Annotated in this window: 63 protein-coding genes; 30 read left to right on the top strand and 33 right to left on the bottom strand. The window is 35.1% G+C overall.

What is annotated here, in order from left to right:
• The first annotated feature begins 162 nt into the window (after positions 1–162).
• From vapB to cas6, 14 genes are all read left to right on the top strand, one after another.
• Positions 163–396: a type II toxin-antitoxin system VapB family antitoxin gene (gene vapB, locus ACFE0M_RS06535; RefSeq protein ID WP_434544944.1), complete on the top strand. Its 234-nt coding sequence runs from the start codon at positions 163–165 to the stop codon at positions 394–396.
• A 427-nt stretch (positions 397–823) separates the two neighbouring features.
• Positions 824–2,608 carry a translation elongation factor 4 gene (gene lepA / locus ACFE0M_RS06530; RefSeq protein ID WP_434544943.1) on the top strand — a complete coding sequence of 595 codons (1,785 nt, stop codon included), beginning with the start codon at positions 824–826 and terminating at the stop codon, positions 2,606–2,608.
• A 35-nt stretch (positions 2,609–2,643) separates the two neighbouring features.
• A complete protein-coding gene (locus ACFE0M_RS06525) occupies positions 2,644–3,540 on the top strand; it encodes a bifunctional 5,10-methylenetetrahydrofolate dehydrogenase/5,10-methenyltetrahydrofolate cyclohydrolase (RefSeq protein WP_434544942.1) in 897 nt (298 codons plus the stop codon).
• Positions 3,521–4,144 carry a 7-carboxy-7-deazaguanine synthase QueE gene (locus tag ACFE0M_RS06520; RefSeq protein WP_434544941.1) on the top strand — a complete coding sequence of 208 codons (624 nt, stop codon included), beginning with the start codon at positions 3,521–3,523 and terminating at the stop codon, positions 4,142–4,144. Before ACFE0M_RS06525 ends, ACFE0M_RS06520 begins: the two co-directional genes overlap by 20 nt.
• Positions 4,145–4,562: 418 nt before the next feature.
• On the top strand, positions 4,563–6,419 hold the full coding sequence (locus tag ACFE0M_RS06515) for an OmpA family protein (protein WP_434544940.1): 1,857 nt from the start codon (positions 4,563–4,565) through the stop codon (positions 6,417–6,419).
• 230 nt (positions 6,420–6,649) lie between these two features.
• Complete coding sequence (locus ACFE0M_RS06510) at positions 6,650–9,703, top strand: SusC/RagA family TonB-linked outer membrane protein (RefSeq protein ID WP_434544939.1); 3,054 nt, start codon at positions 6,650–6,652, stop codon at positions 9,701–9,703.
• A 20-nt stretch (positions 9,704–9,723) separates the two neighbouring features.
• Positions 9,724–11,127, top strand: coding sequence for a RagB/SusD family nutrient uptake outer membrane protein (locus ACFE0M_RS06505; RefSeq protein ID WP_434544938.1), 1,404 nt, complete (start codon positions 9,724–9,726; stop codon positions 11,125–11,127).
• A gap of 16 nt (positions 11,128–11,143) precedes the next feature.
• Entirely contained in the window at positions 11,144–12,052 is a 909-nt protein-coding gene (locus tag ACFE0M_RS06500; protein WP_434544937.1) for a hypothetical protein, read from the top strand.
• Between the two features lie 122 nt (positions 12,053–12,174).
• Positions 12,175–15,549 (top strand): S8 family serine peptidase, encoded by a 3,375-nt coding sequence (locus ACFE0M_RS06495; protein WP_434544936.1) that lies wholly within the window; start codon positions 12,175–12,177, stop codon positions 15,547–15,549.
• 2 nt (positions 15,550–15,551) lie between these two features.
• On the top strand, positions 15,552–16,262 hold the full coding sequence (locus tag ACFE0M_RS06490; RefSeq protein ID WP_434544935.1) for a hypothetical protein: 711 nt from the start codon (positions 15,552–15,554) through the stop codon (positions 16,260–16,262).
• Between the two features lie 51 nt (positions 16,263–16,313).
• Positions 16,314–18,755: a TonB-dependent receptor plug domain-containing protein gene (locus ACFE0M_RS06485; RefSeq protein ID WP_434544934.1), complete on the top strand. Its 2,442-nt coding sequence runs from the start codon at positions 16,314–16,316 to the stop codon at positions 18,753–18,755.
• A 76-nt stretch (positions 18,756–18,831) separates the two neighbouring features.
• Positions 18,832–19,923 (top strand): AI-2E family transporter, encoded by a 1,092-nt coding sequence (locus ACFE0M_RS06480; protein WP_434544933.1) that lies wholly within the window; start codon positions 18,832–18,834, stop codon positions 19,921–19,923.
• 13 nt (positions 19,924–19,936) lie between these two features.
• A complete protein-coding gene (gene ychF, locus ACFE0M_RS06475) occupies positions 19,937–21,034 on the top strand; it encodes a redox-regulated ATPase YchF (RefSeq protein WP_434544932.1) in 1,098 nt (365 codons plus the stop codon).
• A gap of 63 nt (positions 21,035–21,097) precedes the next feature.
• Complete coding sequence (gene cas6 / locus ACFE0M_RS06470; RefSeq protein WP_434544931.1) at positions 21,098–21,877, top strand: CRISPR-associated endoribonuclease Cas6; 780 nt, start codon at positions 21,098–21,100, stop codon at positions 21,875–21,877.
• Here cas6 and ACFE0M_RS06465 read toward each other — a convergent pair.
• Positions 21,855–23,171: a type IX secretion system plug protein domain-containing protein gene (locus ACFE0M_RS06465; RefSeq protein WP_434544930.1), complete on the bottom strand. Its 1,317-nt coding sequence runs from the start codon at positions 23,169–23,171 to the stop codon at positions 21,855–21,857. The two genes, cas6 and ACFE0M_RS06465, sit on opposite strands and share 23 nt — an antisense overlap.
• Before the next feature lie 58 nt (positions 23,172–23,229).
• Between ACFE0M_RS06465 and ACFE0M_RS06460 the strand changes: the two genes are divergently transcribed.
• Complete coding sequence (locus ACFE0M_RS06460; RefSeq protein WP_434544929.1) at positions 23,230–23,778, top strand: RNA polymerase sigma factor; 549 nt, start codon at positions 23,230–23,232, stop codon at positions 23,776–23,778.
• On the top strand, positions 23,762–25,159 hold the full coding sequence (locus ACFE0M_RS06455; protein WP_434544928.1) for an outer membrane beta-barrel protein: 1,398 nt from the start codon (positions 23,762–23,764) through the stop codon (positions 25,157–25,159). Before ACFE0M_RS06460 ends, ACFE0M_RS06455 begins: the two co-directional genes overlap by 17 nt.
• Before the next feature lie 367 nt (positions 25,160–25,526).
• On the opposite strand, the gene ACFE0M_RS06450 is transcribed toward ACFE0M_RS06455, so the two are convergent.
• From ACFE0M_RS06450 to ACFE0M_RS06420, 7 genes are all read right to left on the bottom strand, one after another.
• Entirely contained in the window at positions 25,527–25,952 is a 426-nt protein-coding gene (locus ACFE0M_RS06450; protein WP_434544927.1) for an arsenate reductase family protein, read from the bottom strand.
• Positions 25,953–26,065: 113 nt separating this feature from the next.
• Complete coding sequence (locus ACFE0M_RS06445; protein ID WP_434544926.1) at positions 26,066–27,538, bottom strand: SusD/RagB family nutrient-binding outer membrane lipoprotein; 1,473 nt, start codon at positions 27,536–27,538, stop codon at positions 26,066–26,068.
• Positions 27,539–27,576: 38 nt separating this feature from the next.
• Positions 27,577–30,894, bottom strand: a complete 3,318-nt coding sequence (locus ACFE0M_RS06440; protein ID WP_434544925.1) for a SusC/RagA family TonB-linked outer membrane protein — start codon at positions 30,892–30,894, stop codon at positions 27,577–27,579.
• Between the two features lie 265 nt (positions 30,895–31,159).
• Complete coding sequence (locus ACFE0M_RS06435; RefSeq protein WP_434544945.1) at positions 31,160–31,864, bottom strand: DUF6048 family protein; 705 nt, start codon at positions 31,862–31,864, stop codon at positions 31,160–31,162.
• Positions 31,851–32,486 carry a hypothetical protein gene (locus tag ACFE0M_RS06430; protein WP_434544924.1) on the bottom strand — a complete coding sequence of 212 codons (636 nt, stop codon included), beginning with the start codon at positions 32,484–32,486 and terminating at the stop codon, positions 31,851–31,853. Before ACFE0M_RS06430 ends, ACFE0M_RS06435 begins: the two co-directional genes overlap by 14 nt.
• 46 nt (positions 32,487–32,532) lie before the next feature.
• Positions 32,533–33,189: a DUF4159 domain-containing protein gene (locus ACFE0M_RS06425; protein ID WP_434544923.1), complete on the bottom strand. Its 657-nt coding sequence runs from the start codon at positions 33,187–33,189 to the stop codon at positions 32,533–32,535.
• Between the two features lie 2 nt (positions 33,190–33,191).
• On the bottom strand, positions 33,192–33,842 hold the full coding sequence (locus ACFE0M_RS06420; RefSeq protein WP_434544922.1) for an HAD family hydrolase: 651 nt from the start codon (positions 33,840–33,842) through the stop codon (positions 33,192–33,194).
• A gap of 197 nt (positions 33,843–34,039) precedes the next feature.
• Between ACFE0M_RS06420 and ACFE0M_RS06415 the strand changes: the two genes are divergently transcribed.
• Genes ACFE0M_RS06415 through ACFE0M_RS06405 form a run of 3 tightly spaced genes read left to right on the top strand, consistent with a single transcriptional unit; the run spans position 34,040 to position 37,785 of the window.
• Positions 34,040–35,302: a hypothetical protein gene (locus ACFE0M_RS06415; RefSeq protein WP_434544921.1), complete on the top strand. Its 1,263-nt coding sequence runs from the start codon at positions 34,040–34,042 to the stop codon at positions 35,300–35,302.
• Between the two features lie 15 nt (positions 35,303–35,317).
• The gene (locus ACFE0M_RS06410) at positions 35,318–36,931 is read left to right on the top strand and encodes a BCCT family transporter (RefSeq protein ID WP_434544920.1); all 1,614 of its coding nucleotides are present in this window, start codon (positions 35,318–35,320) and stop codon (positions 36,929–36,931) included.
• The gene (locus tag ACFE0M_RS06405; protein WP_434544919.1) at positions 36,928–37,785 is read left to right on the top strand and encodes a universal stress protein; all 858 of its coding nucleotides are present in this window, start codon (positions 36,928–36,930) and stop codon (positions 37,783–37,785) included. The genes ACFE0M_RS06410 and ACFE0M_RS06405 overlap by 4 nt, the downstream gene beginning before the upstream one ends.
• A gap of 2 nt (positions 37,786–37,787) precedes the next feature.
• Here ACFE0M_RS06405 and dprA read toward each other — a convergent pair whose 3' ends face one another.
• The 4 genes from dprA to ACFE0M_RS06385 all read right to left on the bottom strand — a co-directional run bounded on the left by dprA (position 37,788) and on the right by ACFE0M_RS06385 (position 41,595).
• Positions 37,788–38,894, bottom strand: coding sequence for a DNA-processing protein DprA (dprA, locus tag ACFE0M_RS06400; protein WP_434544918.1), 1,107 nt, complete (start codon positions 38,892–38,894; stop codon positions 37,788–37,790).
• 12 nt (positions 38,895–38,906) lie between these two features.
• A complete protein-coding gene (locus tag ACFE0M_RS06395) occupies positions 38,907–39,242 on the bottom strand; it encodes a MerR family transcriptional regulator (RefSeq protein ID WP_308357637.1) in 336 nt (111 codons plus the stop codon).
• 107 nt (positions 39,243–39,349) lie between these two features.
• Positions 39,350–40,555: a CapA family protein gene (locus ACFE0M_RS06390; RefSeq protein WP_434544917.1), complete on the bottom strand. Its 1,206-nt coding sequence runs from the start codon at positions 40,553–40,555 to the stop codon at positions 39,350–39,352.
• Between the two features lie 62 nt (positions 40,556–40,617).
• Positions 40,618–41,595, bottom strand: a complete 978-nt coding sequence (locus tag ACFE0M_RS06385; RefSeq protein ID WP_434544916.1) for a M23 family metallopeptidase — start codon at positions 41,593–41,595, stop codon at positions 40,618–40,620.
• Between the two features lie 167 nt (positions 41,596–41,762).
• Between ACFE0M_RS06385 and alaS the strand changes: the two genes are divergently transcribed.
• Genes alaS through ACFE0M_RS06370 form a run of 3 tightly spaced genes read left to right on the top strand, consistent with a single transcriptional unit; the run spans position 41,763 to position 46,988 of the window.
• On the top strand, positions 41,763–44,393 hold the full coding sequence (alaS, locus tag ACFE0M_RS06380; protein WP_434544915.1) for an alanine--tRNA ligase: 2,631 nt from the start codon (positions 41,763–41,765) through the stop codon (positions 44,391–44,393).
• A 3-nt stretch (positions 44,394–44,396) separates the two neighbouring features.
• Positions 44,397–45,860: an Asp-tRNA(Asn)/Glu-tRNA(Gln) amidotransferase subunit GatB gene (gene gatB / locus ACFE0M_RS06375; protein WP_434544914.1), complete on the top strand. Its 1,464-nt coding sequence runs from the start codon at positions 44,397–44,399 to the stop codon at positions 45,858–45,860.
• A 3-nt stretch (positions 45,861–45,863) separates the two neighbouring features.
• A complete protein-coding gene (locus ACFE0M_RS06370; protein WP_434544913.1) occupies positions 45,864–46,988 on the top strand; it encodes a redoxin domain-containing protein in 1,125 nt (374 codons plus the stop codon).
• Between the two features lie 410 nt (positions 46,989–47,398).
• On the opposite strand, the gene ACFE0M_RS06365 is transcribed toward ACFE0M_RS06370, so the two are convergent.
• On the bottom strand, positions 47,399–48,475 hold the full coding sequence (locus tag ACFE0M_RS06365; protein ID WP_434544912.1) for a PAS domain-containing sensor histidine kinase: 1,077 nt from the start codon (positions 48,473–48,475) through the stop codon (positions 47,399–47,401).
• Positions 48,476–48,682: 207 nt separating this feature from the next.
• Between ACFE0M_RS06365 and ACFE0M_RS06360 the strand changes: the two genes are divergently transcribed.
• The gene (locus ACFE0M_RS06360; protein WP_434544911.1) at positions 48,683–49,510 is read left to right on the top strand and encodes a helix-turn-helix domain-containing protein; all 828 of its coding nucleotides are present in this window, start codon (positions 48,683–48,685) and stop codon (positions 49,508–49,510) included.
• A gap of 91 nt (positions 49,511–49,601) precedes the next feature.
• On the opposite strand, the gene ACFE0M_RS06355 is transcribed toward ACFE0M_RS06360, so the two are convergent.
• The 13 genes from ACFE0M_RS06355 to ACFE0M_RS06295 form a co-directional block, all read right to left on the bottom strand.
• Positions 49,602–53,042 (bottom strand): amidohydrolase family protein, encoded by a 3,441-nt coding sequence (locus tag ACFE0M_RS06355; RefSeq protein WP_434544910.1) that lies wholly within the window; start codon positions 53,040–53,042, stop codon positions 49,602–49,604.
• Between the two features lie 122 nt (positions 53,043–53,164).
• A complete protein-coding gene (locus ACFE0M_RS06350; protein WP_434544909.1) occupies positions 53,165–54,367 on the bottom strand; it encodes a GAF domain-containing protein in 1,203 nt (400 codons plus the stop codon).
• Between the two features lie 451 nt (positions 54,368–54,818).
• Positions 54,819–55,823 (bottom strand): restriction endonuclease, encoded by a 1,005-nt coding sequence (locus tag ACFE0M_RS06345; protein ID WP_434544908.1) that lies wholly within the window; start codon positions 55,821–55,823, stop codon positions 54,819–54,821.
• Positions 55,789–57,042, bottom strand: coding sequence for a DNA cytosine methyltransferase (locus ACFE0M_RS06340; protein WP_434544907.1), 1,254 nt, complete (start codon positions 57,040–57,042; stop codon positions 55,789–55,791). The genes ACFE0M_RS06345 and ACFE0M_RS06340 overlap by 35 nt, the downstream gene beginning before the upstream one ends.
• Before the next feature lie 411 nt (positions 57,043–57,453).
• Positions 57,454–59,793 (bottom strand): TonB-dependent receptor domain-containing protein, encoded by a 2,340-nt coding sequence (locus tag ACFE0M_RS06335; RefSeq protein ID WP_434544906.1) that lies wholly within the window; start codon positions 59,791–59,793, stop codon positions 57,454–57,456.
• Between the two features lie 252 nt (positions 59,794–60,045).
• Positions 60,046–60,261 (bottom strand): hypothetical protein, encoded by a 216-nt coding sequence (locus tag ACFE0M_RS06330; protein WP_434544905.1) that lies wholly within the window; start codon positions 60,259–60,261, stop codon positions 60,046–60,048.
• A 106-nt stretch (positions 60,262–60,367) separates the two neighbouring features.
• On the bottom strand, positions 60,368–61,102 hold the full coding sequence (locus tag ACFE0M_RS06325) for a head GIN domain-containing protein (RefSeq protein ID WP_434544904.1): 735 nt from the start codon (positions 61,100–61,102) through the stop codon (positions 60,368–60,370).
• 171 nt (positions 61,103–61,273) lie between these two features.
• Positions 61,274–62,626, bottom strand: a complete 1,353-nt coding sequence (locus ACFE0M_RS06320; RefSeq protein WP_434544903.1) for a M28 family peptidase — start codon at positions 62,624–62,626, stop codon at positions 61,274–61,276.
• A 673-nt stretch (positions 62,627–63,299) separates the two neighbouring features.
• The gene (locus ACFE0M_RS06315) at positions 63,300–63,992 is read right to left on the bottom strand and encodes a DUF2490 domain-containing protein (RefSeq protein WP_434544902.1); all 693 of its coding nucleotides are present in this window, start codon (positions 63,990–63,992) and stop codon (positions 63,300–63,302) included.
• Positions 63,973–64,605 carry a hypothetical protein gene (locus ACFE0M_RS06310; protein ID WP_434544901.1) on the bottom strand — a complete coding sequence of 211 codons (633 nt, stop codon included), beginning with the start codon at positions 64,603–64,605 and terminating at the stop codon, positions 63,973–63,975. Before ACFE0M_RS06310 ends, ACFE0M_RS06315 begins: the two co-directional genes overlap by 20 nt.
• A 3-nt stretch (positions 64,606–64,608) precedes the next feature.
• Positions 64,609–65,826, bottom strand: coding sequence for a TlpA disulfide reductase family protein (locus tag ACFE0M_RS06305; RefSeq protein ID WP_434544900.1), 1,218 nt, complete (start codon positions 65,824–65,826; stop codon positions 64,609–64,611).
• A gap of 242 nt (positions 65,827–66,068) precedes the next feature.
• Positions 66,069–67,763: a sensor histidine kinase gene (locus ACFE0M_RS06300; protein ID WP_434544899.1), complete on the bottom strand. Its 1,695-nt coding sequence runs from the start codon at positions 67,761–67,763 to the stop codon at positions 66,069–66,071.
• A gap of 169 nt (positions 67,764–67,932) precedes the next feature.
• A complete protein-coding gene (locus tag ACFE0M_RS06295) occupies positions 67,933–70,182 on the bottom strand; it encodes a WG repeat-containing protein (protein WP_434544898.1) in 2,250 nt (749 codons plus the stop codon).
• A gap of 111 nt (positions 70,183–70,293) precedes the next feature.
• On the opposite strand from ACFE0M_RS06295, the gene ACFE0M_RS06290 reads away from it, so the two are divergent.
• Entirely contained in the window at positions 70,294–70,629 is a 336-nt protein-coding gene (locus ACFE0M_RS06290) for an MGMT family protein (protein ID WP_434544897.1), read from the top strand.
• A gap of 93 nt (positions 70,630–70,722) precedes the next feature.
• On the opposite strand, the gene ACFE0M_RS06285 is transcribed toward ACFE0M_RS06290, so the two are convergent.
• The 3 genes from ACFE0M_RS06285 to ACFE0M_RS06275 are packed head-to-tail and all read right to left on the bottom strand — an operon-like array spanning position 70,723 to position 72,853.
• Positions 70,723–71,133, bottom strand: a complete 411-nt coding sequence (locus tag ACFE0M_RS06285) for a type II toxin-antitoxin system VapC family toxin (RefSeq protein ID WP_434544896.1) — start codon at positions 71,131–71,133, stop codon at positions 70,723–70,725.
• A complete protein-coding gene (locus tag ACFE0M_RS06280; RefSeq protein WP_434544895.1) occupies positions 71,114–71,359 on the bottom strand; it encodes a ribbon-helix-helix protein, CopG family in 246 nt (81 codons plus the stop codon). The genes ACFE0M_RS06285 and ACFE0M_RS06280 overlap by 20 nt, the downstream gene beginning before the upstream one ends.
• 39 nt (positions 71,360–71,398) lie before the next feature.
• Positions 71,399–72,853, bottom strand: a complete 1,455-nt coding sequence (locus ACFE0M_RS06275; RefSeq protein ID WP_434544894.1) for a sodium:solute symporter — start codon at positions 72,851–72,853, stop codon at positions 71,399–71,401.
• A 189-nt stretch (positions 72,854–73,042) separates the two neighbouring features.
• Here ACFE0M_RS06275 and ACFE0M_RS06270 point away from each other — a divergent pair, with 189 nt between their 5' ends.
• From ACFE0M_RS06270 to ACFE0M_RS06260, 3 genes are all read left to right on the top strand, one after another.
• Positions 73,043–73,339, top strand: a complete 297-nt coding sequence (locus ACFE0M_RS06270; protein ID WP_434544893.1) for an ATP-dependent Clp protease adaptor ClpS — start codon at positions 73,043–73,045, stop codon at positions 73,337–73,339.
• Between the two features lies 1 nt (position 73,340).
• Positions 73,341–73,949, top strand: a complete 609-nt coding sequence (recR, locus tag ACFE0M_RS06265) for a recombination mediator RecR (protein WP_434544892.1) — start codon at positions 73,341–73,343, stop codon at positions 73,947–73,949.
• Positions 73,950–74,107: 158 nt separating this feature from the next.
• Positions 74,108–74,917 (top strand): hypothetical protein, encoded by an 810-nt coding sequence (locus ACFE0M_RS06260; RefSeq protein ID WP_434544891.1) that lies wholly within the window; start codon positions 74,108–74,110, stop codon positions 74,915–74,917.
• 52 nt (positions 74,918–74,969) lie between these two features.
• On the opposite strand, the gene ACFE0M_RS06255 is transcribed toward ACFE0M_RS06260, so the two are convergent.
• The 4 genes from ACFE0M_RS06255 to ACFE0M_RS06240 form a co-directional block, all read right to left on the bottom strand.
• The gene (locus ACFE0M_RS06255) at positions 74,970–76,427 is read right to left on the bottom strand and encodes a hypothetical protein (protein ID WP_434544890.1); all 1,458 of its coding nucleotides are present in this window, start codon (positions 76,425–76,427) and stop codon (positions 74,970–74,972) included.
• Positions 76,428–76,553: 126 nt separating this feature from the next.
• Positions 76,554–79,658 carry a WD40/YVTN/BNR-like repeat-containing protein gene (locus ACFE0M_RS06250; RefSeq protein ID WP_434544889.1) on the bottom strand — a complete coding sequence of 1,035 codons (3,105 nt, stop codon included), beginning with the start codon at positions 79,656–79,658 and terminating at the stop codon, positions 76,554–76,556.
• Between the two features lie 262 nt (positions 79,659–79,920).
• The gene (locus ACFE0M_RS06245) at positions 79,921–80,442 is read right to left on the bottom strand and encodes a transposase (protein WP_434544888.1); all 522 of its coding nucleotides are present in this window, start codon (positions 80,440–80,442) and stop codon (positions 79,921–79,923) included.
• 547 nt (positions 80,443–80,989) lie between these two features.
• Positions 80,990–81,511 carry a transposase gene (locus tag ACFE0M_RS06240; RefSeq protein ID WP_434544888.1) on the bottom strand — a complete coding sequence of 174 codons (522 nt, stop codon included), beginning with the start codon at positions 81,509–81,511 and terminating at the stop codon, positions 80,990–80,992.
• A 1,528-nt stretch (positions 81,512–83,039) separates the two neighbouring features.
• Here ACFE0M_RS06240 and ACFE0M_RS06235 point away from each other — a divergent pair.
• Genes ACFE0M_RS06235 through ACFE0M_RS06225 form a run of 3 tightly spaced genes read left to right on the top strand, consistent with a single transcriptional unit; the run spans position 83,040 to position 91,896 of the window.
• The gene (locus tag ACFE0M_RS06235; RefSeq protein WP_434544887.1) at positions 83,040–83,726 is read left to right on the top strand and encodes an outer membrane beta-barrel protein; all 687 of its coding nucleotides are present in this window, start codon (positions 83,040–83,042) and stop codon (positions 83,724–83,726) included.
• A gap of 20 nt (positions 83,727–83,746) precedes the next feature.
• The gene (locus ACFE0M_RS06230; protein ID WP_434544886.1) at positions 83,747–91,450 is read left to right on the top strand and encodes a T9SS type A sorting domain-containing protein; all 7,704 of its coding nucleotides are present in this window, start codon (positions 83,747–83,749) and stop codon (positions 91,448–91,450) included.
• 5 nt (positions 91,451–91,455) lie between these two features.
• The gene (locus ACFE0M_RS06225) at positions 91,456–91,896 is read left to right on the top strand and encodes a hypothetical protein (RefSeq protein WP_434544885.1); all 441 of its coding nucleotides are present in this window, start codon (positions 91,456–91,458) and stop codon (positions 91,894–91,896) included.
• The last annotated feature ends 691 nt before the right edge of the window (positions 91,897–92,587 follow it).

The following is a 92,587-nucleotide window of genomic DNA, read 5'->3' as shown; positions in this document are numbered from 1 at the left end:
TGAGCCGCCCATTTTTTTTGTTGGTTGACTATAATTGCCGCCAAAGGTTTACTTAGTACTGCACGTATTCCCATAAGCCCAAAATTAAGAAAATTATTAGGAACCCTTTTTGATTCTAATGGCTTTTATATATAAATTGTAATTAATTAATGATTGCTTTTTATGGAAACTACAATAAACTCAGACTTCTTAAGCTTGTCGGAATCAGATAAAAAGAAAGTTTTGGATTTGATAGAGAAGCTTAAATCAGAAAAAAATATAAAGAAAAAGAAAAAAGACAGGATTCCTGGTTTGCTAAAGGGTAAAATACACATGAAAGATAATTTCGATGACCCGATTGAAGCCTTTAAGGATTATATGAAGTGGCGTGTTTACGGTAAGTTATGGAGGATTTAGCAAATGTTACACCCCCCTTCGCCCCCCTCAAGGGGGGAGTCCCTCCGATTTTCTTTTGTTTCTTCATTTGATTTAGTATTTCCTCAGCAAATTTTAGTTTTTAACATTAAAAAAATAGTAATAAAATTTATTCTTTTCTACTAAAATAAATCTGTGCGACTGTCCCCTTGAGGGAACTATAGGGGTGTCGATTGCTTAAAATGAATTTAGATATAAAGTTGAAAAAAGTAAGGAAGAAAAAGTATGTAAAGTATTTTAAAATGATAATACCTTCCATTAATTTCAAAAGACAGACAATTCTCTAAATATGAGGTTTCAATTCATCCTTGGAAGTAAAAAACAAACCTATTCTGTTTATCAATAAATTAGAATCACCTTATTATTATATCTCAGCCTTATTACGTACTTTTGCACTTCGATTATGAAAATGAAGAACATTAGAAATTTTTGCATTATTGCGCACATTGATCACGGTAAAAGTACCTTGGCAGATAGGCTGTTGGATTCAACCCAGACAGTGAATGAGCGCGAGAAAATGGAGCAGTTGTTGGATAATATGGATTTGGAGCGTGAGCGAGGCATCACCATCAAATCACATGCAATCCAAATGGAATATAAATTGAATGGGGAGGAATATATATATAACCTTATTGATACTCCAGGTCACGTGGATTTTTCCTATGAGGTTTCCCGTTCTATTGCTGCTTGCGAGGGAGCATTATTGATTGTGGATGCCGCCCAAGGTATTCAGGCACAAACCATTTCCAACCTTTATTTAGCTATTGAGCATGATTTGGAAATTATTCCAGTGCTGAATAAAATTGATTTACCAGGTGCGATGCCTGAGGAAGTTTCTGACCAGATCATTGAATTGATTGGTTGTAAAAAAGAAGATATTTTACATGCTAGTGCTAAAGAAGGAATTGGCATTACGGAAATTCTAGAAGCCATTGCACATAGGATCCCTGCTCCAGTTGGAGACCCAAATGCACCACTTCAGGCCATGGTTTTTGATTCCGTTTTTAATCCTTATAGAGGAATTGAGGTTTATTTCAGAGTTTTTAATGGTGAAATCAGTAAGGGCGATAAAATTAAATTCATCAATACGGGTAAAATCTATGAAGCTGATGAGATTGGGATTTTAAAGCTAACCCAACAGCCAAAAGATACTATTAGTACTGGAAATGTGGGCTATTTAATAAGTGGTATTAAAGTAGCTAAAGAAGTGAAAGTGGGGGATACGGTTACCCACGTAGATAATCCAGGTAAGGCAGTTCAAGGTTTTGAAAACGTGAAGCCAATGGTTTATGCTGGAATATACCCTGTTGACACCTCGGATTTTGAGGAATTAAGAGCTTCAATGGAGAAATTGCAATTGAATGACGCCTCCTTAGTTTGGGAGCCAGAAACTTCAGCAGCACTTGGCTTTGGTTTCCGTTGTGGATTCTTAGGAATGCTACACATGGAAATTGTGCAGGAAAGATTGGAGCGAGAATTTGACATGACAGTGATCACCACTGTTCCATCCGTGCAGTTTCATGCCTTTAAGAAAGATGGCGAGATGGTAAAAGTGAGTGCACCTTCTGAATTACCAGATTTAGGAAGCATTGACCATCTGGAAGAACCTTATATAAGAGCACAAATTATTACCAAAGAAGATTTTGTGGGTCCTGTGATTTCCCTTTGCATGGACAAAAGAGGGGAAATCAAAAATCAGGTTTACTTAACCCAATCTAGAGTTGAACTAACCTTCCATTTGCCATTAGCAGAAATCGTATTTGATTTCTTTGATAAACTAAAAACGATTTCTAAGGGTTATGCCTCATTAGATTATGAATTAGTAGGTTATCATTCTAGTAATTTGGTTAAACTGGATATCCTATTAAATGGAGATAAAGTGGATGCACTTTCTGCCATTGTACATAGGGATAAAGCTTATGAATGGGGAAAGAAGCTTTGTGAAAAGTTAAAAGAGTTGATCCCGAGACAGCAATTTGAGATTGCAGTACAAGCAGCAATTGGCACAAAAGTGATTGCAAGGGAATCCGTGAAGGCACTTCGTAAAAACGTATTGGCGAAATGTTACGGAGGAGATATTTCTCGTAAGCGGAAACTTCTAGAAAAGCAGAAAAAAGGTAAGAAAAGAATGCGCCAGGTAGGAAATGTAGAAATTCCACAGGAAGCATTTATGGCAGTTCTTAAGTTAGATTAAAATTCAGAAATTATTCATTATACAAGCATAACATCATGCCTATTTTATTAGATGGGAAGAAAATTTCTTCTCAAATAAAAGAAGAATTAAAAGGAAAAGTGGAAGCATTAAAGAAAGAAGGGGGAAAAGTACCTCATCTTTCCGCTATTTTAGTTGGGACTGATGGTGCCAGCCAAACTTATGTGGAAGCTAAAGTAAGGGATTGCCAAGAAATTGGTTTTGAGTCTTCTAAGTTGCTTTTTGATGATTCGATTTCAGAAACTGAACTGCTGCAGGAGGTAGATAAATTAAATAATGATGAAAGAGTAGATGGTTTTATAGTTCAATTACCTTTGCCTAAACACATTGATGTAAACAAGGTGCTGAATGCCATCAAGCCTGAAAAAGATGTGGATGGCTTTCATCCAGTGAATTATGGAAGAATGGCATCTAATTTACCTGCATATATTCCGGCAACACCTTTTGGAGTGATGGAATTATTAAAAAGGTATGATATCATGACGAAAGGAAAACATTGTGTGGTAGTGGGCAGAAGCCATATTGTGGGTTCTCCAGTCTCAATTTTAATGGGCAGTGCCAATTATCCAGGGGATGCAACGGTTACTTTGACCCACAGATACACTGTTGATTTAGCAAAATATACCAAACAAGCTGATATATTGATTGTGGCAGTAGGAAAACCAGGATTAATTACCGCTGATATGGTGAAGAACGATGTGGTAGTAATTGATGTTGGTACAACCCGAGTCCCTGATTCAAGCAAGAAATCAGGCTTTGCCTTAAAGGGAGATGTTTTATTTGAAGAAGTTTCCAAAAAAGCGACTCACATAACACCTGTTCCGGGTGGAGTAGGGCCCATGACAAGAGCAGGCTTATTGATGAATACATGGCTTGCCTCTCAAAAAGAAATTTATGGACAAGAACTCGTTTGATCCCAATATAGAACTTCCGATAATGGAGGCATTTTACACCATTCAAGGAGAAGGTTTTCATAACGGAAAACCTGCTTACTTTATTAGATTGGGTGGTTGTGATGTTGGCTGCGTATGGTGCGATGTAAAGGATAGCTGGGATGCCGATAAATGGCCTTTGAAAAAGATTGATGATATTGTGGATGAAGCGTATCAATATCAATCTCGATTGGCAGTCATTACTGGAGGAGAGCCTTTTATGTACGATATGCACGGACTTACTAAGCGTTTACTTCAAAAGGGGTTTCATGTAAATGTGGAAACATCAGGTGCTCATCCCTTTTCAGGTATGGTAGATTGGGTTTGTCTATCCCCTAAAAAATTTAAAGCCCCATTGGAAGATTGGTATGACAGGGCTGATGAATTAAAAATCATTGTTTACAATAAATCTGACTTTAAATGGGCAGAAGAACATGCGGAAAAAGTGGGGCCAGATTGCAAATTATTATTACAACCAGAATGGGGCAAGCGTGAGGAGATGATGCCCATGATAGTAGATTATGTGAAAGCAAACCCGAATTGGGGTATATCTTTACAGACCCATAAGTATTTACAAATCCCATAGCCGGAAATTTCAAATACATATTTCAATTTTTTTGCGCGCATTTGTGGAGACACAAATGCATTGCAGAGAATTAGACATTGCGATGTATATACTTCACTGTCTGGTTGTGAAAACACAACCAAGGGCGGATATAGAATAAATATCTCAACATTTCCAAAGTTATTTTTCGTTTAATCAACAAGCGGTTTAAAATATCCATTATATTTTAATTAAAACCTACTTTGTCAATTTAGCACCGATGCCCCCGATTTGTGTCTTCACAAATCGAGCTTTGATCTTTCTAGAGCTGTGAAGACACAGCTCTTGGCGATGATTGAATAATATTACAAAGTAGGATTAATTAAACTTTGGAAAAGTTAGGTTCTAGCTTAATTCTAAAATTACTTTTGAAATTCTTCCTTATCAGCTAAATTGGGATATGAATTTCAAACAAACATTTCTCCTATTAATATTTCTGTTAATTTCATTTAGCTCCATTGGCCAAGATTATAAGTGGAGGACAGAAAGATTAATAGAAAAATCTAAAGAAGCGCTTTACCAAAGAAATTGGGAAGCTGCGGTTCAGTATATGGATGATGCCATTGAAATTGAGCCGGAAAACCATCATTTATACTTAGAAAAAGCTACTTTATATTATGGTATCAATGATCTAAATAAAGTAGTAAAATCTCTCGAAAAAGCTTTTTCAATTGAAGAAAAATGGCCTGCAAAATATACGGATTACTATTTTTTATTAGGGAAAGAGTCTTTTGATCGTGGGAAATATGAATTAGCCAAAAAACCTATTCAAATTTATCAAGAAAGAGGTTATAAGGAAGATTACGTCAAGATGGCGGAAATTATTTCACAATCTATAGAATTTGCTATTCAAGAATTAGAAAATCAAGGACAAATAAATGAAAATATAAAAACTATTAAGTCTGATAATATTTTCAGGAGCATCTATTTTCCGTTTTTCACATTGTATCCGTCTGAATTTTTATATTTCACTGGTCAAAGAAAAGGGAGTCTTGAAGAGGGGATTTACAGAGCTAAAATTTCAGGCAGTCAATTTCAAAATGTGGAGGAAGTGCCTGTTATTAATACAAAAGAAAATGAAGGGGCGGCCGCAATTTCAGCAGATGGAAGAGTAATGGTTTTTACCAGTTGCAATAGGAGGGATGGAATGGGAAGCTGTGATTTATATATTTCTTATTATGAAGGAGATGGATGGCAAAAACCTGAAAATTTAGGAGCAAAAATTAATTCAAGCGCATGGGAGTCACAACCCTTCTTGTCCTCTGATGGCAGGTTTCTGGTATTTAGTTCGAACAGAAAAGGGGGATTTGGTAAAAGAGATCTTTACTATTCTACAAAGGTTGATGGAGATTGGTCTAAGGCGAAAAATTTAGGTTCAAAAGTAAATACATTTGCTGATGAAATTTCACCTTTTCTTAATTTATCAAATGACGCATTGTTCTTTAGTTCAAATGGCCGAATTGGAATGGGAGGGTTTGATATTTACAGGATTGATTGGCCAATAAAAGAAAATAAAGTTCAAAATATAGGCCTGCCCATAAACACTTTTAATAATGAACTTTCTTATCATGAGAAGTTTGAGGGTGAAAAATATTGGTCGAGGGAGCTTCAATCCGATGAAAAATACCCTCCTGCAAAAGTCTATTTTGATGAAAGTCAAAAAGCTAACAAAATTAATTTAGTATTTGGGGAGGTAGTAAATGCAAAAGATAGCGCTAATATTAAAGCCAAAATTCAAATTTTCGATTTGGCTTTGGACAGCCTTGTTCAGGAAACCTACAGTAATGCAAAGAGCGGTGATTATAAAGTTGTAATTCCACGCCCTTCTGATTATGCTTTTTATGTTGAATCACCGGGATATTTATTCCATTCCGAAAAATTGGAAATCAATAAAAGTGAGACAGAATTAAATTTTGCCCTAAAGCCGATAAGGAGGGGAGAAACAGTGATGCTCAACAATATATACTTCGAATTTGATAGTTATGAATTATCAAAAAAATCACAGAACGAAATTAATAAAATAGCAGATTTCCTTATCCAGAATCCTGATGTGAAAATTGAAATAGGAGGATATACTGACAATGTTGGATCAGATGCATATAATAAAGAGTTATCCAAAAAAAGAGCCAATGCTGTTTATGAAAAATTAATTATGAAAAACGGTGTGGATAAGAGTAGAATCAAATCAGTAGGATATGGTGCTAAAAAATTACCTTCTGGAAAGTACCAAAAAACGGTTATATTCAAAATTATTTAATTCAATTAAATATTAGCATAATTATATTTAAACAATTTACTAATACATAGGTTTCTTTTTTTTATATTGAATAAGAATGTATCATAGTAACAATAGACTATATAATAACGAAATGTATGATTTTTATTTGGCAAATAAATTTCAAGAAAAATTTATATTTTGTTAGGTATTTTCATTTAATGTTATGTACATTTAACCTTTAATTATTGTTAACCTAAACTAAAATAAGTATGAAGAAGATTCTACTAACATGTTTCATGTTGGTGTTCGTGCTACATGCATGGGCACAGGATCGCACCGTAAGCGGTACAGTTACTGACGCTGATACAGGCGAGGCTTTACCAGGTGTGAACGTATTATTAAAAGGTACTGGTACCGGTATTACCACCGATTTGGATGGTAATTATAAAATATCAGTTCCTTCTGACGGAGGTACATTAGTTTTTACATTTATTGGAATGGTAAAACAGGAAGTGCAAATAGGTGCTCGATCTGTTATCGATATCCAAATGGTAACTGATGTTCAGCAATTATCTGAGGTAGTAGTAACAGGTTATGGCTCTCAATTAAAGAGAGAAATAACAGGTTCAGTTTCCTCAGTAAAAGGTGATGTTATTGAAGATTTACCAATGCAATCTTTTGATAGAGCTATCCAAGGACGAGTAGCAGGTACGCAGATTGCTGCAGCCAGTGGTCAACCAGGTGGTGCTATGAATATAAGAATTCGTGGTGTTGGTTCAATCAATTCTGGTAATGACCCTTTAATTATCATTGATGGTGTACAAGTAGGTCAAGAAGGACAAACAACGCAAGGTTCTGCTAACCCTTTGAACTCTATCAATCCAAACGATATTGAGTCAATTGATATTTTGAAAGATGCTTCGGCTTCTGCAATCTATGGTGCGCAAGCAGCTAATGGTGTTGTGATCGTAACTACTAAATCAGGTAGCAGAAAAGGAGGTACTCAAGTTAACTTAAGTGTTCAAGAAGGTGTGGTTCAGCCGTATAATCTTTACGATGTATTGGGAGCTGATGACTTCACAAGAATTAAAGCTGAGCAACAATTAAACGTTGGTCAGGATCCAACTGATCCTAATTCTGGTGCACACGCTTTATTTGGAAATCCTGAAGACCCTTCATCTTATACAGAATATGATTGGTTGGATGCTATGTTCCAAGATGCAAGATTCAGAACTTATGATTTATCTATGTCGGGTGGAGATGAAAAAACTCAATTCTACTTCGGTGGTTCTTACAACAAGCAAGAAGGTCAGGTAATCATGTCTGATTTTGAAAGATATACTGGTAGATTAAACATAAACCATCAAGCAACTGAAAAATTAACAGTAGGGGCAAAGTTATCATTGTCACACATTAAAACTTTTGGTTCAATTGCGAATGGTAACTTTGTGAACGGACCTTGGGTAGCTTCTTTCGAGGCAAGTCCTACCTCTCCAGCTGTTGATGAAAACGGAGAATATAATGGTTATCCAGCTAATGGTCTTTATAATCACTTATTTGGATATAATATTTTACAAGGGGTAAATGAAGAAGTAAGATTAGGTAGAACTTTACAAACAGTTTCTAGTGCTAATGCAACTTACCAAATCACCCCTAGCTTATCTGCAACAGGTTTCATAGGTATTGATTTTTCTATGAACAGAGATGATAACCAAAGACCATCTACTATTCCTGTATTTGCAGCTTCAGGTGGTTCGATCTTTATTAATAACAGAAGAACTGTTAATATTAATACTAACTATAACTTAAACTACAGCAAAATATTTGCTGACGTTCACAGAGTGAAAGGTATATTAGGTTATGAGTATAAGTTTGAGGAAAGAGAAGGAGCAAGTTTAGGAGCAAATGGCTTTACTAATCCTTTCTTTAGATTGCCAGGTAATGGTCAACCAACCTCAGTAGGCGGTTTCTTCCAAGAGTATAAAAGATTGGGTGTATTCGGAAAAGTGGATTATGACTATGACGATAGATACTTGGTAAGTGCTACTGTAAGACGTGACGGTCATTCAAGATTTGGAACTAACACAAAATATGGTACTTTCTATGCTGGTTCAATTGGATGGAGATTGTCTGATGAAACCTTTTTACAAGATGTAAGCTTTATAGATGACTTGAAATTAAAGGCAAGTTATGGTGTATTAGGTAATGCTGATATCAGACGAAATGGTGCTCCATTAAACTATGCATCTCAAACTACTTGGGGAGCAGCAACTGGACAATATTTAGGTGGTGGTACAACCACTATTACTTCCATTGGTAATGATAACATTTCATGGGAAGAAGAAGAAGCCATTAATATTGGTGTAGATTACTCTGTTTTAAATAACAGATTATTCGGTAATGTTGATTTCTGGAGAACTAATAACAGGGATCTATTATTTGACGTGCCATTCTTCCAAAATGCTGGTGTAGGTACTAACTCTGTTTATGATAACATCGGTTCAGTTCGTAACCAAGGTATTGATATTGAAGTAGGTGGCATTGTTGTGGATAGAGCAGGATTTAGATTCGATTCAAGATTTAATATTTCCTTCCTACAGAATGAAGTGACTTCTTTAGTAGGTGGTGAAGATACTATTTTTGCCGGTTCTATTCCTAACCTAATTGTAGGGCAGCCAGTTGATTTCTTCTATTTATTAGAATATGGTGGTGTTAACCCTGCAAACGGTCGTGCAATGATCATCGATAAAGATGGAAATCCTTCTTATACTGGTGATTTTGAAGACGGAAGCGTAAGAGGAAGTGCAATCCCAACTCATTTCGGTGGATGGAGCAACACATTCTCTTATAAAGGTTTAACCTTAGATGTATTCTTCCAATATCAGTATGGTAACTATGCCTTCAATGGTGATTTATACAACTTATTAAGTGGTAGTGGTGTAGGTAACCAAAGATCCGATATACTTAACAGATGGCAAGAACCAGGTGATGTAACCAATGTTCCACAATTAACACCTAATGGTACTATTGCTGGTGTAGCTCAAAACTTTGGTTTCATAGGAACTGATAGATTTATGTCAGATGCGTCTTATATAAGATTAAAAACTGCCACATTATCTTATGATCTTCCAAAAAGCATTTTGGAAAGAGTTAATATGAGAAATGCAAGGGTATTTGTTCAAGGAGTAAATATCTTGACTTGGACAAAATATGATGGTATCGATCCTGAGGTTGTAGCTAACAACAACTCAACTGGAGTATCTTCTTTCGGTGCATATCCGCTTGGAAGACAGTTTTCTGCTGGTATTAACTTAGGATTATAATTTTTAAATAGAAGAATATCATGAAAAAATTATTATATATATTTTTAATGGGTGGCATTCTGCTTACATCTTGTACTGATCTTGATGTAGAGAATAAAGCATCTTTGCCACAGGAAGTAGTACTAGCTGACGCAGAAGGTTTTGAAGCCGTTTTGTTTTCAGCTTACGAGAGCGTAAACGACTTTGGATATTACGGACAAACCATGATGATTGGTCCTGAAATCCTAGCGGACAACATGGAACTGGTACAATTGACTGGTCGTTATGAACAAGAGTATGTAAATGCTTTAAATTCTGGAATCAATATTTGGTTCAACAGATACATAGGGATTAATGAGTGTAATATTGTAATCAATACAATTGATGATGATTATGTTACAATGGAGCAAGAAACCAGAGATGTATTAGTTGCTGAAGCTAAGTTTTTAAGAGCTTTATTCTATCATGATTTGGCCAAAGTATATGGATATGAGCCAGGACAAGAAGTGAATGGTTTTAATTCATCGGTTATCTTAAGAACTGAGCCGACTCTTGGCTTATCAAATGCAGATGACAGAGCTAGAGCCACTAATGTTGAAATTTATGAGCAAATAGAGCAAGATTTATTAGATGCTATAGCTGATTTACCGGTTGTTGCGGCAGGGTCTTCAGATGTTGCAAGAGCTAACAGAACTGCAGCTCAATTACTATTAGCTAGAGTTTATTTGTACTGGGGCAGAAATGGCGATGCAGCCAATTATGCACAGCAAGCAATAGCAGGTGATGGTTCTGACTTAGTTGCAGCAGGAGATTATGTTGCTTCTTGGGATGATGCAGCCTTCACTTTTCATCCTGAATCAGTATTTGAGTCAGATTTAAGAATTCCAGATTGGAATTCAGTTGATGGAGCAAATAACAGTTTACATTCTTTATTAATGAATGATACAGGTGGAAGCCAGTTCATTATTACAGCAAGTGATGAATTAATTGCAGAAATCGAGTCTCAAGCTGGTGATGTTAGAAGAGGCTTATTCAATACTGAAGCATTAGGTGAGGAGTTTACTAAATGGCAGGGTAATAAAGGAACAGTTCCTTTCCAAGAAAATATTCCGATTTTGAGATTGTCAGAAGGTTACTTAATTGCTGCTGAGGCATTGGGTCCTGGAGCTGGTGATCCTTTCCTTAATGCATTTAGAGCTGCTAGAGGTTTAGCAGGTGGTGTTTCAGCTACTGTTAACAATGTGTTACGAGAAAAACGTATAGAATATATGGCAGAAGGACACAGATGGTTTGATTTGAAACGTTTAGGTCGTAACATTCCTAAACCAGCAGCGGCTGGAGTTGATCCATTACCATATAATGACTTCAAGATTTTACCTCGATTACCACAATCTGAGTTGGAGTTAAGTGATGGAGTGTTAGTTCAAAACCCAGGTTATAATTAATAAATAGATATTAGATATGAAAAAGTTATTATATATATTTTATATAGCGGCTCTAACACCATTTTTAACGGGGTGTTTTGATGATCCGGGAACAGATACCTTACTGACTGATAAGATTGAAGGGTTTGTTGAAATTGAAGAAGCATCAGGAGCTAGAAGCACAACAAAAAACATTATCGTTGTGCCAGATGGTGAAAGTGTGCAAGAATCCATATCGGTTTCTTATGGTGGACAAGTAAGTTCATCTGCAGTAGATGTTTCTTTTGAAGTAGTTGCAGATCAATCAACTGCTGTTGCAGGTGTTGATTACAACCTTATCACTACTGGTTCTGTTACTATTCCAAGTGGCGAATATACTGCTCCAATACAGTTCGAGGTAATAGATGATAACTTGGATCCTGATAACCCATTAACTTTAACTTTCAGGTTAACAAGTTCCTCTGCCAATATATTGGAGGACTACAGTGAAGTTACCCTTACTTTAGTTGGTTTGTGTCCTCCTGATTTATTTGATTATTCAACGCTTGGCGGTGAGTATTCTACAACAGCATCAGGGGAGTCCACAGACGGTTGTCCTCCTAATAATCCACTTTCTGGATTAACTTCAACTGAAACGTTGACAGCAGATCCTGATAATAATGTGGAGTTGGACAATGGTGAGGTATTGAATGCATATATTATTTCAGATTTCCATGCTGGTACTTATATCGACTGGTATGGTGACTGTTACGGTTATACATTCCCAACACCAGCTCGTATTTTTGTTAATACAACTACTGGTGAAGTAACTGGTTCTGTTGATGATGCATTTGGTTCAACAAATGAAATTACTTCAGGCTTAATGGACGCATGTAATGGAGATATCACTTATGATTGGATTAATGGATTTGGTGATACAGGAACTATCACTTGGGTTCAGAATTAATCATTAATCATTAATAATTTAAAGAGGCTAATATTTTTTAGCCTCTTTTTTTGTTTAAAAAATGAACTACTATTTTTGGTTTTCAGTTTAATATCTGAATACCATACATTTATTTAAATACTATGAAAAAAACTATTACTCAAATTATTCTCTTACTTATTTTTTCAAATTTAGTATTGGGTCAAGAATATAATCCAAATGTACTATTAGATATTAGTGCAAAAGAAAAAATAAAAGCGATTGAACGTAAAGAAAGAGTTTCTGAATTTTTAAAAACGTCAGATTATCAAAAAACAATACAATTAGAAGATGGAAATGAGGCGGTATTGGTTGATATAATTGATGGTCATCCTCAATATATGGCCACCCATAATTTAGAAGCAAGGCATACCACAGGTGTCGAATATATTCAATCCGAAAATGGAATGAATTTACCTTTACATGGTGCCAATATGATAATAGGAGTATGGGACGGTGGTTTAGTTTTAAACAGTCATCAAGAATTTCAGAGTAGAATCAAAAATAAATTAGGTTCAGATTATAGTAATCACGCCACTCATGTAACAGGTACTATTGCCGCTAGTGGTGTTAATCCTGAAGCTAAAGGTATGTTACCTGAAGTTACTATACACTCATACTATGCTTTTGATGATGATTTAGGGCCCATGGCTGAGGAAGCTGCCAATGGTTTGATTTTATCAAATCATTCCTATGGTCTTATCTTAGGGTGGCGTTTTAATGGTAATAATTGGCAATGGTTTGGACAAGAAGATGGTAACGATAATCGATTCGGGTCATATACAAATGATAGTAAAACTATTGACGACATTTCTTACAATGCACCTTATTATACAATAGTTTGGTCAGCAGGTAATGATAGAAGTGATACGGGTGATGGCACACGTCCGCCAGATGGCCCATTTAATATTGTAGGTCCTGCGGCTTCTGCAAAAAATATTATAACAGTTGGTGCAATTACGGGTTTTGAAAATTATGAAGGATCGTCTTCTGCTGAAATCAGTAGCTTTAGTTCTTGGGGGCCAACCAATGATGGTAGAATTAAACCAGATATAGTAGGTGATGGTGTTGGACTTCTTTCAGCCTCTTCTTCAGGAGATGAAAGTTATGCATCATTGAGCGGTACATCTATGTCTGCCCCAAATGTTACTGGCTCTCTTGGCTTAATTCAAGAATATTTCCGTCAAGATGCCGATACGTTTATGACCTCTGCTCAACTTAAATCATTGGCAATTCATACGGGTAGAGAAGCAGGTGCCGGACCTGGCCCTGATTATAAATTTGGTTGGGGTGTGTTGAATACTATAGATGCAATCAAAGTGCTTCAAGGAAGAAATAATAATGATACACTTTTAACACAAGCTACTCTTAATAATGGTGAGGTTCATGAGTACGAATTAATCCCAGACAATAAAACAAAATTGACCGCCACAGTAGTATGGACAGATGTTCCGGGAAGTGTAACCGAATTAGGTTCCTCTACACCTCATTTGGTGAATGATTTAGATGTTCATTTAGAAGATGAGGCAGGAAATAAGTTTTATCCTTGGAGAATGGACCCCGAAAATTATGGTGGTACCGCTAAGAAAGGAATAAATAGTTTAGATAATGTGGAAAAACTTGAATTTCAAGTTCCTAATGTTAGGAAATATAAGCTTGTTGTTAGCCACAAAGGGCAATTAGTTAACAATTCTCAAAATTATGCACTAACGCTAACCTATGGTTCAGCCAATATCGAAAATGATTTAGTTTATTGGGTTGATGGAAATGGAGATTATCAGTCTGGTCTAAATTTTTCAAGTAATTCTGGTGGAAATAGTGAATCTATAGATTTACAGAATATTAAAACTTTGGCAATTGATGAAAATTCATTTGATAATGAAGGTTTATTATCAATATCAAATGATGTGGTTTTGGATAATATCATTTTCACATCCGATAACACTTTGAATGTCGATTTGCAAGGCAATACGCTAACTATTAATAATGCCATTCATTCCACTGGAGAAAATTTGAAAATATCTAACGGTAAATTAATAGTTAAGCCAGATGCTAGTAACAATATTTACCTGGATTTTGACGGTTCTGATAATCTTACTCTTGAATTGGATAATGCAGGTATGCACAATATTGAATCTAACCTAAAGGTTTCTCAATTAAACGTACTTTCTGGAGAATATAGCATCAATAATAAATCAATTGTTTTAAATGGGTTGAATATTTTTGAGGAATCTAATTTAAAATTAGAAAATAACAATATTAGTTTAACAGGTCTTCTATTTAACTCATCAGAAAATTTGCTACTAAGTGGTAATAAATGGGTGCTTGAAAATGCGGATTTTACGTCTGATTTCCCTATTCAATTAAATGATACTATTGAAACATTAGGGGAGAGTTCATTTACTGGAAAAATCTATTTTAATAAATTGATAGCTAATTCACAAACTGAGATATTCAACAAATTAGATATCGATAGTCTTTATTTAAATGATGGTGCTAATGTTTTAATAAATAATGAAGATTCATTAATTGTACATAATGGAATTAAATTGAATGGAAGTAGTACGAAACAAATTTCAGGTACAAATGAAAATCAGTTAGGGAATTTGGAATTTACTTTTAGGTCTAAGTTATGCTTAGAAAACCTATCTGTTTCAAATGTTCATTTTACTTCTCAATCTGTTTTAAATATTGTTTCTGGTGGTACTATTACAAATTCAGTAAATATCTTTGAATTACCTTGTGAGGAATTATTATTTCCTGATTTCACCATTTCATCAAATTGTGTAAACAGTTTGATTTATTTAAGTGATGATTCTGACGGAGATATTGAGAACTACAACTGGGCTTTCAGTAATGGAATTCAGTATGATGGAGTAAATAATGTTGCTAATCCAATTATTTGGTTTGATGAAGTTGGGGATTACGAAATCAATCTTACCGTATCCAATGAAGTTCAATCAGTAGAATTCACTAAAAATATTACTATTACAGAAAATAGTTTAAGCCCAATCAGTATCATTGAAAATGATCAAGGGCTTGTATCTTCAGTACCTGGAGCTAATTTCCAATGGTTTAAAGATGGGGTTCCCGTAGAAGGAGAGACTTCTAGAATATTAAGCGCTGATAATATTGAATCTGGAGTATTTAATGTAGCTTTTATAGCAGAGGGCGAAGATGGATGCCAGTCAATTGTTTCCGATTCATTTGAATATATAGTAACATCAAATGAAAGGGGGATCGAATCTAATATCAGGGTTTTTCCAAATCCAGTTAACAATATATTAACCGTAAAAAACTTTGATAATTACGAAAAATTTAGAATTTTTGATTTTCAAGGAAAAATCTTACTTGAAAATAACATTGATTTGACTGATGATAATATAGAAATCAATGTAAATAATTATAAATCAGGACTCTATTTCATTGAGTTCACAGGGAAAAATAAATCTATCAAACTTAAATTTTTAATCAATTAATTATGAAATTATTGAAAACAGGTGTTTTACTGGCAACAGTAGTATGTTTATTGAATTTTAGTGCTTATTCTCAAATCAGTAATGTTTCTGATGTGGGCGGTAAGCCAATTATGACTAAAAAGTATAGTAAAATTGAAGGTTCACCATATTATTTTGGTACTGATACTTGGATGGATGGAACTTTATACACTGCAGATGGAAAAAAAATTGAAGATATTCCAATCAGATTCAATGGCTATGATAATGAGGTGGAATATAGAAAAGATGGGAATGTTTTAATTATCGATAATTATAACCTGAAAGGTTTTGATTTCTATTTTAATTCAGAATTTGGTGAGTCTAAAAAAGCTAAATATACTTTTAGAAATGGCTTTAGTGTTTCTGGTGAAATTGAGAAAACAGATTTCTTTAATGTAATATATCAAGGTGAAAATCTTTCATTAATCGAAGAATTTAAAGTGCTTGAAACTAGGGTTACGCCAGCAACTTATGGGGCTAGTGAATACAAAAAGTTCGTAAATGATAAAAGAACCTTTTTAATAATTAATGATAAAGTTGATAAGTTCAAGAATCGTAAAAGAGACTTCTATAATATTGCCCCTGAAAAGAAATCGGAAATAAAAAAGCAAATTAAACAAAATGATCTTGATTTAAATAATGAAAATCATGTCTCATTTCTCCTTGAATATATTGATAATAACTTAATTCAATAATATTCAACTGAACTATTCGTTTAACCAAATATTAACCTAAAATTATTTTTCGTGAAGTACCTAAAAGCTTTCTTGAGCATTGTATTTTTTATACAATGCTCAACTTTGTTGTATGCCCAAAATTTTTCTGCCCAACGGATTGCAGATTCTATTAAGAACCACTTTGATGTAAATCCGATTGAAAAAATATATCTGGATTTAGATAAATCTAATTATGTATCTGGTCAAACTATTTGGATCAAAGGTTATGTAACCGCTGGTTATTTTAATCAGTTTTCTCCTTTAAGTAAGGTGGTTTATGTAGAACTGATTGACCCAAATTCAAATCTGGTTGATAGAATAAAATTTTACTCTGATAATGGTATTGGCAATAGTTTTATTGATCTCCCTAATAATCTGGAAACAGGTAAATATTTATTGAGAGCATATACTAATTATATGAGGAATAGACCTGATGAAACTTTTTTTCAAAAAGAGCTCAATATTTTTAATTTATTTGAAGAGAAAACAGGAGAAGAAAGCACTGACATAAATAGGAGAGTTCCTGCAATTAGTTTTCATCCTGAAGGTGGTGCATTATTAGAAGGAGTTCAATCCAGAGTAGCCTTTAAGGCTTTAAATTCAGATGGATATGGCATTAATGTAAGCGGTAAAATAGTGGATGAGGCTGATAACGAGCTCACTAAATTTGAAAGTATGCATCTGGGAATGGGTGAGTTTTCACTTTTACCCGAAGGTAATAAAACCTACTATGCAATATTAGATTTGTACCCTGAAACAAAAATTGAGTTGCCAAAAATTCAAAATAGGGGAGCCTCAATTTATTTGATGAATTTACCGCAATTGAAAGATGTGCGATTTAAATTATCATCAAAAGCAATCAATGAAAAGTGTTTTATTGTGACCCATTGTAGGGGTGTGCCGACTTATGTTGCAAGTGTAGAATTGAATGGTCAAGATGTATCAGGAATGATTCCCAAAAGTAATTTTTTACCTGGAGTAAATTATATGACCATTTTTAATGAAAAAGGAATTCCTTTATCTGAAAGGGCATTCTTTATCAATGAAATTCCTTCTTTTGATATAAGTATTGAGAATGACAAAGATGTTTATAAAAAAAGGGGTAAAGTAAAACTTCAGATTACAGCAAGTCAAAAAGAAGAAGCATTAGTAAGTTATCTATCATTGTCAGCTACCAATAATAATGATGTTTTAATCAGTGAAGAAGAAGAAAATATTAAATCTTATTTTTATTTAACTAGTGATTTAAAAGGACATGTTGAAGATCCTGCGAATTATTTTAATGATACCTATGCTGATGCATGGAAGCGTTTGGATTTATTAATGATGACTCAGGGTTACACTTCCTATAATTGGGAAAAAATTTTAAAATCAGATGCATCTGATTTTGCATTTAAGATTGAACAAGCACTGTCCGTCTCCGGTAAACTAGAAACTGATATATTTAAAAAACCTGCAAAAGGAGGCTCTGTTAGCTATATTATCCAGGACAGTACCAAAATATTTAATAAGGTAGAAGTGAATGATGATGGTACCTATGTTATCAATGATTTGTTTTTTACTGGTGAGAAGGCAATAGTTTTAACGGGAAAGGATAAAAAAGATAAACCAAATGTAGTGATTTCGGTAGATACATTAAAGAGTTATCCTGATCTAGTATCTGCTGATCGTCAAGTTTCTGGTACCTTGTCTGAATTTCAAAGGAAGTCAATAAAGAAGACCTTAGAAAGAAAAGAGATTGATGCTGCTTATGATTTTGAAAAAGATTTCGAAACCTTGGATGAGGTAACTGTTAAGGCAGATAAAATCACTGAACAAGAAGAAGTAAACAACATGTTCGGGCCTGGAGACAACACATTGGATGTTACAGAATTAGAAATTAGTGAAACAGCTCAACATCCATTAGAATTAATTAGGGGAAGGATAGCGGGTGTTCGTATATCAGGTAGTGTTGTCAACTGGCAAATAGAAATTAGAGGGCCTGGTTCCATAAATTCCAGTACAACTCCGTTGATATTAGTTGATAATGTAGAAGTTCCGATTGATTTTCTAAATTCTATTCCAGCAAGGCAAATTCAAACAGTAGAAGTATATAAAGGAGCCTCAGCTGCTATCTTTGGCGTAAGAGGTGCCAATGGTGTATTATCTTTTTATACTAAGCCTGGAGGAGAGAATTTTACTACTTATGAAGCAGGAAATGCGGCCACTACTATATTGAAAGGCTATCAAGAATACAGAGAGTTTTACAGTCCGGATTATTCTGTTAAAAAGGATGAACATGCAAAACCAGACAAGAGAGCAGTTTTGCATTGGGAACCCAATATTATAACTAACGAGGATGGTGAGTATTTTTTGGAATTCTATACTTCTGATGAGGATATGGATATTACCGTAAAAGTAGAAGGAATGACTCAAGCTGGTCAAGTAGGCATGGCCAAGACAACATTAAAGGTTAGAAATAAAGAGAATTGATTTTTTAATTTGATAAGTTAAGAAGTGGAAGGACTTAATTCCTTTCATTTCTTTTTATATATATTATCTTAGAGTTGTGAATAGACTCAAGCCCATTTTATATTTATTAGGAGGTTTTTTAATCATATATTTAATCAGCCTTCTTTTCTCTGATATATTAATTTATATCATCATATCATTAATAATATCCACTATTTTAAGACCCTTGGTCGGATATTTAAATAGTTTATATTTCTATGGATATAAACTGCCTAAAATTGTTACCATTATCATTGCATTCTCAGTTTTGATAGGGTTCATTGTTCTTTTTATTGGGCTTTTTATTCCTTTAGTATCTGAGCAAATTCAAATTTTAAGTGAGCTTAACTACGATAATTTATACAGTAGAATTACCACTCCTATCCAATCAATAGAAATATTTTTGATCGACTCAATCCCTAACATAGGTGAAGAAGGTTTTATCATTGACAGATTAAGGGAAAGTTTTCTCAACTTCACACAAACAGTTGACTTTAGCTACATTCTCAATAACTTCATTTCCATTACGGGAAGTATTTTTGTTGCTATTTTGGCGGTGGTTTTTATTACTTTTTTTCTGCTTTATGAGAAGGGCTTGGCTCGGAGAAAATTTATTCAATTAATTCCCAATAAATATTTTGAAGTATCTATAGGGGCAATTTATAAGATTGAAAAGTTACTTTCAAATTATTTATTAGGCCTGCTTTTTCAAATGGTTTCTATTTTCACAATTGCATCGGTCGGCCTAAGTATTTTTGGAATTAAATATGCAGTCACGATTGCTGTTTTTGCGGCCGTTGCAAATCTAATACCTTATGCCGGACCTATTTTGGGGGCTACTTTCGGCATTATCGTTGGCGTAACTACTGGCGGTATATTTGAATTTAATAATGAACTTTTCTTTTTGGTAATAAAAATTGTATCTGTATTTGCCGTGGTTCAGATTACAGATAATATTTTACTGCAACCTTTAATTTTTTCAAAAAGTGTAAAAGCACATCCATTAGAAATTTTTGTTATTATCTTTGCAGGCGCATCTTTGGCAGGGGTATTAGGCATGATTGCCGCAATACCCGTTTATACAGTTATAAGAGTAGTCTTAATTGAACTTTACCAAGGATATAAGCAATATAAAATATTTCAGAATTAAATAATTTATTTTCATGGGATTACAATGTGGGATTGTTGGCTTACCGAATGTAGGTAAATCAACTTTGTTTAATGCACTTTCAAATGCCAAAGCAGAAGCGGCTAATTTTCCTTTTTGCACGATAGATCCTAATGTGGGCGTCATCAGTGTTCCGGATGAAAGGTTGGAAATCCTTGAAGAATTGGTCAATCCAGAAAAGGTAGTACCCACTATTATTGAATTTGTGGACATAGCCGGACTGGTAGAAGGTGCTAGTAAAGGAGAAGGTTTAGGAAATAAATTCTTGGGTAATATTAGGGAAGTAGATGCCATTGTGCATGTTGTGAGGTGTTTTGAAGATGATAATGTTACTCATGTGTCTGGTCGGGTTAATCCTATTGCAGATAAAGATATTATAGATACGGAGCTTCAATTAAAAGATTTGGACTCTGTTGAAAAGAAAATTCAGAAAACTGAGAAAATCGCAAGGTCTGGTGATGCCAATGCCAAAAAAGAGTTGTCTGTTTTGAATCAGTATAAAGCTGTTTTGGAAGATGGAAAAAACGCTAGGACACTAAAATTAAGTAAAGAAGAGAAAGAACCGGTCAGAGATTTAATGTTATTGACCGATAAACCTGTGATCTATGTAACGAATGTAGAAGAATCGGCAGCTGTAGAGGGTAATGAATGGGTTAAAAAATTTAAGGAATATGTGAAAGATGAGGAGGCGGAAGTGATTATTGTCAGTGCTGCAATTGAAGCTCAAATTGCAGAATTTGATGATGCCGAGGAAAAAGCCATGTTTCTGGACGAGTATGGATTAAAAGAATCGGGCTTGAATAAATTAATAAGAGCATCTTACTCTATTTTGGATTTAATTACATATTTCACCGCAGGGAAACAAGAAGTGAAAGCTTGGACCATCAAAAAAGGTTGGAAAGCACCTCAAGCGGCCGGGGTAATCCACACTGATTTTGAAAAAGGATTTATTAAAGCAGAGGTCATCAAATTGGATGATTATCAAAAGTATAAAACCGAACAGGCTTGTAAAGAAGCAGGTAAAATATCAATTGAAGGAAAAGAATATGTTGTAAAGGATGGGGATATTATGCATTTCAGGTTTAATGTGTAAATTTTCTTAGAAATTTTAAAACAATTTTATATCACGATTGGTCTTAGAAAATAAAAGAAGGTCGTGAGAGTTAGATTAATTTTTAAAAATAAGGAAAAAGGGGCTACAGTTCCCTTTCATCACCAATATTACTTATTCAGATTTTTTAAAGGCTTAATTAAAAAGTGTGGTAGGGATGAATTTTTTAATTTTAAACATTATAACTTTTCTGGTTTAAAAGGTCAGACAACTGTAAGTAAATCCGGTCTTCATTTTTATAGTTCTAAAATAACGGTTGTCTTTTCTTGTTCGAACAAAGATTTTATTGACTCCATTATTGAAGTTCTTTTTAGTCTTCCAGAGGTAAAATTGAATGGGTTGTCTATTATCCCTCACGCTGTAGAACTTGAAAACGAAATCGAATTTCAAGAGGAAACGAAATATATATGTATTTCACCCATTATATTATTAACACCCGAATTTTCAAGTGATTCAGGCAAGAAATTTATTCACCCTGATTCAAATGACTTTGCAGATCAATTACGAACTGCACTCTTAGAGAAGAATGAACTCAATGATTTTGGGGGCTTTGAATTCTATCCAGACAGTAGCTACTTAAAAAAGCTTGAGGATAGAGGTAAAAAATATTCAAGGGTATATCCAATATTTGATCAGGACATTCCTTATGAGGTTAGGGGATACACTTTCCCTTTTACCTTAAAGGCTTCTCCAGCTTTACATCAATTTTTATTTGAAAATGGACTGGGTTTATTCAACGATAAAGGATTTGGAATGCTTGATTTAGCCGAAGTTACGCCTGGTAGCCAAACTGTGCCCTATTTTACTGGGCAGCTCGAGAATTAAATTCGGTATATCCTATTAATCTGTCATATCTTATTTGAGGGCTACTATAATAAATCAATATGTCATAATTGTTTTCAGTTTGGAAATGACTACCTTCTATTGAATTATTTGTCTGATCCTCAACAAAATAAAAATATTCGTAATAGCCTTGTTTTAACAAAAAGCTGTTTTGATAAATGCCTGTATTAGTATTATATTTCATCCTGTTTTTGTTGCTCAATTGCCAATTATTGAATTCGCCAACTATATAAATATCTCCAGTTTCCTGTGGTGCCTTTAATTTGAATTCTGTTAAAAAATAGTCGGAAACTAAAGGCGTGTTTTGTCTTTCCCTATTGCCAATTACAAATGTTCCATTTCTATCCTCCCATTCCCTGTAGGCTTCCGAAGCCCTCGGTCCATCAATTCTTAAGGTAGTGGTTATGGGTTTTGTTTCCTTATTAATATTGGCTACTCCATTTCCCTTAAAATTAACAGTAGAAATATCGAAAAATCTGAACTCGTTATTGCCCGGAAAATTTAATTCACCATTATAAAATTTATAAGTTAAACGCTTGTTGCCATCAGAAATTTGTAAAGGCTTTGGTGCTTCCTTAGCAAATAACCAATTATAATTTTGCCTAAGTACAGGATAAATGTCGGATCCTGTATTGACAATATTTATTTTATTGAGCATGACTTCGAATTCCAATTCTTGATGAGTCCTTCTTTTGGTCACCACATTTGAAACTGACATTTTATAATTGATACCTGCTTTATTTTCATGAACCATAAATCGTTCACTTAAGATAATATCATCTTCATTATTGTTTTGATAAACTATAATTAAATAATTACCTGATAGCTTAGCATTAGGAACCTGCCATTCATAGTGAATATAGCCTAGTTTGGTATCAAAAGAAAACTCAAATTCTCTTATTGGGAATTGATTGAATTCTTCCAGATAATCCATGGCTTGAATATTGCTTTTAGCTGTCCAGTCTTTATTACAGTGGATTATTTTCGCAAAATATTGCTGTTGTTGGTCATTTATATCATCAAATGTTAAGAGGAGACGATCGTTTTTCCCAAGTTCCATTACAGGATTATGGGTGGAAGCCATCCTATTTCCCTTAAAAAGAATTAATTGAACAGTATTTATTCTTTCTTGATAACTTTTATTTTCGAATGATAAATCTGGGTAATATCGTGTTGGTTTGGAAGTGTTGTTTCCAGTCGATTGCACAGGTACACAGCTGATTTGTGTACTTATAATAATTAAAAATGTAATTAAAATATTTAAATAATGTTTCATTCCAACCTTTAATTTGTAATTTGGGTCTAATATAAACAGAATCCTTAAGGTTTTTGTCATGCCTAGAACCAAAGAACTTATAAAAGGTTGCCAGAAGGGCGACAGAAAGAGTCAATATGAACTCTATCAGCAATTTTCCTCAGGAATGATGGCCGTAGCATTACGTTATTCAAAATCAACCTTAGAGGCCGAGGATATATTGCAAGAAGGGTTTATTAAAGTATTTGAAAACATAGAGAAATTTAGAGGTGATTCTAGTCTTGGATATTGGATCAAGAGAATCATTATCAATACTGCCCTAAACCATCAGAGGAGTAAGTTGTATCTCTACCCTATGGTTGACGTAGAAGAGATTAGAGAAGGGATTAATTCTCTTTCGGTAGATAATCTGGCAGTTGAGGATTTAATGGATTTAATTCAAGATTTACCTACCGGTTGTCAAGTCATTTTTAACCTGTATGCGGTAGAGGGTTATCAACATAAAGAAATAGCCGAAATGCTCGAAATTAGTGTAGGGACTTCAAAATCCCAATATGCAAGAGCAAGAAAAATATTAATGGAACAATTAGAAAAACAAAGTAAGTGGGGGAATGAAAGATTTCAATAAAGATAAATTTAACGATTCAATTCGCAGAAAATTTGACCATGCTGAAGTTCAGCCTGGCAATAATGTATGGGAAGGAATTGAAGCCGAACTGCTCAAGCAGGATAATAAGAAAATGCAAAAAAGGGCAGCTTTCTACAGAAATCTTGCTGCAGCAGTAATTTTCATTGCTTTAATATCTATCTATTTTAATTTGCAAGATTATACTTTTAATGTAAATCAGGATTCTACTTTGGCTCCTGTTGAGCTAAAAGAAAATAACATACAAAATTTTGTCAGTAACAATGATGTATTATTGACTAAACCTGAATTAAAAGAAAGCGATAAAAAAGATTTTATTGAAAATAATAATGTCCGTGGAAATGCTGTTGCCCTAATAGATGGTGATAGTCAAAATTCAAGCAATAAATTTTCGGCAATAGAAAAAATTAAGACTCCGGCCATAATTGATAAGCCAATTGAAAGAGATTCGGAATTTTTAATTTCAAAGATTGAGGGTGTTGCCCCATCCATGGTCGAATTTCCTAAATTAGCAGTTGAAGTGGAAGAAGTATCCTATTTTGCAGTTAGTAGTTTGGAAAAACCAAAGGAGAAATCAAACCTAGCTTGGAATACGAATGTAAATATCGGATCTGGAAGTTTCAACCCTAATTCCGAAATAACTGAAACCCCATTATTTTCTACAGTTTCTACACTCAATAACGCTGGGACAACAGGAAGAACAACAGGTGATGATGCAAATTTTAATCTAAATCAAGAAAGAGAGACAGTTGAAAACTTAAGTTCTGCACCTATGCAAGGCAATATTTCATTTACATTAGGCTTGAATTTTGGTGTAATTCTTAATGAAAAATGGAATATTAAATCGGGTTTGCAATATGGCGCTTATCGATCTACTTCCTTAAGTAGTACGGTTTTAAGAGACAGAAACAGTGATAAGCTATATCCATTTCATGGGGCGAGCAGTTCAACGGAAATATCAGATGGCAGGGTGGTAAATGTTACTTCCGAATATGAATTGTATAATGATTTTCACATTTTAACTGTTCCTTTAATGGCTTCATATAAAGTAATTGATAGAAAATTTGATGTTTCATTAGTAGGTGGTATATCGGGTGATTTTATAATCAGAAATACTTTGAAAGGTGGAAGTGATCAAATCAACGAAATAAAATTTAATCAAAATGACAGAAAATCATATAGAAACTTCTTTGCAAGTAGCATAGCCGGTGTGGAAGTAAGTTATCCATTTGCTGACAAATATTCATTAAGTGTTATGCCGACATATAAAAAAGCACTTTCTAACATTACAATAGATGAGGCTACTTTTAATAGTATGCCTGCATTCATGGGGGTTAATATGAGTTTAGCTTATATGTTTTAAAGGCTGTTGCTTTCAATCAATAAAGCGACTTTTCCCATAAAACGAGACAATTTAAACCGGATAATTAAGCATTAAGATATTTTTAAAAAGTCTTAGCCCTCTTTAGTATTATTTTTCATTTTATACAAACCTGAAAGGCTAGTATGGGAAATGAATAATTAAAACAAAATGTTTTTGGTATTTCAACTCATGGAAAGCTTACAGGTCTTATCAGCCTATTAACTTTTCCGGCATATCATAATAATCTCCATATTGAGATTTTTAATAATTGTTTTTATTGAGAAGAATAATCCCGAATAATCGGGATCGAAATGTAGTATAGAGCTCGTTTAAGATTGATTTTAATTCCAACTCAATTTAGAGAATCTTAATCATCACTTTCTCCTTTATTGGCCAAATGCTTTTTAATTTCATTGAATGCCATATCCATTTCATTAAAATCATAAGGGGATTTAATGAATTTTGCATGCTTCTCCGAATCAATTATGGGAGTTTTGATGATTTGAGGATGGTCTTTTATTAATTGTAACAGGTCGTGTTCATCAAATTCCTTGCCTTTTAGCTCATCTTGATAATAGTCATTATTTTCATCTATTAAATCTTGAATAGTGACATTAAGCTTTTGTGCTATTTCTGCCCATTGTCTTTCAGTCAAAGTTTCCTTACTAAGGTCTATAGCATTTATATAATGCTGATCTAAAGATTTGGCATATCCATAAGCTTCTCTTTCTTTTATTTGGTTGCTATCATAAATGAATTTGAATTCCATATTGGTTTTTTTCTTTGTCTCCATATATATAAAACTGTCTTTTCGCCTTGAAGTTTCATATATATACACTTAATATAAACAAAAAAGCTCTGCTGAATAATCCAACAGAGCTTTCCAGTAGTTGATATATGTCTATTTTATTCTACGAGCCAAATTGATGCATTGATGTCATTGGATCCTCCCAATCTATCGATTTCATCATTATAATTAGCAGCATTCAAAGACTGCTCTTGTCCTGGGTATCTAAACCTCATAGGTAAATTATTATTGTTTAGATTATCACAAGGGGCATCCAAAAATGGAATGCCATCAAAGTTCATTCCACTCTCTACATACCATCTTCTTACCTCATAAAATGGTTCCAGACCTGTGAAATATAATGATAGCCATTTTTGCTCCCAAATATCAGTAACAGCATCGTAAGCCACACCTGAATTGTTGTAATAATCATCAAAATCCGTGTAGCCGAATGGAGCATAATTTACTTGGTAATAATCCATCGAAGCTTCTATTCCTGCTTGGTAGTGAGTTTCAATATCATCACCAATCCAACCCTTTGCAGATGCTTCTGCTAATAGGAATTCTACTTCTGAGTAAGTCATAATGATACCATCTGCATTGCCAATTCCTAATTGCTCGGCAGTAGTTTGAGCAGGGTCATTATAATAGGCGGCTCCTAATCTAGAACCTGACTTTCCACATGAACCAGCACCACTGACTGCACCTGAAAATTCAGGGTTGTCGTAATCGTCATTATCAGGCCTAGCATATCTAGATAATCTAGGATCTCCATAACTATTCATTACAGTCAAGGAAGTTTCACTTAACGCAACTGCATCAAAATCCCCTGTTTTTAATGGGATTAGTGGAAATTCATTGGGGAAAGTGCTTAGATACTCTAAAACAGCATTATCATCATTTGAGGTAAATATATTGCCTGATGATACTATACTATTGAATTGACTGTCAGCATTGCTAATATTATCTCCAGCAGTCATGAGTAGTCTTAAGCGAAGTGAATTAGCAAATTTCTGCCATTTGGTAGCATCTCCATTATATAGGATGTCCCCTTCTATACTTCCGCTTCCAGTTGCTAATAAATTATTAGCTCTTTCAAGTTCAGCGAGTATATCCTCATATATAGCTTGCTGTGAGTCATAAGCTGGAGTTAGATTATTTTGATCTCCACTTATTGCCTCAGAATAAGGGATGTCACCATAGGCATTTGTCAAACTAGCGAATATCCACGATCTTAATACTACAGCTACTGCCTCTTGTCTTTCATTTCCTGCTTCTATCGATTCTCTTTCAATTCCCTTTACATCTGTGAGGCTCCCATAAAGGCCTTCCCAATAAGTAGGGAAAGCATTCCAGTTATAGGTATCAGCCTCCGTACGTAAAGTTTTGGAAGTCAATTGACCGATATTGTTTCCTAACAAAAAAGATTCGTTCACCATTGTATTCACACTTTGGCGAATGGCAGATGGCATCAGCACACTTGGTGCTACATCTGTTGGCTCGTTCGGGTTTTCATTAAATTCTTCAAACTCCTCGCAGGAAGAAAAAATGAAAATCCCGAGAAATATTAAAATTATTTTTTCGAGTTTCATATCAATAATATTTTTAAAATTCTTCATCATTAAATGGTTTAGAAGCTTAGGTTAATATTTACACCATAACTTCTGGTTGAAGGTAGCTGAGTACTTTCAAAACCATTTACAAATATTCCATTTCTAATAGAGTAGGTTTCCGGGTCAATGGTAGGTACCTCAGAGAATAATAATAGATTTCTACCAATCAAAGATACCCTAGCACTACTTAAACCAAGGTTTTTGATTAAATCAGATGGTAAGTCATACCCGATTTTCAACTCTCTTAATTTAAAGTATGTCGCATCATGAGTTGCCGCCTCAATATTATCTCTATTGAAACCATTTCCATAATAGTTATAGAAATAACCCGTGTAGTTAGCACCCCCTATTGGAACAACCACATCATTTTCTACTAAGTTACCGTCACCATCGTATTTCCAACCTGGTCCAACTACACCACCTTCTTGTTCTAATGTGTAAACAGGGTCACCATTTGCATCATACGATACTGAATAAATCGTTCTTCCTTCTAATGAATTAAGTGAAAGATTTGGGTCATTATAATTAGTAATAGCACCACTTGTATTATATAAAGCGTGGGATCTATTATAAATTCTACCTCCTATTTGTCCATCAAACAGGAAACTAAAATTTAATCTTTTATATTGAAAAGAGTTATTGATCCCTAATCTTAAATCTGGCTGGAAGCTTCCTGCAGAAACTTTATTTTCTGTTTGCAACGGAAGTCCATTTTCATGAATAACTCTTCCATCGGGACCTCTTTGAAAACCTAATCCATAGAGTTGACCTAATAATTTACCTTCCTCGGCAACGTACTCTAAATCAGCACCACCTTCATCTCCAGGGAAGACATCTGCAACAATAGAATATCTACCGCTTTGAATTACATCCGGTAATGACTCTACAACTGCTCTGTTTCGCCCTGCATTTACAGTAACATCCCAGCTGAAATCATTATTTTCAACAACTCTGGCTGCTAACATCAATTCTAAACCTGAATTTCTGATTTCACCTCCATTTGTTAAGTTAAAATCATATCCACTTGTTCTTGCAATAGGCAATCGGATCACTTGGTCAAAACTAAGCATATTGTAATATGTGAAATCAATTCTATACCTTCCTTTTGCAAGCCTCACATCAAATCCGGCTTCTGTTGCTCTAGTTCTCTCATTCTTTAGATTAGGGTCTGCGATTATTCTACTTGTAGTAAAGGCTGCCTGACCACCATAAGCTGCTTGAGGAGTAAAAGTGTTGCCAAAAGCATAAGGAGGGGCACCATTACCCACTTCAGCATAAGAACCTTTTAATTTTACAAATGAAAAAGGCTGTGGCATATCAAATAAGTCTGATAAAACCGCACTAGCTGCAACGGAAGGATATCCAAAACTGTAATTTGAGTTTTCAATACCTTGAATAGGACTTACTAATGTACTATTCCAATCATTTCTGTATGAAGCATCTAAAAATATGCTATTCAAATAACTTAAAGTAAATGTTCCAAACAGACTGTTGATACCGGTTTTGGTTTTCTGAGATTCAACCAAGACTCCCGATCTTGCATTAGTTAAAGAATAAACACTTGGGCCTGTTCCAAAAACCTCTAATTGAGGATTATTGGCAATTAGGTTGTCAGCATCTTGACGCATTATATTACCACCCAATTTAACATCAATATCAAAATCAGAGTAATTGTCAACATCTGTGTGATAACCCACTAAAAATTCCGCATTGGTTTCATAGAAAGAAATTTCATCTTCTCTATAGCTTCCTAATAAAACCCCTTTAGTTGAAGGAGCTCTTCTGTATTGTCTTCCTTCATTTAAGACATCAGCTCCATATCTAAATCTTGCACTAAAGTTTTTATTGATCTCATATTCCAATTTAGCATTGGCAATAAATCTGCTACTTTGGAAAGAGTTAGTATTCTCATTAGCAATTAACCAAGGGTTATTGACCCACAAGTCTTCTACATATCTCTGCTGAATACCTTCTTGACCCGGTTCCCAATATTCCCTTAAGTCATCAATTTCAACTTGTCTTGGGTACCATAACCATCCATACATCACTGAAGATGATTCGTCATAACCAGCATTAGGAATGTTTCCTGAACTAGAATTTACATACATGGTATTAACTCTAGCTTTCAATTTGTCATCCAAAAATCTTCTACCAACACTCATTTGTACAGTATTCCTTTGCAAATTAGTATTAGGAACTATGCCTTCATTACTCAAATTAGTGTAGGAAATTCTGGCATCACCATCCTCAGTGCTATTGTTTAAGGCAATATTATTGATAGAGGTAAACCCTGTTCTGAAAAAATTTCTAACATTATTGGGAGCAGGGGTAAAAGGAACGGCCTCTCCATTAGAATTAAATTGCTTGATTTCTTGTCCATTCATTCTTGGACCCCAGTTTTCCCCATAAGCCTCATAGTACTCATTGTCGCCTATGTAATTGGAACCATCTAAGTAGCTATATTTACCGCCACCACCAAAACCAAACTCATTTTGGAAATCAGGTAGTTTTAATACGCTTTCAAACATATTACTGGAATTGATTTCCAGTCCCCATTCACCATCTGAGTCTGCTCCTGTTTTTGTTTCGATTAAGATAACACCATCCGCAGCTCTGGATCCATACAAAGCAGATGCTGCAGGTCCTTTCAATACATTGATCGATTGGATGTCATCAGAGTTCACAATTTGCGATGCATTACCAAAATCAATGGTAGTTGAACCATTCAATCCATCATCAAAACTGTATAGATCATTGGTAATGGGCATCCCGTTAACCACATATAATGGTTGGTTATTGCCCAAAAGAGAAGCAGTACCTCTTATATTAACATTGGCTGAAGCAGTTGGTCCATTACCACTTCCTGTGATGTAAACACCGGAAAGTTTACCTGCCAAAGCATTCATTGGATTATTGGATTTTACATCGGAAACCTGCCGGCTATCCACTTGTTGTACAGAATAACCCAATGCTTTTTCTTCCCTTTCAACACCTAGAGCAGTTACTACCACCTCACCCAGTTGTTGAATATCTTCTTTCAATACTACATTGATTTCTGATTTGGAACCAACTTTGACTTGTTTCTTTTTATAACCAATTGCACTGAAAACTAGCGTTGCTTTTTCTTGAGCAACTTCAATTTTGTAGTTTCCTTCAAAATCGGTCACAGTACCGTTCTGTGTTCCTTTAATAAGAACTGTTGCTCCTGGAATTCCAGCACCAGAAGCCTCCGTTACACTACCGCTTACCACACGCTCCTGTGCATGCAAGCTTTCATAAGTAAAAATTGAGAGGGTAAAACAGATAAGCATTACCCGTAAGTAAATTTTTCTCATAGTTAATTAGCTTTTAGATTAAAGATTTAATTTTATTGCTATTTGACTAATCGAAATGCAAAACTATTTAAAAAAGTAGAGCATTAAAAAGAGCCTCGAATTATTGGTGATTTTGAACTCACCAGAATATTCATTTATAGAATTAATCCGAAAATTGCCTTTAACAGGTCTTTTAATATAGCACGGTAACTTCTTAAAAGCAAAGATGTTTCAATTTATTGCGATTTTAAGGGGTATTTCTACAACAATTACCTACACGGTAAGGCTAAAAAACGGGTAGTCTAAATTTTATATAGAGATTGAGTTCAGGATTTAAACTAATGTTGGTTCTGCCATAACCTGGAATGTTTTTCACTTCAAAATCATCAAAGTCATCATACTCTTGCAATGATTTTAATCGGAATTTAAAACCAATTGATAGAAAATCAGGAATATCTTTTTTTCGAATCCTCTTTACTTTTTTCTCAGAGGTTAGAACAAATTCATACCAAGTAGCTGTTAAATTATTTCGGTTAAGTTCCCCCGTTTCATTTTGAAAAATAGGGTTTCCAATTTCATAAGCAATATTTTCATTAAATGAAGATTGGGCATATCTTAAACCCAAAAATAAAAAATTGTTAGGGATTACTGTAAAATGATAATCTAGTCCTATTCGGTAGTAATTACCGTCTGATTTATATGCTGAATTTTTATATGCCTCATCAGGGGTTAGTGTCGCAATTCCATATTCACCAATAAGCGAAACTTTATCCATAATTCGAAAATTAACAGCTCCTTCCCATTTTTCGCTTTGATCAATTAATAATGTATGTAGTTTCAAGTAATCGAAAGCTATACCGATGCTAAATTTTTGCGGATTCTCCTTGATTTCGGCCTCTTCAGAATTCACATTTGTTGAATCCTGTGAATAGGCTTTATTCATCAAAATTGTTATGAGTAGAAAAAGGTATATAAATTTATATCTCAACATATATTTCAAGCTCATTACTTATACATTCGGATAATGGTCTGCAACCAAACGGTCCTCTTAATGAATCAAATTGATGTTCAATCACCCTTAAATCCTTAACCGATTTGGTGATTTTACTATTGATAGTAGTGTCGTTTAATTGATATTCAATTTTCATCAAACGTATTGTATCCGTAAATTCTATTTTAAAAAAGTATTCTGAAGCTGTTTCCAGCGTATTAATGGGTATTCGAAATTTGCTCAGACTGTCTCCACCGTTTCGATTTTCGAATAAGTTGGTTTCTCCGTTAATTGATTCTATACTAATGGTTTTCTCTTTAGTTGTTTTAATCAATGCGTTAATCAACGCAAGTGAATCTGATTTTACTTCCTTGAGGTTATTCAATGAGTCTGCCACGGGGGCATTTTCAGGTTTATCTAGCTCTGCATCTACTGCTTTTATTTCATTATTTAATCTGCTTCTGTATTGATTTAAGGTATCCAAAGAGGTTTTATTAAGGATGCTTAAATTAAAATATGGATAAGCATTTTCAGGGCCACAATCATCACAAGGCTCACAAGCCCAAAAGATGGGAATGCCAATAAGGATTATAATAATATATTGAAAAGCAGTTTTCATCATGACTGCAAAATTAAACTTTCTAATTGATTTATAATATGTATTTGTTTTAATCCTGGGTGAAAGCGAAGCTGATAATATTTGCTCCCATTTTTAGGGCCTTTAATCTTACTTCTTCAGGGTCTTTATGAATACTTTGATCCTCCCAGCCGTTTCCCAAATCGCTTTCATAAGAATAATAACAAACAACTCTACCTTCATAAATGATGCCAAATCCTTGAGCTGGTTTTCCATCATGTTCATGTATTTTAGGAAGACCATCTTCAAATTTGAATTTTTGATGATAAATAGGGTGGTCGTATGGAATTTCTACAAAATCCGATTCTGGAAATACCTTTTTCATCTCTAATCTAATGAATTGGTCTAAACCATAATTGTCATCTATATGTAGAAATCCTCCTGCAATCAGATAATTCCTTAAATTTTGAGCTTCATCATCCGATAATACCACATTACCATGTCCGGTCATATAAATATAAGGATATTGATAAATCTCCTTACTGCCTACTTCCACTACATAATCTTTATTGCTCATAGGGAGGTTTAATTCAGCTTGGCAAAATTCAATCAAATTTGGAAGTGCGGTCTTGTTGGCATACCAATCCCCACCGCCATTATATTTCAGTTTGGCTATTTTTACTTCTTGTGAGAAAGCAGAAAGTATTGTCAGAAAAAACAGAATTAAAAGGCTCTGGTATTTTTTCATTATTAGTAATTGTTCAATTCATTGAAATCTTTTATTTTCATCATTAGCCCATTGGGTAGTTCATCCTTTTTCAAAGAAGTATATAACCCAATCACATCCATTCCGGCACTTTTAGCCGATTGAATACCCGCTAATGCATCTTCCATCACAACGCAATTTTCAGGCAAAGTATTCAATTCTTCAGCAGCTTTTAAATAGATTTGTGGATCTGGTTTTCCTTTGATGACCATGGTGCTGTCAATTACAGCATCAAAATATTTCCTAATTCCAAGTCCATCTAAGGTGAAATCTGCATTGGCAGTGATTGCGGAAGTGGCCACGGCCATTTTTATCCCAGCTTTTTTGGCTTTCGGTAAAAAATCCATTAAACCGGGGGTAGGGGCTAGGTGGGCACTATATAAGTCTCTATATATTTTCTCCTTCTCTTCTGCCAATCGCATCACTTCGGTTGAATTAGCTTCGGGTTTTAAACCTAATATCACTTCTTGAATAGTTCTTCCATTGTAATGATTTTGAAACTCCTCATCGGTCACTTCTTTTCCGAATTGTTTCAAAAATATCTTAAGGGCTTCTATATGATAGGAAATGTTGTCAATTATAACCCCATCCATATCAAATATGATGGCTTTTTTATTGGAAAATATATTGTGCATTTTTATTGTTTTAAGGAATTACGAAATAAGCTAAAATCCTTTTAATTACCTTATTAAGTACTGCTTTTCTTGCGATTGCTTAATTTTTGACTTAGCTTTTAATATCAGAAAACTTTCTGGATTAGGATATTGATCTAAACAATTTGTCATTTTATTTATTGTAATAGTATCACTTTTTTAATTCTAATAATCATTTTATGAAAATTAGATTTTTATTAATAATATTTCTTTCCACTTTCATTTTCGATGAAAGCAAGGCTCAAGCGCTATTAGATGATAAAGACACTACTTTCATTAAAGTTGGCGGTGCTGTAAGATTTAATACAATTTATACTTTCTATGAGGGAAAAGTTTCACCCTTGCCCACTGAGAATTTAAACGGTTTTTTTTGGGATACTTTTCGGCTGGAAGCACAAGGTCAAACCAAAAATGTGGGAATTGATTTTGAATATCGTTTTTATCCAGGCTTTAACACTCACTTTGCCAAAAAAGCTTTTTTATTTCATGATTTCTCTGATAGACTCCAAATGCAACTAGGGGTGACCCAAGTCCCATTTGGTAAATTGGAATTTTCTGGTAATTCCTGGTGGTTTCATTTGCCTTATTATTTTGGATTGGAGGACGATTATGATACCGGAATTAAGTTCAGGTGGAAGGATGAAAATTGGACTTATCATTTTGCATATTTCTTAATGGCTGAGCCAAGAGGGGTTAGTGAGCCAGGATATGGAAGTTTCCCCTCAGCTCGATATTCTTATGATGTTATTCCCGAAGATGGCTATAATGGAAATAAAGAACGAAACCAATTAAATGCAAGGGTAGAATATGAAAAAGGTAAATTCCTGATGGGGCTTTCTGGTCAGTTTGGAGAAATTTATAATTCCAGAATAAATAATGGCTTTGCTCATTGGGCTACTGCTCTTCATTCTCAATATTCCTTAAATGAGGAGGCCATAATTAAATTTCAATTTACACATTACGATTACCCTAAGAGTTTAGATGATGCAGGGAATCCTGTCAATCATGTTAATATGGGGGCTTATGGATTTGATATCTATCAAGTAGCCTCAAGCGCTACAACCTTTTCCTTAGGGTTATCTTATGAATATAAAGTGGATTGGGGACCTATTTCAAGCCTCACGTTTTATGATGATTATTCCTATATGCATAAATATGGTAGTCTCAATATTTTGGGAACGGAATACAAATTTGTAGATTCCCAGCAGAATATTTTGGGATTTATGGTAACAGCAGGGAATACATTTACCTTTTTTGATATTGCGTCCGGTATTAATCAACCTTGGTTAAGTAAATCATTTGGAGGGAATGCCCTGAGTAGCGGTAGAGGTGAAAATGTAGAAGAAAGTGTTGGTGTTACGGAGCAAGGAGAAATAAATGCCCCACTTAGTAAGCCCACCATTAACACCCGATTTAATATAAATATTGGTTATTATTTCTAAATAGAAGAAAATACTATGAAGAATAAATTAAGTAAATATTTCGATGTTCATAAACCAGTTTTTTGGCCTGCAACAATTTTGATTGTGGTTTTTATTGCAGTCACATTAATTGTTGGAGAGCCGATGGAAAAGGTTTTTGCTAAAATTCAGGGCGGTATTTCTGATTATGCCGGTTGGTTTTTTGTCTTGATAACGAATTTGTTTCTGATTTTTTGTATTGTCATTGGTTTTAGTAAACTCGGCAAAATAAAACTGGGAGGAAAGGACGCTAAGCCAGAGTTTAGCCGTGGCGCTTGGTTTGCCATGCTTTTTAGTGCCGGAATGGGGATCGGAATTATTTTCTGGGGCGTTGCAGAACCTATGACACATTTTTTAACTCCGCCACAAGATGTAGATAATCCTCGGGAGGCTGCATCGCAAGCTATGCAATTTAGTTTTTTACATTGGGGGCTCCATGCCTGGGGGATTTATGCTTTAGTGGGTTTATCTCTTGCGTTTTTTGCTTTCTCCAGAAAATTACCCCTCACCATACGTTCTGTTTTCTATCCTATCCTAGGAGATAAAATCTATGGTTGGATAGGGGATGTGATAGATGTGATTGCCGTTTTGGCTACATTATTTGGTTTGGCTACTTCGCTTGGCTTGGGAGTGAAACAGGTCAATTCTGGTTTGACTTATTTGTTTGATATTCCTGATACAGTTACTACGCAAGTGCTATTAATTGGGGGAATTACCTTGGTAGCCACTATTTCTGTCTTTTCAGGAATTGATAAAGGGGTGAAAAATTTGAGTGAACTGAATATAAGAATTGGAGCAATCTTTTTGATTTTTATTATAGCCGTAGGGCCTACCTTGTTTATTTTTGATTCTTATATTCAGAATTTGGGTAATTATATCCAAAATTTCTTCAGCATGAGCTTCTGGACGGAATCTTATGCTAATGATGGAGAAGGAGGCTGGCAAAACGGCTGGACAGTCTTTTATTGGGCCTGGTGGATCAGTTGGTCTCCATTTGTCGGAATGTTTATTGCCAGAGTTTCAAAAGGCAGAACTGTGAAGGAATTTATAACAGGTGTTTTACTAGTGCCTACCTTATTAACTTTCCTTTGGATGACGGCTTTTGGAGGAACGGGTATTTGGGTTCAATTGAATGGGATAGCGGACATAGGCCCTGAAATCGTGGCTAATGCCTCCACTAGTTTATTTGTCTTACTAGAGCAGTTTCCTTTAACAGGGATTGCTTCTGGAGTTGGGGTCATATTGGTCATCAATTTCTTTGTTACTTCTTCCGATAGTGGATCTTTAGTGATTGATAGCATTACTGCTGGAGGTAAATTAGATGCTCCGGTTGGCCAAAGAATTTTCTGGGCAGTATCTGAAGGAGCAGTTGCCGCAGTACTTTTAATAGGTGGCGGTTTGACTGCTCTACAAACAGCTGCTATTACGACAGGCTTACCATTTGCATTCATATTAATATTAATGATGTTTAGTCTTTATAAAGGATTGATGAAAGAACATGCGCGTAATTTGGCTAGAGATAAAGAAACTGATTTCGAATCTTATCAAGAAAAGCTTAAAACCGTTTTGGGAAAAAGAAGTGAAAAAAGCACTAAAAATAAAGAGGGATGAAAAATGTAATTGTATTTATGGATATGTCCAAAATGGACGAAACCGTACTCAAACAAGTAAAACAGTTGGATGCCATTTGGGGCTTAGATGAAATCCTTTTGCTTCACTATGTGGAGCTTCAAGAACTGACCGATGATTTTTCTTCTCAGTTTCCCGATTTGGATAAACCTTTAGAAGAAATTTTAGAAGAAGAAATTTTTGATTTGGCTTTAAACGCAGGTTTGGGTACCGATCGCTTCACTGTTAAAATCCATATTAAAGGTGGAAAAGAAGATTTAACACACTGGGTGAACAACAGTGATTATAGTTTATGTGTTTTTGGTAAAAAGGTCATAAATCCTGGTTCAGGAATATTTGCTTCCAAAATAGCCCGTTTAATTGATAAATCAATTTTATTTACGACTGAAACCTCACGTCCAAATTTTGATAATGTGATGTTGTGTGTTGATTTTTCAGCTTACTCTAAAAAAGCAGTGAATTTCCTTAATCAATATATCCCGGATTCGGTTTCAAATTTTAGCTTGTTTCATGTATATAAAGTACCGGCTATTTATTTTCCATTCGTAAAACAGAAATCTGAAAAACTAGTGGAGGAAGAAAGGAAGAAAGCAGTAAAAGCATTGGATCACTTTCGGGAGAAATACACAAAGCAACCGAAGTCAAATGCTTGGGTGGAATATGCAAATGACCAGCCATCTGATAAAGTGATTTATAATTATGCCCGAACGCATCATGTTGATTTAATTGTAGTGGGCATTAAAGGAAAATCAGATGATGATGATTTATTGATCGGGTCAGTTGCTGAGAAATTGATCCAGCCTGATAGATACGTGCCAGTTTTACTTGTACAGTAAATTTAAGCCACCTGATACCGTTTCCCCGGCAAGGATTTTATAATGCCTTGCATTTCAAGGTTCAGTAAAATTCCAGCTAATTGATTGAGGTTAATCTGGCTTTTGATGCTTAGGATGTCAATCGGCAACTCTTTATTATTTTGGAGCAAAGTATTCATGACGCTTTGCTCTTCTTCAGTTAGAGAAGATAAATCCAATACCTTTTGTTGAATGGCGGCCTGGTTTTCAAGTTCCCAATTCATGATGTACAAAATATCATCTGCAGTTTCTACCAAATGGGCTTTATGCTGTTTGATGAGTTTATTACAGCCTTCTGAATAGGTGTCACCAATTCTTCCGGGAAAAGCGCCTACTTCCCTGTCGTATGAGTTGGCCAGTTCTGCAGTTATCAAGGCACCCCCTTTTTTGGCCGCCTCAACTACTATCACTAAATCTGCCATTCCGGCTATAATTCTATTTCTAGCGGGAAAATTAAAAGCATCTGGTTTGGTTCCAAAGGCTTGTTCGGAGATTAATCCTCCTGATTTTTGCATCTCTGTAGCAGTAGATTGATGTGCGGAGGGATAAATAACATCGATTCCTGAACCCATGACAGCATAAGTGGAAAGTTGATTTTTTAAAGCAGCTCTATGGGCATGAATATCGATTCCATAAGCCAAACCGCTCAAAATAATCGGTTTGAGAGGGCTTAACTTTTCAATCATTTCCTCTGTTAGTTTTTTACCATAAGGCGTGGCATTTCTAGTACCTACCACGGCAACGGTGGGTTGTTTTCTGTCAATGGGGAATTGTCCTTTAGTATAAATCAGGATGGGGGCATCAGGAATTTGTTTTAATCGAAAAGGGTAATCTTTATCTAAATAGCTGATGATTCTTACTCCTTTTTTTTCAGCTAAAGCAAATTCTTTTTCAGCGTAGTCGGTTATTTCCCTGCTTTTGATATTGTCAATGGTTTTCTGACCAATGCCGGGGATTTTAAGGAGTTTTGATTGCGGGAGGTCTAAAATTGCTTGGGCAGAGCCACAATGACTGATCAGGTTTTTGATGGTAAGATTACCGATTTTGGGGATTAAATGCAGGCTTAAAAGTGCCTTCTCCTCTGCATTCATAGGCCTTGGCTATTATATATTCTCTTTGATTTCGGTTAAAAATGTTCTGATTTTTCTTAATGAGTCCAGCATTTCCATTTTATCCCGAACCTCATTAGAATCGTTTTTAAGCATGTCTTTAGCACCTTGAAGTGTAAAACCTTTTTCTTTCACCAAGTGATAAATCAACTTTACATTTTCAATATCTTCTTTAGTAAATTGCCTATTGCCTTTTCTGTTTTTCTTGGGTTTGATTATGTCAAACTCACCCTCCCAAAATCGAATCAAGGAGGTGGCAACATCAAATTGTTCGGCTACTTCACCAATGGTGTAGTATTTTTTCTCTATGGTTTTTTCCTTGTATGGCACAGTTTATTATATAGTTTCTAAAATTAAATCACACAAAATTTAAACTTCTATTACTTAATATCAGGCAATTACTAAAGTGATATTTGTAATTGCTCAGTGAACACTAATTAAAATTGATCCTGAATATAGCGAATATTCCCATCTGGGTCAATTAAAATCTTTGATTCCGGAAAATCTGCTTCTGTTAATTCTTTTATTTTTTGTGCAGCTCCGTTGTTAATATCTATTTCAGGTACTCCTGCTCCTTTTTGCAAGGCAGAAATAATTTTTCCTTTTACAAAACTCCCATCTTCTGTAATCCAAACTTTTGCAATAGGAGCCAAGCCGTTTTCACCTCTTAAATTAAACCTGCCATAAGTGGCGAAATTACCTAAGCTGTAAGCTATAAACCTATTTTTATAAACTTCAACCGCCCTTGCAACATGTGGACCATGGCCAAAAATAACATCAGCACCTGCATCTATCATAGCATGCGAAAATTCATATACATTTCCTCTATTCTCCCCATAGAAATATTCTCTTTCACGAGTTACATGTTGATATTTCTTTCCTTCTGCCCCGCCATGAAATGAGACGATGATGATATCAGTTAAGCTGTCCAAATGTTGAACTAAACCAATTGCCGCATCTAAATCATTAATACTCTGGGTTCCATTATTAGGGGAGAAGGCCACCAAGCCATATTTAATCCTATCTTTTTCAAAAATGGTAAAAGGTTGAGTCAACTGCCCCGCGTGATGAATTTCCAAACTATCCAAAACCCTCATAGTATTTTCCCTGCCGGTTTCCCCGAAATCTCCAGCGTGATTATTGGCTAAGCTCATCATATCGATTCCTGCATCTACATAATGTTGCGCTAAATATTCAGGGCTTCGGAAAATATAACAAACAGATGGGTCGGAGCAATTTTTAGCTTCCCCGCCCTCATTTAAGATCACGCCTTCTTGATTACCGAATGTTAGGTCGGCATCCCTTAAAACATGAGCTACTGAAGAAAGCATGTATTTTCCAGAGTCAGGTGGTAAATACCCTTCATTTGGGAAGTTCGTGCCTATCATAATGTCACCAACCCCAATTAGAGTGATGGTGTCAGCTTTCTTAGGATGAATATTAATAACTACTTTTTCCTGTCTTTTTACGGTATCTTTAATAACAACTTGAATCGTGTCCTTTTTGATTTGTGTGCTATCAATTTGAGCTTGGTTATTCTTATCTAATGCTTTAGAGCTATCCTGCTTCGATGTTTTTTGCAGGGATTTACAGCCCGAGAGGACGATAAGCACTATAAAAAATGTAAAAAAGGATTTATTCATGCTGTTTGAGGCTAAAAAAAGCAGCCTTACGACTGCTTTTTAAATTTCAATTTCTTTTTAAATTATCCTAATGATTGGTTTTCTCTAGATGATAATTCTAATAATTTCTCGTATTCCTCATCTGATACATCTTGATAGAAATAATGGACAGGATTAATGGGCTTGCCATCTTTGTGGATTTCATAGTGTAGGTGAGGTGCAGTAGATGTTCCTGTAGTTCCTACAAACCCTATGCAATCTCCTCTTTTTACTTTATCGCCAATTTTAACATTAAAAGAAGACATGTGAGCGTACTTGGTTACAAAGCCAAATCCATGATCTATGACTACCAATTTCCCGAATCCTCCGAAAGTTGTTCTTACTAGTGTTACTTCACCATCACCAGTAGCATAAATTGGTGTACCTCTTGGCGCAGAGAAATCACATCCTTCGTGTATTCTTACCACTTTCAAAATAGGATGCATTCTCATGCCGTATCCTGAAGCTAATCTTTTTAATTCTTTATTGGGGATTGGCTGAATAGCTGGGATGGAAGCCATCATTTCCTCCTTATTCTCTGCCAATTCTAAAATCTCATCATAAGATTTTGTCTGAATGTACATTTGTTTTTTAACCTTATCCAATTCCTGCATCATGCCTAGGATAAGATTTTCTCTTTCCAATTCGCTTTCAATAATGTTTTTGTATCGCTCAGCACCACCAACTCCTGCACTTCTGATGCTGGAAGGTATAGGTTCTGCACCCATAATGTTTCTGTAAACTTCATCATCTCGCTCCTGCAAAGACGATAAAACCTTCTGAACATTATTGACTTCTTTTTCCATCATTTCATAATAGAATTGAAGTTCTTTATTTTCTTTTTTGAGTTGAGCCTCTTTTGGAGAGTCGAAATATGAATTATAAACAATGATAATTCCGACCGCTAAAATTAAAGCTACAGACAAAAAGCCTAATAAATTTAAAAATATGTCCCACTTTGATACCTTTACTCGCTCATATCTGCAAGTTTCGGTGTCGTAATAGTATTTAATTCTTGCCATTCCGTTTTAGACTCGTTAAAAACTTCTAATTTTGTAATCGGATTCTTTAATCCGCAAAATTGCACAAAGGTTCATCAAAAATCAAATTTTTTGATAAATCTCATTGATAAAGGCAAATATAAACAAATATTTTTAAAGTAAAACATTAAATACAAATACTTTACTCCATGACTTCCAGCGAGATACGTAAAAAGTTCTTGAATTTCTTTCAAGAAAAGCAGCACAAAATAGTGCCTTCAGCCCCTATGGTAATCAAAGATGATCCTACTTTGATGTTCACCAATGCAGGTATGAACCAATTTAAAGATTATTTTTTAGGGAATAAAAAAGCGGAAGCCACTAGAGTTACGGATACCCAGAAATGCTTGCGTGTTTCCGGAAAGCACAACGATTTGGAAGAAGTAGGGCATGATACCTACCATCATACCATGTTTGAAATGCTGGGCAATTGGTCGTTCGGAGATTATTTTAAGAAGGAAGCCATTGCTTGGTCTTGGGAGTTACTCACGGAAGTTTTCAAATTGCCAAAAGAAAGATTATATGTAACCGTTTTTGAAGGAGATAAAGCTGACAATATTCCATTTGATCAAGAAGCTTACGATTTCTGGAAGTCTCATATTGATGAGGCTAGAATTTTAAAAGGTGATAAAAGCGATAATTTCTGGGAAATGGGTGATACAGGGCCGTGTGGTCCCGCTTCCGAAATTCATATTGATTTAAGAGATGAAGCAGATATAGCGAAAATCCCAGGAAAGGATTTGGTAAATAATGACCATCCATTAGTGGTGGAAATCTGGAATTTGGTTTTTATCCAATTCAACAGAAAAGCGGATGGAAGTCTGCATGCATTGCCTGCTCAACATATCGATACGGGTATGGGCTTTGAGCGAATCTGCATGGCCATCCAAAATAAAAAGTCCAATTACGATACGGATGTTTTCACTCCTCTATTGGATGAGTTATCCAATATATCGGGAAAAAAATATGGTGAACTTAGTAAAATAGACATTGCTTTCCGTGTAATTGTAGATCACATTAGAGCAATTTCCCTTTCTATTTCCGATGGACAGTTGCCATCCAACAATAAAGCTGGGTATGTTATACGAAGGATATTGAGAAGAGCGGTCAGGTATGGCTATACTTTTCTTGATTTGAAAGATCCTTTCCTTTTTAAATTGGTTCCAATATTAGCTAAACAGTTTGAGGAAGTTTTTCCTGAACTGAAAGCTCAACAAGAATTAGTGGAAAAAGTGATCAAAGAAGAAGAAACCGCTTTCTTGAGAACTTTGGAAAATGGATTGAAAAGGTTGGATAGTATTAAAGCGGAGCTATCTGAAAATCAAAATACCACCATTTCAGGTGCAGTAGCTTTTGAATTATACGATACTTATGGTTTCCCTTTAGATTTAACTGCATTAATTGCCAAAGAAAATGGATTGACTATAGATGAGAAAGGTTTTGAGCAGGAAATGACTAAGCAAAAAGACCGCTCAAAAAATGCGGCTAAGATGGAAACTGGCGATTGGCAAATTGTGAATGAAGGAAGTGATGTGGAATTTGTAGGGTATGATGAAGTGAAAGCAGAGGCAAAAATTTTACGATACCGCTCCGTAAAAAATAAGAATAAAGAGCAAATTCAATTGGTATTAGACAAAACGCCTTTTTATGCTGAAAGCGGTGGACAAATTGGAGATACTGGAATATTGAAAGTGGGTGATGAAACCATCAAGGTTCTGGATACCAAAAAGGAAAATGATTTGATTGTGCATTTTGTGGACAAAATTCCAGCTCAATTGGAGGCTCCTGTATATGCTGAAATTGATAATGATCGCAGAAGAAAAATTGTTTATAATCATTCCGCTACCCACCTTTTGCATGCTGCCTTGAGAGAAGTTTTGGGTGACCATGTACAACAAAAGGGTTCTTTGGTATCTGATAAATTATTGCGTTTCGATTTTTCTCATTTCTCTAAAATGACGGATGAAGAAATTTTGAAAGTAGAGCGAAGAGTAAATGAGAAAATAAGGGAAAATATTCCGCAACAGGAAGAACGCAGTATTCCGATAGAAGAAGCAAAGGCAAAAGGAGCAATGGCACTTTTTGGGGAAAAATATGGCGATAATGTCCGAATGATAACATTCGATCCCAATTATTCTGTTGAGCTTTGTGGTGGCGTGCATGTGCCGGCTACTGGAAACATTGGTCAGTTTAAAATCACAACAGAAACATCCGTTGCCGCGGGAATAAGAAGAATTGAGGCTGTAACGGGAGAGAAGGCTGAAGAATATAATTTGAATCAAGAAGCCATTTTAAAGCAAGTAAATGCGCTATTGAAAAGCCCGAAAGATTTAGCTCAGGCAGTTGAGCAGTTGATGAAAGAGAAAAATGAACTGCAAAAATCTTTGGAAAAAGAGCAGTCAAAGCAAGCGGGTCAGCTGAAAGACGAATTAATCAAAAATGCTGAAAAGCAAAATGATATTACGGTCATCATCAGTGAAATTAGTTTGCCTAATGCTGATGCTTTGAAGAAATTATCATTTGAACTCAAAAATGAAGTGGATTCTTTATTTGCCATTTTAGCTTGTAATGTGGATGGAAAACCGCAAATTTCAGTCGTAATTTCTGAGAATTTGGTGGAAAGTAAAGATTTGAATGCCGGAAAAATCATTAGAGATTTGGCTAAAAATATCCAAGGTGGTGGGGGTGGTCAAGCCTTTTTTGCCACGGCAGGGGGTAAAAAATTGGAAGGCTTGCCTGAGGTAGTTTCACAAGCCAAAAATATGGCTAAAGAATTATAAAATATGTCTTTAGACAAATCTATAAGAGATCAATATACGGTAGTAATCGGACTTGAAGTTCATGCGCAGTTGCTTACAGAAAGCAAATTGTTTTGCTCAGACGCAACTGCTTTTGGGGCAAGTCCAAATACTCATATAAGTCCTATTTCGTTGGGGCATCCCGGCACTTTGCCTAAGCTCAATAAAAAAGCGGTGGACTATGCCATTAAAATGGGCTTGGCTTGTGAATGTAAAATCACGGAAGAAAATATTTTTGCCAGAAAAAACTATTTCTATCCCGATTTACCCAAAGGCTATCAAGTTACGCAAGATAAAGCCCCTATTTGCGTAGGCGGTAAAGTTTGGATTAAACCTAAAGGAGCAACAGAAGAAAAAGCTATAGCCTTAAATCGAATCCACATGGAAGAAGATGCGGGTAAATCCATTCACACAGAAGATGCTACTGATACCTTGGTAGATTACAACAGAGCTGGAGTTCCTTTAATTGAGATTGTAACTGAACCAGATTTAAGAAGTGCTGATGAAGCCTATGCTTTTTTAACAGAAGTGAGAAAGCTGGTGCGATATCTTGAAATTTGCGATGGCAATATGGAAGAAGGCTCCTTGAGATGTGATGCCAATGTTTCCGTGATGCTCAAAGATGCCAAAGAATACGGTAGCAAGGTGGAGGTTAAAAATATGAACTCCATTAGAAATGTGCATCGGGCAATTGAGCATGAAGCAGAAAGATTAATTATTTTGTTGGAAAAAGGAGAGACTATAATTTCAGAAACCCGTGATTTTAATGCGGCTAGCGGAACAACCTCAAGCCTCAGAACAAAGGAAGAACTAAATGACTATCGTTATTTTCCAGAACCGGATTTGTCTCCCTTAATTGTAGATGAGGCTTGGATTGAGGAAATCAAAGCTCAAATGCCTGCTTTACCACGGGAATTGCAACATAAATTCACGAAAGAATATGGAATTCCTGAATATGATGCTCAGGTTCTTACTGATACAAAAGCCATAGCTAATTATTTTGATGCCCTTTGTCAAGAAACTGAAAATTACAAATCAGCTTCAAATTGGATCATGGGAACGGTCAAATCCTATTTAAATGAGCATAATTTAAGTATAGATGATTTCTCGATTTCCCCTAAGCAATTAGCGGGTTTGATTCACTTAGTGGATGAAGGAAAAGTCAGCAATACGGTTGCCAATCAGCAAATATTTATTAAGATGCTGGAAAATAAAGGTTCTGATGCACAATCAATTGCCATTGCGGAGAACTTAATTCAGGAAAGTTCGTCTGAAAGTATTCAACCAATAATTGATGAAGTTTTAAATGATCTTTCTGATAAAGTGAAAGAATATAAATCTGGGAGAAAAGGATTAATAGGATTGTTCGTTGGGGAGGTGATGAAAAGGAGTAAAGGTAAAGCCGATCCTAAAAAGACAAATGAATTATTAAAACAAACTTTAAAATAGAATATGAAGATTATTTTGAAAAATAGTGCTTTAGCTATCATCGTAGCTTTATTTTTTGTTTCCTGTGAGAATGGGAAAGAAGGAAATGCTGGAGTTACCATTGGTGGTAAAGTTGAAAATCCACAGGATAAAGGAGTGATTTCCTTATCAAAAATTAGTGCAGGTAAAAGAGAGGTGGTGGATACCCTTTATTTGGATGCAAATAATAGCTTTGAAACCACTGTTGAAACTACCGGACCTGAATTTTATCAATTGAATTTTTACAATACACAGGTAGCCACTTTGATTGTGAATGAAGATGATTTAAATGTGGTAGCAGCGGGGAATGAAAGAAATGGTAAGCTAGAGATTACGGGCTCCAAAGATATGGAATATATGACCCAGCTTCAGGACATCATGAAAAAGCAACAAGAGGAGGTTCAGGAAATCAATAAAGAATTCATGGCCGCCAGAAATGCTAAGGATGAAGAGAAGATGAAAAACATACAAGATGATTTCCTTTTGATGCAAGAGAAGAAAAAGGAAAATATCAAAAAACAAGTGGAGGACATGTTGCCTTCTTTGGCGGCTATTCAGGCTATGAATTTTTTCAATCCTAATGAAGACTTTGAGTTTATGAAATCTGTTGCTGATAGAATAGCTGAGGCACATCCCAATTCAGATATGGCCTCTTTCTACAAAAAGCAGATGGATGATATGGCTAAAATATCAGTTGGGGCACAGGCGCCTAATTTCAGTATGCCAACTCCTGAAGGTGATACAGTAAGTTTGAAGGACTTTAGGGGAGAATATGTTTTGGTTGATTTTTGGGCCGCATGGTGCAAGCCTTGCCGTCAGGAGAACCCAAATATAGTGGAGGCTTACAATAAATATAAGGATGCAGGATTCCAGATATTAGGCGTTTCCCTTGATAAAAAACGTGAAGACTGGTTAAAAGCAATAGAAGCTGATAATTTAGAGTGGACTCAAGTTTCAGAATTGAAATATTGGCAAACCCCTATTGTTCAAGAATACAAAATTAATGGAATTCCATTTTCTTTATTACTAGATCCAGAAGGCAAGATTGTAGCTAAAAATTTAAGAGGTGATCGACTTCATGAGAAATTAGCGGAGATTTACGGAAGCTGATTTTTATAAAGGTAATATATTTAGAAAGCCCTGATTCAGTTATGAGTCAGGGCTTTTTTGTTCCCTATCACCATGGTTGGTGGCACACCATCTATTCGTGAATTTGATGTTATATGATTTGTTTAAATAGATAGGCATTCATTGAAGAAGAAATTTTGCATAGCTGCTTGCTATTTTCTGTGCGTCATCCCTGCGGAGGCAGGGATCTTGTCTTATTGAAACGAAGTTTCAATAAATTATCATTTGCCAATTCATTAATCAGATGTACATTCTGCATCTCAAAAGACATTCTTTATATTTTAACCAAAGGTTAAAATTATAAGATCCCTGCCTGCGCAGGGATGACGCTCGGATTAAATTTAGTAGTTATATTTTAGGTATATAAACTATCGAAAGATATCAATAACCCCTCACCTCAATCTCTTATTAAAAGTAATTGTAAACTTCGTTCCTTTATTTACTTCACTTTCAACTTTAATGTCTCCACCTAGGCTGGTAACATGGGTGTGAACCAAATATAGTCCAATTCCCTTGCTATCTTCATTATGATGAAAAGTTTGATGCAAACCAAAAATGCGATCTTTCACTTTTTCTATGTCAAAACCCATTCCGTTATCTTCGTAAGTCAGTTCGATTTTAGAAGTTAAATCCTGAGTTTTAATCTTTATTTCAGGAGTTTTTTCGGGTGCAGTATATTTGATGCTATTAGTGATGAGATTTAGAAATATACTTTCTAAATAATCCCTGTTAAATTCAACTGCAGGGCAATATTTAAAATCAATTATAAAATTAGCACCAGATTTACTAACCAAATTATTGATGGATTCAAGTACGGAATTGAGACTTTCTTGAAATGAAATTTCCTCTACTTGTATCTCACGGCTGTTATTTTCGATGAGTGAATTAATATAAAAATTCATTTTCTCTTTCAATTGATCAACTCCATTCTTTATTAGGTTAATCAGTTTTTTGTTTTTATCATCTGGAATTTTGTCCATATCAATCATCGCTATGATTGAATTCAGATTATTGACAGGAGATCTTAAATCATGGGAAGTTTTATAATTAATTTGCTCAAAATTTTTATTGCTTTTCGAAAGTTCTGCCAACTGCATATTTCTTTCTGCTTCAAGTCTTTTCTTGTGTGAAATATCTTTTGCAATGGCAAATATCACTTTATCTTCTTCTGAAGGAATAGAAGTCCAGGCTAACCAGACAATTTTACCTTTTTTGGTAATATATCGGTTTTCAAAATAATGTAGATCGTTGGCTTTGGTCAGATTTTTCCGTGCTGAGGCAGTAGTATTTTGGTCATCAGGATGAACAAAATCATTGATTGGTGTTGAATACAATTCTTCAAATGAATATCCTAGCGTCTTGGAAACGGCAGAATTTACTTTTTTAAAATAGCCATCATAACTAGCAATGCAGACTAAATCAGTGGTGAGTTCAAAAAATCTTTCAAAATTAAAAGTAGTAGTACTCATTAAAAATATTCCATTGAAAATATGATTCTTTAAAGATACTGTTTTTTTAAATTAGAGTAGAGAAATATTCTGACTGAATAGAAGAAAATGTTTAAATTGACCTTAAAAGCCGATTGTCGGGTTAATGTCGGCTATAATCCATTTTAATTCGTTTTATTTTAAGGTTTAAAAAAGCTACTTGCCATGGTCAACAAAACAATGTATAACATGAAACAACCTGAATTAGGCCATAAAATCCAAAATTGGAGAAAGGCACAAGGACTTACGCAAGAAGAGCTTGTAGAAAAATGTAATTTAAATGTTCGTACCCTTCAAAGAATTGAAGCGGGTGAGGTATTACCAAGAAGCTATACAGTGAAATCAATCTTGGAAGTGCTCAAGGTGGACTTTTCTGAACTTAATTTAAAAGAAGAGCAGAAAAATCAATTATCAGTTTTACTGGAAAGTAAAAGGTCATTCTTGAAGTGGGGCGCAATTATAGGGATTATTTATTTATGCCTTTCTTTTGTGGAAGGCTTTATGGAGATTGGATTCTACGATGAAAGTATCAGCGATATTTCTGGCTTGAATTATAGCCTTGTGAAAATTGGAGTGATACTTTCATTCGCTGTCTTTTACTATTCCTTCTTTTTAATTGGGAAAGCATTAAATGATGATTTTTTAAAGATTAGTGCTTTATTTATGATAGCACTTATATTGATTAGTAATATTAATGATATAGCCGTGTTTTATTCAGGCTATCTATCAGTAGAAACACTATTGATCATGAGAAGTGTGATCTTCGGAATTGGCTATTTATTATTAGGGACAGCTTTTGCTTTAAGGCAAAAATCACTAGGCACACTTTCACTTGTCACCGGAATTTTTGGTATTGTTACAGGTCTAGGATTTGTAAGTGTTATAATGGCAATTCCTGCGCTCTTTACCTTAACTGTATTTGAAATATTGATGCTCGTGATGATTTTTAAGGTGTTGAATTCAAATGAAGTTTCTGCCGGGAAAGGGACGGATCAGTTTTCTGCAGTACTTTCTTAATCGTTTTAGATTAGTATGTATAATAACCACAAAAAAAGGGATTCTAGCCTAAAACCAGTATCCCTTTTTGTATTTATTTTAAGATCAGATCTTAATTCTTCTGAACACCCGGAACATTCTCAGGCCGTTTAGTTTGCCATTCAAATGGTTCAGCGTCTTTCTCATTTGGGGCTACTTCATCCAATGTATCCGCATCATAAACTCTACCATTTTTGATCACATAAATTAAGGTATTGGTATTTCTGATTTCTTCCAGTGGATTTTCATCCATAATCAATAAATCAGCTAATTTACCTTCTTCAATACTTCCTAAATCACCTTCTAGTCCTAGTGCTTCTGCTCCTAAAATGGTGGCAGTTCTCAAGGCATCTATATTGTTCATGCCTCCGCTGGCAACAGACCATAATTCCCAGTGATAGCCTAAACCTTGCAGTTGTCCGTGGCTACCCACTCCGCCAATACCATCTGCTTCTACTAAATCTTTCATGAATTTAGCATGCTTTGGGAATACGTGTTCCTCTTCCATAAACCAGGCACCTCTTCTTCTAGATTTCTGAGCTAATTCCTCATAAGGAGTAAAATATTGAAGCTTTTTATCGTGATAAACATCTTCTGTTGCATAATAAAACTCTTCCGCCCATGGACCACCATAAGAAACCAAAAGGGTAGGGGTAACTGCCATTTTAGATTCTGCAATAGTTTGAACGGCATCTTTGTAAATGCCTACAATCGGTAAACTGTGCTCATGTCCTGGGTAGCCATCTAGTAATTGCGTCATGTTCAGTTTGTAATCTAATCCACCTTCAGTGGTTGGCATCAATTCCAATTCCTTTGCTGCCATGATAATCCACTGGCGCTGCTGTCGATTTCCTACCAAATACATTTTAATACTTTTTGTATCATAATATTCGCTGTACTGCTTCAATACTTCTTTAGCATGCTCCAAAGATTTGATTTTATACATCCAGTAGCCAACACCAGGACCAGTGCTGTACACTCTAGGTCCATGAATCATCCCTGAATTCACCATGTCAGCGTAAGTCAAAACATCCGTAGTAGCCGTTTGTGGATCACGAGTGGTGGTTACTCCATAAGCTAAATTGGCGGAATAAATCCAAACCTGATTTTTGTGTAATCCCCAATTAGGCCACATATGTGCGTGAGTATCAACAAAGCCAGGAGTGATGGTTTTACCACCAGCATCAATGGTTTTAGCTCCTTTTGGAACTTCTAAACTACCACTTTCTCCAACAGCTTTAATGCGGTTGTTTTCAATTAAGATATCGCCATTTTCAATTACACCCTGATCAGACATAGTGATGATTCTTGCACCTTTTAAAAGGATAGTACCTTCTGGAATATCTTTTTCGTAAGCTACTTTTACTTTTATCTCTTTAGCCGTGAAGCCTTCCTCTTTCTCTTCTTTGTCTTTTTTCTCATCTGCTTTTTCTTCCTTGTCCTCTTCTTCTTGGTCTTCCTCAGAATCTTTATCTTCTTTCTTTTCTTCCTCCTTCTTTTTCTCGGCTTCTTTTTTAGCAGTGGCTACGCTATCTGCATAAGCTTTACCTGCAGCTAAATCATAAATGAAATGACTGGCGCCTAGTGACCAATGTATTTTTTTGCTGTCACCAGACCAAGCAGGAAATTCGCCTCCCATAACTGTTAATTTCATAGCAGGGAAAGCGGCATTATCTGCTTTCGCTAATGAGATTTTAGGAGTCTGACCATATTTAGGGATGGTCACCGAATACACATCATTATTGATTTTTGCTAAAGCCGTTTCTCCATCTGGTGAAATTCTAATTTCCGATGGTTTCGAAGCTTTATTATTTTCTTTCCATGCTTTCTCATCACCCGGTAAAATATTGTGAGAACCATCGTGAGCATGAATCATGTCGATAGATGAGCCATAAGTAGTGATTCCTGTCAATTGCAAATGCTCTTTTTCATCTGTTCCATCCCATCTTATCGAGATTAATCCTTTAGAGCTGTGGTTCAAATAGATTCGATCCTCTACTTTTGAGAAATGAGGAGTGCTTCTTCCTTTTGCTTTGTCAATCAGATTTACTTTTCCACCTTCAGCTGAAATCCAGGCCAAATCTTCCATCATTAAAGAACCAAATGGGTCAATTGCATCTTTATACACCTGATTGGCTCCTCTGTTAAATACAATTCTATTTTGATTATATGACCATTCAGGATCAAGGTATAGCGCTGGGTTTTGTGTCAGCTTCACAGCTTTGCCTCTGCCATTAGAATTGATTTTGTATAAATGACCGCCTTCTTTTTCTTCCCAAGTTGAGAAAACAATTTGAGTACCATCAGGAGACCAAGCCGGCATCGCTTCAGTGAAATTATACTTTGTCAATCTTTTTGGTTCACCATTAGGCAAATCCATAACATACAATCTGTTTAAAGCGGTAAAGGCTAATTGGGTTCCATCAGGAGACGGTACACCATCTCTTATTTGCGTCACAAAAGCTTCTTTAGCATCTGAAATAGGATATTCGAATTTCAATCTTGGGCCCAATTCCAATTTCAAATCTACCTCAAATGGAATTTCAGAAGCCGTTTTGGCATTGATGTCAATTTTGTGGATTTTACCCCCATAAGTGGCGATTAAAAATTTGCTATCAGGAGTGAATGACATAGCAGGATAAACGCCTAAAGGAGCGATAGATTCTTGCTCATCTCTCTGTACCGGATAAGCTAACCATTCTTCATCACCGGTTTTTAAATTTCTTCTTACTAAACCGGTTTCAGTTTCAAAGCGCGTTCCATAAACCAACCATTTTCCATCAGGAGAAAGGGTAGGGGTAAAAGCAGAACCGTAGCGTGAAGTGATGGTGGCCATATCGCCATCTTCCATATCGTATGTACCAATTTGATACTGTGGAAATTGTGCATTATAGTTCCAAGCAGAATTTCTCTTTGAAAAATACACCAATTTTCCATCAGGGCTGATGGCAGGGTCTGTGGTTTTCAAATTATCTGGCTTATCGATTAACTGCGCACCAGAGCCCCCTTCTTTATGGTAAATGTGCAGTTTGATATTTCTTCTTCCTTTAGCGCCTACAATATATTCCCCATCTGGAGTCCAATCGGCAGAGAAGTAATTTTGATTGTTATCTTTGGTGATTTGAGTCATCTCCTCTGACTCCAAATCCATAGTCCAGATGTTGTCTGAACCGCTTTTATCGGATATAAAAACAATGGATTTCCCATCCGGACTGAAACGAGGATGTACATCATAAGGCATTCCTTCTGTGACTTTGGTGGCTTTTCCACCCGAAATTGGAATGGTGTAAAGGTCGCCCATCATATCAAAAATGATGTTTTGCCCATCAGGACTGACATCTACCGAAAGCCATGTGCCTTCTTTGGTATTGAATTCAATTGTTCTTTCCGGCTCGAGCGGTAGTTCCTTTGTGGCTTTTTTAGTGCTGTCGGCTTTTTCTTCCTCTTGGGCAAAAGCGCCAAAAGTGAAGGCCAATAAGCCTATCAGCAATGAAAGTATGCTATATTTTTTCATAGATTAAATGGTTAATTATAATTGAAATATAGTGAATTTTCGGGATATAGTGAGTAGGTTTTTGAGGAGCGGTTGTGAAGGGATAAAGCGGATGCTTTGAAATTGATATTCTAAAGAATTTGTTAAGGGTTAGCGGTGATAGTTTTAAAACTAATGGTAATGCCATTATTTCCTTTAGTTAGTAAAATTGAGGGTTGGTCAGTTCCAACCAACAAATTAAGTTGATAAAATAATTTCTCAGCACTTTCTTCTGTCATGTCTTGAGAGGTGAATTCTAAATCAATAAAGTCACTTCTTTCATTCACATTAAGCTGTATTCCGGAACGAGCGTTAAAATGGTTTAGTTCTGCCGAAATCATCAGCAAGCCATTCGAAATTAAGGCAATAGCAAGGTTAGCTTTGACATGAATAATGGTCTCCTCGTCTATATCGGGCATAGGAAAACCGCCAACTGCTTTTGTGGCATTACGTGTCAGGTCTTGAGCTGAGATTAAAATTTTTGCTAATTCAGAGCCTGAAAAATCTTCAAGTAGGTTGGTGAGGGCATCTAAACTATCAATGCTATTGAGTACATTCATTTCAATATTAAGAATTCTGTCTTCCATTAATTCATTAGCATCTATTGCAGCCTCTAAAGACATTTTGATGGTTTCTGAATTTTCATGCTTAACAGAAATGAACTGATTAGCAATGTTTAAGAATGACCGTATGGTAGCGATATGCGAATGGCCTGAATCTACAAGCTTTTGAATTGGTCTGATGGAATCGGAGATTTCTTTAAAAGCAGGATTTAATGTTCTGAAGGTGAGGTCTAATTTAGTTTGTTTCCTACTTTTGGTGAGGGCTTCTAATCTTTCATTTACTCTTTCAGACAATTTTTTAAGCATTGTCCGTTCTTTCTGGCTGAAGTTCCTGTTTTTAGTATCCAAGACGCATAGCGAGCCTATCACAATGTCATCTATTTTTATAGGAACCCCTAGATAAGAATTAATATTAAATTCCTTCGCTACATGTTGTGGGATTCTTGGATCCTCAGAGGCGTTATTTACTTCAAAAACCTGCTCATCACGCACTACAAATTGACAAAAGGATAAATCTCTATGCGTTCCTCTGGAGGTTTCAAGAATGTTAGGCAGTCCCGTAGAAGCTTTAAAAAATTGAATCTGGTCTAATATTAGGCTTACCAGACTCATTGGAGTATTTAACTCTTTGGCAGCTTGTTTAACTATTTCTTGTAGTTCAGCATCATCAGTTTCTGCTAATAAATCCTGAGTAAATAATTTATAGCGGTCGTAATCATCACCTAAAACATCAATTCTGTCCATGAAATAATTTTAAGTAAAATTAGCTTACTTAAAGCTTAATATAAAACATATAGTGGATTTTTACAACATATTTTGTACTGAAGTAAAAAAAGGATAGGCCTAATATTTTTCTTTGTCCAATTGTGTTGGAGTCGATGACCGGCAAGGTATTTTCTCCAATCTATATTTAATGGTTCGAAATTTCTTATTGCGGAAAATGTTTATTAACGTTGAGTGTATAATTTCGTGAGGGATTGCGGACTTCAAACTTAGCTAGTTACCACTCAAAATTGATGCGGGTGATACCATTCGAAAACCTCTTAACCCTTATGAATTATACATATTGTTGTGTTTTAGTGCTTTATTCTCCGATTCCTCCCAGCACGTTGGCAGCCATACTCTTTGACAAGTTTTGGTCGTAGATGAGGTTTTTGAGTAACTTGGCAATGTGTATGGTTGCGAAGGGTCGGCATTAATTCACAATTGTTTCCATATAACAATCAAGAAAATCTTCTGTCACACCCCTAAGCTTTCTTTTTTGACAGAGTGCATATAATTCTTCAACTGCCGAATATGGAAAGAACTTAGTTTCTAATTCTGAAAATTGCGGTTTGTTTGCCTCCTGAACTACCTTCTTTCTATCTTCATCTGGAGCAACAACAACGTAACGAGTCGGAAAAGGAGGAAATTTGTCATAGAAGTTTTTCATTCTTGTTAATCCACTCGTTACACCAGTCGAATGCTCAATCTCCATTACTGCTGGCATTAAACGACCATTCTTAAACCAAATGCAATCAATCAGTAAGGCTGCTTTCACTGCATCACGATGTGACTTTATCAAGACTTCATCATCAAGTTTTGCTATCACCCCTTCAAATTCTCCAAGCTTTTTATTTTGATATAATATTCCTTTATCATTTTGAGCTACCCAAGTTCTAAATCCTAATTGCTTTCCAATAAAATATAACGCAATCTGAATTTGTGCATGTCTGCGTTTGATATCAATATCAAGTTCTTCAACCTCCATGTCAGCAGGTAAAACTAATGCGTCATAATAGGCTTCAAGTGTAGGGACTTCTGAAATAACAATCTCTGTTTCTATTTGATTTGTAACCCCATTCTCATGAGGAGAATCAGGATTCCATATTAAATGTTTATGCCCTTTTTTAACGGCTTCATTTGCATTTACACTCTCTATTCTCCCTGGATAACAAAAATGAAATTGAGGTGTATGTGCAATTAAAGCTTCTAATACAGAACGAGTATTGTAACTTGCTCCTAATATTCTATCTACATTAATAGGTTGGTTAGAACGTATCGCATTTGCTAAACGCCAAATCATTTGAGAGCTAATCGTAACTGATTTTTTGTCTGCGAAAGTTTCCCCTTTTGATGGGTCGCATCTTTTAATTCGAATTGGTCCTTCAGGTAAAGTAACTGTTTCAATTTGAATAAGCCCTTTGTTCTTCGGGTTCAAGTACTGATAACTGTTTTGCTTTGGTAGTTGATTTATAAATGAGACTATGTTTTGAGCCGTTAGTTTCTCCATTTATTTTATATTTTTTATTTACAAATCCATTGAAGAAATTTAAAATCGTAACAGCCAATCCTTGTGCTGCTAAATATGGTACACCATTTCCTATTGCCTTAAATGAATTTGTAAGAGTTATATTATCAGGAATTATAAAATCTTTCGGTAATGATTGAATTGCCAAAGCTTCTGCAACTGAAATTCGTCTTGCTTTATAAGGATGTAAATGCACCTCATTATTTCCATAAGCTGCTGTTGGAGAATATCTCCATCTGTGCAATCTTTTATAAGACTTTTTGCTATCATCTCCTTCATCAACACTTTGGAATTTCACAAGCCCTGCTTTAGGAGTAAAATGTTTTGACTGATTTTTATGATTTATGATATCATTTTTTTCAAACCAATATTGAATAGTTAGTTCTTCTGGAACAATACTTGGTTTTATCTTAGGTGAATCTTCAATGAATTTTTCAGATTTCTGCCATGGAATATTAAATACCTTCTCTTTGTCATATTTAATTCCAAAATCCCAATCAAAATCCCATAAAAATGGAGTGCCATTATCTTTATATGTATTTGCAAAAAGAAATTCTTTTTTAAATCCAATAAGAATAATTCTATCCCTATCCTGTGGAACTCCATATTCAATAGAATTAATTAATCGCTCAGTCAATAAATAACCATTTGTTATTAATTTTTCTTTCAATGTTTCATAAAATGCTCTATGCTTTTTAGTCCTCCATAAACCTTTTACATTTTCAAACAGAAAGAAATCAGGTTTGGTTTTACATATCAAGTCTGTATACGTCCCAGAAAGTCTACCATTTTCACCTTCTTCACCTTTATTCTTACCTCCTACAGAAAAATCAGGACAAGGAGGACCACCAATGAAACCAACCGCCTTATAATCCTTTTTTGAATTATCAAGATTCGATTTTAATTCATTTAATTTTTCCTTTATAAGAAAGTCATTAATATCATTTACATGATGACCAAATCGTGGTGCTTTAATACCAATATTCTCTCTTGCCCCTTTATAAATATCCATGAAAGGTTGATGGTACTCATTGGCAAACAAAGTCTCAAAGAATCCAGTTTTTTCAAATCCTAAATCCAAAAAACCAGCTCCAGCAAAAAACGAGAATATTCCAATTTTATCATTCATTTTATCACCTTTATATCAGACAAAAGTACGATTTTAAATCGAGCTATTGAAAAAATTTTCCTCTTTTGCAAGCTGAACCATCAACCAGAGGGTAAGAGCTTGCAAATGCGTGTAGGCATTACTTGCACATAATCTCACTACATTAAACACAACAATTGAATAAAGTACACCCCAAGGTGCATTTATACCTTTTATATTCTTTGCAATCTACTGAAATTATAGTTAAAAAAAACTATCTTGATGAGTTGAAAGAGGTGGAAAACAGTTTTTTCCGTAGAATTAAACGTTTTATTCACAGATAAGTAAATAGTGAATTTCATATAAATGATTAAATATCATAGAAAAGTAAATCCTATAAGGCTTGCTAGCCTTATGGTCATTTTAATTATTTAAGTTAATCCAGAATGGCTTTTAAAAAGAATACCTAGCACTCAATAAAAATATTCTGGTTTCTCTTTTGGCGTAGTATGATTGAGAAAATGAATTCGTTAAACGGTCTCCTGCATATCTCAAGCTATCGAAAATATCTCTAGCACTTAAGGAAATAGTACCTTTTTTGTCCAAAAAACTTTTTTGAATGCTGGCATCCATATAATATTGACCTAAATTACTGCCTTGGGCTTCAATTTCTGGAGAATAATAATTTCCCACCAATTGAATAGTAATATCATAAGGAAGTTTAAAATCAGAAGTTAGTTTACTATTTAATGCGTAGCCATTATTGGTAAATTCTTCACTGATATTCGAGCCGTCAACTCTTATATTAAAACCTGTAACACTTCCATTCAGCGTCCACCAGGGAGTTATGTCTTTTAAACCTATTACTTCTATTCCATATGATTCAGCGGTATTCAAATTTGCAGGCTCTGAATAGGAAATGCCGTCTTCAACTCTTGTGATATAATCTAGCCTTCCTTGTATTTGTCGGTAAAAGAAATTGGTAGTCAAACTGGATGTTTTACCCTCAAAAATATGTCCTAATTCCATGGAATTAATCAACTCGGGCTGTAGGTTCGGGTTTCCTCTTCTCACGTTTAGTGAATCGGTAATATCTGGAAAGGGATTCAATCTCCAAGCTGTAGGTCGGTCTATCCTTCGACTGTAGGTGAATTTGAAGGATTGATTATTCGTTAATTTATATAATGTTTGAAGGCTCGGGAATAAATTGAAGTATTCTTGACTGTTTTCCTCATCCGTATTATACAAATAAGTGCTAAGCTGAGTAAGTTCTCCTCTTACTCCTGCAATTACATCCAATTTGTCAAATGATTTGGAAAGCACTGCATAAGCGGCATGAATCCTGTCCTGATAATCAAATTCATTGCTTACGGCTGGGTCATCTTCAAATTCATTATTTTCAAAAGAGAATCTAGAGAAATCAAAATCATAGGTGAAATTCCTGATGTTTGATTTCAAGCCAGTTTCTAATTTCATTTGATTTTCAAAAGGATGGATATAATCGGCCTGAAAGACATAATTATATCTTTTTTCGTCCGTAAAGGCTTGTTCTCTGCCGTTCAGTCCTGATTCATCTGTACTTAGGGTACCCCTAAAAATTTCTATATTTTGCGTTTTAAATTGGTTGGTATAGGATTGTGAAGCAGAAAATTTAAATGACCTTTCTTTTTCATCGAAATCCCTTTCGTATATAATGGCATTATCATACCCATCGTCTGATTCATTTTCACTATTTCTTCTGACATATTCTAATAATAGATTATCAGTATTCGTATCATTCAATTCGGAGAATAGTGTATTTACTTGTTGGCTATAGCTAGTACTTAATACACCCTCATAACTTAAGGTATTATTGCCAAAATAATAATCTGCTCCGTAGTTAAAGGTGTGGCCTTCCCTTCGACTTTCAGAATTGGTATTTTGTCTTAAGTTTTCTTCATCTTCGAATATGGTTCTGTTGACTCTTCTTTCTCCTACGTTTTTCCAATTTCTATAATTGTAGCCTCCATATACGTTATATCGGATGTCGCGGTGATTAATTTGACCTCCCAAACTTGAACGTCCTCTGGTTCCGTAGAGCCCGTCAATTCCACCATTGGTGCCTAGTTTATCTCCTCTTTTTAATTTTATATCAATAATTCCTGCCTCTGCTTCAGCATCATATCTGGCATTTGGGTTGTTAATCACTTTAATCTCCTCTATGGAGCTAGCCGGAATTCGGTCTAAATTTCGAGTTAAAGAAGAGTTTCTGCCATTAATGAGCACATTGGTTCCTGAGCTTCCCCTTAAAGAAATTGACCCATCGTCTCCCACTCTCACGGAAGGGGTATTTCTTAAGATATCCAATAAAGTACCTCCCAGGTTGGATAAATTCTGGTCAGGATTTATGGTGATTCCTTCTACTGTTGTTCTCACCATAGGTTTTGTGCCTGTTACTTCCACTTCGTCTAGTTGGTTGTTCTCATTAGTCATTTCAACCTTTCCAAGTTCCATGTTTTTGTTGAGGAAGATATCACTCAATATTTTATCTTCATATCCTATAAAAAATATTTTAAGCTCGTAGTTTCCTTTTGGTGCCTGAAGTTGAAAATTTCCTTTTTCGTCAGTATTGGTAAAAGTTTCAGGCTCCTTAGCATTTTCTTTAAAAAGAGCTACCTGAGCAAATTGAATTGGGATTTCATTTTCAATGTCGTAAGCTTGACCACTTATAGTAAAGGGATTATTTTGTGCGGCCAATTCTGAATAGGGGAGACTTAAAAAGACAACTAGAATAAAATAAATAATATTTTTCATAAGGTATTATTAAAGCTTTACCATATGAATTGAGTATCAAACACTTTTGTACAACCTCGGTGGGAGTTAGATTGTTATTAAGTGCTGATTTTAAGCTGATTAATATTTATAAGAGGTTTAAATGGAATTTGACTGGGAATGATATATTAATCCAAAACTATTAAATAGGTTCAGGAAGGAACTTAGAGTAGGAATAAATAAGCCCGACTTTCTAAAGTCAGGCTTTTTGAATATTATGTATTGTTTATTTATTTAATCTTCATCCTCATCAGACTTTAATAAGGCATAGGCTATAACTCCGCCCACAAGGGCAACTCCGCCTACAAAGAGACCTATATTCAAATTTCTTTGAATTTTCTCTGCTCTGGACAGATAGCTGGAGCCTATTCCTTTTCTTGCTATAAAGTTCTCTAAATCGTGCACTTTATTTTCCAATTCCTTTAGTGTTTTATCTTTTATCGTTGACATTTTGTTTGTTTTAAATGATTTAAATAAAAACTACTATAATATTATACAGGATTGAAGCCTATATTGTTACACCTAAGCTTTTTAGATACTTATTCTCAGATTAGAATTAATTTTTTCTTTCCACTAGCCCGGCTCCGTATTCCTTTTTCACGATTTCTTTGGTAGCACCTTTTACCAACATATTTCCACTTCCGTAAATTTTAGCGTCCAATTTATCGGATACATTGATTTTCATGGATCCTAAACCAAACAAGCTTGCATTAGCATTTTGTACCTCAAAATCATAAGCATCTATACTTCCTGCTCCACTATTTTCAATGTCCATCTTATTAGCATATCCTTTAATGGTTAAACTTCCCGGGCCTGATAATTTTGCGTCTATGCTTTCGCTTTTAATATCTACTTCCATACTTCCGGTTCCGGCCACCAATAGCGAGAGTTTATCAGATGCAATTGAATTTTCAGTGATAAGCTTACCGTTTCCATTAACGGATAGACTTTCTACATCTTTTATGGATACATATACTTTTAATGTGGGCATCAATTTAATATTGTCAATTTTTTGCCATATACTTTTGCTTGATTTGGAGTCGTCTCTTTTAATGTTGATATGCAAAACCCCTTCTTTCACAGTAATCTCAGTTAAATCATAAATCTCTTTCTCTGCTTCAACCCTTACTTCCTCTTTATTGGATTGTTTTACATACACAGTATAGGCTGAATTGACACTAATGCTGTGAAAATCCACTATATTCATCACATTATAATTGTTTACTTGTGCTGAAATAGAGGTTGAGATCAATGAAAATAGAATTCCTAAAATAAAATTTGATTTCTTCATCATCATAATTTATTGGTGATGCTATTCAAACGAACTAAGCTTCACAATGTTGACTAATGTAATTAATTAGGATAAATTACATATTTATATCGATTAACTTTATAAAAGACCACATAAAAAAAGACCTGCTGTTTTGCAAGTCTTTTAAGAATCTAAAAAGAATCAGCTTCACTATCTAATCACTCTATCAGGAAATACCACAACCGATTCATTTCCATTTTTATCTACCGCAGATACACCGAAATAATAATTATCAATTACAATGCCTTCTAAAGTATGCTCATTTACTTTTCCTACATATCGGAAATTATCCCAGGTAGGGGAAGTAGTTAATCTCCAATAGATTTTATAGCCTACTATATTATCATCATCCACTTCGTCCCATGCTAAAATGGCTGATGGCGCTACTACTCCGCCTATTCCTACATTTTGAGGAGCTGGTGGTGCCCAGGCCAATCCTGCCAAGGAAATGGCATTTACAGCCGTTAGTTTTTTGGCATAATCAAAATTTACACCTTCCACTACATCTCCATATTCAATTCCATCCTCCACTCTAATATCCTGATGCTGACGGTTATAGTTTTCATGAGCTTCCATGATTCTGATGCCAGCAAAGCCCAAATCATTGAAAGGCCTGTGGTGTCCGCCTCTTCCAAATCGATCCAAACGGTAAATCATCATTGGATTCATTTCGGGCATGTAGGTTTTCACCTGATTATGAACGTATCGAGCCAATTGTCTGGATATTCCGTCCACTTCCCCGCCATAATATCTTCGCATAGTTCGTTCTCTTTCTGTTTCAGTTGGGGGAACCGGCTCAGAGAATATTCTGAAAGTGCGGTTGTCAATTACGCCATCCACTCCTTCAATATTACCAATCATATCATTATTCAATATACCAATGATATTCCATTCTTTCTCTTTGGCGTATTCGGCTAAACCTGCTCCGCCAAACAATCCTTGCTCTTCACCAGAAAGTCCCACATAGACTATACTGTTTTTGAATTTGTATTTGGAAAGAACCCTTGCAGCTTCAATAGTGCCTGCCATTCCTGAGGCATTATCGTTTGCTCCTGGCGCATCAGTTTCATAATCCATTGTATTACTTGCACGAGAATCAATATCTCCTGACATTAATACATGATTATTAGGGTAATCAGTTCCTTTTTGAATAGCCACTACATTTACTACCCATGCATCTTTAGGTACTCTGCTGTTGCCTTCTTTGGTTACGTAATCTTTTTGATAGAATACTTCTAGACAACCACCACATTCCTCAGAAATTTTATCAAATTCTGCTTTTATCCATCTTCTGGCCGCACCAATTCCTCTTGTATTGGAAACGGTATCGGAGAATGTATTTCTTGTTCCAAATCCTGCCAAAGTTCTAATGTCACTTTCAATTCTTTCTGCTGATACTGCTTCTATTATATCATAGTGGCGAGTATCCACCTCTTGGGGTGCTTGGCTAAAACCAAAATAGGCAATAGCGCTCAAGGCAATCGTAAGTATATATTTTTTCATAGTATGAGTTATTTTTCATGAATATATGAATACCAAAAGCAAAAAGTAAGGAAATTGTTGTGGAATGAGCATCATCTTTGATGAATGGAGGATGAGACGATGAATTGATATGCTGATGTGTTGATGGATGAGTTAGCACGAAATTAGGTCAGTACCGAAGGTCAGCACCGGGCTAAAATGAAATAAAGTAGAAGTAGGATAGATATAAAGTGGAAATAATTAGAAATAGGGTAGATATAAAATGGAAATAAACTGGAGATATGCTGGAAATAAGATTGAAATAAAGTTGAGATAAAAAGGAAATAAATTGAAATAGGATTGATGAAAATTAAATAAGAATTGAAATCTTTTTGCTTCCAGCTTCTCACTTCAAACTTCTAACTTAACCAAAAAACCTCAGAGCATCAAAGAAATTGCGTGAACCCCGATTATTACAGGATTTGGGCTGCTTGCCCGATCAGCCTTCCACTGTTATCCTGAATCCCTAAAAGGGAAACGAGGTCCGCTAGCTAGCGGATGAGGCCTGGCTTTACAGGTTTGCTTCACCCGGTATTGTCATACTTGTTAGGTTCACCAAAATTTGTTTAACACCCTGAGGATGCTGCAAAATTACAGCTTTCAAAGTTCAAACAAGAAGACATTATGGAAAGTTTTCCACAGAAGAAATATATTCTTACAAATTGAAGTAATAAACACTTTCGAATTGGATAATATGGTCTCGATTCGAACTGATTAAGTCGCTATAACGGCTTTGAACTGAAAATTGTAACTTTTGCCCACCTTTTATTAATCTTCCAATTCCTAAAGAAAATCTATTTTCCAGTTCATCTCCAAGGCCATTAAAAGCATAAACCAGTTCATTACCTCCAATTAAATAAAATTCTTTTGGATCCAGACTTTCTCCTTGCAAGGGAAAATCATTACTAATGGCATATCTCAATCTGGTTAAATAATCGCTAGAGCGGATTCTTTGCTCTAATCTAATTTTATTTCCTAATCGGTAGCCACCAAAATTGGTAATAAAGGCAAATTGTTGCGTGATTCTATGCTCCCAACCACTTTCAGGTTCAAAAGGATCAACTGTCCTATACATATAGCCTAAACTTAATTTTTTACTTCCAAATAGGGTATATGTGCCAAATGATTTAATTTCCCAACGATCCGTTTTAAGATTCCTTTCCCCTTCACCATAATTTGTAAATCGTTGTCTTCCTGATATGGACATATTATAACTCCATCGTGAATCTATTTTTTTGGTAACTGAAATTCCGGGTTCCCATCGAAGAGAGGGTTTATGCTGGGTATTTCCCAAGAAGGGAATTGATATGAAAACAATAAAAAGAAATTTAGTAAAGTACGTTGTCATCAGCTCTTTTCACGATTTTCTTGATTTGCTCCATTTCACCTTCAGCATCAAAAAGATACTCAAAAAAGCCTCTTTCATTTTCTTCATCTACCACTTCAGCTTCAATTTCGTATTTGATGATCAGGTCTTCCAAATCCATTTCCATGAATTCCTCTACATACTCTTCATCATCATCAATTTCCAGTTCTCCATCTTCATATTCCTGTTCTCTGTTGTATTGAATCTGGATTCTGTTGAGCTTGTACTTTTTATAATTAGTTTGAAAATGTTGTTTTATTTTATCTTGAATGTCTTCAGGTAGCTCATTGAGTTCTTTCAGGATTTCGATATCCAGCAGGCTGCCGTCCTTTAAAAATTTGATACTGATTTTTTCATCTTTATAGATGGTCTTTACTTCAAAAAAGTAAGTTTCCTTCTCATAATCTTTGAAAAATCGAGTCCTTTTCCCCTTTTTAAGAATGGGTTCAATTAATTCCAATGCAGGTTCTGGAAATTCTTCTTGTTTTATTTTCTCCTCTCTTTCATATTTTTCACCAATTTCCTGGGCAATGGAAATGTGTGCAAATACAAAGGATGCTAAAATTATAATTGAATATTTTAAATAAGAGCGCATCACTTATTTTGTTAAAAGACTATCCATTTTAGCATTAAAATCTTGAACAAACATATCGTAATATTTTCCTGTTCCAGGCCCGCTAAAACCAGTGTGAATGCTAACCAATTCACCATTTTTATCAATGATAATCATGGTTGGAAATGAAATCACACGATTGAGCATGGGCAAAGTTTTAGAAGCTTCTTCTTTATCATTAGTGCCGGCAATCAGGAAGTCATATTTCACATCGTATTTATTGATCATTTTTTCAACCCTGCTTTTGGCATATTCATAATCATCTTTAGCTTCATAAGCCAAGCCAATGATTTCCACTCCTCTGCTTTTATTTTCATCATACCATTTCGTAAGGAATTTGGTCTCGTCCATACAATTGGGGCACCAAGTTCCAAAAATTTGTACGATTACTACTTTGTCCTGATACTTTTCATCTTGAAGACTCACTTTCTCTCCTTCCAGATTTGGGAAGCTGAAATAGATATTATCATAGCCTTTTTTCAAATAAGTTAAAGAATCGGGATGCGGGAGTTCTGCATTTTCGTTTTTGAAGGCTGTCCAGCTTTCATACCAATCTTTTCCTGAATAAAAATCACCTTTTAGCGTTTTATCCTCTTGCAATTCTGCTTCAAATAGAAAGGCGTGATTTCCATCAAAAGTACTTAATTTCATTTGATTTCCTTCTGCAATGCCCACTAGGTAGCGGTAATCACCCAAGGGAGTTAAAAAAGTCCCCTTGATATTGCTTCCTTTTTGCTTAAAAATCCCAACCGCTTCTGTGGTATCTTGTTCCTTAGGTTCAATAAAAGTGACTTCCCATTTTCCTGAGAAATCCGCTGGCTCTTCATTTAAATCACTCTTAAATCGAGTATCTCCTTTGTGAAAAGTTATAGGAAGCACATAATCTGCTTCGTAGTGTTTAGTATAGGTTCCCGCTAAAACATTATTACCAATTTTTACATCAATCGAAATGTCGAAAATATGTAAAGGAATATGAAGAGAGTCATTTCTTTTTTCAATTTCATCCAATTTGATCTCTTCTTCACCATTAATAATGCTTGCCTTAATTTCTCCATTTTGCTCCTCCTGAATTTGCATTTTAAAAGGCATGGTTTTTCCCTGCATACTAATTTCACCAATCCATGTTCCAGAGAGTTCGATTTTTTCTTGTTTTGGGGAACAAGCAAATAATAGAATAAAACTTAATAGGTATAAATATTTCATGTGTAAATGTTTATAAGTCGCCATCCCGAAAAATCGGGACAGGCTATGTAATAGTCAAGGTTTACAATCCTAGTTGCCAACTTTCAATAACCATTTATATTCATATCGGTTGGTATGCCGGATTTATGACTATTTCATGCTGATTTAACTTAAAATAAAGATTTTGGGTTTTAGATTTTGACGCTAATGTAAAATACTTTTAAGTAATTATGGAGGGATTTTAATGATCTTTAATAAAAATTTCAATCATTTGTTTTGAGGGCGACCTTAAATTCAGCTCCTTTTCCTTTTTCACTTTCAACCCAAATTCTTCCGCCCATCTTATCAACCATGGTCTTCACGATATAAAGACCTAATCCTGTGGATTCATCAGTACCAATTGGCTTGGCAGAAAGTTGCTGATACTTTTTAAATAAACGGCTTTTATCATCATCCGTAAGCCCTGGTCCCTGATCCTTTACAGAAAATATGATTTCATCTCCTTCCTTGAAAATGGTGTAGTTGATTTGCGTTTCGTCAGGTGAGAATTTTATAGCGTTGGAAACTAAATTGTCTATAATTCTCCTCAAATAAGTGCGATCAACATCAATTTTGAGGTCTTTATCCAATACCTGGGTGATGAAAATGATATTCTTTTTGGCAGATAATAATTCGTAGGGCATGAGGCTATTGTCAACAAAATCTTGAATATCAATCAATTCAGGATTAAATTTTTTCTCATCCAACACCATATTGCCGGTATCCAAAAATCCTTTTACAATCTGTAATCCATCTGCAACCACCTGCTTGATTAGATTAATTCTTTCTACTTGTTGGTCGCTTAAATTTTCTTGATTATCGCTCAATAATAACTGAACGATGGTGTAAACTTTAGCAAAAGGAGTTCTTAAATCGTGGGTAACTTTCCCTAAGATATCGTTATCATCATATTGTTGTATGATTCTGGATTCTTCTGCTTCTAAGTCAGTTATGCTTTTATTAGTGGACTTGCTTTGAAATTCAGTAAGGTTGGCATTGATCTCATTGTAGGCCACGTTCAATTTTCTGAAAAGTGAATTCAATCTTTCATTGGCGAAATATAATTCGCTCACATTGTCAAAGACCCATAATTCTCCTTCTTTTCCACCTATATATGCATTTTTACGAATTACTTTTAGTACAGAATCTTCAAATTTCCAGATCCAATCTTCCCCAAAGCTTGAAGGTAGAGCATTTAAGCTGATTAAATTATTGCCCACCATTTCCACCTCATCTTTATTGGTGACTTTTACCTTAAGTTCAGCTAATTTTTTTGTAAAAAGTTCTGAAGGTATCGTTTTTTCATTTTTTTCTAACCCAAAAATTTCAAGTGCCTCATTATTGAGCCATGTGTTGCCATTTTTATTTTCAGTAAAAACGATAGCTTGCGGTAGTCTATCAAGAATAGTCTCTAATCGCTGAGTTTTTGATTTTTCTTTCCTTTCGTTATTGATTAATAATATGAGTTCTTTCAATCTTTCGGAAATCACATAAAAGAACTTTTTATCTTGAGAACTTAGATCAAATTTATGCTGTGAAGAAAATCCTACATATATTTTTTTATCATTTAAAACAATTGGAAAAATCAAATGATGCTTAAAAAGCAAGAACGGTTTTTTAATTTCTACAGTGAAAAAAGGATGTTGGCTTTTGTCCTTTAATTCATGATTAAAAGGGATGCTTTCTTTAATTAAAGGGTTTTCCATATCCCATTTGAGGCAATTGTCTTTTTTACTGTCTTCTACCACCCAATGTTCATCAGCTCCAAACTCATCAGTGATAAATTTCAGCATATTATTGAGTGCTTTTACAGGAACACCATTTGCCTCAACCAATGAACTTTCATTCATGATTTTTAGGAGAAGTTCACCTGGAAGTTCAGAAGCTATTTCAGCAGTATGTTCTAATTTGTAACCCATAAAAACTACTAAGGAATTTAAATTATTTTATTTCATCCCCAAAAACAACTTAAATATAAGCTAAAAATCACATCTTATCGAAAAAAATGAAGATGAATATTTTTTGAAGGATATCGGATTTTATAATTCCCAGTATGCTTTCTTGAGAAATTGATGGTGTAGTATTTTATTAAGGATATTTACCGCTTAATATATCAGTGAGAAAAACTTGCTCTCTCTTGGAAATTTTCTTTGCCAGAAAAACATTTTGTTGGTGATCAAAATAGATTTTATCAAATTGATCATTAATAAGATTATTTCCTTCAGTGGTGAGAATTCTACTGGTTCCGTATTTCTCAACTTTTAAAAAGTTATTGCCTACTGCAATATTGTTATAAGTAGGAAAGGTGATAACCTTCCCATTGTTTTTGGCAATTCCCCACTTTGAAGCTTTTCGTAATAAATAAAACTCCTTTTCTTTTATGATTTCATCGTATTCTGCTTCAATAATAAAATCCCCATTTTGATTGATTACACCGAATTTATTGTTCAATTTGACAAATGCTGTATTGTTTTCGAAATCTGAAACTTCAGCATAATAGGGTTGAATCACTAAATCTTCCTGTCGGTTGATAAATCCCCATGAATTTCTAATTCTGATAGCAGAAAGTTCATTATGAAATGGGCGGACAGAATCATATCGGTTTGCAATTCTCAAAATCCCATCTTGATTGATGAATCCCCATTGGCCATTTTTTTGTATGGCTAAATATTCATCATCGGAGAAAATAATGGTATCATAATGAGTGATTTTAAATAATTCTTTTCCCTCTTTATTCAAGAGGATATGTTGTTGATCATTTTTGAAAAGTATCCCTAGTTCCCCGTGTCCATTGTATTTTCCCGATTTAAAATCTGTTTTGACATTTCCTTTTTTATCAACCAATCTAAATTGCTGGTTGATATCTTGTTCAACGCCAAACTCACCATAAAAATCATAATATAATTGGGCCTCTACCTTATCTCTTCCATCTGAAATATATTCTCTTAAGTATTTGTCCACCATTTTATAATTTAATTCATCAATAGGTTCGATTGACAAATATTGAGGAGGGATAATCCAGTCATTTTCTTGATTTATGACTCCGAACTGCCCTTTGAAATTCACAATGAAATGTTCCCCGTTTTTCTTTATGTCATTGTACATAGGCGGAATAATTTCTTGTAAATCCTCATCAAAAATCCCCCAATTGGATTTGATTTTTAATTCTATTAATTCATGGGAGAATTTGAAAGAGTCGGCTACAATCGATTCCCCTTTTGTATTGATGATAATGTTTTCAGATCCTTGATATGTTTTCTTTTTTACCACGAAGAATTCTTCATTCCATTGAACATCTCCCTCAAATTTTTCGCTAATCAATTGATTGCTGTCTTTCGCAATAAAAGTTCTGTTTGAATTTTGAAGAATAAAATTTTCACCAAACACATCCTTTACATCACCAAGAAAAAGCTGCTGGTCTTTTTGAGTATTGGCATTTCGAATTTGGGCAAATGAAGAGGTGTTTTTGACTAATAAACTATCATTAAGATAAAAAATGGAATCAGCTTTCTGTCTGCCGATTTCTCGTCCTTTTTGGTTAAGTATTGTCCACTCATCTAGCTGTGTCACATAGATGTGTTTCCCGTTATTCCATTCAATCTTTTTGTATTCGATGGGCAATAAGATTTTGCCATCTTGTCGTATAAGACCCTGTTTACCGTTTTTGAAAATAATCGCTACTCCATCCCTAAATGTGGAGACACTGTCTATATTTTCCAATAGTTTTTCGGGTTTGGGAGCTAATTTAACGAGTTCTTTTTGTCCATTCCCTTGAGTTAAAAAGAAGTTGTTATGCCCTAAAAAGCTGATATGGAAATATTCAAAATCTATAATGATTTTATCGTTTGAATTGATGACCCCAAAGAAAATATCTCCTTCTTTTTTAGTGGCGGTTATTAAAAAGTCGCCTGCTGGAATGATATTCCTGTACTTAGATTTAATTTTAGTTTTTCCGTTTGATTTTAAAAGACCGTAAAATATTACTTTTGAATATCTGCTTTTTTCTGAGACAACAAATAGGTCATTTTCAAATGGTACAAGTGAATTGTATTTTGGCTTTGATATCTCTTCAAAATCATTGGACATTAAACCCCATACTCCATTTTGCTTATAACCGATAACATCAGTAAAATCCCTTGTTTTTCCGTCAGACCATCCAAAAGCTTGATATTTTGCATCCAACAATATATTGCCCTTTTGGTTTTTCACTCCTTTCTTTCCTTTTTTAGAAAATACTTCCAAAGCGCTATCCAGCGGGAATTCAGCATAAGCCTGTGCCTGACTGGCATAAGCAAATAATGACCATGGGATTAAGAAAATATAGAGTAATTTTGTCATATTGAAAGGTAAAATAACTTTCTTTTTATTTATGATGCTCAATAATTTTGAGTCAAAATTTGGGTGTTTCAAATTTCAAAAATATAAAAGTAAAAGCAGTCTGCATATTTTATGAAGGAAAAGAATGATTTTTTCGACCAGGTATATCAAGTAGTTCGATTAATACCTAAAGGAAGAGTAACCTCTTATGGTGCTATTGCTAAATACTTAGGAGCTGCAAAAAGTTCCAGAGTTGTGGGCTATGCTATGAATGCATCACATTCTATGGATGATATCCCTGCTCACCGTGTCGTAAATCGTAATGGTTTATTAACGGGTAAAATGCATTTTGAAACGCTCGATGCCATGCAAGATGCCTTGGAAGCGGAGGGTGTTAAGGTCAAAATAAATCAAATTCAGGATTTTGAGAAAGTTTTTTGGGATCCTATGGAGGAGTTGGATATGTGATGCAATTCTAAAAGAATTAGAGATTAAACTTATTTTTTATGGTGAAATTCTAGACGAAACCTGTCAGGTTTTAAGGCTGTTTTAAAAGTTGGATTAATGAAATATGTTCTCTAAGTACCGATTTCTGATATCACGGTAGATATAGAAATCTAAATCTATGCTCGCAATTTGATGAATCCCTTTTACCTCTGAAGCAACAATTAAGCTGGCGTCTGCTAAATCCATTGGCACATCATCATTTTTTTTAGTTAACTCTGTTAGACGGCTGATTTTGTCATGCTCCAATTCAAATATTTTTAAGCCACCTCTTTCTATCCATTCTAAGAAATTAGCTTGTGCTTTAGTACTGAAACTCAACATATGAGAGGTTTCAGTAATCACAGGCCAAGTAGTGACTAGACCTCTCTCAAGTGTTTTTAGAAAAGAAATGGCTTTTAAATGATATTTATCGCTTCGGTCAAAAAGTGCAATTAAAGGACCTGCATCAATGAGAATGTTTTTCATTTAGCATCTTTTTTAAACGTTTTTTATAAGTGGTTGAGCGATCAGTATCATGGCTTGAAGCTGCTCCAAATAAATCTTGACCAGATTCAAAGGCAGAAACCTCCGATTTTTTGGTTAGATATTGAGCTAGCGCTTCTTTAACTACCTGAGATTTAGAAAGCCCATTCTGCTTGCAGTATTCTGCAAGTTTCTTTTCTTCTGATGATGTTAGTCGTGTAGTAAGCATCTCTAAATTATTTAGTATTACAATTGTAATACAATTTTTTTAATCCGCAAGTTCCAATTTACTTTTTTTAATCAAAAATAATCCAAAGAAAGTAAGCAATCCATTGACTACCAATATTTCAAATCCAAATTTATAGCCGTAAAACCAAGCTTCTGAATTTTCATTAATGATATAAGAAACGATAGGAGAAAGTATGGCAATAAACGGTACCCATTTATCTTTCAGTTGATATTTTGTTATCAAACCAAAAGTGAATAGACCTAAAATTGGTCCGTATGTGTAGCCTGCTGCTTTAAAAACCGCAGTGATTACGCTTTGGTCGTTTATGGCTTTAAAAGCAATGATGACTAAAAATAGAATCACAGAAAAAGCTAAGTGAACCTTAATTCTAATTTTCTTAGAAATAGGTTTGTCATCTTGACCTAATCCAAGGAAATCAACACAAAAAGAGGTGGTAAGAGCTGTCAGGGCTGAATCAGCACTTGAATAAGCAGCAGCAATTATGCCCAAAAGAAATACGACTCCCGCAATTAAAGGAAAATGTTCCAATGCAAGCAGTGGATATAAATCATCGGTTCTGGCAGGAATGGCGATATTCATTTCCCCTGCATAAATGTAGAGTAAGGCTCCCATGCTCAGAAACATAAAATTGACAATAACCAATACTATGCAAAACCAAAACATATTTTTTTGAGCATCCTTTAAAGATCGGCAGGTGAGGTTTTTTTGCATCATATCCTGATCCAAACCAGTCATTACAATGGCTATAAAAGCACCGCTGATAAATTGTTTGAAGAAATTTTGACCACTCTGCCAATCCCAAACAAATATTTCAGAATAACCTGAAGCTGATACTTTCTCGGTTAATTGTAACCATGACATATCCAAAGCATCTTTCATTAAATAAATGCTTATGGCAACTGCTGAAATCATAAAGAGGGTTTGGAGAGTATCAGTCCAAACAATGGTTTTAATTCCACCTCGAAATGTGTAAAGCCAAATTAAAGCAATAGTAATAGCCACCGTAACTGAAAAAGGCCAACCATAAGCATCGAAAATAGCTAATTGCAGAACTCCAGCTACTAAAAAGAGCCTAAAAGCTGAACCTACAATTCTAGAAAGTAAAAAGAAAAAGGCTCCACTTTTATAGGAGTATTTTCCAAATCTTTGTTCCAGATAAGTATAAATACTAATTAGATTAAGCCGATAATAAAGAGGAAGTAAAACAGTGGCAATCACGAGATATCCCACCAAATAACCTAATACCACTTGAAAATAAGCAAATGCAGTATTGCCTACTTCGCCTGGTACGCTGATGAAGGTGACCCCAGAAAGAGAAGCTCCAATCATCCCGAATGCCACCAAATACCATGGGGATTGTCTATTGGCAGTGAAGAAGGTTAGATTATCATTTTGTTGAGAAGTAAAATAGGAAATACCCATTAACACTAAAAAATAAATGGATATGACTGAAATGACCAGAATCGGACTCATAATAAGATTTTATGATGAAAATAAATCAATGCATTTTAATAGCTGTAAATTTATTAAACTTAGGTAAGCTATTATGCATTTTACAAAATTGGTTTTCAATAAATCCGAAGTTGGTTAAATTTTCGTAAATTTGCATTAGAAATGTGCTTAATTGTAACATTAGGCTTATTTAAAAGTTATTGAAACGTGATGAACAATTTTAAAATACATTATCAATATCAAGAAGACAAAAGAGAAGAGGTTTTAGAATCGATCTCTGATGAAGAACTTAGCGATCTGATTGTTTATAATGACGATGTCAATACTTTTGATCATGTGATCAATACCTTAATAAAAGTATGTAAGCATACACCGGAGCAGGCTGAACAATGTACACTTTTAGTTCATTACAAGGGCAAATGCGCAGTTAAAAAAGGCTCTTTTGTAGATTTAATTCCCTATAGGCAAGGAATTGTGGATGCTGGCATTAATGCGGAGATAGAATAATATGGAGTTTTCCTCTAAATTAATTGAGTCAGCGGTAAATGAATTCTCAAAACTTCCCGGTATTGGAAAAAAAACCGCTCTAAGATTAGTCCTTCATTTATTAAAACAAGAAGAAAATTTCACTTCTGAAATTGCGCAATCTTTAATGGAAATGCGCCAAAACATCAAATATTGTAAAAAGTGCCATAACATTTCTGATGAGGAGGTTTGCAATATTTGTAAAAGCCATAAAAGAGATGCCTCCATCATTTGCTTAGTAGAGGATACGCGTGATGTTTTGGCAATCGAAAATACTTCCCAATACAATGGGCTTTATCATGTTTTAGGTGGTATTATTTCCCCCATTGAAGGAATTGGTCCGGAAGATTTAACCATTGACAGTTTGATGGAGAGGGTGTCTGCCCCTGATTCAGAAGTAAAGGAAATTATTTTCGGACTTTCACCCACAATGGAAGGTGACACCACAGCTTTCTATATCAGTAAAAAAGTAAAATCATTAGGAATTAAAACCAGCACTATTGCCAGAGGTATTCCAATTGGTGGCGAGTTAGAATATGCCGATGAAATCACCTTGGGTAGAAGTATTGTGAGCAGGACAGCTTATGAATAGACTTCATTCTTTAACGATCTTTAAAAGCAATTCAATTCTAAGGTTTTTAATTAAAATAAAGTATTTTTTATCTACCTGATAAACAGGAGTTTAGGAGGTTGAAATTGCTTTTGGCACAATACTTGGTTAATCCTTCATAACACCAAACAATTAAAGTTATGAAGAAGCACATATTACTTCCGTTCGTTTTAGGGTTAGGGTTATTGTTTTTTGCTAATGCTGCAAAATCTCAAAATTTTCAAATTGTGGCTTCTTTTGGTACGGCACATAACTGGGCAGTTCCAAATGCGGTGCTTTATGAAATCGATTATTATTATCCTTATCATCAGATTGTACATATCAATCGTGAGAGAAGAGGAAGAAATCTTTTTTATAATGTATTATTGGAAAGAAGAGGGCAGTTTGTGGAATTGTTTTTTGGCAGACATGCCATGATTTTGGATATCAATTATTATTATAATTACCCACTTGCTCAGCATATCTGTAGTGCACATTGTGGATATCACGGTAATTTTTACAGAACTCATCAAGTAGTTTGTAATCATAGAGGTCATGGTCATGGTCATCATCATGGACATAATCACATCGCTTATAGAAGTGGTAGAAATTATAATACTTATGCTGCTAAAAATAGCGCTGCCAATAGAAATGTAAGAGCTAATTATGCTTATAATAATTCTAGGCAGGATGTAATGAGAAGTTCTAACTCTAGAAATTCTGTCAATAGGAATTCTGTCAATAGGAATTCTGCCAACAGGAGCTCTAGCCCAAGAATAAATAATGGAGCGAATAGAGAAAATTCTAATGCTAGAGTCAATAAAGGATCAAATAGAGGCAATTCTAATTCTCGGGTTGATAATGCCGCTAGAAAGCCAAGTAGTTCGGTAAGAGGTAATTCTACTCAAGAAAATAGTAAAGCTAGAAGTTCGAGAGGTAGAAGTTCTTCCAATGCTAGATCGAGAAATTGATAATCTATAAATAATGTAAAAGAGCAACTTGGATATATTCCAGGTTGCTCTTTTATTTTTGAATGGCTTGTGATTCGGAATTTTTTAAATCAGGATATTTTGATTCCAACTGACTCCTAAAACTAATCAATGCTTCCAAAACCAAAGCTGTAGTAACGGCATCCGACTTCCAATGCAATACGTGTCTCACCAAAGTCCCACCAGAGAAAAATACTCCTCCTTCCCAAAATATCTTGTTTTCTTTTTCTTTGGCATTGGAGAAAATATATTCAATTCCGGAAATGATAGCTTCCTCCGAATTTTCAGATTGAATTCCAGAGATATTCAACAAGCTATTAACGGCTAAAACGGTGGACTGTAATTGATCTCCTTTATTAATGATATCTCTTGAAACCCATTTATTTTCTTCAAAATATTTCTTCAAAATAAAAGATTCAATTAAAGCGCAACTCTTATCTAATTCTTCAACTCCATTTTTATAAGCTTTAGATACATAATAAGGTATATGATATTGATTTGGATAATAAGTGGCCGCATAATTGTAATTTTTATCCTTCACATTATCTTCAATAAAATCAATAGCATTTTCTGAGGCGATGCTTTTTTGATTATTGTAAACACTTAAAACATTCAAAATATTAGCATTTACCACTAGGTCTAGGTCATTGCTTCCGTATGGAATATAGGGTTGATATGCGTGCGGATACATTTTACTGAATGGAAGATAAAATGTTGAAAGATGAAATAATTCCTGAATAGGATTCCATCCGCTTGCAAAATCATGTTCATCTCCCAGCCAAGTGAGATATGCACCGCTTTCCGTACCCTGACCTTGCCAGAAATTATACCACAATCTATTTCTTCGGTTGGTATCTGTATAACTATCAAAAATTAAGTGTATGCTATCCAAACTATCAGGGATTTGATCCCCTTTCATTTTATTACTTAAATAAAGGGCCATTAAACCAGCAGCCGTATCGTCTGCATCATTGGTGACATTGGCCGCTTTAAGCATAAATTTCATTTTAAGAGGGAAGTTATTGGGTCTTCTTACTAGCTCATCTGTTTCTTTTTCAAACAATTTATGAGGTTTTGTTGCTGGCAAAAGATTCCAGAAGTTAAAACTGCCATCGGATTGGTAATCCATAATTCTATCAAAAGCCATATCCAGCATGGGCAGAATTTCATTGTATTCCGGATATGCTAAATAGATATTGGCTAGAATGTTGTGAATTGTGGCAACTGAGAAACAATTTGAATCATAAGAGCTGTTTTCTCCGCCTAATAATGGAAACCAAAAATTCATGCTCATCTGGGTTTCCCATTCTCCTTTGAATTTAAAAATAGAATCATTTTCTTTCTGTTGAGAGGCTTCCAAATATGCTATCCCTTTTTTGATGTGGGTAAGGGTTTTGGAATATAACTCTTCAGCATGTGCACGGTTTTGGATTTGGGAAAATGAACAATTGATCCCTATAATAAAAAAAATGATAATTAGCCGAAATTTCATATTCGAAATAAACGGTAATTAACTTAAATGTTATGCGCTAATTGAGAATCATGGACTTGGATGAATTATATGGATAAAAAAATGCCGGTTTTTAGGCCGGCATTTTTTCTTTATGATTGTTGGATATTAATCTAATTTCACTGCTTTTACCTGATTGGCTTGAACCAATTCGTTAAATGCGGTAACATCATTTTCTAATATTGCTTTTAAAGCATCTAAGTGCTTGTCTATTCTGGCCGTAACCTCTTTTCTGAATTCAATAGCAGATTCTGTGGGTCTGTTATCCCCCATTCCCATTAAACTGTTTAAATGTCCCAATTTATTATTTAATCGAATCGGATAGTTTAAAGGATCCTGGCCGCTACGGTTTTTGGTTTGGTATAAAGCTTCTTCTATTTCCTTCATTTCATCCAAAATGCTTTTCCCCATGTTTTTGATGGTGTCGGCTTCAGCTTTTTTGATGACATCCTCAATTTGTACTCTCGCTTTTCGGATATCTTTTATGGCTAAATTGGTTTCGGAAAGTTTGGCTATTACCCCATTTTGGAAATCAAATTGTGCTTTTAAATCCTCTTGCGTAGCACTAGATCTTGGGTCTTTCACAATTTCAAATTCCTGAGTCTGGCTTTTGCCATTGATAGAAAGTTCAACATCATACATTCCCGGCAGTGCTTTAGGCCCGCTTAATGAAGACCACCATAAAATCATGCCGTCAAAACCTTCCGCATCTGGATATCGCATATTCCAGATTAACTGATTACTTCCTGGTTCAACCGTCAGTTTTTCTTCTTTTGCTTTCTTATCTGGATGAGTACTAAAAGTTGAAATTACTTTACCCGATTTTTCCCTAAAATGAATTTTAACCGTGTCTGCAGAGCTAGTATCTTTCAAATGAAAATAAGTAATCACTCCTGAAGGCATGTTTTCACCTGCAGTCTTAGACTCGTAACTTCTGCCACCAATCCTATATGTTTTCTTGGGTTGGAATAAATAAAAATCATTTTGTTTTACTTCATCGCTTAATTGATGTAAAACAGTTAAGTCATCAATCAACCAAAATCCTCTACCCTGAGTGGCGGCAATTAAATGATTATCTTTAATGGTTAAATCAGTGATGGGGACAATCGGTAAATTTAGTTGGAATTCTTTCCAGCTAGCCCCGTCATCAAATGAAATGTACATTTTGGTTTCTGTTCCCGCATAAAGCAGTCCTTGTTTTTCAGGATCCGCACGAACCACTCTGGTAAAGTGATCATTTTGAATGCCATTTACGATTTTGGTCCAGCTTTTACCATAATCTTTGGTTTTATAAAGATAAGGTTGGTAATCACCATTTTTGTAAGAAGTTGCTGCAATGTAAGCTCCGCCTTTTGTAAATGGGTCAGCTTCTATGCTGTTGATCATGATCCACTCAGGCATATTTTTAGGTGTAACATTCTCCCAGTTTTCACCACCATCTTTGCTTACATGAACCAAACCATCATCAGAACCAGTCCATAATAAACCTTCTTCATAAGGAGATTCTATGGCAGCGAATATTGTACAATAATATTCCACACTAGTATTGTCTTTTGTAATGGGGCCACCTGAAGGGCCTAATTTACTAGGGTCATTTCTGGTTAAATCAGGACTAATAGTTTCCCATTTATGACCTTCATTCGTGGTTACGTGCAAATGGTTGGATGCAGTATATAATTTATTAGGGTCGTGAGGAGAAGTGAAAATCGGGAAATTCCACTGAAAGCGATATTTCATTTCCTCTGCACCATGCCCCATCGGATTATCTGGCCAAACATTAATAGCTCTGATTTCCTCGGAATTATGATTGTATCTAGTTAAAAAGCCATCATAACTTCCGCCATAAACCACATCATTATCTTTTTCATTGATCGCCAAATGGGCACTTTCACCACCAGCTGTCGATTCCCAATCTTGTTCTCCAATCACCGAACCTGTAGTTCTATGGGCTATTCTTACGGTAGAATTATCCTGCTGAGCACCATAAATTCTGAAAGGGAAGTGATTGTCAGTGGTCACTCGATAGAATTGGGCAGTGTTTTGGTTCATATAAGTACTCCAATTCTCCCCACCATCAAAACTTATTTGAGCTCCACCGTCATCCGCTATAATCATTCTTTGGTTATCATTGGGATCAATCCATAAATCATGATGATCACCATGTGGGGCTCTGTGAGAAGTGAAAGTTTTACCACCATCTTTTGATTTATGGTAACTTACATTCACTACATAAACCATGTCTTCATCTTGAGTGTCTGCATAAATTCTAGTGTAGTACCAAGCCCTTTGTCTTAATGATCTATCATCATTGGTTTTTTGCCAGGTTTCACCTGCATCGTCAGAACGGAAAACACCCCCGTTTTCATTTTCAATAATCGCCCATAAACGGTTAGAGTTTTTTGTTGAAACGGTTATGCCTGAAATTCCCCAAATTCCTTTTGGTAATCCTTTATTTTCGGATAATTTTTTCCAAGTCTCCCCGCTATCTGTTGATTTCCAAATATCGGAACCGGGTCCTCCACTGGAAAAATTTGAAGGTGTTCTACGCACATTCCAGGTGGAGGCGTACATGATTCTTGGGTTGTTAGGATCTAGAATTAAATCCACCGCACCAGCTCTATTATTTACAAATAATTTTCTTTGCCAAGTTTTACCACCATCTATTGATTTATAAACACCTCTTTCTTCTGAGTCTTTAAAAATATCACCCATTACGGCTACATATAAAATATCCGGATTTTGAGGGTGAATTCTGATTCTGCTAATGTGGCGACTGTTGTCTAGGCCAATGTGCTCCCAGTTTTTTCCGGCATCCACAGACTTGTACATTCCATATCCGTAAGACATATTTCCACGAAGGGTTTTTTCACCACCCCCAACATAGATCACGTTTGGATCACTTTCCGCAACAGCTACTGCTCCAATTGATCCTCCAAAATGACCGTCTGAGATACTTTCCCAAGTGCTTCCTCCGTCTTTGGTGCGCCAAACCCCGCCACCGGTTGCGCCCATATAATAAAGGTTTGGTTGACCAACAACTCCCGTAACGGCTGCAGACCTTCCGCCTCGAAAGGGGCCAATGCCTCTCCATTCTAAGGCGTCAAAATATTTCTCTTCATAGGATTTTGTGTCCTGAGCTTTTCTTTTTTGGGCTTCCATACCATAAGGAAGCATTAAGAAAATAGCTAGAATTAAATAGTAAAGTCTTTTCATAATAGTATTTGATTTTATGTTGGAATATACCAATGCTTTATTCTAAATCCGAAAATATTTTTATGAATGGTAGCGATATCTCGAATTTATTGAAATTTCAAATTCTCCTTACTTTGTCAAGTTTATATTTATGTTCTTGAATTATCCTAGACTAAATAGATAAACCTTTATAAAAATGGTCCCTTCGCCCGCATTTCCCTCCGCCCGCATTTGTGTCTCCACAAATGCTTTGTAAATAAAGTTGCTGTTTGTGTTATGTAAATTAAATGACTTCACCAATATGATTCAAAACATCAAATTCATCTATGCCATTCTCATAAAATCTAGCAGATGTGTATTTGTATTCTAAAGGACTTTCTGCTAACATCCATTTACCTTTTACAGGTTTATTATGAATATAGTCAAGTTTCTGGAATATTACATTTGGACTGTAAAGTTCTTTTGCCATTGGTTCTTCTTTCCGTAGATTATAATTTCTGTCGTTAAAATTAACTTTAATCTTATTCAAATAGCCAGAATTATAGACTTGTAAATATTTTGTAATCTTATGTCCTGTAAACTTCATAAAACTAGTATGCGGCATTTCTTTACCATTCATGCTGATTAATTCCCATATTAAATGAATATGATTGGGCATAATTACAAAGCCATAAATTTTAATTTTATCATTATTTTTCAAGTACCTAAGACTATCAATAATGATATCCTTTAGTTGGTCATTCTGTAAAATGGGAAGCCAATTTTTTATTGTTGCAGTGTAGAAATATAAATTGTTGAGTTTCATAAGATATGTAGTATTCAACAAAATGATAAAGCTAATAATAATGCTGTTAGATAAGAAAAAAATCATACATCTCCTTGATTTGGTACCTTTCTGAGCTAATAAGTTTTTACAAAATAGTGTGTTGCCTGCATTTGTGTCCCCATTGATCCCTTCGCCCGCATTTGTGTCTCCACAAATGCAATACAGTGAATTCAAAGCAGATAAGTCGAGAATGCTTTCCAAACTATTGAGTTATATTATTCTATCCTCGGTAACGATTGTGGAGACAGAATCGTAGGCATGGCAATTGTTTATTAGTGTCTGTCTTTTCAGGTATTTTGCCTTATTCTATATTTGGTAGCTAAGTTGAATACAATCTTGAGGCTTATTAATTGTTTACATTAGCGCCTGCCTAAAACAGAAAAGTTTCCACAATTTGCCCGCTTCCGTCTGCATTTGTCTCTCCACATATCCCTCCGCCCGCATTTGTCTCTCCACATATCCCTCCGCCCGCATTTGTGTCTCCACAAATGCTTTGTAAATAAAGTTGCTGTTTGTGTTATGTAAATTAAATGACTTCACCAATATGATTCAAAACATCAAATTCATCTATGCCATTCTCATAAAATCTAGCAGATGTGTATTTGTATTCTAAAGGACTTTCTGCTAACATCCATTTACCTTTTACAGGTTTATTATGAATATAGTCAAGTTTCTGGAATATTACATTTGGACTGTAAAGTTCTTTTGCCATTGGTTCTTCTTTCCGTAGATTATAATTTCTGTCGTTAAAATTAACTTTAATCTTATTCAAATAGCCAGAATTATAGACTTGTAAATATTTTGTAATCTTATGTCCTGTAAACTTCATAAAACTAGTATGCGGCATTTCTTTACCATTCATGCTGATTAATTCCCATATTAAATGAATATGATTGGGCATAATTACAAAGCCATAAATTTTAATTTTATCATTATTTTTCAAGTACCTAAGACTATCAATAATGATATCCTTTAGTTGGTCATTCTGTAAAATGGGAAGCCAATTTTTTATTGTTGCAGTGTAGAAATATAAATTGTTGAGTTTCATAAGATATGTAGTATTCAACAAAATGATAAAGCTAATAATAATGCTGTTAGATAAGAAAAAAATCATACATCTCCTTGATTTGGTACCTTTCTGAGCTAATAAGTTTTTACAAAATAGTGTGTTGCCTACATTTGTGTCCCCATTGATCCCTTCGCCCGCATTTGTGTCTCCACAAATGCAATACAGTGAATTCATAGCAGATAAGTCGAGAATGCTTTCCAAACTATTGAGTTATATCATTCTATCTTCGGTATCGATTGTGGAGACACAATCGTGGGCATGGCAATTGTTTATTAGTGTCTGTCTTTTCAGGTATTTTGCCTTATTCTATCTTTGGTAGCTAAGTTGAATACAATCTTGAGGCTTATTAATTGTTTACATTAGCGCCTGCCTAAAACAGAAAAGTTCCCACAATTTGCCCTTCTGCCCGCATTTGTGTCTCCACGAATGCAATACATTGAATTCAAAGCAGATAAGTCGAGAATGCTGTCCATACTATTGAGTTATATCATTCTATCTTCGGTATCGATTGTGGAGACACAATCGTAGGCATGGCAATTGTTTATTAGTGTCTGTCTTTTCAGGTATTTTGCCTTATTCTATATTTGGTAGCTAAGTTGAATACAATCTTGGGGCTTTATTTGTTTTTATTAGCGCCTGCCTAAAACAGAAAAGTTCCCACAATTTGCCCTTCTGCCCGCATTTGTGTCTCCACAAATGCATTACAGAAAATTCATAGCAGATAAGTCGAGAATGCTTTCAATACCATTCAGTTAGATTATTCTATCCTCGGTAAAATGGGGGTTTTATTGAAGTTTAATAATTCAAAAATTAAAGGCTAACTCCTCAAATTTCGCTTAGGGCAAAAAAGTGGGATGGAGGGTAAAATGGCGAGCCGGTGTTGGCATTTGCGGGTCGTAGCATCATTTTACCTAGATTTTCCACATAGTGATGCCTATGGCATTGCATACTTTTTTATCAATGGAAAAAGTATGAAGGAATAAAAAGAATTGGAACACAAAAATTGACAATTTTATGCTTACATGTACCCACTGTGATACCACAAATTAACTAAAAATCGCCTCAAGATCATTATAATAAAACATTAAAACTACCTAGGAGAACAGAAAGTAGAACCATTTAACTGTAGTAGAATAGTATTTGGAAACTCTAAAAGCAATCTCGGAAATTCAGATAATTAAGTTTATCCACTTATGCTTACGTTCAATTATCGGTCATGTATTTATTAGATTTTTTCACGACTATCTGTTTATATAAAATAGTATAATATAAATATTACTTAGGTATCGATTAATAATAAATTAATAATGAGGGACTTAAATATTGTAATTTGCTGATATACAAAAGTATAGGATGGTGAAATGTAATATTGTTATACCTATATATAGGTATTTGCAACTATTTTCGATAAAAAAAATTGTGTTAGTTGAAATATTTATTAATTTAGTGCAAAATCATTCAAAAATAATAATAAAAACAAATGTTTAATTAAATTAAAACAATGACTATGAGAAAACAATTGATGCTTTTATCTGCATTGCTATTGCTTTCGTGTCCTATTTTCGCTCAGGATGAAAGTTCTGAAGAAGAAGGTAGTTCGGGAGGAATGGCTGGGGCAGGAGATCTCCTCTTTGAGGTAACTGGAACTCCCTTTGACGGGAGTAGCTTATTGAACTTTTCTGAGTTTAGGGCACGCTATTTTATTACAGAAGAAATGGCCGTTCGTTTAGGAATGTCAATGAATTTGAACAATAATCAGCAGACACCGGATGTGGTGATAAATGATAGTGAATGGAACTTAATGCCGGGCTTTGAATATCATTTTGTTAATGAAGGTTCATTTCGTTCTTATGCGGCTGCCGATTTAATGATCGGACAAAGAATTGCAAGTCGAAAATCAAGTACTGGCCCTACTGTATTGGGTGCAAATTTTGATCCAAGCTTTTACGATCCAACCAATAGTTTGCCAAATAGAGGCTACACGCAATTTGGTGGTAGGCTTTCTATAGGTGCTGAGTATTTCTTTGGAGAGCGTTTTTATGTTGGAGGTGAAATAGGTTTTCAATATGTAAGGCAAAACAATGTTGAGGTATTCTTAGATGGAGAAAGTTTCCAAGCTCCAACAAGCAGAAGCTTTGGATTCTTGAATACTACTAATGCGCTTAAAATTGGATTTAGATTTTTAACATTTTAAAACTAAAATAGATAAATACAATGGAAAATATAATACTACAAAAAACACGCTACCTCAAAGCACTGATGCTTACGATGCTCGTAGGCTTTTTTGCGTTTGGGGTGAGTGCGCAGACATTTACTGACCCAGGGTCATTTAATGCGGGTCAACCTGCATATGCAGGAGAAGAGGCTGAATTTACTTATGATGCCAATAACGACTGGCCTGCAGGAACAACATTTATCTTATGGGATGATGTCAACACTAATAATAGAATTGATGAAGATGAAACAGTTTTTGGTACCTCTCAAGAAGCAGATGCTGTGGAAACCATCACATTTGATTGGCCTGAAAATGTAACTCGTTTACGTTTTGGAGGTTTTTCAGGTGATACCTTCTTGGCGGATACTGATAATTTTCAAGTTACTAATAATGAACTTACTGTTTTCGGAAGTAATTCTACTGACTATTTCTATTTATTTAGTAGAAATAGTTTACGTCAAGCAACAACTGTAGCCTATGATTTCAATGTAACAGCACCAGTAAGAGTAGATGTAACTCTTTTTACTTTCGTAGCAGTAGATGCAGCCAATCCTGTTGAAGTTTTGTACTCAACTGATGGTTTTGCAACAGCAGGGACAGTTTTAGAAGATATTAATTCTGATACTGAGTTTTTGAATGGTGGAACTTATACCTTTGAATTGCCTCCAGGAGCAAAAACTGCTAACACAAGTATCAGAATAAGACAAGCAGGCAATGTAAATTATGGGACAGGTGAGACTTGGTATTTAGATGATTTAGATGTGACTATTGGGGATGAATATACCTTGATAAACCCACCAGGATTAGGGTATGATCTAGGACAAGCCATTAATATTCCTTTCATTTCAATCACTGATGCCTTGGATGAGACAGATGCCTCTGAAACGGATTTCTATCCAGGTGATGAAGTTACGTTAGTAGCTGACTTGCAAAATGTAGAATTAACGGATTTATCTTTTGTAGCTTCAATCGTAAATAATGATACAGGTGAAGAATACTTATTGGATGGACAAACTACGCCAGTAAAAGATAACGGTACTAAAGAAATTAATATCAATGGAACAATTCCTACTAATATAGAATACTTTACTGATTTAAATGGTTGGGATTTCAAAATTCAGGCCTATGAAGGTTCTGAGCCTTTAATTGGCCTGATTGACGGAGTTGATTTTACTGGAAATACTCCAGTTCCTGCTGACTTCACAAGCACCTCAACAAAAGAACTTTCAACGGGATTGACTTTTGATCAGGCAGGTGAAAGATCTATTTTAACTCGTGAATACAGTATTTCTAGCGTTAATGGTTTATTGAGCATAGACTTAGCAAGAGATAATGATAGAATTAGTCCTCCTAATACTGACATTATTATAGAATATACGACTGATGGTACTTCATTTGAGGAGTTAACATCAGTAGAAATTAATTCTTTGCCTAGAGTTACTTCTGGTAATTTAGATTTCTTAACTGTGGAGTTAGATGTATGGCCTGCTGGTGTAGTTTCTAATTCAACTCAATTTAGAATTAGACAAGAAAGTAATAGTGGGGAGGAACTTGATGCTTGGGTAGTAGGTGATATTAGTATTCTTAACGAAACCAACATAATTCCTAATTCTACTGTTAACTGGGGCTTCAGAGCATTTACTCTACCTGCACCAGCCATAACAATTGATATCATTGAAATAGGTGCCGATGGTCTTGCTTACCCGATGGAGGACTACAGCTTTACTTATACTATTGATGAAGGCGAGTTTCCAGCAAATACTTCTGCTTCATTAATTTTAGACCGTGAGGACGATGGCCTTGATATCGAAACGGATATTATTATTGGTAGTGTAGATGATGTTACTTCGGCTTCAATTGATTTTACTGTACCACCATTGCCAGGAGGTGACTATGACGTTCATTTAGTTAGCCAAAATGGTGTGGATTATGGTTCTCAAACATTATCTATCTATAATAATGAGTTGCAAATTACCAGCATCACATTTGACAATCCTGTTTTAGTCGGAGGAGAAGAGTTTGGAACTCCTGGCTCTGGAATCACAGTAGAATATAGTGTATTGGGTGATGCAGGAAGTGCAGCTGAAATTATGCTCTCTGTTGAAGATGATGATTTTGTCAATGCTGACGAAAGATTTGTGATGATAACCGCTTCAAACACCATCAACGGCACCATTACGGGTACTTTACCTACAAATTTTGCTTATACAGATCCTGCGAATCTTCAGTTATCTTTTGGAAATTCGGGTGTTTTCTCGACCAGCCCTTTTGATCAAACTGTTTTTACAGAATCTTTCGGAGGTTCTAATGAGGCTGATAACAGTATCATAACTTTTGAAGGAAATACGACCTTTAATAATGATACTGAAGCTCTGACTTCTGGTGGAGTACGTGCTATAAACATAGCACCACAATCAATTCCTTATGGTGGTACGATTGACATTGAGTGGGATCTGGATAATTGGGATAATTTTACAAGCCAAGATGTCTTATTACAAGGGTCAATCGATGGAGGTACTACATGGGAAGATATTGATGAGTTAACAATGAGTTTCCCAAGTACATTTTACGAATTTAACCAAGTTGAAATTCCAAACAACCTTTGGAGTGAAAATACTTCCTTAAGAATTATAACTAATCAAACCGGGGAATGGGGTTTTGAAGAAAATGTAATTCAAGCATATTATGCTGAACTTACATCACCAGAGCCATTAAATGGCTTAGAAGCAGAGGAAGAATTCAATATTGTTTTCCCTACATTGTCGGTTGATGATAGTTTTAATCCAGATCCGTCTTATATCGGACAGGAATACACAGTTACTTATAATGCAATCGGATTTCCTGCTGGAACTGAGTTTGCCGCTGTGATAGAGCAAGGTAATGCATACTATGTGGCAGGATCAAGTGCTGAGCAAGGTGCAGGTTCAATTACATTTAATATGCCAGTTGTGTTGCCTTTAGATGAAGATAATCCAAATGACGATTACGATTTATTCATCTACCCTTATCTACCTGCAACAGCTGGCGATATGTATACTGTAGGTCAGACGATTGAGGCAAATATGGAAGAGGATTTCTTAATCAATACAGGAGATAGTGATACAGATGAAGATTATTTCGAAATGTCTCTTGCTGGAGATAGAGAAATCTTGACCAGAGCTTTTGACCTTTCAAATGCAGAGTCTGCCACTATTAGCTTCGACTATTATTTAGATGATGATTTTGAAATTACGGCTAATAAAAATGTGGTACCGAGATTAGAAGTATCGATCGATGGAGGGGCTACTTTCCAAACCATTAATGTGGAGGATTTAGCTCCCGGTGAAATGTCTATGTACGATGAAGGTTTGTTATATGAAGATGACGAATATGACTTTGGTATTGAAATTCCGTCAGAATTCTTGACTGAAGCAACTCATTTCAGATGGTCCCAGCCTTTAAACTTAGGAGATGGTAAACAAGTTTGGGAAGTGGAAAATATCGAAATTGAACTTAATGGTGGTAACGTCTTAAACGAAAATGTTTATGAAGCCTTTGATAACGAGTTTTCTGATATCGATATTAATGACCCTTCATTAGACGATTATACCTGGATGCAAACTGATTTACAAGATGCAGTTTTCAATGGTGAATCTTTCGGTTATTCTTTTGATTTCAGAGATGGCTTAGATGCTACTACTGCTGAACTTTTCCCTGCTGGTACTGAATTTACTTTCTCTTTAGATGTAGAAGATCCGGAAACTGGCGAGAATGTAGTAATTGCTACAGCTTCTACTTTAGGTGTTGGAGAGGCTACTGTTCCAATTTTTGTAAGCAATGGCGCAAAGCAAGTAAATGTAACGGCTGTTGTAGAGATAAATGGAGAAGAATATACCATTTTCGAGAACGCGAATACTGGCAATAGCTTAGAAGTATTTAACCAGGTATTAAATACAACATTCAGCGGTAATGCTAATGAAGTGTATTATGCTGGTAATGAAGTAACCATAGACTATGCATTTGAAAATGATGTAACTTCTGAATCAATCGCTGATTTACAGTATAACCTAATTTTGTTATATGACAGTGACAACGACACATTTGACGAAAGATGGTTACTAGCAGTAGATGAGTCTTTAACTGGAAGCTTTACTGTTGATATGCCTCCATTTGTAAATGGAACTGTTGATTTTGTAGTAGAAGCTAGTGTTGGTGGTCCTTTAGGAACTATAGGCGAAACATTGGAAAATTCAGGAATAGATTTGGATGATGCTCAAAGCTGGCTAAATGAAGAGGTTGCGCTAGAAGATGAAAATAATTTGCCTGGAGGAACACCTGCTGCTGAATTAGATGACGTATCTGGTAGAAGAGTGTTAACCACTACTGATTTAGATTTGGTAGCTGAAAATTCAGCTAGGTTAAGTTTCAATCTAACTGTTAATGATAATGGAAATCAGATTGATGTTAATGACGTTTTAGAAGATCAGCAAATGGTTTTTGAATACTCAACAGATGGTGGTGCAACTTATACTGAGTTGGAGACATTCCTTACTGAAGGTGATCAGGATGGTCTGATACCAAACATGATTTCTAGAAATTATGTATTGGATGGAGATATTTTAACAGCTTCAACAAGGTTCAGATTCAGACAAGAAGAAAGTAGATTTACAGTTTTGATAGACAACATGACGATTTCTGAAGCAGGTGCTGCTCAGATTGACTTTGTAAGCGCTAATGCAAATGGATTCGTACCAGGTATTAGTCCTCAATCAATTCAGATTACTTCTATAGATTCTGACGAAGCTTGTTTAAGTGATGAAGTTACCTTGAACTATGATATCAGAGGTAAGTTTGGTGCGGATAATAAGGTAATGGTTGAATACGGTGATGGAGCAGATTTAAGATCAGATGTAATTAATGTTGCCGCCAACGAGCTTGGATTTTTTAGAGGTCAAAACAGTTTAACTACAGGAAGCTATCCAGTTGAGTTCACCCAAGATAATTCTTTTCAAAGAAGAGTGATAACTGATTATTTTGATATTAGCGGCGGTACTGCTGGTGAAGTAACAATAGATGTATCGACCTTATCCTCTCTAAATGAAGATTTGGAGGTTTATATTGACACTTTTTCATCATTTAGATTTGCTGGCAGTATTAGTTCAGGAGGAGTTGAAACCTTCACTTTGAATGCCAATGAGCTTACCTCTAATACTAGAATTTGGATAGAACAGAACAATGATCCTGCTGAAGGAGAGGATGTCTGGACATTGAATAGTATTCAAATTGATATCTTTGGAGCAGTTTCTCTGGAAGGCTACGAGTTTGATGTAACGGAAGGTTCAGGATCTGTTGCGGTACAATTACCATCTAGTTTATTTGATGATGGCGATAGTAATAAGCAGCTAAGATTTAGGCTAGTAGCGGACGATGATACTTTTGAAGGAATAGATCAGGATTACGAAGTGACTGGTTCCTTCAATGAAGTTCAAGTTGAAGTAGTAGCGCCTATTGATATAAATGCAGACTTCAATTTAGAAGCACAACAGTTATGTGATGTACAAGATGTTATGGCTACTATTGTTTCTCCAAATGATTACTTTACTTATCAAATAGTGGATGCACTTACTGGTGAGGCTATCGGTGATCCTTTAACATATGATCCTGAATTAATGGAGAATGAAATCAATTTAGGTGAGTTAACGGATGAAGTGAGATTAAGCTTACAAGTGACTTCTGCTTCTTCTAGTGGTGAGACTTGTAACACTATCACTTCTACAGTGGAGAAGGTTTTAGATGTTCAACCTAATTATGCTTTATTCATGAGTAATCTGGGAGCCCCTACAATGGTGCAAGCAGAGACTGTCGTTGATCTTTGTTCAAATACTTCTCTTACATTAAGAGCTTCTTATTATGATAATAACGGTGATCGACAAGATGCAGCTGCTGCAGAAATAGAGTGGTTTAGAGATGACTTACAAACGCCTGTAGGATCAAGTGCTACATTGTTTACATTTAATAAAAGCGGTGATTACTTTGCTAGAATTACTGACGGTAACTGTATCTACACTACCGAAAGTATTACAGTAAATGTTGCAGTTCGTCCTGATCAACCAGTAATAACTGTTGAGGGTGATCTAAATTCATGTGATCCAGAAAATACGGTTACATTGTCTGGTCCTGAAGGATTTGCGAACTATGTATGGGAAGAAAATACTAATCAGTTAGCTAGTAATTCAAGAGTAATTACAGTTGATAATGCTGGTACTTACCAATTAAGAGTTTCAAACTCTGATTTAAGTAACTCTTGCGGATTAAGTAATTTTTCTGATCCTGTAGTTGTAAACATACCGTCAAGTGAAGATTATAGTATTGAGATTGCAAATGCTGGATATTCCGGTTGGTCTGTAGTAGCCTCTAATGAGGAGCTTGATGTTTGCGAGTCAGACGAAAGAGCTATCAGAATAGTTAATGCTAATGGTAGCTGGATTGGTACCGGTGCCAATGTTACATGGTTTAAGGATGGTGTTGTGTTTGAGCCTGCAATCGGAACAACTGTGCCATCAGTATCTTATCCTTATATAACGGAAAGCGGAGTTTATTTTGCTGAAATTAGAGGTGAATTTGGCGACTGTGTATTCACTACGGATGAAGTTACTTTTAATGTGTTAGAAACTCCTGATGCTCCAACTCTAACAGCTGATGGCGCATTGAGCTTCTGCGAAGGAGAAGGAACTGTCACCTTAACAGCACCGGAAGGTTTTGATTACTATAGTTGGAGAAAAGGTAGTGCTGTCATAAACTCAACTACAAATGGATTTGCGAATTCTAATGTAATTGAAGTTTCTACTTCTGGTAGCTATACTGTTTCTGTTTCAAACAGTGCTGATGTATGTCAGTCTGCACTTTCAAATCCTATAGTGTTGGATGTTGTAGATGAGCCAGTACTTCCTAATCCTAATTTTGGTGATTTTACACAAGTAAATATATCTTGTGGAGGTGCAGCTGCAGAGTTTGAAATCACAAATGATAATAATGATGCAATGACTTATCAATTGTATAATGGTGAAACTGGAGAAGTTTCTGGTAACCCTATTACTCTTGAAGACGGTCAAACTGGATCAATATTCACAGATGTATTAACTGAGAATGGTATTCCATTCTATGTTGAAGTAATGTATGCAGACGGAACTGGTTGTTCTAATATGGATCCTTCAGCAACTGTTAATGCTGATATAAGAACTATCTCTTTAGAGGTTCAAGGATCTACATTAACGGCTAGCTACTCTCAAACAGGAGTGGCTGATATCAGATGGTATAGAAATGATGTGCTATTAAATAGTGCAAATGGTTCATCTTTAACAATTTCTGATGCTGCTGAATATTCAATTGAAGTAGAGTATGAAAGTGGATGTGTTATCACTGCTAGCTCTGCAGATATTGCAGGTAAAGTATTGGGTAACGAAGATGCGATGGCTATGAAAGTAGTATCTTATCCTAACCCGGCACAAGCTGATGTTACTTTAAATGTGAATAGCCAGTATATGGGTAAACACGAGGTAACAATTACTTCAATGACAGGTCAGGTGATGATGCAGTCAAGCTTCGAGAAATCAGGCTTTGAGGCTGAACATGCTATGGACATTGCAAACCTTGAAGAAGGCATCTACAATGTTCAAATCCGTCATGACGGTTTAACTCAAAATGTAAGAATCATTAAAAAATAAGAATCATGAAAAGATTATTAAATTATATGATGTTCATAGGGATAGCCAGTTTGGCTATCTCCTGTGCCGAGCCAGAAGCAGTGACACCTAATTCAAGTAAAGTTGTAGGAGAATGGGATGTTGTAGATGCTTATGTATCTGGTCAATCTGACTCTCCAAATCTTATCACAAAATTAGTAATTGAAAGAGATGGAAACTTTGTTTACGAAGATAACAATGGTGTATTGACGGTTGGTACTTGGAGTACTTCTGAAACTACTCTTACCTTAACTGGTGAAGGAGAAGGAGCACAAACTATTGAACTCCAAATTGAATTGTTGACTTACTCAAAAGGACATTTTATTCATAATCTCTCAAGCCCATTAATTGGTGAAGTTGAGATAAGATACTTAATGAATAAAATCAATGATGGGTCGCAATACGGAACTACAAATATTTTTGATTAAAAGATTAAATATTTAATTATCAAAACCCTGACAGGCATTGCTTGTCAGGGTTTTTTATGAATTTTGAGTAACAAATTTTGATTCTTCATTTTAAATTAATAAGCTTGCTTCATCAAAGTTAAAATGAAGTCGATAAATCAAACATATCAGTTCCATGAAAATGCAATTGCCCAATTGCATAATGGAATGATTATGACTTCTTTTATTTTTACTACCACAACTATTACAACCCCATTGCGGGGTTAATATTTTCATATCGCCATAAGGCATATTTTGCCGTAAATTCCAATTAATTGACACAATAGGTCAGACGATAGTCAGACCGGATTAAAGTGGTTCTATGCTTCGGTCTGACGGTTAGAACCGTCTGACCGATAAATGAATCTGGCATTATCGCAGAATAGCGATTAGACGGTTTTAACCGTCAAACCGCATTGCACCTTGGAAAACTTGATTTTATTAAACCAATAATCAAAATAAAAAAATGAAAGTATTAAAATTTGGAGTTACTTCCTTGGGAAGCCCTGAGAACATAAAAAAAGTAAAAGCCATAGTGGCCAATAAAATTGACACAATAGGTCAGACGATAGTCAGACCGGATTAAAGTGGTTCTATGCTTCGGTCTGACGGTTAGAACCGTCTGACCGATAAATGAATCTGGCATTATCGCAGAATAGCGATTAGACGGTTT

The sequence above is a fragment of the Marivirga sp. genome (assembly GCF_051117495.1).
Taxonomy (GTDB): domain Bacteria; phylum Bacteroidota; class Bacteroidia; order Cytophagales; family Cyclobacteriaceae; genus Marivirga.
This window is presented reverse-complemented; position numbering and strand designations above follow the sequence as displayed.

Excerpts from the sequence above, each read along its gene's own strand:
- vapB (WP_434544944.1), top strand. The coding sequence starts at position 163 with ATGGAAACTACAATAAACTCAGACTTCTTAAGCTTGTCGGAATCAGAT.
- lepA (WP_434544943.1), top strand. The coding sequence starts at position 824 with ATGAAGAACATTAGAAATTTTTGCATTATTGCGCACATTGATCACGGT.
- ACFE0M_RS06525 (WP_434544942.1), top strand. The coding sequence starts at position 2,644 with ATGCCTATTTTATTAGATGGGAAGAAAATTTCTTCTCAAATAAAAGAA.
- ACFE0M_RS06520 (WP_434544941.1), top strand. The coding sequence starts at position 3,521 with ATGGACAAGAACTCGTTTGATCCCAATATAGAACTTCCGATAATGGAG.
- ACFE0M_RS06515 (WP_434544940.1), top strand. The coding sequence starts at position 4,563 with ATGAATTTCAAACAAACATTTCTCCTATTAATATTTCTGTTAATTTCA.
- ACFE0M_RS06510 (WP_434544939.1), top strand. The coding sequence starts at position 6,650 with ATGAAGAAGATTCTACTAACATGTTTCATGTTGGTGTTCGTGCTACAT.
- ACFE0M_RS06505 (WP_434544938.1), top strand. The coding sequence starts at position 9,724 with ATGAAAAAATTATTATATATATTTTTAATGGGTGGCATTCTGCTTACA.
- ACFE0M_RS06500 (WP_434544937.1), top strand. The coding sequence starts at position 11,144 with ATGAAAAAGTTATTATATATATTTTATATAGCGGCTCTAACACCATTT.
- ACFE0M_RS06495 (WP_434544936.1), top strand. The coding sequence starts at position 12,175 with ATGAAAAAAACTATTACTCAAATTATTCTCTTACTTATTTTTTCAAAT.
- ACFE0M_RS06490 (WP_434544935.1), top strand. The coding sequence starts at position 15,552 with ATGAAATTATTGAAAACAGGTGTTTTACTGGCAACAGTAGTATGTTTA.
- ychF (WP_434544932.1), top strand. The coding sequence starts at position 19,937 with ATGGGATTACAATGTGGGATTGTTGGCTTACCGAATGTAGGTAAATCA.
- ACFE0M_RS06465 (WP_434544930.1), bottom strand. The coding sequence starts at position 23,171 with ATGAAACATTATTTAAATATTTTAATTACATTTTTAATTATTATAAGT.
- ACFE0M_RS06460 (WP_434544929.1), top strand. The coding sequence starts at position 23,230 with ATGCCTAGAACCAAAGAACTTATAAAAGGTTGCCAGAAGGGCGACAGA.
- ACFE0M_RS06455 (WP_434544928.1), top strand. The coding sequence starts at position 23,762 with ATGAAAGATTTCAATAAAGATAAATTTAACGATTCAATTCGCAGAAAA.
- ACFE0M_RS06450 (WP_434544927.1), bottom strand. The coding sequence starts at position 25,952 with ATGGAGACAAAGAAAAAAACCAATATGGAATTCAAATTCATTTATGAT.
- ACFE0M_RS06445 (WP_434544926.1), bottom strand. The coding sequence starts at position 27,538 with ATGAAACTCGAAAAAATAATTTTAATATTTCTCGGGATTTTCATTTTT.
- ACFE0M_RS06440 (WP_434544925.1), bottom strand. The coding sequence starts at position 30,894 with ATGAGAAAAATTTACTTACGGGTAATGCTTATCTGTTTTACCCTCTCA.
- ACFE0M_RS06435 (WP_434544945.1), bottom strand. The coding sequence starts at position 31,864 with ATGTTGAGATATAAATTTATATACCTTTTTCTACTCATAACAATTTTG.
- ACFE0M_RS06430 (WP_434544924.1), bottom strand. The coding sequence starts at position 32,486 with ATGATGAAAACTGCTTTTCAATATATTATTATAATCCTTATTGGCATT.
- ACFE0M_RS06425 (WP_434544923.1), bottom strand. The coding sequence starts at position 33,189 with ATGAAAAAATACCAGAGCCTTTTAATTCTGTTTTTTCTGACAATACTT.
- ACFE0M_RS06420 (WP_434544922.1), bottom strand. The coding sequence starts at position 33,842 with ATGCACAATATATTTTCCAATAAAAAAGCCATCATATTTGATATGGAT.
- ACFE0M_RS06415 (WP_434544921.1), top strand. The coding sequence starts at position 34,040 with ATGAAAATTAGATTTTTATTAATAATATTTCTTTCCACTTTCATTTTC.
- ACFE0M_RS06410 (WP_434544920.1), top strand. The coding sequence starts at position 35,318 with ATGAAGAATAAATTAAGTAAATATTTCGATGTTCATAAACCAGTTTTT.
- ACFE0M_RS06405 (WP_434544919.1), top strand. The coding sequence starts at position 36,928 with ATGAAAAATGTAATTGTATTTATGGATATGTCCAAAATGGACGAAACC.
- dprA (WP_434544918.1), bottom strand. The coding sequence starts at position 38,894 with ATGAATGCAGAGGAGAAGGCACTTTTAAGCCTGCATTTAATCCCCAAA.
- ACFE0M_RS06390 (WP_434544917.1), bottom strand. The coding sequence starts at position 40,555 with ATGAATAAATCCTTTTTTACATTTTTTATAGTGCTTATCGTCCTCTCG.
- ACFE0M_RS06385 (WP_434544916.1), bottom strand. The coding sequence starts at position 41,595 with ATGGCAAGAATTAAATACTATTACGACACCGAAACTTGCAGATATGAG.
- alaS (WP_434544915.1), top strand. The coding sequence starts at position 41,763 with ATGACTTCCAGCGAGATACGTAAAAAGTTCTTGAATTTCTTTCAAGAA.
- gatB (WP_434544914.1), top strand. The coding sequence starts at position 44,397 with ATGTCTTTAGACAAATCTATAAGAGATCAATATACGGTAGTAATCGGA.
- ACFE0M_RS06370 (WP_434544913.1), top strand. The coding sequence starts at position 45,864 with ATGAAGATTATTTTGAAAAATAGTGCTTTAGCTATCATCGTAGCTTTA.
- ACFE0M_RS06365 (WP_434544912.1), bottom strand. The coding sequence starts at position 48,475 with ATGAGTACTACTACTTTTAATTTTGAAAGATTTTTTGAACTCACCACT.
- ACFE0M_RS06360 (WP_434544911.1), top strand. The coding sequence starts at position 48,683 with ATGAAACAACCTGAATTAGGCCATAAAATCCAAAATTGGAGAAAGGCA.
- ACFE0M_RS06355 (WP_434544910.1), bottom strand. The coding sequence starts at position 53,042 with ATGAAAAAATATAGCATACTTTCATTGCTGATAGGCTTATTGGCCTTC.
- ACFE0M_RS06350 (WP_434544909.1), bottom strand. The coding sequence starts at position 54,367 with ATGGACAGAATTGATGTTTTAGGTGATGATTACGACCGCTATAAATTA.
- ACFE0M_RS06340 (WP_434544907.1), bottom strand. The coding sequence starts at position 57,042 with ATGAATGATAAAATTGGAATATTCTCGTTTTTTGCTGGAGCTGGTTTT.
- ACFE0M_RS06335 (WP_434544906.1), bottom strand. The coding sequence starts at position 59,793 with ATGAAAAATATTATTTATTTTATTCTAGTTGTCTTTTTAAGTCTCCCC.
- ACFE0M_RS06330 (WP_434544905.1), bottom strand. The coding sequence starts at position 60,261 with ATGTCAACGATAAAAGATAAAACACTAAAGGAATTGGAAAATAAAGTG.
- ACFE0M_RS06325 (WP_434544904.1), bottom strand. The coding sequence starts at position 61,102 with ATGAAGAAATCAAATTTTATTTTAGGAATTCTATTTTCATTGATCTCA.
- ACFE0M_RS06320 (WP_434544903.1), bottom strand. The coding sequence starts at position 62,626 with ATGAAAAAATATATACTTACGATTGCCTTGAGCGCTATTGCCTATTTT.
- ACFE0M_RS06315 (WP_434544902.1), bottom strand. The coding sequence starts at position 63,992 with ATGACAACGTACTTTACTAAATTTCTTTTTATTGTTTTCATATCAATT.
- ACFE0M_RS06310 (WP_434544901.1), bottom strand. The coding sequence starts at position 64,605 with ATGCGCTCTTATTTAAAATATTCAATTATAATTTTAGCATCCTTTGTA.
- ACFE0M_RS06305 (WP_434544900.1), bottom strand. The coding sequence starts at position 65,826 with ATGAAATATTTATACCTATTAAGTTTTATTCTATTATTTGCTTGTTCC.
- ACFE0M_RS06300 (WP_434544899.1), bottom strand. The coding sequence starts at position 67,763 with ATGGGTTACAAATTAGAACATACTGCTGAAATAGCTTCTGAACTTCCA.
- ACFE0M_RS06295 (WP_434544898.1), bottom strand. The coding sequence starts at position 70,182 with ATGACAAAATTACTCTATATTTTCTTAATCCCATGGTCATTATTTGCT.
- ACFE0M_RS06290 (WP_434544897.1), top strand. The coding sequence starts at position 70,294 with ATGAAGGAAAAGAATGATTTTTTCGACCAGGTATATCAAGTAGTTCGA.
- ACFE0M_RS06285 (WP_434544896.1), bottom strand. The coding sequence starts at position 71,133 with ATGAAAAACATTCTCATTGATGCAGGTCCTTTAATTGCACTTTTTGAC.
- ACFE0M_RS06280 (WP_434544895.1), bottom strand. The coding sequence starts at position 71,359 with ATGCTTACTACACGACTAACATCATCAGAAGAAAAGAAACTTGCAGAA.
- ACFE0M_RS06275 (WP_434544894.1), bottom strand. The coding sequence starts at position 72,853 with ATGAGTCCGATTCTGGTCATTTCAGTCATATCCATTTATTTTTTAGTG.
- ACFE0M_RS06270 (WP_434544893.1), top strand. The coding sequence starts at position 73,043 with ATGAACAATTTTAAAATACATTATCAATATCAAGAAGACAAAAGAGAA.
- recR (WP_434544892.1), top strand. The coding sequence starts at position 73,341 with ATGGAGTTTTCCTCTAAATTAATTGAGTCAGCGGTAAATGAATTCTCA.
- ACFE0M_RS06260 (WP_434544891.1), top strand. The coding sequence starts at position 74,108 with ATGAAGAAGCACATATTACTTCCGTTCGTTTTAGGGTTAGGGTTATTG.
- ACFE0M_RS06255 (WP_434544890.1), bottom strand. The coding sequence starts at position 76,427 with ATGAAATTTCGGCTAATTATCATTTTTTTTATTATAGGGATCAATTGT.
- ACFE0M_RS06250 (WP_434544889.1), bottom strand. The coding sequence starts at position 79,658 with ATGAAAAGACTTTACTATTTAATTCTAGCTATTTTCTTAATGCTTCCT.
- ACFE0M_RS06245 (WP_434544888.1), bottom strand. The coding sequence starts at position 80,442 with ATGAAACTCAACAATTTATATTTCTACACTGCAACAATAAAAAATTGG.
- ACFE0M_RS06240 (WP_434544888.1), bottom strand. The coding sequence starts at position 81,511 with ATGAAACTCAACAATTTATATTTCTACACTGCAACAATAAAAAATTGG.
- ACFE0M_RS06235 (WP_434544887.1), top strand. The coding sequence starts at position 83,040 with ATGAGAAAACAATTGATGCTTTTATCTGCATTGCTATTGCTTTCGTGT.
- ACFE0M_RS06230 (WP_434544886.1), top strand. The coding sequence starts at position 83,747 with ATGGAAAATATAATACTACAAAAAACACGCTACCTCAAAGCACTGATG.
- ACFE0M_RS06225 (WP_434544885.1), top strand. The coding sequence starts at position 91,456 with ATGAAAAGATTATTAAATTATATGATGTTCATAGGGATAGCCAGTTTG.